This window comes from Xanthomonas sp. NCPPB 2922, assembly GCF_041520885.1.
GTDB classification, from domain to species: Bacteria; Pseudomonadota; Gammaproteobacteria; order Xanthomonadales; family Xanthomonadaceae; genus Xanthomonas; species Xanthomonas campestris.
This window is the reverse complement of sequence record NZ_JBGOFY010000003.1, coordinates 111,553-226,895: the sequence shown is the minus strand read 5'-3', so window position 1 is coordinate 226,895 and position 115,343 is coordinate 111,553. Positions and strand designations below refer to the sequence as shown.

The following is a 115,343-nucleotide window of genomic DNA, read 5'->3' as shown; positions in this document are numbered from 1 at the left end:
AGGCAGTGATGGCGATGGCCGCACCCAGGAACAGCGAAGCCTCCATCAGCTTGGCCTTCTCGGAAAACAGGCCTTGCACATTGATCAACCACGGGCACAGCGCGAACGCCAATGCAAACGGCACCGCGATGCCGGCCAACGACACGCTCATGGCACTGCGATAGCGCGCCTTGAAGTGGTCGCCACGAAAGTCGGTGCCGACCAGGAACATGTACAGGCCCACGCCGAACTGCGCGAACACGTACAGCACGTCCATGGTCTGCTTGGGAAACAGCGCGGTCTGCAGATCCGGCAGCACCAGTCCGAACAGCGACGGCCCCAGCATCACGCCGGCAATCATCTCGCCCACCACCTGCGGTTGACCTATGCGCTTGGCCAGCAGACCGACCACACGGCACGCCAGCAGGATCGCGGCGGCCTGCAAAAAGAAATACACCGACATCTGCGGAGTGGTCATGCGTGGACGGCGTCCCTGAGAGTTGCGCGGATCATAGCGAGCCAGGCCGGTGGGCGATAGCGCCGACGGGCTACGCGCACAGGTGACCTGCAAGCAGTTGCGTTCGTTACGCGACAGGCGGGCGCGACTGCGGGACCGCATTGCGAGGGCAGCCGATGGGCCGCCACCGACCGTTCAGAGGCCGTGCTCCATGGCGGCTGGTCAGCCACGCGACGCAGATTGAGTTCGGCCGAAATCAGGCGGCCGCGTGTCTGCTTGCGCCGCGGCCCGGCGGCCCCTGCAGGGCCACCGGTGCGCGCCAGTTCACTCCTGGGCTGCCACCGCCGCTGCCACCGGCGTCAACACCAGATCCTGGAAATCGAAACTGAAGTCGGTCAATGGCGATACGGCCTCCATGCGCATCTCACGCACCTTGCCGTCGGGGGTCAGCGCGAAGTTGACGAACGCATCGGCATTCAAGGAGCGGTCGTCCCAGCGCACGATGAAGCTGTCGTGCTGCCAGTGCTCCAGCGTGCCCACCAGTTGCGCAGTCTTGGCGAACTGCAGGCGCAGCCGCTTGCCCTCCTGGCGGATCACCACCTCGCCGTACCAGGGGTCGCGATAGCTCGCGGCGTACCCACTCAGCGGTAACGACGGCGCCGAGCGCTTGGCACGCGCCTGCTCATGGTGCTTCCAGCTGGTATCGGCTTCGGCATCTGCTTTTTCCACGGCCTTGGCGTAGGCGGCGGTCCAGTCGGTGGTGGGCAGCTGCAAGAACGCATCCAGCACCTGCAGCGTCACCGCGTTGAATGCCGCGCCCACTTCCTGATTGGTCAGCACCACCACGCCGAGTTTTTGCTCCGGCACCAGGGTCAGCCGCGACACCATGCCGGGCCAGCCGCCGGTATGCCACACCAGCCGATGGCCGCGGTAATCGCTCAGGCTCCAACCCTCGCCGTAGCCAGCAAAGTTGGGGCGCGCCGCGGCCAGCTCGGGCACCGCCGGCTCCGGCACACTGATCGGCGTGATCATCGACCACATCTCGCGCTGCCGTTTGGCACTGAACAAGGGGGTGCCATCGGCCAGCGTGCCGCCGGCCAGTTGCACGTTCATCCACAACGCCATGTCGTGCGCACTGGAATACACCCCGCCGGCGCCGGAATTGTTGGACCAGGTCAGCGGCGCTACCGTGCGCAGCTTGCTGAAGTCGTACTTGGCATGCCCCACGGCGGCAGCATCGCCGGGTTGCAGGTGGTCGGCATTGAAGCGTGTGCCGGCCATGCCCACCGGCGTGAAAATGCGCTGTTGCAGGAACGCAGCATAGCTCTGCCCGGATACCTGCTCGATCACTTTCTGAGCGACCGCGTACAAGATGTTGTCGTAGGCGTAGCGGTCGCGGAAGCCGCCCTTGAGCGGCACCTTGGCCAGCCGCTGCACCACTTCTTCAGTGGTGTAACTGGTGGTGGGCCAGTACAGCAGATCGCCTGCGCCCAGGCTCAAACCGCTGCGGTGCGCGAGCAGGTCGCGCACGCGCATTTCGTTGGTGACATACGGGTCGGACATGCGGAACCACGGCAGGTGCTCGATGACCCTGTCGTCCAGCGAGAGCTTGCCCTCATCGGCCAGGATCGACAGCGATGCGGCGGTGAAGGCCTTGGTGTTGGAAGCAATGGCGAACAGCGTATTGGCCTGCACCGGCGCCGGCTTGCCCAGCTCGCGCACACCGTAGCCGCGCTCCAGCACGATCTGGCCATCCTTGACGATGGCCACTGCAATGCCGGGCACATCGAACTGCTTGCGCACCCGCTCCATCTGCGCATCGAACTGCTGCATGCCGGCCGGCAATGCAGCCGTCTCAGCGGCCAAGGTGACACCACTCGCTGTCATGCCAGCCATCGCCATCGCTCCCACCATCATCCAGGTCATCGGCTTGCTGTGCTGCTGTGTGCTCATCGATCAATGCTCCATGCCGACGACTTCCAACGACAACGGCGCCGCTGCCACCACGACACCGTTCGCATCGGCATACAGCCAGTGCCCGGGGACGAACGCCACGCCGGCAAAATTCACCGGCACGTCCACATCGCCCAGGTCGCGGCGCTCGGTGCGGCGTGGGCACGCCGCCAACGCCAGCACGCCCAACGGCAAGCCGGCCAGGATCTCCACGTCGCGCACGCACCCGTGGATCAGCACGCCGGCCCAGCCATTGGCCACCGCCTGTGCGCCGATCTGGTCACCGAACAAAGCGTGCCGCAAGGAGCCTTGCCCATCGACCACCAGCACGCGCCCGTCGCCAGGCGTGGAGGCCAGCTCGCGTATGCGCGAGTTGTCCTCGACACAGCGCACCGTCGCGATCGGCCCGGAAAAGGTGGTGCGCCCACCAAAGTGCCGAAACAGCGGTTCGGCGACCGCCACCTCGGGAAAGCGGTCGCAAAGATCGGGGGTGGTCCAGGTCATGACAACGCTCCGGCAAGGGGAGCCCGATGGTAGCCGGCTGCCAGCGACAGAGCATCCTCGGGCGCTGGTTGCACGACGCAAGGTATCCGCTGTCGCCAGCGTCTTGCGGCGGCGGCGGTATCATCGGTCACTTGCAGCGATCGCAGTTCCGGCACATCGCGGCATCCCCCCTCGCCACTGCGGAGCCCGCCATGACCGATCTGTTCGCTGCAGCGCCCCCTGCCCTGGAAGGCATCCATGTCGGCATTGGCGGCTGGGTCTACGCACCGTGGCGCGCCGGCATGTTCTACCCCGAGGGTCTGGTGCAGCGCCGCGAGCTGGAATACGCCAGCCGCCATGTCACCGCCATCGAAATCAACGGCACGTACTACGGTGCGCAGAAACCGGCCACCTACGCGAAGTGGCGCGACGAGGTGCCACCGGGCTTTGTGTTCTCGGCCAAGGCGCCGCGGCGCATTACCCAATCGCGCACGTTGGCTGGCACCGGCGCGCAGGTGGAGGACTTCATCGGTGGCATTGCCGAGCTGGGCGACACACTCGGGCCGCTGGTGTGGCAATTCGAACAAGGCCATCGCCTGCAGCCCGATGACCTGGAGGGGTTCCTGTCGCTGTTGCCCAAGCGCGCTGGCAGCCGCGTGCTACGGCACGTGCTGGAGATCCGTGACCACGCCGCCGTGGATTCCGCGCTCATCGCGCGGGTGCGCCAACATGGCGTGGCCACGGTGTTCACTGATTCTGACGAACACCCCTCGTTTGCCGATCTCTCCACGGATTTTGTGTATGCACGGCTGATGCGCAGCCAGGCACGCCTGCACACCGGTTATCCGGCACCTGCGCTGGCGCAGTGGGCCGAGCGCATCCAGGCCTGGCGACGCGGCGAAGACCCGGCCGATCTTCCGCATGTCGGCGATGCACCGGCAGCGGCCACTGCGCGCGAGGTGTTCGTGTTCTTCATCAGCGCAGCCAAGGAGCGCAACCCGGCTGCGGCGATGGCGCTGCTGCAGGCGCTGGGACGCTAGCGGCGCGCGAGGCGCTGCGGCGCAGCTCAGGCGTTACCGGTGCGGTCGCTTTACCAGCGGCCGGCCCGCTACACGCGCGGCAACGGCAACAGCCCACTGTGCGCGAGAGGCGCTGATCTTTCATCAGTCCGCCTGAGCAACGCAACCCGAAGGCGATGATGGTCCTTCTGCAAGTAGTGGACCGCTAGCGGCGCGCGAGGCGCTGCGGCGCAGCTCAGGCATTACGGGTGCGCTCGTTGTGCCAGCGGCCGGCCGCTACACGCGCGGCAACGGCAACGGCCACTGTGCGCGAAATGCTCTGGTCTTTCATCAGCTCGCCTGAGCAACTAAACCCGGAAGCGATGATGGTCCCTCTTCAGGCAATGGGCCGCTAGCGGGGCGTGAGGCGCGACCGCGCAGGTCAGGCGCGACGGTTGCGTTCGGTGTGCCAGTGGCTGGCGCGCACCGCTGTGGTGGTGGCTACACCTGCGATAGCTCCAGAGAAACCCGATGACGCTTCTGCAGTACCGCGCACAACGCCTTGGGGCCGAAGACACATGCCGCTACAGGCTTGGCCTTGACTCAGCCTGCGCCGCCTGTGGAGACAACCCGACGCCCGCTTCCGTAGTTCTGCGCGCACCGCTTTGGAGCCAACAACACGTAGGCCAGCCCAGCGGTTTCGGCGACAATGGCGCATGCCCATGACCGACCTGCGCAAGGCGCAACTGCAAATCCATTTCTGCGTGCTGCTCTGGGGCATCACCGCGATCCTCGGCAAGCTGATCACGCTGCAGGCGCTGCCGTTGGTGTGGTGGCGGATGCTGATCGTGGTGGTGGCGTTGTTGCTGCTGCCGCGCGTGTGGCGCGGGCTACGTGCGATGTCGGCGCCGGTGATGCTGGGCTATTGCGGCATCGGCGTGCTGGTGGCGCTGCACTGGCTCACCTTTTATGGCGCTATCAAGCTGGCGAACGCTTCGGTGGCGGCGACCTGTATCGCATTGGCGCCGGTGTTCACTGCGGTGATCGAACCCTGGGTGGCGCAGCGCCCGTTCCGGCCGCGCGAGCTGCTGTTCGGGCTGGCGGTGTTGCCGGGCGTGGCGCTGGTGGTCGGTGGCGTGCCCGATGGCATGCGTGCGGGCGTGGTGGTCGGCGCGGTCTCGGCGGTGTTCGTCGGCTTGTTCGGCTCGCTCAACAAACGCATGGTGGCGCACGCCGACCCGCTCACCGTCACTGCGCTGGAACTGGGCGCCGGCACGCTGGCCCTGACGGTGCTGGCGCCGGCCTTGCCACTGGTGCTGCCAGCCCTGCATGGCGACCTGCTCGTGCTGCCCAGCCTGCACGATGGCATGTTGCTGCTCGGCCTCGCACTGGCCTGCACGCTGCTGCCGTTTGCCCTGGCGCTGGTCGCGCTGCGGCACCTCAGCGCCTACTCGGTGCAGCTGGTGACCAACCTGGAGCCGGTCTACGCGATCGTGCTGGCAATCGTGTTGCTGGGCGAACAACGCGAGCTGACGCCGCTGTTTTACCTGGGCGTGGCGATCATCCTGGGCGCGGTGTTCCTGCATCCGGTGCTGGAACGGCGCCGCAAAGTGGTGCATCCCGAATTGCTCGGCACCGCCGAGGCGAAGAACATCGTCGATTGATCGGCCACGCCGAACGGCCATGTTTTTCGTAGGAGCGCGCTTGCGCGCGAGGAGCTTGACCAGTAACGCCCCATCGCGCGCAAGCGCGCTCCTACGGGCACCGATCCTTCTCGGGGCGCTTACGCCGCCCTGGTCGTCGCACGCGACAAAATCAATGCGTACGCATGCCAAGCACTCGCTATGGCACCGCCATCTAAAGCATCGAACGCCCAGCTGTTGTAGGAGCGCGCTTGCGCGCGAGGGGCTTGACCGGGAACGCCCCATCGCGCGCAAGCGCGCTCCTGCGGACACCGAACCTTCTCGGGGCGTCCACGCCGCCCTGGTCGTCGCATGCGACAAAATCAATGCGTCCGCAGGCCATGCACTCGCTATGGCACCGCCATCTAAAGCATCGAATGCCCAGCTGTTGTAGGAGCGCGCTTGCGCGCGAGGGGCTTTGCCGGGAACGCCCCATCGCGCGCAAGCGCGCTCCTACGGGCACCGAACCTTCTGAGTGTCTGCGCCGCCAAAGTCATCGCAGTACCAATTCGCACAACAGGTTCAGCACGCGCTGCGCACCAGCGTCCTGATGCGTCAAACACCCGGCCGTTGTAGGAGCGCGCTTGCGCGCGAGGAGCCTTACCGGGAACGCCCCATCGCGCGCAAGCGCGCTCCTACGATGAGCATTCCAGATGATGCATCGGGAAGCGTCCAAGCGACGATCAAACTGCGCCAAGCAACGACCGCCCCAACACACTGCCAAGCCACACTCACCAATCAGTACGCTGCGGCAATAACCCCTGCAATTCCTGGTCGGTGAGATTGCGCCACTGGCCGGGCTTGAGCGCGGCCAGCTTAATATTGTCGATGCGCACGCGGCGCAGCTGGGTCACGCGGAAGCCGAACGCCGCGGCCATCAGGCGGATCTGCCGGTTCAAGCCCTGCTCCAGCACGATGCGGAAGCCGAACTTGGCGATGCGCGCGGTACGGCACGGCAAGGTGGTTTCGTCATGCAGGCGCACGCCGCGGGCCATGCCGCGCAGGAATTCGTCGGTGACCGGTTTGTTGACCGCCACCAGGTATTCCTTCTGGTGCCGATTTTCCGCGCGCAGGATCTCGTTGACGATGTTGCCGTTGCTGGTCATCAGGATCAGCCCTTCGGAGTCCTTGTCCAGCCGGCCGATCGGGAAGATGCGCTGCTCGTGGCCCACGAACTCCACGATGTTGCCTTTCACCGAACTCTCGGTGGTGCTGGTGATGCCCACCGGTTTGTTGAGTGCGATGTACACGTGGCGCCGGGTACCAGGCTTTTTGGCCTCGCGCACGCGCAGGGGCTGGCCGTCCACCAGCACGGTGTCGTCTTCGCCGACCACCGCGCCGGTGCCGGCGATCACGCCATTGACGGTGACGCGGCGTTCGCCGATCAGGCGGTCCGCCTCGCGGCGGGAGCAAAAGCCGGTTTCGGCGATATGTTTGTTGAGTCGGGTCGTCATCGGCGGATTATCGGCGATTGCGGCGCCGCGCGGGCCATTGCGTGCGTCAGGGCCGCTCAGGAGGCAGCCAGGCTGGGTAGCGACACATGCAGCAGGTCGTCCAGCGGGCATGGCCTGTGCAGGCTAAACCCTTGCACCTGGCCGACCCCGGCCTCGCGCAGGCCGGCGATGTCGGCCTCCGATTCCACGCCCTCGGCCACCACCTCGATCCCCAGCGCCAGGCCTACCTGCGCGATCGAATGCACGGTGGCGCGGTCCACGGCGTCATGCGCGTAATTGCGTACGAAGCCGCAGTCGATCTTGAGCACGTCCACCGTAAATTGCTTGAGATAACCGAACGAGGCCAGGCCGCTGCCGAAATCATCCAGCGCCACATGGCAGCCGCGCGCACGCACGCTCTGCACGAACCGCTGCGCGTGCTCCAGATCGCCGATCACTGCGGTTTCGGTGATTTCCAGGCACAGCTTGGCCACCAGCGTCGGGTAGCGCTCGAACAACGCGCAGACAAAATCCAGGAAGTCGCGTTGCGCGATCGACTGCGCGGACAGGTTCACATGGCACAGGTCCAGGCTCGCCACATGCGCCGGATTGGCAGAGAGCTGCGCACAAAGGGTTTCCAGCACGTGCGCATCCACCATGCGGCCCAGGCCGTAACGTTCCACCGCTGGCAGGAATTCGCCAGGGCTGAGCACGCGCCCGTCGCGCGTGCGCATGCGCACCAGCACTTCGTATTGCACACGCCCCGGGTCGCTGAGCACCTGGATCTTCTGCGCGTACAGCAGCAGCCGGTCTTCGGCGATCGCCTGTTGCACCGCGCTGATCCAGCCGCCATCGTGGCGCCGCCGCGCCATCGCCAGATCGGTCTCGCCGAAACTGCGGATGCGGTTGCGGCCCTCTTCCTTGGCCGCATGGCAGGCCAGGTCGGCCGCGGTCATCAGCAGGTTGACGTCGTCGGCCCCCTGGCGGATCTCCACCACGCCGAAACTGCAGCTGGGGGTCAGCGGCCGGCCGCCCTGGTGGCTCCACGGCTGCCCAAGCACGCCATGCATCCGCTCCAGCAGCGTGTGCGCATGCGCCAGGTCGGTGTTGGCCAGCAGGATCGCGAACTCGTCGCCGCCCAGCCGCCCCAGCCAGTCGCCCGGGCGCAGCTGCATGGTGATCACGTCGGCGAAGTGGCACAGGAACTTGTCGCCGACCGCATGCCCGAAAGTGTCGTTGACCAGTTTGAAGTGATCCAGGTCCACGAAGCACAGCGCGTGGCACAACTGCGGTGACTGCGGCGGGTCGATCAGACGTTGCAGCCGGCGCTCGATCTCGCGGCGATTGATCAGCCCGGTGAGCGCGTCATGGCGCGCGTGATAGGCCACTTCGTCAGCCAGTTCGTGCGCCTGCGAGACATCCTCGATCACCGCCAGCACAAGGCTTGGCTCCTGCGGCCCCGGCTCCACCAGCGACGCGCTCCAGCGCCCCCACAACACGCCGCCATCGGAGCGCAGAAAGCGTAGCTCGCCGGCCTGCATCAGCCGCGGCCAGTCGATCAACCCGCGGCTGTCCAGCACGATGTCATCCGGGTGCATCACCTCGGCCAGCGTGCAGGCCTGCAAGGCCTCTGGCGGGTACTGCAGGATGTTCGCCAGGGAGGCATTGGCATCGAGCACGCGCCCGCTCAGGTCGAACTTCACCATGCCCAGCGCGGCATGCTGAAACGCGGTGCGGAAGCGGCCTTCGTGCGACATCAGGTAGTCGCGGGTGCGCCGGATCGCCAGCACGCAGGTGCTCAGCACCAGCAGCAAGGTGGCCAGGCTGCAGGTCACCATCACATCGTGCAGCATGCGCGCGCAGCGGGTCAGCAAGGTCAGGAACTGGGCCGCATCGCGCCGCATGCGGCCATCCAGCAGATGCAGTTCGGCACGCAAGGACTGCAGTGCGCGCGCGTCCGGCGTGCCGGTGGCCTGGGCGGAGGCCGCCCGGTCGGCCAGCAGGCTCAGATGCAGGATGTCGCCATCGGTGTGCTTCCACAGCGCAATTGCGCTGCCGAGGTACGGCAGGCGCTGCCCATACCGGTACAGGCGCACCATCTGCGGCATGTCTTCACGGGCATTGCGGCCGGCCGCCAGACCGGCATAGACCTCGGCCCAGTCGATTGGCGAGGCATCCACCGCCAACCGCGCCGCGCGATCGCCCAACGGCACTTCCAGTGCGCGACAGGCCGCCTGCAAATCCGCCGGATCGGCGCTGCCGAGGTAGCGTTCCAGCCAGTACACTGATTCCTGCTGGGCCTTGGACCAGTGGCTCTCGCCAATGATCCAGCTGGTGGCACCGGCCTGGACCTCGATCACCAGTGCCGACAGCACCGCCATGCAGCCGGTCAGCACGATCAACAGCGCCAACGGCAGCGTGAGCCAGCCACGCACCGTCTGCATGGTCCCGCCACCTGTGCCTCGTGCCGCCTGCGCTTTCGCCATCACCGTCCACCGCTGCCCAATGCGTTTCAGGCGCCCAGTGGGCGCCTGAAGGCAGTAACGGCAGCAATGGCAGAGTCTGTATGGCAGCGCCCGCTTGGCGGACGCCGCGCACAGGCACGCTCAGGCGCGCTTACTCGCTGCGCGGGCCACGCGGCTTGGGCGGACCCTTGCGGTGCGGCGCGCCGGCGCGGTCCATCGGCCGGTTGGGCCGGCCCGCCGGCTTGGGGCCGCGCGGGAACTTGGGCTTGGCCGCCGCCGCAGCGGCCGCTTCGCCCTCTTCCAGCTTGCGCATGTTGAGCTGCTGGCCCGACACCCAGACCTTCTTCAGGTGCGTCAGCAGTTCGCGCGGCATGTCGGCCGGCAGATCCAGGATCGAGTAATCGTCCTGGATGTCGATACGGCCGATGTAGCGGCTTTCCAGGCCGGCTTCGTTGGCGATGGCGCCGACGATGTTGGCCGGCTTCACGCCATGGGTGTGGCCCACTTCGATGCGGTAGCTCTCCATGCCGAACTCCGGCTCACCGCGCGGTGCGCTCGGCTCACGGCGCGGCCGCTCGGCGCCGGCGTCTTCACCATAGGCCGGGCGGTCCGGACGCGGCGGACGTGCACCACGCTCGCCGTCGGGCGCACGCGGGCCACGCTCGAACTTGGGCTCGAAGCGCGGGCGCTCGCCACGGTCGGCGCGGTCGTTGCGCTCACGCGGTGCGAAGTCTTCGCGCGCGCCACGCACCGGCGGAGTCAGCAGGAACGGGGCGTCGCCCTGCAACAACTTGGCCATTGCCGCAGCGATGTCGATCGCCGGCACGTTGTTCTCGCTCTCGTAGCGCTGCAGCAGATCGCGATACATCTCGATCTGGCCGCCGGCCAGGGTCTCGGTGATGCGGGTCATGAAACGCGCCACGCGGGTGTCGTTGACCGCGTCCACGCTCGGCAGCTGCATCTCTTCGATCGGCTGACGGGTGGCGCGCTCGATCGCGCGCAGCATGCCCTTCTCGCGCGGGGTGACGAACAGGATCGCGTCGCCGTTGCGGCCGGCACGGCCGGTGCGGCCGATGCGGTGCACGTAGCTTTCGGTGTCGTACGGAATGTCGTAGTTCAGCACGTGGCTGACGCGTTCCACGTCCAGGCCGCGCGCGGCCACGTCGGTGGCGACCAGGATGTCGAGCTTGCCGTCCTTGAGCTGGGCAATGGTCTTTTCACGGGCGGCCTGCTGCATGTCGCCATTGATGGCAGCCGCGGCCAGACCGCGCGCCTGCAGCTTCTGCGCCAGCTCTTCGGTGGCGGCCTTGGTGCGCGCGAAAATGATCATGCCGTCGAACGGCTCGACTTCCAGGATGCGGGTCAGCGCGTCCAGCTTGTGCAGGCCGCTCACCCACCAGTAGCGCTGGCGGATATTGGCCGAGGTGGTGGTCTTGGCCGCGATGGTGACTTCGGCCGGGTCCTTCAGATAGGTCTGCGCAATGCGGCGGATCGCCGGCGGCATGGTCGCGGAGAACAGCGCCACCTGGCGCTTTTCCGGCAGCTTCTTCAGCACCGCTTCGACGTCGTCGATGAAGCCCATGCGCAGCATTTCGTCGGCTTCGTCCAGCACCAGCGTCTTCAGCTGCGACAGGTCCAGGGTGCCGCGGTCCAGGTGATCGATCACCCGGCCCGGGGTGCCCACCACCACGTGCACGCCGCGCTTGAGCGCGCTGAGCTGCTGGGCATACGGCTGGCCGCCGTACACCGGCAGCACGCGGAAACCGGGGATGGCTTCGGCATATTTCTGGAAGGCTTCGGCCACCTGGATGGCCAGCTCGCGCGTCGGCGCCAGCACCAGCGCCTGCGGCTTGACCTGGTTCAGGTCGGCATTGGACAGCACCGGCAGCGCGAACGCGGCGGTCTTGCCGGTACCGGTCTGGGCCTGGCCGAGCACGTCGCGACCGGCCAGCAACGCCGGGATGGTGGCGGCCTGGATCGGCGAAGGGGTCTCGTAGCCGACGGCGGCAACCGCCTTCATCACAGCATCTGAGAGGCCGAGGTCTGCAAACAGCAGCGGCGCGGAAGATTCTTGGGTCATGGGTAACTCCGGAGGCGCCGCACGGAGCCGGCAGGCGCAAAGCAGCATAGTGTGCGCCCAGAAGGCCCCTGCTGTCGAAGGTTCGTGACAGTTTGTTCAGGTTGTGAGGAATTTCACCTCCCGGCGAAGCATCCAGACATGCCCTCCTCGCCCACCCACGCCACCGTTCCCATGCCCCAGCAAACAGACCTGCACGCCCGCTTCAATGCGCTGCTGCAGCAGCACCGCGGCATCGTGCTCAAGGTTGCGGCGAGCTATTGCCGGGATCCGGATGACCGCGTCGATCTTGCCCAGGACATCGCCACACACCTGTGGCGGGCCTTCCCCAGCTACGACCCGCGCCGCCGCTTTTCCACCTGGATATACCGCATCGCGTTGAACGTGGCGGTCATTGGCGGCGTGCTGCTGCAGGCCTGGTGCGTGGCATTGGCGATCTCGGCAACGGTGCAACTGCAACTGCTGACACAGTTCAATGTCGCAGGGCCGCTGCTGCGCACGCAACGCGCGCTCGCCAGGTTGCGGCGCTGGCGCACGCGCGTGGCGCCGTGGCTGGGCGTGGCGTTCTGGGTGCTGTGGGTCGCCGTGGCCGACGCGCTCTGGCGCGCCCTCACCGGCCAAACCCTGCCGACTGATTGGCTGGTGCTCAACCTGCTGGTCGGCGTGGCCGGCGGCATCGGCACCTGGCTCGGCTTTCGGCGACTACAACGCGCGCAACATTCCTGGCTGGAACGCATCGACCGCGCGCACGCCGGCACCGGCGTCATCCGCGCCGAACGCATGTTGGACGAGATCGCACGCTTCCAGCGCGACTAGCGAGCGACGGGCGGCCTGCACCACTCAACTGTGCAGCGCTCACGCGCCGTGACCTGCAGCCGTTGGGTGATCAAGCGACCTCGCGCACAGAACGCCTCGCCAGTACACCCACGTCATTGCGCAGTGGTGTTGCCAGCCGCTCCAGGCGGATAATCGCCCCCTCTCAGTGACAGAGCACACCATGCAATTTCTGGAATTCGACCTGGACGGCGAGTACATCGAGCTCAACCAGCTGCTCAAGCTGGCCGGCATCGCCGACAGCGGTGGCCAGGGCAAGGCGATCGTCGCCAGTGGCGCGGTCAGCGTCGATGGTGTGCAGGAGCTGCGCAAGACCGCAAAGATCCGGCCGGGCCAACTGGTGCAGTTGGACGATGTGGAGATCCGGGTGCTGGCGATGGATCCAGACGCGGACCCGGCGGAATGACAGTGGGCCGGTGAGCTGATGCACCATCGCGCGCTCGGCCGACGACCCGGAGCGCGATGTCTGCAGTGTTTCGATTGCGGCCGATTCGGCCACACCGCTCTGGTTCGAACAGTCGCTTCGTGGTGTTCACGCGGAGCGTGGCGGGGGCAGCATGCGTGCCTTGCATCCGCTGGAAGGCTGACGCGGCGATTGGCGTGCGGACGTGACCAAGGCCAGCTACGCCTGGGTCATCCCACTGCTGGAAGCGGTGCTGCGCAGTGGCCATGCGCCCACCGCGGTTAATGCGATCCCTGCACGTGTGAACGCGCCCGCCTGACTGCAGCGCGGCTGATGCAAGCCGGCCTGATCGCAGTCTGCGCGATTGCCGCACCGGCATTCCCGACGCATCGGATGCCGTCCTGTAACACCACGCAACGAACGCCGTTGCAAGGCGACGCAAAATGCTGACAGCGCAACGCTGCACGCGTTGCTTGCCGCTGCCACTTCACCGCCTCAAACGCTCCGCTGGGTCAGATGCGCTGCGATCGCCTGCTTGAACGGCGCCACCGCATTGGCCGCACGCAAGGCGCCACGTCGCAGCAAGCGGGCCGGCGCACGATCGTCGGTGTACAGCGCGGCCAGTGCATTGGTTGCTGCATATAGCGGGCGCGTCGCCAGACGATGCGCCCGCGCATATCCCTGCACGACCGCTGCGGCGCCGATATCGCCACCGCGCGCGGCCGCGGCCAGCACGCGCTCGGCCAGACGCGCCTGGCTTTGCAACCCGAAGTTGAAGCCGTGCGCGGTGACCGGGTGCATGCCCACCGCCGCATCGCCGATCAACGCCGCACGCTCACCGGAAAACTGCTGTGCATAGGTTGCGATCAACGGATACGCGTGGCGACTACCGTCCTGCTGCATCGGGCCGAGCCGGTGTTCGAAGGCGTCCGTCACCGCCGCGCCGAATGCGCGCGCGTCCATCGCCAGCAAGGCCTCGACCTGGCGTGGCGGCAAGGTCAGCACGGCGCCAGCGCGGTTGCCCTGCAGCGGCAGCAAGGCCAGCGTCTTGCCATAGCCAAACCACTCCCAGGCGGCATGGTGGTGCGGCACTGCATGGCGCATGCGGCACACCAGCATGGTCTTGCCGAAATCGCGCAGCTGCGCGCCGATGCCAAGCAACCGCCGCGTGCTGGAAAACCGGCTGTCGGCTGCAACCAGCAGCCGCGCCGACAGCCGCGCCCTATCGGCGAGCTCCACGCACACACGCGTGGGCATGTGCTGTAGCGCGCGCACGCGATGGCCACAGCGGATCTCCAGCCCCGGCTGCGTCTGCACGGCCTGCCAGGCAGCGCGGCGGATCAGATGATTGGGCACCAGCCAGCCCAGGTCGCCGGCGTGCCGCGCGGCGGATGCGAAGGTCAACGCAAACGGCGAATGGCCATCCATCACTCGCGCATCGCGCAGTGGCGAGATCGCATCGGGCGACACGTGCTGCCAGAGGCCACCTGTTTCCAGCAAGGCGCGCGATGCATGCGTCAGCGCGATCTCGCGTCCATCGAAGGCCGGATCGGCAAGGTGTTCGCGCGATTGCTGGTCGATCAACGTGACCGATAACCCGCTGCCGGCCAGCGTCCGTGCAAACGCCAAGCCAACCGGCCCGGCACCGATCACCGCGATATCCACCGTTTGCATGCCGTACTCCGCGTACTGCGAGGCGCACAGTCTACGAGTGGCCGTATCGCGCTGGCTTGATCAGGATCAACCCGCGCACCGTGCCGCAGGACGCGGCACGGCCATCGCGCGTTACCAGCCCAGCAGCGCGCGCACCAGCTTGACGATGCCCCAGAACGACACCACCCAGATCGCGCTGCGCAGGTACGGAATGCCCAGCGCATACACCGGCACATAGGCGACCCGCGCCCACAGATACAGCTGCACGCCCAGCGCGGTTTCGGCATTGGTGCGGCCGGCCACGGTGACCGCCAGCACTGCCGCGGCGAAGATCGCGAACGTCTCCAGAAAATTGCGGAACGCACGGTCCAGCCGTGCGGCCACGCCGGTCAGCGGCTTGGTCTCGCCATCGCGGGCGCTGGCGTTCCACTTGGTGCCGCGCTGGGCGGTCATGCTGGTCGATGCCGCCAGCAGCTGCACCAGGCCGAGCACCATGGCCCAGCCCAGCATCTGCAGTTCGATGCTCAGTTGCATGCGTTGCTCCGCTTAGAGGCCAGAATCACTTGGCCGACGCCCGCAGGCTGTAGCCGGCCAGGCGCCAGGTCTTGTCTTCGTCCAGGCGGAACGACACCAGCTCGCGTACCGGTTGCGGCGCCTTGGCAAACCGGGTCGGGAAACTGACGTTGATGTACAGACCTTCTGGCACCTGGGCCCCCGGGCCGTACTTCACCCGCGTCACCGCGCCCTGCCCGCGCCCGACCACCGGCCCGAGCTGGGTGCGCTGGCTGCCGATCTGGCCGACGAACTGCTCGCGCGTCACCGCCTTCTTGGCCACGCTGGAAGCGCCGTCCCACAACGGCCCGACCTGGGTGCCGTCCACCATCTGCGCCACCCGCAGCGCGGCCTGGGTCATTTCGGTGTTCTGCTTGGTCAGCTGCGCCTGCTGTGCGGCGGTGGGCGCGGTCGCAGCGGGTGCCGCGGCCGGTCGTGCAGTGGGCGCAGTGGCAGAGGGCGCTGCGGCCGGGCGTGCAGTCGGGGCCGGTTGTTGTGCGAAGACCACGGCAGGAGCCACGGCCAGCGCGGCGAGCAGACAGGAACGAAGCATGTGCAAGGACCTTGTACGGAACGTCGGGGAATGAGGGCGCCGTCACAGTGCGTGCGGCGGGAGCAGTCTAGGCCGGCACACGCACAAGGCAAGCGCCGGCGGGGTGTTGCCGTCAGACGTCGCCGGGGGGCACCGCAGCCACCGTGCGTGGGCGCCACAGCCGCCAGCTGATCCATAACGCGCGGGCCACTGCGGCAATGATCGCCACCAGGCTCAACCACACCGCCAGCGTGGCCGGCCACTGCACGCGGTTGGCGGCGGCGATGACGCGCAACAGCTCGGCAATGCCGAAGCCAGCCAGCACCAGCAGCCCGGAGGGCAGGTAGGCCAGCGCAATTCCTTTGGATTTCCCAAGCATGTTGCCCCCCGGCTCCGATCACATGCCTCGACGATAGGCAGCCGGCAGTGCGGTACGCGTGAAGCTCAGCCTTCGGCCTGATCAGCGGGCGGTGCCTGCCGAGGATCGGAGGCCGCCTCCTGCGCAGGTGCGGTCTCTGGCGTGGCATCGCGCGCGCTGGCGGGCGCTACATTGGCCGGCGCCGGTGCCGGTGCCGCGTCCGCCGGCGGCGTGGCGGCGGGCAGCGCGGCCGCGTCGGTTTCGGCCAGCGGGCTTTCTTCGGGGCAGGCGGCATCGGGGAAGCCGAAGCGCTGCTTCAGCGCCAGGCCGCAGGCGTTGACCGCATCCAGCTCGGCGCCCTCGCCCTTGCACTTCTGATCGAAGGCAACCAGAAATGCATCCTTGCGCCGCACGAAGGCGTCGCCGCACTTGCGCATCTGCCGGATCCGCTCCAGGTCGTCCTGCACCGCGTTGGTGCCGTCCAGGCCGTACTCGCGCAACTCGTCCATGGTGAGCAGGCGCAGGCTGCGATTGGGCACGGTCATCATCAGGTCGGCCACCGCCACCGCCACGCCGTTGCGCTCCAGGTAGTCCTTGACGTTGCCATAGACCTCGCGCAATTCGCGATTGAGCTCGGCGCGCGAGGTGGCCTTGGAGCTAATCCGCATCATGCGGTGAATGCCCACCTTGCCCGCCACCAGCCGGTTGTCGCCGGCCGCCAGCACGAACACGCAGGCGCTGTGGCAGATGGAGCCTTCGCGCACCCAGATGGTCCAATTGGATTCGCCGATCACATCGCCGGCGCGGATCGCCGCCTCGACCTGGCCACCGCTGGAATCCAGATCGAGGATGCGGTGCGGCAGGCGCAACTGCTCGGCCACCGTGGCCAGGCGCCACACCATGTCCGCAAAGCCGGCATTGATCTTGCCCACGTAGCGCACCCGCAGCAGGCCGGTCTCGCGGCAGGGCGCCAGGGCCGCTTCCACACTGGCGCGGTCCAGCGCCGGCAGCAGCGTGCCATCGCCGGCCTCACGGCTGTAATCGGTGGCGCAGCTGATCCAGGCCTGCCCCAGTTCCAGCGCAGCAGGCGGCCAGCCGGCCTCGCCGGGTTGCGCGTGCGGCCGCGGTGGCGGCGCCACCGGCTCGGGCGTATCCACCGACACCATGTGGTCGCCGTCGGCCGCCTGTGCGCCACTGCTCTGCTGCCCCACCTCGGCATCGGCGGAGGTCGCACCGTTGCGATCACAGGCGACCAGCGCAAGCGCGCACAACAGGGACAGGCAAAGCGATTTGAGCATCGGCGAGCAGGCAACGCGTGGCGGAAAGTCAGGCCAAGTCTATGGCTGAATGCGGCCAGCAGTTGAACCCTGCCATGAACACGGCGGCCCTTCCGCAACCATGTCCGAAAACGGCCAGCCGCATGCACAGGCAACGCATAGACTGGCGCCCATGCACACCGCCATGCCCGACCGGACCCACTGCGACCGCGCGCGACTGGCGCGCGATGCGCGCTTTGATGGGCTGTTTTTCACCGCGGTGCGCAGTACCGGCATCTACTGCCGGCCGGTGTGCCCGGCGCCGCCGCCCAAACCGTCCAATATCAGCTACTACCCCACCGCTGCGGCGGCCACCGCGGCTGGTTATCGCCCGTGCCTGCGCTGCCGGCCGGAGCTGTCACCGCAGGCGCAGCAGCACCTGGGTGAAGAGAGCGTGCAACGGGCACTGGCGATGCTGGCCGAGGGCGTGCTGCAGGAGCAGCCGGTGCAGGCCCTGGCAGATGCGGTGGGCGTGAGCGCGCGGCAGTTGCAGCGCCAGTTCGTACAGCAACTCGGTGCCACCCCGCTGCAGGTGCATGGCACGCGCCGGCTGCTGCTGGCCAAGCAGCTGCTCACCGAAACCGCCCTGCCGGTCACCGAAGTGGCACTGGCCGCCGGCTTCAATAGCCTGCGGCGTTTCAATGCGGCATTCCTGCAAGGCTGCGGCATGCCGCCGTCGGCGCTGCGCAAGCAACGCAGCGACGTGCCCGGCGGCGACCTGTGTCTGCGGCTGGGCTATCGCCCGCCATTGGATTTGTCGGCGATGCTCGCGTTCCTGCAGCGCCGCGCCATTCCCGGCATCGAGCAAGTGGATGCCGATGGATACCGGCGCGTGATCGGCGCGCCTGGCCAGGCCACGTTGATCCATGTCAGCGCTGCACCAACGCGCGACGAACTGCTGCTAAGGATCGGCGCCACCGACCCGCGCCAGATCCCGCAGCTCGTGCGACGCGTGCGCCGGATCTTCGACCTGGATGCAGACCTGCAGGCCGTGCATGCCACGCTCGCGCAGGACCCGCTGCTGGAACAGGCCATCACCCGCCGCCCGGGCTTGCGGGTGCCCGGTGGCTGGGACGGGTTCGAAGTCGCGGTGCGCGCCGTGTTGGGGCAGCAGATCAGCGTGGCCGGCGCGGCCACCCTGGCGGCGCGGTTGGTGGACCGGCATGGCGGCCATCTCCCCGACATGCCACCCGGGCTGGATCGCAGTTTCCCCACGCCGGCCGTACTGGCCGACGCGCCGCTGGAACACCTCGGCCTGCCGCGCGCACGTGCCGCCACATTGCGTGCGCTTGCCCTGGCCTGCGCCGATGGCCGCCTGCATTTCGGTGCAGGGCAACGCCTGAGCGACTTCGTCGCGGCATGCACCGCCCTGCCCGGCATCGGCCCATGGACCGCGCACTACATCGCGATGCGCGCCCTGTCGCATCCCGATGCGTTTCCGGCAGGAGATCTGATCCTGCAACAGGTGCTCGGTGCCCCCGAGCGCCTGAGCGAACGTGCCACCGAAGCGCGCTCGCAGGCATGGCGGCCCTGGCGCGCCTACGCCGTGCTGCACCTGTGGCATCTTGCCGTCGACCGAAAGGACACCCGCTCATGAGCACGCTGCACTACGACACCTTTCCCTCGCCGATTGGTGCGCTGACCGTGGCGGCCGACACCACCGGCGTGCGCCACATCCTGTTCGCGCAGAACCGCCACGATGCCCCCGGGCGCGCACTCTGGCAGCACGGACCCGACGCCCCGCTGGTGCAGGCCGCACGCGAGCAGCTGCTGGATTATCTGTATGGCGGGCGGCGCAGCTTCGACCTGCCACTGGCCCCGGCCGGCACGCCGTTCCAGTTGCAGGTCTGGCAGACGCTGGCCCGCATTCCGTTCGGTGAAACCTGGAGTTACGCGCAACTGGCGCAGGCAGTGGGCCGGCCGGCTGCCAGCCGGGCGGTGGGCGCCGCCAACGGCCGCAACCCGCTGCCGATCGTGCTGCCCTGCCACCGCGTCATCGGTGCCAGTGGCGCACTGACCGGCTTCGGTGGCGGGCTGCCGACCAAACAGGCCTTGCTGCAACTGGAAGGCTGGTCGCCACGGTCTGTGCGCCGGGTGGCAGCCGTGGTCGGCGAGGATCTGTTCGCCCGCTGAGCTGGGCGAATGCCGCCGCCGTTCGCTTATGCCCTGTGGGTGTGCACGTGGTCGCGATCTGCGCGCGCGCATTGCGAGACACGCGCGCAACGTAGATCGCCTCATCAGGCCTTGGCTAGCGCCGCGGACCGCCTCCGCCAATGCCGTCGCGCGCACCGCGCTGGTGACCAGCCGCATGGACAATGCCAAAAGGTAAGTGGCCTGCAGGAGCCTGAAACCCTGCGTGCCGAAGCCAGCGGTGCTGGCAACGATGGTCCGTTGCAGTGCTGGCAACGATTCGGCGGCCGCACACCGCGCGCCCCAGTGTTGTCCGCAATTTTTGGTGCACAGCGCAGGCTCACGGATCACGCTTGCGCGGCTACCGCCCGAGTCGGCCACCAAGCGCGCAGCATCTTCGACAACGCCAGTGCACCGATGACTTCGACACGTCACCGCGGCCACGTAAACTGACGCGATGATCGACCGACGTCTTCTGTTCGCCGCCGCCGTTGCAGTGCTCACTGCCTGCACCGCTCCACGCCCCGCACCGCCGGCCACTGCCGCGCAAGCCGCCACAGCGGCCGCGCCGCACACGCTGCTGCTGATCTCCATCGATGGCCTGCGCGCGGACATGCTCGACCGCGGCATCACTCCGACCCTGGCGGAGCTCGCACGCGACGGCGTGCGGGCGCAGTGGATGACGCCCTCGTATCCCTCGCTCACCTTCCCCAACCATTACACGCTGGTCACCGGCCTGCGCCCGGATCACCACGGCATCGTGCACAACAGCATGCGCGACCCGGCCCTGGGCGGCTTCTGGCTGAGCAAGCAGGACGCAGTGAGCGATGCACGTTGGTGGGGCGGCGAGCCGCTGTGGGTGGGCGCGGAGAACGCCGGCCTGCATGCGGCCACCTGGTCGTGGCCGGGCAGCGAGGCGGCGATCCAGGGCGTGCGCCCCACGCAGTGGCGGCATTACGAAGAAGGCGTCAGCCTGGAAGCGCGGGTGGACACCGTGTGCGGCTGGCTCGCCTCCTCGGGCACACAGCACAACACGCTGGTGACGCTGTATTTCGAACACGTGGACGAAACCGGCCACGATCACGGGCCGGAGTCGCAGGAATACGCCAACAGCGTGCGCGCCGTGGATGCGGCGATCGGCCGCCTGCTGGCCGGCATGCAGCGCGACGGCACCCGCGCGCGCACCAACATCATCGTGGTCTCCGACCATGGCATGGCCGAGGTGCCACCCGGGCACGCGCTCAGCGTGGAAGCCTTGGCGCCACCCACCCTCGCCACGGCCACCACCGACGGCCAGGTGATCGGTTTCGAGCCGCTGCCTGGTCAAACGGCACGCGCGGAAGCGCAGTTGCTCGGTGCGCACGCGCAGTACGACTGCTGGCGCAAGGGCGAATTGCCGGCGCGCTGGCACTACGGCAGCCACCCGCGCGTCGCCCCGATCGTGTGCCAGATGCACGAAGGCTGGGACGCGCTGTTCCCGGCCAAGCTGGCCAAGCGCCCGCGGGAGGGCATGCGCGGCTCGCACGGGTTCGACCCGGCGCTGCCGTCGATGCGTGCGGTGTTCCTGGCGCAGGGCCCGGACATCGCGCGCGGCAAGCAGCTGCCAGGCTTCGACAATGTCGACGTCTACCCGTTGATGACCCGCCTGCTCGGCATCCCGGCCGCGCCCAATGACGGCAACCCGCAGCGCCTGCTGCCGGCGCTGCGCACGCCACCGCCCGGCACCCCTTGAGCCATCGCTGCGGCCCGCGCGCGCCGCAGCGGTGCGACAATAGGGTGATGTCTGCTCCCGATCCTTCCCCCCGGCGGCTGCGGCCGCTGTTGTCCAGCGAAGGCTGGCGTCGTCGTGTCGCTCTGTGGGGCGGCGCCATTGCGGTCGCGCTGGTGGCCATCGTGTTCGCCAAGGCCAGCGACGCGGCCTTCCACCTGTTCCAGCGCATCACTGCCCACTCCATCTGGTGGGCGCTGCTGCTCACCCCGGGCATCTTCGCGCTGCTGGCCTGGCTCACCTCCGGCGCGTTGCGGCCCACCCGTGGCAGCGGCATCCCGCAGGTGATTGCGGCGCTGGAACACCCGGACCCGGCCTTTCGCGAAACCAATCTCTCGCTGCGCGTGTCGATGGGCAAACTGGCACTCACCACCTTGTCGCTGCTGGGTGGTGCGTCGGTGGGCCGCGAAGGCCCCACGGTGCATGTGGGCGCCAGCCTGATGCATGTGTTCGGGCGCTGGTTCGGCTTCCGCGAGCCACGTGAGCTGTCGCACTTCCTGCTGGCCGGCGGCGCCGCCGGCATCGCTGCTGCGTTCAACACGCCGCTGGCCGGGGTGGTGTTTGCGATCGAGGAATTGAGCGGGCGCTTCGAGCACCGTTTCTCCGGCACCTTGCTCACTGCGGTGATCGTGGGCGGCGTGGTGTCGCTGGGCCTGCTCGGCAACTACACCTATTTCGGCAAGGTGGCCGTGGCCTTGCCGCTGGGCAAGGCGTGGCTGGCGATCCTGTTGTGCGGCAGCGTGGCCGGGCTGCTCGGTGGCCTGTTCGCACGCATGGTGCTGGCCAGTGTGTCCGGCCGGCCGCGCTGGCTGGCGGCATTGCGGCAACGGCACCCGGTGCTGCTGGCCGCGCTGTGCGGGGTCGCGCTGGTGGGTCTGGCGCTGGTGTTCGGCCAAGGTGCGTTCGGCACCGGCTACGAGCAGGCGCGCAGCCTGGTGCAAGGGCACGCGGTGGTCGGCCATGAGTTCGGGCTGATGAAGCTGGTAGCCAATCTGGTGTCGTACGTGGCCGGCATCCCGGGCGGACTGTTTTCGCCCGCGTTGGCGGTAGGCGCCGGGCTGGGGCACAACCTGTCGGTGTTGATGCCCAGCGTGGACCCGCGCACCTTCGTGCTGCTGGGCATGTGCGCCTATCTCACCGGCGTGACCCAGGCCCCGCTGACCTCGGCGGTGATCTCGCTGGAACTCACCGACACCAGCCAGATGCTGCTGCCGATCCTGGCCACGGTGCTGCTAGCACGCGCGGTCTCCGGGCTGGTCTGCAAGACGCCGATCTATCGCGGCCTGGCCGAACAGTTGCTGGTGCCGGCCGCAGGCACGCCTGCGCCGCCGACCACGGCTACACCCCCAACATCGCCGCCGAGCGCGCACTGATCGGCGCCGGTGCGAAGCAGCCTGGCAGGCTGCGGCGCATTCGACCCACGGGCACTGCCGCAGAAGACGACAGTTGCCCATCGGCGGCAGACGCTCTGCTGCTGCGCGCACCCAAACAACAGGCATAAAAAAAACGCGGCGCAAGCGCCGCGTTTCTGGTTGCGAAGCGGGCTGGGATCAGCCGGCCTTGGCAACGCTCTTCTTGGCCACGGCCTTCTTGGCCGGCGCCTTGACTACACCCTTCTTGGCAACCGGGGCAGCTGCACCCACGACAACCTTGCTCACCGCGTGCGAACGCGAATTGCCGTAGCTGGAATTGTAGCGCTTGCCCTTGGCGGTCTTGCGGTCACCCTTACCCATTTCGTCGACTCCTGAATGTGAATACAAATCCCCGCGCTGGCACGGGGTCTGGCGAGGTTTACGCCGGCGGCGCCCTCGCGCAAGGCCGGCAAGCCTATCACGTCGCTCTCAGTGCGCGCAGCTTGCGTCGTGGACGTGGCCATGACCGTGGTTCAGACGCAGGTTGACCAGATGCGCAATTCCCACCAGCGCGCCGCCCAGGGTCATCACTACCGCGTGCGGCACCACCGAGTGGTGCAACGGGTCATACAGCAGGCCCAGCCACAACAATCCCAGGCCCGGCAGCAGCAAGGCCAGGGCGTGCAGCGCCTTGTGGCGGCGGTATCCCAGCACCAGGCTGAACAGCCCGAGCAGGGTCACGAACACCACGATGGCCAGCTCCACCCCGTCGCCGAGCCAGAACGACAAGCCGAGCGAGGGCGCCAGGGCCAGCACCAGCGGCAGCACTGCGCAGTGCACTGCACACAGCAATGAGCCGGTGGCACCGAAGCGATCGAGCAGATGGCGAAGCGTTGGCAGGGGCATGACTTTCAGCAGGGGCTCGCGGCGACGTGGAATAATATAACATCTTCCTCGTTCCAGCCCCGCACCAGTCCATCACGCAGGTGCGTTGTGTGCCGTCGGCGCAGCAGGCAAGCTGCGCCATTCCATTGATACAAAGTAACAACCATAGAGTCCGGTCAGCCATGTCGCCCAGCCTTTCTTCCCCGCTCCGCCGCTCCACCCTCACGCTGGCCCTGGCCAGTGTGCTGATGCCCGCCCTGGCCATGGCCGACGACACCCCGGTGCCTGCCGACCCGCAAACCCCGCCCAGTTCCGATACCCGGCATGACGCGACGCCGTCCAGCGGTCGCCATATCAAGGACCTGGACAAGGTGGTGGTCACCGCCAGCCCGCTGCGCGATGCCGCCGGCGAGCTGAGCCGCCCGGTCGAAGTGCTGGCCGGCGAGCGTCTGGACGAAGTGCGCGCCTCCAGCCTGGGCGAGACGGTGGCCAGCCTGCCCGGCGTGCAGAGCTCCAACTTCGGCCCCGGTGTGGGCCGGCCGATTATCCGCGGCCTGGATGGCCCACGCGTGGCGGTGCTGCGCGATGGCCTCTCCACGCAGGACGTCTCCACCGTCAGCCAGGACCACTCGCCGGCGATCGAGCCGTTCCTGGCCAACCAGATCGAAGTGCTCAAGGGGCCCTCCACCCTGCTGTACGGCTCTGGTGCGATCGGCGGCGTGGTCAACGTGGTCGACGGCCGCATTGCCGAGACGCCGGTGGACGGCTTCAGCGGGCGCGCCGAAGTGCGCTTCGACGGCGGCGACAAGGACGGCAACACCGACATGTTCCGCGTCGATGCCGGTAACGGCAGCGGGCTGTCGATCCACGCCGACGGCGTGTACCGCAACCAGAACGACTACGACACCCCGCAAGGGCGCCAGGCCAATTCGTTCCTGGACTCCAAGGTGGGCTCGATCGGTGCCTCGCTGGCGGGCGACTGGGGCTTTGTCGGCCTGTCTGCCTCGCGCTTCCGCGACAACTACGGCAATCCGGGCGAGCCGGGCGATCTGTCGATCGGCGAGCGCGGCGTTTCGCTGAAACTGCAGCAGGACCGCTACGACCTCAAGGGCGGGCTGACCGATCCGTGGGGCGATGGCAGCGCGCTGCGTTACAGCTTCGGCCATACCGACTACGCGCACACCGAATTCGAAGGCGCCGAAGTCGGCACCGTGTTCACCAAGCGCGCCAACGAAGGCCGTGTGGAAGCGTCCTTCACCTTCGGCGGTGGCTGGCAGACTGCGTTCGGCCTGCAGGGCAGCGACACCACCTTCCAGGCGGTGGGCGAAGAATCCTTCGTGCCCAAGACCGATACCCGTTCGCTCGGCCTGTTCGGCGTGGCCCGCAACAGCTGGGACCGCGTGACCGCCGAGTTGGGCGCGCGCGTGGACAAGGTGAAGTACACCACCGACATCGGCGTGGACCGCGACTTCACCCCGACCAGCTTCTCGGCCAGCGCCGGCTTCCGCTTCAACGAGCAGTGGCGCCTCACCGCCAACCTCGACCATGCCGAACGCGCGCCGGCCGAGGAAGAACTGTTCGCCAACGGGCCGCATATCGCCACGCTGGCCTTCGAAATCGGCGACGCCGATCTCAAGACCGAAAAGGCCAACCAGGCCGAGCTGGGTCTGAATTTCCAGAACGACTGGGTGGATGCCAAGATCGCGGCGTACTACAACCGCTACAACGACTTCGTCTATATCGTCGATACCGGCGGTCAGTGGTTCAACGAAGAAGACAACGACTTCCTGCCGATCCGCCAGTGGACGCAGGCCGACGCCATCTTCCACGGCTTCGAAGGCGAAGCCACCTTCCACCTGGCCAACAACGACACCGGCGCATGGGACCTGCGCGTGTTCGGCGACACCGTGCAGGCGCGCCTGAAGGATGGCGGCAACCTGCCGCGCATCGCACCGGGCCGCGTGGGCGCGGAAATGCGCTGGAACGCCGATGCATGGCGCGCGTCGCTGGGCGCGATCCGCACCATGAAGCAGGACAAGGTGGCGGTGAACGAAACCGCCACCGACGGCTACACCATGGTGGACGCGCATCTGGCCTACCACGTGGATCGCGGCGCCAACGCGTGGGAAGTGTTCCTGGATGGCAACAACCTCACCAACCAGGATGCGCGCGTGCACACCTCCTTCCTCAAGGACGACGTGATGTTGCCCGGCCGCAACGCCTCCTTCGGCGTGCGCCTGTTCTTCTGACGGCGCTCTCTCTCCCGCCGTCACAAGCGAGGCCGCCTTCGGGCGGCCTCTTCTTTTTTGAAGAGTGCATTCGCGTTGCGCCATTCCAATTGGTAGCGGTGGCGCACCGGCCGAGCGCACCACGTCGCTCGCCAGACTGCGGGCGCAAAGACCGATGCACCGCTCCGCCGACAGCTTGCAGAACAGTGCTCTGCAGCAGCGTGGCATTCCTGGACCGATGCTGCGATCGATCACCGCATGATGCAGGCAGCCGCTCACCCGCCGCCGGAGTCAGGTGGCGCGCAAACGATCGTCCTCAGGCACGCCAGTTGCGACTAGGTGCATATGCACCCAAAATGCGGCAACCGCGTGGAGACACCGCATGTTCAGCCTCTCCCACTGCACCTGCTTCCAGCTGCGCCGCGCGGCGCGCCGGGTCTCGCAGTTGTATGACCACGCGCTGGCGCCGGTCGGGCTAAGCCTCAATGAGTACTCGATCCTGCGCCGGCTGGAGGTGGCCCAGTCGCTGGGTACATTGGCCAGCACGCTGGGCATGGACCGCACCACCCTCACCCGCAACCTCAAACCGCTGCTGGCAGCCGGCTGGATTACGACCCAGCGCGGCGAGGATGCCCGGCAAAAATGGGTGCGCCTGAGCCGCAGCGGTCGTGGACTGCTGGTGCGCGCACGCCCGCATTGGCATGCGGCGCAGGTGCAGCTGGAGACGCTGTTCGGCGCAGCCCCCACCGCCCAGCTGCATGCAATGCTGGAACGTCTGGATGTTGTGCTGGAGACACACGCATGAGCACGTCTGCGGCGCCACGCGCGCGTGCGCACTGGGGTTTGCTGGTCACCGCCTCGGCGATGCTGATGCTGACCATGGGCGCGCGCCAGACCACCGGATTGTTCGTGGAACCGATCCATCGCCAGACCGGCATCGGGATCGCATCGATCAGTTTTGCGCTGGCGATCGGGCAATTGGTCTGGGGCGCGGTGCAACCGGTGTTCGGTGCGATCGCCGATCAGCGCGGGCCGCTCCCGGTGCTGATGTTCGGCGGCGTGCTGTTGGCAGCGGGATTGGGCCTGGCGCCGTGGTGGACCAGCGAATGGGGCTTGATCGTGTCGCTTGGCGTGCTGGCGGCAGCCGGTGCCGGCGCGGGCAGTTTTTCGGTGCTGATCGGCGCCACCGCGCACCGCATCGCGCCGGAACGGCGCTCGTTCGCGGCCGGCCTGATCAACGCGGGCGGCTCGCTTGGCCAGTTCGTGTTTGCCCCGCTGGTCCAGCTCACGATCGGCGCGGCCGGCTGGGCCAAGGCGATGACCGGGCTGGCACTGGTGTCGCTGCTGACCCTTCCGCTGGCCTGGCCGCTGCGGCGCGTGCCATCTGCAACCGGTGCGCACACGGCCGCGGTTGCCGGGGAGATCAGCTTGCGTGCGCAGTTGCAGCTGGCGCTGCGCGATCGCAGCTATTGGTGCCTGCATCTGGGCTTTTTCACCTGCGGCGTGCACATCGCCTTCCTGGTCACGCACCTCCCTGGCGAGGTGGCGCTGTGTGGTTTGCCGGCCGGCGTGTCGGCGGTGTCGATCGCGTTGATCGGCCTGTTCAACGTAGCCGGCAGCCTCACGATCGGCAAGCTGGGCGAGCGCGTCCGCATGAAGTGGTTGCTCACCGCGATGTATGCCAGCCGCGCGGTGATGATCGGCCTGTACCTGATTGCGCCGCCTACACCGCTGACGTTCTATCTGTTCGCCGCGGGATTGGGATTCACCTGGCTGGCCACGGTGCCGCCTACGGCCGGCTTGATCGGCAAGCTGTTTGGCCCGCGCTATCTGGGCACCTTGTTCGGACTGATGCTGCTGTCGCACCAGCTCGGCGGCTTCTTCGGCGCGTGGCTGGGCGGCCTGGCGCTGGAACACTCCGGCAACTACCTGTGGATGTGGTACGGCGACATCGTGCTGGCCGTTGCAGCGGCGTTGGCGAACCTGCCGATTCGTGAAGCAGTGCCCGTGCGCCACGTTGCGGTGGCGTAAGGCGGGCGGTGGCAGTGGCAAAGCGGTGGCTGGCGCCGTCTAGGCAAGACGCCGGATGCGACGCCTATCGAAGCGATGGCTTACATCGCTGATTGCTCCAGGCACGCCTCACTCCGCCGCATGCCCGCGTGGCTTGACCTTGCCGCGGAACACGTAAAAGCCATAGCTGCTGTAGGCCAGCGTGCACGGCACCAGCACCGCGAACGCCAACAGCATCACGCCCTGGCTTGCCGGGGGCGATGCCGCCTGTGCGAGGGTGATGTCTGGCGGCAGCACCATCGGATACACGATGGCCAGCACACCGGCGTATGTGGCCACGACCACGCCCAGCACCGCAAACAAGGGCAGGAATGCGTGGCGGCTGCGCATCAGCAGATACATCGCCACCATCAGGCCGAGCACCGATGTACCCAGCGGCACGCTGATGTGCGCATCGCCCAGCCGCTGCGCGTAGATCGGCGTCAGCCGTGCAAGCCAGACCACGCCCAGCGTGAGCAGCGCGACCAATACGATGCCCAGCACACGCGCTTGGTGCCGTGCACGCTGTTGCAGCTGCCCCTCGCTACGCCACACCAGCCAACACGCCCCCAGCAGCAGGTAGCCCACCATCAAGGCGACGCCGCAGAACAGCGGGAACGGCTGCAGCCATTCCCGGCCGTTGCCGGCGTATTGCCCGGCACGGTGCGCAACGCCAGCCAGATACGTGCCCGCCACCACGCCCTGGCAAAAGGTGGCCAGCAGCGATGCCAGCAGGAACACCACATCCAGCACGCGGCGGCGCCGATCAGAGCCCAGCTGGTCGCGGTATTCGAGTGCGACGCCGCGACAGATCAGCGCCAATAGCATGACAACCAGCGGCACATAGGTGGCATTGAGAAAAATGGCGTATGCGCTGGGAAACATCGCCAACAGGCTACCGCCGCCCAGCACCAGCCAGGTTTCGTTGCCGTCCCACACCGGCAGGATCGAATAGGCCATCAGGTGCCGATCCGCATCGCTGCGATTGGCCGCGAACAACATGCCCACGCCCAGATCGGTGCCATCCAGCACCACATAGGTGACCACGGTGAAGGCCAGCGCGGCGGCCGACAGGTGTTGCATGAGTTCAACGGAGAGATGCACAAAAACGCTCCACGAAATGCATCAGTTGCCGGTCTGATCGGCCAGGCCCGGCGATGGCCCGCGTTCGCGCGCGTGCGGCGGCCGACGCAGCACGCGCAGCAACAGGAACAGGCCGAGCCCGAAGACCAGCGGGTACAGCACCAGGATCGCCACGCTGGAGCTGGCAACCATCGGCAGCGACAGTGGCGAGGTGCTGTGCGCGGTGCGCAGTAGCCCGTACACGGTGAACGGTTGCCGGCCGACCTCGGTCACCACCCAGCCGCACAGCATGGCCAGCATGCCCGATGGCGCCATGACCACCACCCGTTGCAACCAGCGCGCCTCGTATAGGCGCCAGCGCGCGCGCAGCACCAGGCTGAGCATGCCCACCGCAATCAGCAACAGGCCCAGCCCGACCATGGCCCGGAAGGCGAAGAACACAATGGGCACCGGTGGCAGATCGCTGCGGGGAAATTCGCGCAGACCGGCAATGGTGCCGGTCCAGTTGTGACGCAAGTACAGCGAGCCCAGGTGCGGGATGGCCAGCTCATGGCGATTGCGCTGCGCCTGCAGATCGGGAATGCCGAACAGCCGCAGCGGTTCGCCCTCGCCTGCCGGCGGCCGCTGCCAACTGCCTTCGATCGCGGCGAGTTTTTGCGGTTGATGTTCCAGCGTATTGCGCCCATGCAGGTCGCCGGCCAGCAACTGCAGGGGCGCGACAATGGCGATCACCCACAGGCCCATCGAAAACATCAGCCGCGCGCCCGGATTGTGGGTATCGCGCAACACATGCCATGCGCCCACCGCCGCGATGATCGCTGCAGTGGCCAGGAACGCAGCCAGGCTCATATGCAGCATGCGCCAGGGAAATGATGGGTTGAAGATAATGCGCAGCCAGTCCACCGGCACGAAGTTGCCGTCGACAGCGCGTGCGAATCCGGCCGGCGTGTGCAACCACGAGTTGGCGGACAGGATCCAGAACGCGCTCACCAACGAGCCCAGTGCCACCATGCAGGTGGCAAACAAATGCACACGGCGGCCGACTTTTTTCATGCCGAACAACATGATGCCCAGGAACCCGGCCTCCAGGAAAAACGCCACCAGCACTTCGAAGAACATCAACGGGCCGATCACTGCACCGGCCGCGCCGGACAGGCGCCCCCAGTGCAAGCCGAACACGAACTCCATCGGGATACCGGTCACCACGCCAGCGGCAGTGGTGAGTGCAAAGAGCTTCAACCAGTAGTTGTACACGTCCATGTACACACGCCTTCGCGTGCGCAGCCACAGCGCTTCGAGCACCATCAGGAAGTTCGCCAACCCCATGGTGAAGGCGGCCAGCACGATATGCATGCCGATGGTGAAGGCGAACTGGCCGCGCACCAATAGCAAGGCGTGTTCGGAAGCCTGCATGGCGCGCCTGGCTCAGCTTTCGCTGGGCTTGCCGCTGAAGGCGGAGATCGGCTTGTCGACCTGCTTGTCCAGGCCGGCGGCGAATGCTTTCAGGCCATCGAGCACTGGCGTGATCGCATTCCACACCGCCTCGTCCTGCAGCAGCCGATATGCACCGCGCAGGCCGGGCGCCTCGCCCTGGGCTGCGGTCTGCGCGCGGCTGCGCGCGATCTGGTCCAGCGCGTCCTTGCCGGCAAACACCACCTTGTAGAACTGGCTGGGCGGAATGCGCGACACCGCCATCGCCAGGATCGACACGTTCTGCAGGGCATTGAGCGGCCCTGGCTGGTTGATGCCATCGACCAGCACCTTGGCCAGTTTGTCCTGCGCGCCGACCAGGTCGTTGGCCAGGCGCAGTATCCCGCGCCGGTGCAGGGTCTCGAGCAGGCGGTCGAGTTCTTCGCGCGCGGTGGGCCCGGTCGGTGTGGGTTTGACGTCGTAGTCCAGGGGTTCGGCCATCAGAATCTCTCCGGGTGCGGTGCGCGGGCCGGCGGCGCGACATAATCTTCGCGTGCCCATTTCTGCTGTACCGGCACGCCATCGTTGGGCGTGCGCTGCCCGTGGCGAAAGTTATGCGCAGGCAGCGGCGGTCTGCCGGTGCGGCCCAGCGGCTCCATGCGCACTGCCAACTCTTTGTAAGCCGGTGTGCTGACGTCGGGGTCGTGATGCTCGCCGGTGAGCAGATTGATGCCGGGCTTGCCCTGGTGGATGGGCAGGAACAGCGTGTTGCCGGCAACGCGATCGGTGATCACCACCGGTACCTCCAGCGAACCACGCCGCGAACTGAGCTTGACCCAATCGCCTTCCTGCAGGCCGCGCTCGGCCGCCAGCTGCGGGCTGACTTCGACAAACCATTCCGGTGCCAGCGACCACAGCCGCGGCCCGCGGCCGGTCTGATTCATGCCCTGGAACTGTTCGAGCATGCGGCCGTTGTCCAGCATCAGATCGAATTGCGCATCGGCCTGCTCACCCGGGCGCTTCCATTGCAGCGGATGCAGGCGTGCCTTGCCGTCGTCGGTGTGGAAGCGCTCGGTGTAGAGCAGCGGCGTATCGCGGCCATCGTCCTGCATCGGCCAGAGCAGAGAGCGCCAGCCTTCCAGCCGCTGGTAGTTCACGCCCTTGAACAGCGTGGCAATGCGGGCCACCTCGTCCATGATCTGGCTGGGATGGGTGTAGCCCCAATCGTGGCCCATGCGTGCGGCGAGTTCAGTGAGGATCTGCCAATCCGGCCGGCTCTGGCCGAGCGGTGGAAACACCTGGTGGAAGCGTTGAATACGGCGTTCGGTGTTGACGAAGGTGCCGTCCTTTTCGACGCTGGGGCACGCCGGCAACACCACATCCGCAAATTCGGCGGTACGGCTGAAGAACAGGTCCTGCACCACCATGAAGTCCAGCTTGGAAAAGCCGCGGTGCACATTGCGCGCGTCGGCATCGGAAAACGCGGTTTCTTCGCCGATCACGTACATGGCGCGGATCTGGCCCTTGTCGGCCTGCTGCACCATCATGAAGTTGTCCGAGCCCACCTCCAGCGACAACTGCTCGGCCGGTACGTGCCAGGCCTGCGCCCACTTGTTGCGCACGGCCGGATCAGAAACGCTTTCATAGCCGGGGTACATGTTCTTCAGGCAGCCGAAGTCGCTGGCGCCTTGCACATTGTTGTGGCCGCGCATCGGGTAGCCACCGGTGCCGGGGCGGCCGTAATTGCCGGTAACCAACAACAGGTTGGAGAGCGCGGTGCTGGTATCGGCACCGTGCGTGTGCTGGGTGATGCCCATGGCCCAGACGATGCAGACCGAGCCCGCGCGGCCGATCATCTCGCCCGCCTCCACCAACTGTTCGCGGCTCAGGCCGGTGATCTGCGCCGCGTAGTCCAGCGTGAACGGCTCCAGCGACTGGCGGTATTCGTCCACCTGATTGACGCGCTGTGCAAGGAACTGCGTATCCGCGTAGCCGTTGTCGAACATGTAGCGCGACAGCGCCGACGCCCACACGATATCGGTGCTGGGCACAGGACGCAGGAACAGGTCCGCGCGCTCGGCCATCTCGTGCTTGCGCGGGTCTACTACGATGAGCTTCTGCCCGTGCAGCTTGCGCGCCGCCTTGAGCTTGGAGGCGATCACCGGATGGTTCTCGGCCAGGTTGCTGCCGACGATCACCACCAGTTCGGCCTGCTGCAGATCGGCGATGGTGCCGGCGTCGCCGCCGTAGCCGACGGTGCGGAACAGGCCCTCGGTGGCCGGGTTCTGGCAATAGCGCGAGGAGTTGTCGACGCTGTTGGTGCCGATGATCAGGCGCGCGATTTTCTGGGTGAGGTAGGCCTCTTCGTTGCTGGCCTTGCTGGAGCCGATGAAGCCGATGCTCTGCGCGCCGTGGAGGTCGCGGATCTCCAGCAGCCGGCGCGCCACCAGTGCCAAGGCCTCGTCCCAACTTGCCTCGCGGAAGCGACCGTGCTCGCGGATTAACGGCGTGGTGAGCCGCTTGGGGTCGTTGACGAAATCCCACGCGAACTTGCCTTTGACGCAGGTGGAAATGCCGTTGGCGGGTGCATCCACCACCGGTTGCACCTTGAGCAGGTGGCGGTCGCGCGTCCACATCTCGAACGAGCACCCCACCCCGCAATAGGTGCACACGGTCTTGGTGCGTTTGATCTCCGGCTGCCGCCAGTGCATGTCCAGCACCGACACACCGGTGATCGGCGGTGCGCCGATGGTGTTTTCCAGCGTCTTGACCATGTCGATCATCGGCCGCTTCAACTCCTGCGGCAACGCGGTCAGCGGCCCGGCATCCGGCTGCATGGTCTTTTCCAGCAAGGCATTGCACGGGCACACCGTCACACAGTGGCCGCAACTGACGCAGCTGGACTCGTTGATGGGCTTGCCGCCGTCCCACAGCACGCGCGGGTGCTCCATCGAAAAATCGATGGACAAGGTCTCGTTGACCTCGACCTTCTGGCAGGCTTCCACGCAACGGCCGCACAGGATGCATTGGTCTGGATCGTAGGTGTAGAACGGATTGCTGTGATCCTTTTCGTACGGCTTGCGCTGGAAGGCGTAACGCTGGATCGGCATCTTCATGTCGGCGAACGTGTTGTGCAGCGTGCAATCGCCGGTGTTGTGCTCGCATAGCGTGCAGTAGAGCTCGTGCTTGGCCAGCACGCGGTCCATGCCTTCGTGGCGCGCGGCATGCGCGCGCTCGACCGTACTGGACACTTCCAGCCCATCGTGGCTGCGCAGCGTGCAGCCGCGCACCAATTCGCCGCCCACTTCGACCCAACACACATCGCAGGTCTGCGGTGCGCCCAGCGCGGGGTGATAACAGATGTGGGACAGGTCGATGCCGTGCCCACTCAGAAACTCGATCAGCGGAATATCCGCCTGGCCGTGCAGCGTCTTGCCGTCGTAGACCACGGTGCAGTGACTGCCGTGTTGCATCAGGTGCCCTTGTATGCGGCAGACAGCGCCGTGTTGGCACGCCATACCTGCCGGGGGGTGGCAGGTCGCGCAACACTGCGCGCCTGTGCGACAGCAATGCCGCACGCCTCACGCTAAGCACGGGCTTGCAAAACACGTGTGAATGCATTGCACACGCTGCGTTGATCTTTTGATGCCAACGCGTGCGGGATTGGCGTGCATCGACACGCTTGACGCGGCGCACAACAGCTTTTGCCGGCGACTCCGTTAGAACAGCAACGCAGCATGCGTTGGCATGTTGCAGGCGCCAGTTCCGTCATGTGCGGCTGGTCACCTTTCAGGCGGCATGCCGGCCCCCGCCGCACTGCCTGCCTCTTTGCTGCCACCCAGGAGAGCACCCATGACCTCATCCATGCCCCGCTACGCACTGTCGCTTACGATCGGCGCGCTGCTTGCACCGCTCGCACACGCGCAAACCGCATCCCCGGACGCAGGCAAGCAAGACGCCACCACGCTGGACGCGGTGATTGTCAGCGGCACGGCCCGCTTCAAGGGCCTGGCCAAGCGCGATGCGAGTTTTTCGATCACCACCGCCAGTCCCGAACAGATTCAGCAAGCGGTGCCGCAGAGCACGGCTGATCTGTTGAAGATCGTGCCGGGCGTGTGGGCCGAGCCCAGCGGTGGCGGCACCGGTGCGAACATCTTCGTGCGCGGCATGCCCTCCGAAGGCGACGCGCCGTTCGTGACCATGCAGCTGGATGGCTCGCCCCTGTTCCCGCCGCCGACCCTGTCGTTCCTGGAAAACTCCACGCTCTTTCGTGTCGATGACACGGTCGAGCGGATGGAGGTGCTGCGCGGCGGCTCCAGCCCGATCTTCTCCAACGGCCAGCCCGGCCTTACCGTCAATTTCATTCAGAAAAAAGGCCAGGACGAACCCGAAGGCAGCGTGCGCCTGACCGGCGGCAACAATGCGCTGCGTCGCATCGATGTGTTCAACAGCGGGCCGATGGGCAACGGCTGGTACTACAGCATCGGCGGTTTCTTCCGTGAGACCGATGGCGTGCGCGACCCGCAGTTTTCTGCCGACAAGGGTGGCCAGTTCAGTGCCACCTTGAGCAAGCGCTGGGACAGCGGCGAGTTGTCGTTCTATGCACGCCACACCGATGATAACAACGCCTTCTACACCGCCATTCCGCTGCTCTCGCGCAACAACGGTAACGACTTGTCCAGCTTCCCCGGTTTGAACGCGCAGACCGGCACCCTGCTCGGCCGCGACTTCCGCAATGTGGATCTGCTGGTGGGCCCGAACGGCGAAACCATCCAGCGCGATCTGGCCGACGGGCGCGGCGTCAACATCGATGTATTCGGTGGCGAATTGAACTGGGATGTGGGCGGCTGGACTGTTGCTGATCGCTTCAACGTGATGGCGGGCACCGCGCCCACCTATGCCCTGTTCACCGGCGATGCACCGCAGCGGCTGGGCGACTTCATTGCCGGCTACGGCACCACCGGCAGTGGCAGATTCACCAACGGCGGCGGCGCGGTCGACCCCAACCAACAAGTGCTGGAAGCCGGCTGGTGGTCGGTGGACAAACGTTTGAACTCCTTCACCAACGATCTGCGCCTGAGCCGCGAGCTGTTCGCCGGCAACACGCTCACCGTGGGCGCGTACTACGCCAAGTATTCCTCCGCAGACACCTGGTACCTGGGCAACACCATGTTGCTCACCGCGCAGAACAACGCGCGCCGCATCGATGTGGACCTGGCAGACGGGCGCCAGGCCACGCGTCAAGGATTTACCAGCACCGCGTTCCTCAATCTGCGCGCCAACTACGACGGCGAGAACATCGCCGCCTTTGTCGCCGACGAATGGGAACTCAGCGAGCGCCTGCGCCTGGACCTGGGTGCACGCTACGAGCGCCAGAGCGTCACCGGCGATGTGCACGACACCGCCACGGTGGACCTGGATGGCAACCCAGCCACCGTGTACGACAATGCCACCTCGCTGGCGTTGGCCAGCACCCGCCGCATCGACCAGGACGATGAAGCCTTCTCGTGGACGGCCGGCCTGAACTTCAGACTCAACGACAACAACAGCCTGTTCGCGCGCGCCAACTCCGGGGTCAAGTTTCCCGGCTTCGACAATCTGCGCGATGGCCAGACCCGCGTGCAGGACGTGGACCAGTACGAGCTCGGACTGAAGTCCGGCGCCAGCAATTACGACCTGTATCTCACCGCGTTCTACAACACGTTCAAGAATTCACCGTTCCAGGCGTTTCTGGCCAATGGCGAGAATTTCACAGCGGTGGGCGACTCGCGCGCACGCGGCCTTGAAGTGGAAGGCGCCATCCGCCCGTTCGGCGGCTTCGAGCTGGCGGGCACCGGCGTGTGGCTGGATGCGAAATACCGCAACTACCGCGAATTTACCGGCAACCAGGTGATGCGTCAGCCCAAGCGCCAGTTCCGCGTGACGCCCAGCTATTACTGGATGCTGCCGTTCGGCGACCTCAAGGTGTTCGCCACCTATTCCTACATCGGTGATCGCTTCGCAGACCTGGCCAATCGCCAGCGCCTGCCGTCCTACGACATGGTGGACATCGGCGCCAACCTGCACGTGGGCGACCACTGGGAAGTCACGGCCAGCGGCAGCAATGTGACCGACACCCTGGGCTTGACCGAAGGCAATGTGCGTGTGCCGGGCGCTGCGAGCGGCGGCGTGTTCATGGGCCGCCCGATTGCCGGGCGCCAGTACCAGATGTCGGTGGCGTATCGCTGGTAGGCACCAGAAGGGCGTCTCACGCGCGGCAGCTCAAGGCTGTCGCGCGTTCTGCGTGAGGGTCGGTGCGGTGCCCTTGCAGGCGGCTTGCAAAACACAGGCGCTGGGCACGCCTGTGTTTTGCCTGCTGGTGAGTTGTGGCGTCGCCGCGCCAATCCCACACCGCCACTTGCCACACCAGCACACCACGCTCGAAATGCGAAGTAAGACCACGCATCACCATTGCTTGTACTTATCGCGACCGCACAAAGCAGCGCACAACAGGGCGATTTAACGCCTGCAAACTTCGCATTGGCGACGCAACCCGACGTGACTGACATAAAGTGCGTGGCCGGTCACGCGCGATGCCACATGTGCACGCCTTGCAGCCGAGGTCTCACCCACTTTTAATCAAGGTACTGCCGGTGCCTTCGCATCGCCAGCGTCGGCTGCGCAACAGCGCACAGGGGAGCCGATCGAGGACCAGCCGCATCCATCGTCAAGCACGCGGATGCGTTTTTCTGCTCTTTCGGGATACATGGACATGACGCCTGCTGCTGCCTTCCTGCCTTCGCCCTATTCCAACAAACCCCACCGAATGCCCGACGTGCAGCCAGCACGCCCCCGCTCCGCATAGGCGCGGCTGCTGCCGCATGCGGTAAGCACCGCAACCCCATGCCACAGACACAGGTTCCACAGCAGCAGGCCTGACGGCCCGCCTGCGCGATGGAGTGTGAGCTGGCCGATTTTTGATCGGTCGGACGGGTGTCTGTGCCACTTCGACTGTGTCACCCCTCCACTGGAGTCAAACCGAATGCAATTACATCGCAGGCGATACCTCGCGCTGGTGATCAGCGCCTTGGTGATCGGAACTCCCCCCATGCTGGCCACCGCCACACAGCCGGCAAGCACTGCACGTGCCAGCGCCGCAGGCGACCCGCTCTATCGCTACCAATGGCATCTCTCCAACCAGGGGCAGCCGGTGATTGGCGACAGCCGCCCCGTGGCTGGCGTCGACATGGATGTAGATCTCCTGCATGCACTGGGCATTCGCGGCCGCGGCGTGCGCGTGGGCGTGGTGGATGACGGTCTGGAGATTGGCCACGAAGATCTCGCCGGCAACATCATTCCGAATGGGTCGCACAATTTCGGCAATGGCTCGCACGATCCCACGCCCAGTGACCCGGGCTTTGGTCACGGCACGTCGGTGGCGGGCATCATCGCTGCGATTGGCTGGAATGGCCGTGGCGGTCGCGGCGTTGCACCCGAGGCCTTGCTGTCCGGATTCGATTTCCTGGGCAGCGATTCTGCCGGGAGTTATGCAGAGGTCCGCTATTCCTGGGGTGATGGGCCGGAGGCGCGCACCCTCGATGTCTTCAACAACAGCTGGGGCTCGGCGTCGGACCTCTACCCCGACTTTCCACTGGAAGAGCGTAAGTCCTGGGAAGCGCTGATGCGCTCGACACGCGGCGGGCTGGGCGGCATCTACATCAAGTCGGCCGGCAACAGCTTCAGGCGTTTTCGCATCCGCGATGCAGAAGGCAACGTCGTCAATGCTTGCAGCGAACTGTCGCGCACCTTGAATGTCGGCTGCCTGCTCGCCAATGTTGATCCACTCAGCAATCTTCCCGCCACCATCGTGGTCGCCAGCGTGGACGCCACCGGCAAGCGCGCCTCCTACTCGTCGTCCGGTTCGGCATTGTGGATCTCCGGCCTGGGCGGAGAGTTTGGATACCAGCGCAGGTTCTCTCCCAACGCGGCACAGAACGCCTCCCCCGAGACCGCACCGTTCGTCTACGATCCGGCCATCGTCACCACCGATCTCAGCGGCTGCAGCGCTGGTGACAACGTGGATGGCACCACAGTGGAAAACGCACTGACCGGCAGCACGTCAAGGATCGACGCGTCGTGCAACTACAGCGCACTGATGAACGGCACATCTGCGGCGGCGCCAACCGTCTCCGGTGTTGCAGCGCTCATCCTCGGTGCCAACCCCAGTCTGACCGCGCGCGATGTCAAATACATCCTGGCCAAGACCGCGCGCCAGATCGATCCCTGGCAGCCCGCATCGATCTATCAGGGCAGCGTGATCGACCCTGGCTGGATCACCAATGCCGCCGGGCATCATTTCAGCAACTGGTATGGCTTCGGCCTGGCCGACGGCGCCGCAGCCGTCTACGAAGCGACCTACTTCAAGCCGCTGCCGCCGGTGCGTGATACGCAATGGGTTGCCTCCACCGCGGCTGCAAGCCAGATTGGTGGACCGGCGCGACCGGCCAAGCAACGCATCCGCATCACCCAGGCAATGAAGGTGGAAGCGGTGCAACTGTCGTTGGCCACCACCCACCGCACGCCGGCCAATCTACGCGTGGTGCTGGAGTCGCCGAGCGGCACGCGAAGCTACGTGATGACGCCGTTCTCGCTGCTGGATGCCGATGCCTACGCACAGACCGGCTTCTACATCGACCTCACCTCCAGCAATGCGTTTCTGGATGAAAGAGCGCAAGGCGTGTGGACGCTGGAGATCACCGACATGAGCGAGCCGACCAGCACGGCGGCGTTACAGAACTTCAAACTTCGTATCCTGGGGCACTGACATGAAGACTACGCTTGTTCTTTCTGCACTCCTCGTTTCCTTCGGTGCGTGCGGCATCACGCAGGCCGCGCAGTTCATGGACGCGCGGGCGCTTGGTGCCGCGGCGACCGGCGAACGTTTTACCTCCGGTCCGGACACCTACCGCATGCTGCCGGGAACGGTGGTGCTTGATCCGCTCCCGGCCGAGTCTGCAGATGGCGCGGCATCGCCGGCTGCGAGAAATCGTGCCACTCCCGTTGCGGCGCGGCCCACTGGAACGGTGGCCGCGCGGATCGGCTCTTACGCGGTGGTCCTGGACACGCCGGCCGGCGCTGCACGCAGCAGTTCGCGATCAGCCTCCGGCACGGAGCGGCCGCTCGCCGCAGCAGTGAACGAGCGCAATGGGCGCGTGGTGCTGGTGAGGCCACAGCTGAAACTCGCCGGCACCACACCAGCTCACGCCACCTCGCTGGCGCGCACCTCCGGGGGCACCATCGTCTATACATCGACCGTGGATAACAGCGCGGTAATCGCCTATTCCTCGGTAGAAAAGGCGGAACAGGCGCTGGCTCGCCTGCAGGCCAACAGTGGCGGCGCGCAGCTCTCGCTCGTGGTGGCGCAATCGATCATGCAACCGATGTGAGCGCAGGCTGGCTGCCGGCTGATGCCGGCGGCCAGCACTTTCGGGCGCACAGGCTCGCTGTTCGATCTGGCCTGCCTGACAGGTGCGACGCGCGATGTCAGCGGCCGTGTGTAGCACGCGCGCCCACGGATAACACCACCTGTCAAGGCCCTTCCGCTTCCAGTTGGAGATCATTGCAATGACCCTATTTGGTAGACGACATCTTGCAATATCAATCAGTACAACGCTGATCGCTTTGGCAGCTTTGGCAGCACACGCAGCCCCACCTGGTAACACGGCCAGCGGCGTGGCAGGCGATCCACTACTGCGTTACCAGTGGCACGTGTTGATCCAGGGCCAGGCGGTCATCGGCGACAGCCACCCGGTTGCAGGCGTGGATATGGATGTGGACATCCTCCACGCGCTAGGTATCCGCGGCAAAGACGTGCGCATCGGCGTGGTGGATAGCGGTTTGGAGATCAGCCATGAAGACCTGGCGGCGAATGCCATCCCGAACGGCTCGTACAATTTCATGGATGGCTCGACTGATCCCACGCCCTCAGGGCCGGGCTACGATCACGGCACGTAAGTCGAAGGTATCGTCGCCGCGGCTGGTTGGAACGGGCGCGGCGGGCGCGGTATTGCACCGAGGCCTCGCCTGCGGGGTTTGCGTTTGGCGAAGCATCTTCGGTGACAGACGCGGGCATTCGTTACGCCTGGGGAGACGGGCCCCAGTCAAGGCCCCTGGACGTGTTCAACTTTTCCTGGGGCAATATCGGCCCGTTCTATCGGGACTTCCCGCTGCAAGACCAGCAATCGTGGGATGCATTGATGCAGTCCACCCGCAGTGGGCGCGGTGCGATTTATGTCAAATCGGCTGGCAACAGCTTTCTCAATTTGCGCGGACGCGACCAGGACGGAAATGTGATCGATGCCTGCGGCGACGCTGCGCGCGCGAACGATGTAGTCGGTACGCAGGCGGCGCAGCGAGGCATCCACCGCACGCAGCAGGCGGAAGCGCGAGGCACCGGCATCGTTGGGCCCATCGCCCAGGCGCAGCCCGGTCTTGGTCGACAGGATCACCTGATCGCGTCGCCCCTGCAGCGCCTGGCCGAGGATCTCTTCGGAGGCACCATCCGAATACACGTCGGCGGTGTCGAACAGATTCACACCCGCCTCCAGGCACAGATCGATCATGCGCTGCGCCTGCGCCACACCGGTATCGCCCCACGCAGAAAACAGCGGGCCTTGACCGCCAAACGTCCCGGCGCCGAATCCCAGCACAGGCACCTTGAAACCGGAACGACCGAGAAAACGCGTTTCCATGCAGCACCTCCGTTAATGGATGTTTCAGCGCCCTTGCACGCAGCCGGCCGGCAGCGCAGCCTGGCGGCGCTGCAGCTGCACGCTCCATAGCGCAATGCCCAAGCCGAGCGCTGTGAGTGCCGCCGCCACCCACGGCGTGGCGACCAGGCCAGCGCCGGAGGCGATCACCACCCCGCCCAGCCAGGCGCCGAGCGCATTGCCCAGATTGAAGGCGGCGATATTCAAGCTGGAGGCCAGGTTCTGCCCGGCGCCGCGGGCATGCTCGAGCACGCGCAATTGCAGCGGCGCCACCGTGGCAAACGCCGCCACGCCGAGCAGGCCGACAAAGGCGATCATGGCCGGCTTGCTGTGCAGCACCAGGCCCATGGCGCCCAGCACCACCACCAGCGCAGCCAACGTGCCCAACAAGGTCGCGGTGGGCCGGCGATCGGCCAGGCGCCCGCCCAGCAAGTTGCCCACGATCATGCCCACGCCAAACACCAGCAGCACCGGCGACACCGCCGCCTGCGCAAAGCCGGTCACCTGCACCAGCAGCGGCTGGATATAGGTGAACACCGCGAACACGCCGGCATAGCCCACCACCGTCATCGCCAGGGCCAGCAACACCTGGCCGCGCGCAAGCACGCGCACCTCCTGGCGCCAAGGCACCGGCGGCGCGGCCCCGGCTGCGGCGGGCACCCACAGCGCCACCGCGGCGGTGGCCAGCACGCCGATCACCGACACCGCCCAGAAGGTGGCGCGCCAGCCCAGCTGCAGGCCCAGCCACGCACCGGCCGGCACGCCGAGCAGGGTCGCCACGGTCAGGCCGGCGAACATCAACGAGATGGCCGAGGCGCGGCGTTCGGGCGCGACCAACGAGGTCGCCACCACCGCGCCAACACCGAAGAAGGTGCCGTGCGCCAATGAAGTCAGCACCCGCGCGATCATCAGGCTGGTGTAGTCCGGCGCCAGCGCACAGGCAATATTGCCCAGCGTGAACACCAGCATCAGCGCCACCAGCACGGCCTTGCGCGGCCAGCGGGCACTGGCCAACGTGAGTACCGGCGCGCCCACGAACACGCCCAGCGCGTAGCCGCTGATCAACAGGCCCGCCGCGGTCAGCGACACGCCCAGGTCGGCAGCCACTTGCTGCAGCAACCCCATGATCACGAATTCGGTGGTGCCGATGCCGAACGCACCGATGGTCAGGGCTAACAGTGCGGGCGGCAGGCGGGACGTCGCAGGAGCAGACATGGCAGGAACCCGAAGAAACAGCGCACAGCCTGCGCCGGGGGATCCTCTGCAAAAACCCCTGTTATGCTGATTCACTCTCAATGCAACGTTGATAATGCATGGACCGTCTTGGCGATATCGCCCTGTTCCTGCGCGTGCTCGACCTGGGCTCGATCACTGCGGCCGCGCACAGCCTGGACCTCTCGGTGGCGGTGGCCAGCCAGCGCCTGAAGCGGCTGGAACGCGACCTTGGCGTGCGCCTGCTGCACCGAACCACCCGCCGCATGCATCCCACCGCGGAGGGCCAGCAACTGGCCGCACGCGGCCGCGTGCTGGTGGACGACCTGGACGCCCTGGCCGACGACCTGCGCGAGAGCGCACAGGATGTGGGCGGCACCTTGCGGGTCACGCTGTCGGCCTCCTTCGGGCAGCAGTACATCTCGCCGCTGCTGCCAGAATTCCAGGCGCGGCATCCGCGCCTGCGCATCAGCGCGCATCTCAGCGACGATCTGGTCGATCTGGTCAAGCAAGGCTTCGACCTGGCAATCCGGATCGGCCCGCTCGAAGATTCCGGGTTGGTGGCCAGGCGCATCGCTCCCAACCGCCGCACCCTCAGCGCCTCGCCCGCCTACCTGCAGCGCCACGGCACGCCACGCACGCCCGAAGAGCTGGCCCAGCACGCCGGCGTGCTGCTGATGGGCCGCGATGGCCGCCAGGATGTCTGGACCCTGCAAACGCCGGAAGGTGGACAGGTACGGGTGCGCATGCAAAGCCGTTTCGAAAGCAATTTTGGCGAACTGATGCGCGATGCGGTAATCGCCGGGCAAGGCATCGCAGTGCATTCGTACTGGCACATTGCCGAGGACCTGCGCGCCGGCCGCCTGGTCGAAGTGATGCCCGACTACCCGCCGCCCACCTCGCAGATCAGCGCGGTGATGCCGGCGCGGCAATTGCAGCCGCCCCGCGTGCGTGCGTTTGTGGACTTTCTGCTCGAACACTTCGGCGAGACGCCACCCTGGGAACTGCCTAGTGCTGCAAGAGGTGGTGAGTGACGCCACCGCAGCGTGCCATCAGTATCCTGGGTTCAGAGCACGCTTCAGCCTACGTCGGCCGCTGAATAACTTCGCGTTGTGATTGATTGTTTGGATCGATCACGTCAAAAAAATCCCCATCGCAAGCACATGCTGTGCCGTTATCCGCAGCAGTTGCGCATAGAACTACATGTCACTGCAAAAATCGCTGCTGCATCACAGCCGGCGCCGCGTTCTGCGATTTGTCGTGCTGCATCGCTGCAGTTACATCTGTTCCCAGTCGCTTGCAGATCACGCGACCGCGCCGAGCCGAGCATTCCCAATGCTCGCCGGCTGCACAGGATCGCCTGCGTCGTTGCATGACCCGGGCGCATGGATAGATACCGACCGGACTCGATGAAGATGGATATGCCTTCGCTCCTGATGTACCCGTACGTGCCACGCCGGCCCCGCGATGTTGCGTGGTCCGCTGCCGCCGTTCCACTGCGATATCGCACACCACATCTGCGCTGATAGCCCGCATTAACCGCCCGAGTACTCCCCGCTCGGCGCACGACGCACGACGCCCTTGATGCATCACACACGACCATAGCGGCCGTGTACACACGACGCATGCGCGCCATTGCGAGCGCCTGCATGCGCTACGCCGTCGATTACGGCAAATCTCCCGCTCGCACCCAAATGGGACTCTGTTGATGACTTCTTTTCCGCAACGGCAATTGCTGTTCTCCGCGCTCGTGCTGGCGCTGTGTAGCGCGGCATCCTCGGCACCGGTGTTGGCGCAAACCCCGGCAACATCACGCGCCCAACCCAGGCCGCCAGAAGAAAGTGACCCGCTTTTCCGCTATCAATGGCATTTGCTCAACGATGGGCAAGAGGTCATTGCCGACACTCGGCCACGCGCCGGAACGGATCTGAATGTGGGCCCGCTGCATACGTTGGGGCTGCGTGGACAAGGCGTGACCGTCGCCGTCGTGGACGACGCACTCGAACTACGCCACCCGGATCTTGTTGCCAACGTGGTGCCGGGCGGTTCGAAGAACTTTTTCGATGGATCGAATGATCCAACGCCGCGCAACGGCGATTCCCACGGCACGATGGTTGGCGGGATCATGGCGGCAGTGGGCTGGAACGGGCTTGGTGGTCGCGGCATTGCGCCCGATGCGCGCCTGAAAGGTTTCAACATCCTTTCCTCAGAAGAAAGCCCGACCGACTTCGATACCAATCTACGCGCCTCCTGGGGCGATTCGGTGCAATCCCGGGATGTGGATGTATTCAATAACAGCTTTGGCTCAGATCTGACGTACTACCCGACAATCTCTCCAGCAGCAGAGCGCTCGCTTGACCGCTTGATGCGTCGAGCAAGAAACGGCAAAGGGGGTCTGTATGTCCAGGCAGCAGGGAACACGTTCGATAGTTTTACGGTTTTCGACGACCAGGGGAACGAGGTGGAGCGATGCCCCGTGCTGGCCCGCACCTTGGGAGTCACTTGCTCCACGCCGGCTACCGATCCGTTGAGCAACCAACCCCTGATCATCGCGACGGGCGCGGTCAATGCACGCGGCCTGCGCTCGTCCTACTCTTCAGCCGGCGCGGCGCTATGGGTCACCGGCTTCGGCGGGGAGTACGGGCTGCAACGCCGCTACTTTGGCAACCGGCCGCAGCCCGCGTTGTTCGATCCCGCCATCGTCACCACCGACCTGACTGGCTGCGCCGTCGGTGACAACAGGGACATCGCCGGCCAGCCGCCGATCAATGCATTGGATTCAAGCAGCTCACCGATCGACGCCTCTTGCAACTACTCCGCGGCAATGAACGGCACTTCCGCAGCGGCACCCACGGTTGCTGGGGTGGTTGCGCTGATCGTGCAGGCCAATCCGTCGCTCACCGCGCGCGACCTTAAGTACATCCTGGCGACGAGCGCGCGCCAGATCGATCCTGCGCAGCAGGTGATCCGCTACCAAGGCAGCGTGATCGAGCCGGGCTGGATCACCAATGCGGCCGGCCATGCATTTAGCAACTGGTACGGTTTCGGCCTGGTGGACGCTGCCGAAGCGGTCTATCGCGCCTATGGGTTCCAGCCGCTTCCGCCCCAGCGCGATCTGGGCTGGAAAGCGGCACGCGCAGGCACATCGACGATTGGCGGACCAAATGCCGCGGCAACCTTGCGGTTGCGGCTCGGGGACACGCTCAAGATCGACACCGTGCAGTGGTCGATGCAGACCACCCACAAGACACCGAGCAATCTCCGGGTAGTGCTGATCTCGCCGAGTGGCACCCGCAGCTACGTGCTCACTCCCTTCCAGGCCCTGGATACGATCACGCAGGGGGCCGGCTTTGAGATACCGCTTTCGACCAGCAATGCCTTCCTAGACGAAAACGTTGCCGGCACCTGGACGCTGGAAGTCACCGACATGACCGGCTCGGACGTTCCCGCCCAACTGACGGGCTTCAAACTGCGCATCCTGGGACATTGACATGAACCTCGCTCTCGGTACGACCCTCATCCTTTGCGCGCTTGCCAGCATGCCGGCCTCTGCGCAAGACACCGACCGGCTCGCATTGCAGCGTGCCGCAACCGGGCAAGGCTTCACCATCGGCGATACCAACTTCAGGTTGGTACCCAACGCCAGAGTGCTACGCAATACAACGCCGCCGCCCCGCGCAGATGTGCCTGCAATGCGCCGTAGCACCACTGCCGCTGCCGGCGTAACGCTGCAGCACATTGGCCCGTATGTCATCTCCAGCGGCAACTCACCGCGCTCACCGCGTACCACGCCCGTCGGCGACGTGGAGGAGCCGTCGTTGATGGTGGCAATCAATCAGCGCAACGGCCAGCCAGTGGTGGCGTCACCACGCCTGCAGGTGTATGCCGGCGATGCCGATGCCATCGTTCGCTTGGCGCGGCAAACCAATGGTGCTGTCTTGGCAGCATCACAGGATGGCACGGGCGTGATCGGCTATCGTTCGGTCCCGGAAGCACTCGCAGCGCTACCAACCGTAAGGCGCGGCGGCGGCGTTGACGACGTTGTCCTTCAGGTGATCCAGGCAGTCCCACGCCTGCGCTAGTGCTAGCCGCCGCCACCGTGTGGAACGATTCACACGGTGGCGGTGATGTACCGGGCACGACTGACGGAGGAGTTAACCGGCCCGATCATGCGTCGCCCGCTGCGATCTCCGTGTTCGTCCTTCAGGGGAACACGCGTTTGCCGACGATCCAGTTCACTTAAGCGTACTCGTGCGGTACAGGCGCTTGCGCAACCCGCGCCGCTGCACCTCGCTGAGCAAATGCCCATGCGTGTGCAACAGGCCAAGGATCTGCTGGTGCGCCAGCTGGGTGCGCCGTGCGAGCTCGGCCGTTGCCGCCAGCTCGATCGCTTTCCAGTCGGCAGGGGTTGCGGGATCTGCGGGGAGTGAACGCTTTGCGGCCATGAGGGGACGGGCACCAGGGATGCGCCGCATGATACGGGCTGCGCGTGAGCGCGCGATCAGTGCTGTACGCCGCGTGCACTGCCGCTTGGCTGCGGTTGCAGTTGCCAGGTCTGGCAGACCGCACTACGCAGGGTAGCAATACCCACCGCTGCTGCGCGCCTAACACCCGCTCTTGTACGATCGCGCCACCGCGGCGCGGCCGCACAGCACCCCGCACGAGGGTTCCACATGGCCTCTTCCATCGCCCATCTGATCGACGTGCTGCAACGTCATGCACCGACCGATGGCACCTTCAGCACCGCCGTGCCCGGGCTGCGGCTGATGCGCTGCTCCGCGCCCATCTACTCCATCCCCACGGTGTACACGCCCACCCTGTGCCTGGTCGCGCAGGGGCACAAGCAGGCCATGCTCGGTACCACTGCGTATCACTACCATCCGGCGATGTATCTGGTGGCCTCTGTGGACCTGCCGATCATCGGCTCGGTGATCGAAGCGAGCCCGGCCCAGCCGTATCTGTGTTTTTGCCTGGATCTGGACGTGGCCGTGCTCAGCGACCTTGCGATCCGTTACCCGGCCCTGGCCGAGCAGGCTGGCGACGCGCCAGCGTCCGGACTGTTGCTCAATCGCAGCACGCCGGAGTTGCACGACGCCGCCTTGCGGCTGGCCCGCCTGCTCGACCAGCCGCGCGACATCGACGCGCTGGCGCCGCTGGTGCTGCGCGAACTGCTGTACCGGCTGATGGCCGAGCCGGGCAATGCCATCGTGCGCCAGATGGCCATTGCCGACAGCCGCCTCAACCAGATTTCCAGGGCCATTGCCTGGCTGCGTGCGCACTACGCGGAGCGCTTCAGCATCGAGCAGATCGCTGATCTGTCGGCCATGAGCCGCTCCACCTTCCACACCCATTTCAAGGCAGTCACCTCGATGACGCCGCTGGAATTTCGCTCGCACCTACGCGTGCAGGAACCACGCCGGCTGATGGTGGCCGAGGCGCTCAGTGCCGCCGACGCCGGCTTCCGCGTCGGCTACGAAAGCGCATCGCAGTTCAGTCGCGACTACGCCCGCATCCTCGGCAAGCCGCCCGCACGCGATGCACAACAATTGCGTGGCAACCGGCAGGACGCGATCGAAGTGGCATGACGGCGTGGGCCGCCTCGACAGCGGCCGGCGGGCGTGGTGCACGCGCGCAGTGATCACTCACCAACACGGCGTGACGCAACACTCTGGTGTGTGCGGCTGCCAGCTGAGCGCGCGCGCAGCGATCTGCCACTAACCAACGTAGCGTTGCGCGGCAATCCGGTGCGTGCGGATGCCACCTGCGTGCACCCACACCAGCCGCCAAGACACCTGCTCAGTTGCCCTGATACTGCGCGTCGCTGACCTGCTCCAGCCAGGTCACTGGCGAGCCATCCACCGCCTCGGCGATGGCGATATGGCTCATCGCCACTGTCGCGTTGGCGCCATGCCAGTGCTTGACGCCCGGCGGAATCCACACGATGTCGCCCGGGTGGATCTCCTGCGCCGGCTCGCCCCACTCCTGCACGCGCCCGGCACCGGCGGTAACGATGAGCGTCTGGCCCAGCGGATGGGTGTGCCAGGCAGTGCGCGCGCCCGGCTCGAAGGTCACCGTGGCACCGCCCACGCGTGCGGGCGCATCGGTCTGGAATGGCGCATCGATGCGCACGGTGCCGGTGAAATAGCTGGCCGGGCCGGCGGCAGAAGCAGCGCTGCCGGCTTTAGTGACCTTGATCGGTGCGTGCTCGTCGGCACCGGGGCCGGCGGCGGCCATCATCGACAAGGACATGGCGGTGGCAAACAGGCTCATTGACGTGCTCCTCGCTACAAAGTGCAGCCACTGTAGCGCGCAGGTGCGGCGCAACTGCCCACCTGGGGCCGCATGCTCCTAGAAACACAGCGCATCAATCCGTCTTGATTGAAGCCGGGAGGCGCCATCGCGCATGATGCAGCGGCATGGATTTCATGTCTGATGTGTGGTGTCGGCAAGCATGGCTCGGGAAAACCTCAATGACCTGCAGGTGTTCGTCACCGTGGCGCGCGAAGGCAGCTTCACCCGCGCCGCAGCGCAGCTGGGGGTCTCGCAATCGGCGCTGAGCCACACCGTGCGTGCGCTGGAAACCCGGCTGGGGATTCGCCTGCTCACCCGCACCACGCGCAGCGTCTCGATGACCGAAGCGGGCATGCGTTTGTTTGACACGGTGGCGCCACGGCTGGAGGAGATCGACCAGGAGCTGTCGGCACTGACTGCGTTCCGCGACAAACCTGCCGGCACCATCCGCATCACCACCGCCGGCCACGCCGCCGATGCCTATCTGTGGCCGGCATTGTCGAAGGTGCTACCCGACTACCCCGACCTCAAGGTGGAGATTACCGTCGATTACGGCCTGGCCGACATCGTGGCCGAGCGCTACGACATCGGCATCCGGCTCGGCGACCAGGTGGCCAAGGACATGATCGCGGTGCCGATCAGCCCGCGCCAGCGCATGGCGGTGGTGGCGGCGCCCAGCTACTTCGTGCATCACACCATTCCCGCAGTGCCGGCCGAGCTGGCGCAGCACAACTGCATCGGCTTGCGCCTGCCCACGCATGGCGGCCTGCTACCGTGGGATTTCGAAAAAGACGGACCCGAGCAGAAAGTGCGCGTGGACGGGCAATGGACCTTCAACGGAAGCAGCGCCATGTTGCGCGCGGCACTGGCCGGCGCGGGCCTGGCCTTCCTGCCGGAAACCATGGTGCTGGACCACATCGCCGCCGGCCGCCTGCGCCGCGTGCTGGACGACTGGTGCGACCCGTTCGATGGCTATTACGCCTATTACCCGAGCCGGCGCCAGTCTTCCGCCGCGCTCAAGGTGGTGATCGACGCGCTGCGGCATGACCTGGTGCGGTAGCGCACCGTAAGAGCGCGCTTGCGCGCGGCGGGGCGTTATCGGTAACGCCACATCGCGCGCAAGCGCGCTCCTACGGGACCTGCAGTACTGCCGCTATGTCGCGTTGCATTGCGTTGGGAAGCATGTGTGCCCATCGACCACAACTGTTCGCGGCGGTGACCTGTGTTCCCCCATGTGGAAACGAGACAGCACCGTCCACGACTTCACCAAGCTTGGTAGGAGCGCGCTTGCGCGCGATGAAGCGTTACCGGTACCGCCACATCGCGCGCAAGCGCGCTCCTACGACCCATCTCTTGCAGATACCGTCACTGCGGTTACACCGCCGTGCTCACTTCCCCACCAGCTTCTGCCGCTCCGGGCTGTAGCGCTCACCGACAATCTCCACCGCATCGAGTGCCTGTTGAATACGTGCCAGCTCGTCGCTGCTCAAGACGAGCGCAGCGCCGCCGATGTTTTCGTTCAGGCGATGCCGCTTGGTGGTGCCAGGAATCGGCACGATCCAGGGCTTGCGCGACAACAGCCAGGCCAGCGCCACCTGTGCCGGCGTCGCGCCCTTGTCGTCCGCAATGGCTTGCAGGCGATGCACCAGTGCCTGATTGGCACGGTGCGCCTCCGCGGCAAAGCGCGGCACGCTGTTACGGAAGTCGCTCTGGTCGAATTGCGTGTCGGCCTGGATTGCGCCCGTCAGAAATCCCTTGCCGAGCGGGCTGAACGGCACGAAGCCAATCCCCAGTTCTTCCAGCGTGGGCAGCACGCTGGCTTCCGGTTCGCGCCACCACAGCGAGTATTCGCTTTGCACCGCGGCCACCGGTTGTACGGCGTGCGCGCGGCGGATGGTATCCGCGCCGGCTTCGGACAGACCGAAATGGCCCACCTTGCCTTCGGCGATCAAATCCTTGACCGTGCCGGCCACTTCCTCGATCGGCACCGCGGGATCCACGCGGTGCTGATAGAACAGATCGATACGCTCGCGCTTCAACCGCAGCAGGCTGGCCTCGGCCACTGCGCGGATACGCGCGGGCCGGCTGTCCAGGCCGGCATCGGCATGTCCATCGCGAAAGCCGAACTTGGTGGCGACCACCACCTGCGCGCCGTACGGCGCAAGCGCCTCACCCAGCAGTTCCTCATTGGCGAACGGCCCGTACGCCTCTGCGGTGTCGAAAAAGGTCACGCCCTGCTCCACCGCAGCATGCAGCAGTGCCACCGCCTGTTTGCGCTCGGTGGCCGGCCCGTAGCCGTAGCTCAGCCCCATGCAGCCCAGGCCAAGTGCGGAGACCCGCAGCCCGCTGCGCCCTAGTGTGCGTGTATGCATCGTGTGCTCCTGCGGCAGCGCCGCGTCGATGATGGCGCCCCACCTGGCATGGTGGCGCCGAGCGCACACGTTAGCCGCCAATGCCGGCTGGATTGCAGTGCGTGGCGCGCACACGGTCATGAGTGCGCGTCATCAATGCCGGCCCGCGTGGCATTCGCTTATGCCCCTGCGGCGGCACCGCGTTGCTCGCCAGCGCCCACGCGGATTAGACGGCACCAAGCGCAGACGTCAGCCGGCAATACCGCGCGGAGTGCAGCGCACGGCGCGCATGCTCATGAATGTGCGTCGTCACTCTCCGCGCGCGATGCCGGCGCGCGCGGCGTTCGCCTGCCGGTCGCTGCAGGCGCCGCTGGCACCGGGCGATACGCGCGCAAGAACGCTGCCACCGCGCCATCGATGTAGCGTTGCGCTGCAGCTACATCCGGCGGCATGCCGGGCGCTGGCACCTCCGTCGGCACTGCCGTGATCAGCCCGAAGAACTGCACCGAGGCGTCGGGCAGGTTGTCGATGGCCAAGGCGCCCTGCGCTACTTCGCGTGCCAGCAGCGCGCGCATCGTGCTGTCGTAGCGTTCGAAGCACAGCGTCCACATTTCTTCGCGGATCTGGCTGGGCAGCGACGGCGGCCGCACCAGGCCGTACGCGGCATCCTGCCGTGCCGCATTGGTCCAGACCTGCAGCAGCACACTGGCAACCGCCGCCAGGCGTTGCGCCACTGGCCCAGGCAGCGTCAGCAGACCATCCCAGCGATTGGACGCCGCATGCGCCATCGCTTCCAACGTGGTGCGGAACAGCACCTCTTTGGACGCGAAGTACGCATACACCGTGGCCTTGGACACACCCGCGTCTTCGGCGATGCGGTCCATGCTGGTGCGCTCGAAGCCCTGCTGTGTAAACAACTGCTGCGCGGCCGCCAGGATCGCGCCGCGCTTGGCATGCGGCACGCGCCTTGCCGGCGCCGGCAAGGCCGGGCCTTGTGCCGGGGCCGTGTCAGCCACGTGGCGACGCCGTGTCGGCGGCGGCCACGTCCGGCCCATCGGCCTGCAGCCAGCCGCCACCCATCGCCTTGTAGAACGTCACCAGGTTGGTGATGCGCGACAACTGCGTGGTGATCAAGGTCTGCTGCGCGCCATACAGCGAGCGCTGCGCATCCAGCGCCTGCAGATAGCTGTCGATCCCGCGTTCGAAGCGCGCCTGCGACAACCGGTAACTGTCTGCGGTGGCATCCACCAGGGCCTGCTGTGCCTGCAGCTGGCGGCCCAGGGTGTCGCGCTGCGCGAGCGCATCGGACACCTCGCGGAACGCAGTCTGGATCGACTTTTCGTAGCGGGCCACTTCAATGTCGCGGTTGGCCTTGGCCATGTCCAGATTGGCGCGGTTACGCCCGGCATTGAACAGCGGCAAGGTGAGCTGCGGCACGAAACTCCAGGCCCGCGTGCCGGATTCGAACAATCCGGACAAGCTGCTGCTGGACGAGCCCAGCGTGGCGGTGAGGCTGATGCTGGGAAAGAACGCCGCGCGCGCCGCGCCGATGTTGGCATTGGCCGCGCGCAGGTTGCGCTCGGCCTCCAGGATGTCCGGGCGACGCTGCAACAGCTGCGACGGCACGCCCGCCGGCACGGCGGCCAGCACATTGCCTTCCACGCTTGCGCCATCGGGCAACGCACGTGGCAACAGACTCTCCGGCAATTGGGTGCCGACCAGCAGCACCAACGCGTTGCGGTCCTGCGCCACCTGCGCGGTGTAACGCTCCACATCCACACGCGCGCTTTCCACGGTGGTCTGTGCCTGCCGCAAGGTGAGCTGCGAGGCCACGCCCAGCTCGAAACTGCGCTGCTGCAAGCGGTAGCTGTCGCTTTGGCTGGTCAGCGTGGATTGCGCCAGCTGCAGCAGCTCCTGGTCAGCGGCCAGGGTGAGATACGCGCTGGCCACATCGGCGACCAGGCTGATGTGGGTGCTGCGGCGGGCTTCGGCAGTAGAGAGAAATTGCTGCAGCGCCTGTTCCTTGAGGCTGCGCACGCGCCCGAACAGATCCAGCTCGTACGCGCTCACGCCCACATTGGCGCTGTAGGTGCGGAACACCGGCGGCTGCCCGGGCACCGCCAGTTCGCTCGGGGTACGCGCGTTGTTGGCAGTGCCGGTGGCATCCACGCCGGGCACCAGCGCTGCACGCTCCACCCGGTATTGCGCGCGTGCCACTTCGATATTGAGCGCGGCCACACGCAGGTCGCGGTTATTGTCCAGCGCCAGCTGGATCACCTGTTGCAGCGCCGGGTCGGTGAACACCTCCCGCCAGCCGATATCGGCGATGACGGGAGTTTCTGCGCTCGCTGCCGCTTCGCTGGCAACGGTCGCCGCCGCGGTGGCACCGGCAAACTGCGCCGGCACCGGTGCGTCGGGCCGCGCATAACGCGGCATCAGCGTGCAGCCAGACAACACGCTGGTCACCGCGAGTGCGGCAAGCGTCATTCGGATCGGTGTCATGTCAGTGCCCTGCATGTTGCGGAACGGAGGCATCAGGCTGCGCGCGGCGTTCGAACAGCCCACGCACCAGTACGAAGAACAACGGCACGAAGAAGATGGCCAGCACCGTGCCGGAGATCATGCCGCCGATCACCGCAGTGCCCAGCGCGTGCTGCGCGCCGGCGCCCGCACCACTGGTCAGCACCAGCGGCACCACACCCAGGATGAAGGCCAGCGATGTCATCAGAATCGGCCGCAAGCGCATGCGCGCCGCTTCCAACGCCGCCACCACCAGGCTCTTGCCGCCTTCGTGCAATTCCTTGGCGAACTCCACGATCAGGATCGCGTTCTTCGAGGCCAGGCCAATGGTGGTGAGCAGGCCCACCTGGAAGTACACATCGTTCATTTTCCAGGTCAGCACGGCGGCCACCAGCGTGCCGAACACGCCCAACGGCACCACCAGAATCACCGAGAAGGGAATCGACCAGCTCTCATACAACGCGGCCAGACACAGGAACACGATCAGGATCGACAACCCGTACAACAACCCGGTCTGCCCGGTCGAGGCTTTTTCCTGTCGCGACAACCCGGTCCACTCAAAGCCAATGCCGGCCGGCAACTTGGCCGCGGCCGCTTCCACGATCTGCATCGCCTGGCCGCTGGACGCCGCACCTGGCAGCGCCATGCCCAGAATCTCCACCGACGGCAGGCTGTTGTAGCGCTCCAGACGTGGCGAGCCCTGTGTCCAGCGTGCAGTGGCGAAGGCATTGAACGGCACCATCGTGCCGGCGCTGTTGCGCACGAACCAGCGGTCGATGTCCTGCGGGTTCATGCGGTACGGCGCATCGGCCTGCAGCATCACTTTCTTCACGCGGCCCTTGTCGATGAAGTCGTTGACATAGGTACTGCCCCACGCGCTGGAGAAGGTGTTGTTGATGTCGGCAATCGACACCCCCATCGCTTCGGCCTTGTGCGGGTCGATCTCCAGCTTGAACTCGGGCGTGTCTTCCTGCCCGTTGGGGCGCACCGCCACCAGCCGCTTGTCCTGCGAAAGCTCGGCCAGCAACTGGTTGCGTGCCTGCATCAGCGCGGCATGCCCCAGGTTGGCGCGGTCCTGCAGCATCAGATCGAAGCCGGTGGCGTTGCCCAGCTCCGACACGGCCGGCGGCGCCACCGCAAACACCTGCGCATCGCGCAAGGTGGCGAAGAACGCGCCCGCCTTGGCCGCCACATCGGTCACGCTCTGGCCCTTGCCGGTGCGCTCGTCCCATGGCCGCAGCTTGACGAAGGCAAAGCCCACGTTCTGCCCGGTACCGGCGAAGCTGAAACCAGAGACCGCAAAGATGCCGGCCACCGAGTCCTTCTGGTCGACCAGGAAGTGATGTTCCACCTGCTTGAGCACCGCGCCGGTGCGCGCATCGGTGGCACCGGGCGGCAACTGCACCAGCACGAACAAGGTGCCCTGGTCTTCGTCCGGCAAGAAGCCCACCGGCGTTTTCATGAAGCCCACCACCACCAGCGCCACGATCACCACATACGCAATCATGTAGCGCCAGCCCTTGCCGAGCATGTGCCGCACCACGCCCTGGTAACGGCCATTGCTGCGGTCGAACACCCGGTTGAACCAGCCGAAGAACCCGGTGGTGGCCATGCCATGACCGGGCTTGAGCAAGGTGGCGCACAGCGCCGGCGTCAGCACCATTGCCACCAGCACCGACAAGGTCATCGCAGAGACAATCGTGATCGAGAACTGCCGGTAGATCACACCGGTGGAACCGCCGAAAAACGCCATCGGCACGAACACCGCGGCCAGCACCAAGGCCACGCCCACCAGTGCGCCGGTGATCTGGTCCATCGATTTGCGCGTGGCCTCCTTGGGCGAGAGCTGTTCTTCGGCCATCACCCGCTCGACGTTTTCCACCACCACGATGGCGTCATCCACCAGCAAGCCGATCGCCAATACCATCGCGAACATGGTCAGCGTATTGATGGTGAAGCCGAACACCGCCAGCACGCCAAAGGTGCCCAGCAATACCACCGGCACGGCGATGGTGGGAATCAGCGTGGCGCGGAAGTTCTGCAGGAACAGGTACATCACCAAAAACACCAGCACCACCGCTTCGACCAGCGTATGCACCACCTGCTCGATGGAGATACGCACGAACGGTGTGGTGTCGTAGGGCTTTTGCACCTTCATGCCGGGCGGGAAGAACTTCTCCTGCTCTTCCAGGCTCTTGTCGATGGCGCGCACGGTATCCAGCGCGTTGGCACCGGTGGCCAGCTTGATCGCCAGGCCCGCGGCCGGCTTGCCGTTGTAGCGGCCCACCGTGTTGTAGCTCTCACTGCCCAGCTCGATGCGCGCCACATCGCGCAGACGCACCTGCGAACCGTCGGTGCGGGTACGCAGCAAAATGTTCTCGAACTCTTCGGCTGTCTTGAGCCGCGTCTGCGCGGTAATGGTGGCATTGAGCTGCTGGTTGGCCACCGCAGGCAACGCACCGAGCTGGCCGGCCGACACCTGCGCGTTTTGCGCCTGGATCGCGGCGCGTACATCCACCGGGGTGAGGTTGAAGTTGTTGAGCTTGTCCGGGTCCAGCCAGATGCGCATCGAATACTGCGAACCGAACAACGTGGTGTCGCCCACGCCCTGCACGCGGCTGATGGTTTCCTGCACGTTGGCGGCAACGTAATCGGACAGATCCGAATCGCTCATGCTGCCGTCTTCGGAGGTGAAGGCCAGCACGTTGAGGAAGTTGGTGGCCGACTTGGTGACCGTGACGCCCTGCTGCTGCACTTCTTGCGGCAACAACGCGGTGGCCAGCGACAACTTGTTCTGCACCTGCACCTGCGCGGTGTCCGGGTCGGTGCCGTTTTCGAAGGTCAGCGTAATGGTCACCGCACCGCTGGATTCGCTGGTGGAGGCCATGTAGCTGAGGTTGTCCAGGCCCTTCATCTTCTGCTCGATGACCTGGGTGACGGTGTCTTCCAGAGTCTGCGCAGATGCGCCGGGATAGTTGGCGGTGATCGCCACGGCGGGCGGCGCGATGCTGGGGTATTGCGCGATCGGCAAGGTGGCGATGGACAGGATGCCGGCCAGCATCACGATGATGGCCAGCACCCAGGCGAAGATCGGGCGGTCGATAAAGAAGCGTGCCATGAGCTGGAGTCCGCCTTAGTTGGCCGCACGCGGTGCGGCTGGGGCGGAGGGGCTGCCGGCAACGGATGCCGACGTCGGTTGCCACGGCACGGTCTTGACCTGGACTCCGTCGCGGGCGCGCGACAGGCCATCCACCACCAGTTGGTCACCGGTCTTCAGGCCACTGCGTACCAGCCACTGGTCGCCCACCGCACGGTCGGTCTCCAGCACGCGCAGCTGCAATTTGTTGTCGGCACCGACCACGAAGGCGGTTGGCTTGCCGGCGCCATTGCGTGTCACCGCCTGCTGCGGCACCAGCACGCCCTGCGCCTTGACGCCTTCCTGCAGCACCGCGCGCACGTACATGCCCGGCAGCAGATCGGCATCCGGGTTGGGGAACACCGCACGCAGGCTGATCGAGCCGGTGTTCTGGTCCACGGTGACATCGGAGAACGCCAGCCGGCCCTGCAGCGGATAGGTGCTGCCGTCTTCCAGCACCAGGCTCACCTGCGCGGCACCGTCGCCGGCGCGCGCCAGATCGCCGCGGGCCATCGCCTTCTTCAGCCGCAGCACGGCGGCGCTGGGCTGGGTCACGTCCACGTAGATCGGATCCAGCTGCTGGATGGTGGTCAATGCCGTGGCCTGGTTGGCGGTGACCAGCGCGCCGGGCGTCACGCTGGAGCGGCCGATCCGGCCGGAGATCGGCGCATCCATTCGGGCGAACGCCAGATTGATGCGCGCGGTCTCCACGCTGGCCTTGCCGGCCGCCACATCCGCTTCGGCCTGGCCGAGCGTGGCGGCGGTGTCGTCGCCTTCCTGCTGGCTGATCGCCTTGATCTGCACCAGCTCCTTGTAGCGGTCGGCCTTGAGCCGTGCGGTGCGCAGGTTGGCCTGGGCCTTGGCCAGGGTGGCCTGGGCGCTGGCGTAGCTGGCGCGGTAGGTGGCCGGGTCGATCTGGTACAGGGTCTGCCCTGCCTTCACGTCGCCGCCTTCGGTGAACTGCCGCGTCTGCACGATGCCGCCCACCTGTGGCCGCACTTCGGCGATCAGGTACGGCACGGTGCGGCCGGGCAACTGGGTGGTCAGGGTGACCGGCTGTGGCCGGACGGTGATGACGCCCACCACCGGCGTGCCCTGCTGCGGGGGCGGCCCGCCCGGCGGGCTACCGCAGGCGCTGATCAGGACGGAGGCGGCAACGGCGAGGAGCGGCAGGCGAAGCGAAGGGACAGGACGCACGGGGAAGGTCTCCGGGAAAACCGCGATGGATAAATCTAAACGGTACGGTTCGGTATCCTAATAAGCTCATCCGTGGGCGTCAAGCATTTCTGCCCAGTTGGTATACTTAAGCGCCCCTAGGAGCACCGCGATGCGGGTCAGAACCGAAGAAAAGCGCGACACCATCGTTCAGGCGGCCAGCGAGGTCTTCCTCGAGCTGGGCTTCGAAGGCGCGTCGATGTCGCAGATCGCCGCCCGTGTCGGCGGCTCAAAGCGCACGCTGTACGGCTATTTCGGCTCGAAGGAAGAGCTGTTCATCGCGGTGGCCACCGCCATGGCCGACAGCTACATCGACCCGTTGATCGCCAGGCTGGAAAGCACCGACGCACCGGTGCAGCAGGCGCTGCACGCTTTTGGCCGGGACATCCTGACTTTCCTGTGCGCCCCCACCTCCATCACCATCTGGCAGACCATCATTGGCGTGTCCGGGCGCTCGGACGTTGGCGCGCTGTTCTATAACAGCGGCCCCGAAGAAGGCATGCAGCGCGTGGCCGAATACCTGCGCAAGCAGATGGACAAGGGCTTGCTACGGCATGCCGACCCGGTCGATGCGTCCCGGCAATTCGGCGGCCTGCTGCAAGCCGACACCTTGATGCCGTGCCTGTTCGGCGCGCTCAAGGATCCTTCGCCGCAGTATCTATGCGATGCAACGCAGCGCGCGGTGGACCTGTTTCTGGCGGGGTATGCGTGTAAGCCGGCGGCGGTTTGAGTGTGGTTGCGTATGCGTGTGGGGAGGTGGTGTGGTGACCGACGTGCTGCGGCGATGAGCGGCTTCGCAGGTGTTGGAACGTCCGACGATTGAAGTGCGCTGGGCTGCATCACTTGATCGAGCGCATCAACGACGGGTCGGGTCCGAGTTAGAGGTGCGCACTCTTAGGTGCGTCATGCGCGCGCGCGAACGACGCAGTGTGCGCGCAAACAGCGCAAACAGTTTCGAGCAAACTGCGCGGGTTGGCGGTGTGTCGCATTAGCTGAAGGAGGCGGCCGCACGCGGTGCTCAATGCAATGCCATGTGTGCGGCTGGCAGAGCTTCGCTGCATTGCTGACGCACTACCGGATGCGGTCGTTCGGGAACCAACGGCTGTGCGCTGCGACATTGGGACGCTACGTAGCAAGCTTGTCGCGGCCAAGGCCGCTCCTACGAGGAGCTCGCATTTCCTGCGGAAACTGCGTGTCGGCAATGATGCGGACAGAGTGAACGCGCGTTCTGCGTACGAGCACCGAAATAACATCGGGAACGCCCCATCGCGGCCTAGGCCGCTCCTACGGTGAATCGCGATTGTTTAGCGTCTTGCGCGGGCGACTGGAGCCACTAGCAGCGGCTCGATTCACGCAATCAATCCGCCGTGCTGCATTTGCGATGCACAACCGCCGACGTAAGTCGGGAAAGCCCATCGCACCCAAGGCCGCTCCTACGGTGAATCGCGCTTGATTACCGTCTGCGCGGGGCGATTGACCCGAGCCGCTCGCGCGCCTGGCACCACTAGCAGCGGCTCGATTCACACCAATCAACCCGCTGCCGCGCACTTGGCGCACAGGCCGTGCACTTCCAGCGTCTGTGCCTGGGGTTGGAAGCCCAGCGCCTTGGCGCGGGCTTCCAGTTGCAAGACCACATCGCGGTCTTCCAGCTCCACCGCGCTATGGCAGCGGTCGCAGATCAGGAACGGCACCGAGTGCTGGGCGCTGTTGGGGTGATGGCAGGCGACAAAGGCATTGACCGATTCGAGCTTGTGCACGAAGCCATTGGCCATCAAAAAATCCAGCGCGCGGTACACCGTCGGCGGGGCGTCGGCGCCCACGCCCTTGCCTTCGCGCACCCAGTCCAGCAGCTCGTAGGCCTTGACCGGTTTGCCGGCATCGGCGATCAGCCGCAGTACGTTGGCGCGGATCGGGGTGAGCCGCAGGCCGCGTTCGCTGCAGGCGCGCTCCACCGCACGTACGAAGCTGTTGGCATCGTCCACGTGATGATGCGGGGCCGTGCAGGCGTGTTCCTGGTCGTGCGTTTGGGTGTGCGTGTGCTTGGTCATACAGGCTCCGGCGTCAGGCCGCTCCAATCTTGATGAGTGCCGCATCGATGCGTTTCAAGGCACCCTCGCGGCCGGCCAGGTACACCGTCTGCGAAATGTCCGGGCTGACCTGGGTACCGGTGATGGCCACCCGCAGCGGCTGGGCGACTTTGCCCATGCCCAGTTCCAGCGCCGCGGCAGCGGCATGCAGCGCCGCCGACACGTTCTCCACGCTCCACTCGCTCAGCGCAGCGAGCATCTCGCGCGCCTTGCCCAGCGGCACTTCCGCGCCCAATTTCAGGTGCTTGATCACCGCGGCTTCGTCGTAGGTTTCCAGCGGCTGGTACCAGACCACGGCTTTTTCGGCCATTTCCTTGAGCGTCTGCACGCGCTCGCGCAGCGCCACCACCACATCGGCAGCGGCCGGGCCGGCGGCCACATCAATGCCCAGCTTGCGGAGCTGGTACTCCAGCTGGGGCGCGATGCTGGCCGGGTCGTCGGTCTTCAAGTAATGCTGATTGACCCAGCCGAGCTTGGCCATATCCAGGCGCGCAGCCTTGGAATTGACGTCCTTGACGTCGAACAGGTCCAGCAATTCCTGCTGACTGAACAGCTCCTGGTCGCCATGCGACCAGCCCAGGCGGGCCAGGTAATTGATCAGCGCATGCGGCAGGTAACCGGCGTCCTTGTACTGCATGACATCGGCCGCGCCGGTGCGCTTGGAGAGCTTGGCGCCCTGCTCGTCCAGGATCATCGGCATGTGCGCGAACTTGGGCACCGGTGCGCCCAGCGCTTCGTAGATGTTGATCTGTCGCGGGGTGTTGTTGATGTGGTCGTCGCCGCGGATCACCTCGGTGATGCCCATGTCCCAGTCGTCCACCACCACCGCGAAGTTGTAGGTGGGATAGCCATCCGGGCGGAAGATCACCATGTCGTCGAGCTCGCTGTTGGCGATCTCGATGCGGCCCTTGATCAGGTCGTCGAACACCACCGTGCCCGCGAGCGGGTTCTTGAAGCGGATCACCCGGTTCGGGTCGTCGCGATACGGCAGCTCCTGCTCGCGCGCGGCGCCGTTGTAGCGCGGTTTTTCCTGCTTGGCCATCGCGGCCTCGCGCATCGCGTCGAGCTCCTCACGGGTCTCGTAGGCGTAATAGGCCTTGCCCTGCGCCAGCAGCTGCTCGGCCACTTCCTGGTAACGGGCGATGCGCTGGGTCTGGTAGATCGGGCCTTCGTCGTAGCCCAGGCCCAGCCACTCCATGGCTTCCAGGATCGCGTCGATGGCGGCCTGGGTGCTGCGCTCACGGTCGGTGTCTTCGATGCGCAGCACGAACTGCCCGCCGCGGTGACGTGCCTCCAGCCAGCAGTACAGGGCGGTGCGTGCGCCGCCGATGTGCAGGTAACCGGTGGGGCTGGGGGCAAAACGGGTGCGGCAGGTCATGGAGCGCTCGGCGGAACGGGAGTGGCCCGATTTTACCTTGCGCAGCCGTGCCCTGCCCGGCCCGCCCGCTCAGGTGTTGCGCAACAGGTCGCCGTAGACCACGCAATCGCCGCCGCTGCGCTTGGCGCCGGGTGCGTCGTAGAGCACCAGCCAGCTTGGCGTGTTGCCGGCCAACTGGCGCGGCAGGTTGCAGATGGCTTCGGCGCGGTCGCTGTCTTCGCCGTGCGGCAGCACCACCGACTTGAGCAGCTCGCGCTGGAAGCGCACTGGCGCCTGGTTGGCGGCCAGCACGCTGCGCGCGTCAGGCCACTTGAACAGGCGGATCTCGCCATTGAGCACCATGGTGGGCCCGGCCAGCAGATACAGGTCGTCGCCGGAATAGTGCAGGTCACGCACGCCCAGCCCGCCCAGTTGCAGGAAGTGCTTGCGCAGCAGCGTGCCCTCTTCATCCAGCGGGGCAAGGCGCAGATGATCGCCATGCGCTTCCACCTGGATCTCCAGCAGCGCCGACCACCCGCGCAACACCGGGCCACGCAGGCCCAGCAGCAGGCGCTGGCCGTCCACCACGATGCCTTCGATGTCGAAGCCGTTGTCCTTGCCGGGAATCTTCAAGAACGGGCCGAAATGCGGGTCGTCTTCCAGCAGCGCGGTGAGCTGGTTGTGCTTGGCGTCGCCCTTGAGCCGCAGCGCGCGGCGGCCGTCGGCGGCTTCGCGCACCAGCGTAGGCGTGCCATCGGCAGCGCGCTCGATCGGCAGGCAGGCCAGCAGGCGGCGGTTGGCATCGAGCTTGAGCTTGGTCAGCCGCTTGGCGTTTTCGGCATCGTCGCGGCCAGGCTTGGCGTTCTTGCGCTTGAGCCCATGTGAGCCGATCACCCACAAAAAGCCGTCGGAGAGTGCCAGGCCTTCCAGGTCGGCTTCCTCGGCTGCTTCGCCAGGCAGATCCAGCAACTCCGCCAGCGGAAAGCTCTGGCCTTCGCCAAAGCGCAGCGTCTCGCGCTGCAGCGGGGCGAGCGTGCGCAGGCGATCCACCGCACAGGCTTCATCGCCGGCCACCCACAGCCAATCGTCGGTGAAGGCAGCGCCGGAAAGATTGCTGTGCACCAGCGCGCCAGGCGCGAATTCCAGGCGGACGCTATGCGGGATCAAGGTTTTCTTGGACATGGGTGACCTGGTCGGTGGCGGGCGGGAGTTGCCAGGCGGCTGACTCCCACTGGCGCGTGACCGGTGGCGCGGCGCGCATGGGAAGCGCTACGCATCCACCGGCCGGCAGCGCCCGAGGGCTATCGGTCGTCTTGGATCAATCGAACCCAACCAGCTTCGCACGCGTCACGTGAGCAGCCAATTGACCGGGCCAATCGCGGTCATTGGCCACCTGCGCCTGCGCACGGCTGGCCGCGAACGCGTCAAAATCCAGCTCCGCATACGCCCACACCTGCGCGCCCTGGGTCTGCGCCAGCACGCCATCGGCCGGAAAGCCCACATCCATCGGCGCGAACACCGCCGCCTCGCCGGTATTGACGTCCAACGCCGGGCTCCACGGCGCCTCACCGGCGGTGACCGACTGCGCAACGAACACGCGATTTTCCAGCGCACGCGCCAGGCAACCCACGCGCACGCGCATCGCACCGGCGGCAGTGTCGGTGCAGCTGGGCACGATCAGCAAACGCGCACCGGCCTCGTACTGCGCGCGCACCGGCAACGGGAATTCGCTGTCGTAGCAGATGGCGATCGCCGCACGCACGCCATCCAGCTCGAACACCTTCAGCGCATCGCCCGGGTCGATCACGCCGGTGGCCTTTTCGAACCCGGTGAGCTGCAACTTGTCCTGCCAGCCATGCGTGCCGTCGGGGGTGAACCAATCGCTGCGGTTGCGGTAGCGGCCGGTGCCAATCTCCAGCAGGAAACTGCCGGCGATCAGATGCACCGCATGCTGCCGGGCCAGCCCGGCGAACAACGCCATCCACTGCGGGCGCAGGGCCTGGATCGCTGCCAGCGACTCCGGCAAACCGGCCGAAATCTGTGTGCCGAACGTGGCGCCCAGCTCCAGCGACAGATATTCCGGCAGTACCAGCACGCGTGCACCAGCCGCCGCGGCCTCGCCCACCAACGCTGTCTGGCGTGCGGCAAAAGCAGCGAAATCGGCCGGCTTGCCGATCGGGTATTTGGCAACGGCAATCTTCATCAGGTGAGCTTCCTGCGATGCGTACGTGGGGTGGATGATGCGGAGGTGGCGCAGCAGCCTTACGCCTGCAGCGCGCGCGTCCACACCTCCAAACTGTGGTCGATCTCCCCGCGTTGCAACTCTGCCCACTCCAGCCGCACTTGCATGCCGGGCTGCGGCGCATAGCCGCGCTTGCGCCAGAACGCATCGTTGGGCCGGTAATCGGCTGGGCGGCGCGTGTCGTGCGGGTCGCGCTGGACCGAGCAGAACGCGGTCAGGGCAAACCGCCCCAGTGCACGCGCGTGGGCTTCGCGCTGGTCGAAAAAAGCGTGCCCGATGCCCTGCCCGCGATAGTCCGGCAGCAGCACCGATTCGCCGAAATAAAACACGCTGGCCGGGTCGATGCCCGCCGCGCGGAACGGCGCGTGGAAGGCGGCGCTATCGTCCAGCAAAGGCAGGCCGGTGGAGGCGCCGATCACCACATCGCCATCGCGCGCCAGCACGAACACGCTGTCTGGCGAGGCCGCATAGGCGGCCAGATAGTCGCGCTCGTAGGCGGGGTCGCCGTCGTAGAGATACGGCCAGGCGCGGAAGACCACACTGCGCAGCCGCGCCAGATCGTCCAGAAACGGCGTGATGGCGCTGCCGCGCAGTGCCGTGATGATGGGAGTAGGCATGGGTGCATTCTAGCCATGGCTGCAGCGCGTGCGCTCAGCCGGCCGTGCCGGCTCCACGCGCGGCCTGCCACGCCAGCATGCGCCGGCCCAACAGTCCCAGGGGCGCTGCCAGGAGGCACGCGGCGTCCGCCGCCAACTGCAGGCAGATCGCCGCTTCCACCGCCACTGCCGACGCGAACGCATCCTGCCCGGCGCCGGGCTGCAGAATCAAGGTGCCGAACAACAACACCGGCAAGAGCACGCAAACGCAGGCGACGCACCCACCGAACACCCGCCAGCTGGTGCTGGCCACCAACGCCAGCGTCAGCACGGCAACCACAAAGATCACTACGGCCGCCCAGATCACCGCAGGCGTCCTGTGACGCATGCGCCACCGCACTGCAGGCGTGCGACACGGTGCGCTGCCAGCTGCAGCCACGCGTACCAGACATCTCGCCTGCAAACCGCGCCGCTCATCGCAGCCAGCTCCGCGTGCAGGCAGCAGCGGCGGACTGCTGCCACAGCAACCAAACGGCCGCATCTTCCACCGCCAACAGCACGCCGAGTAATGCATCGCTACTGCGGGCCCAGTAGCTGCCGTTGCTCAGCCGCTGCCATGGCAGGTACTGGCGCAGTGGCGGCCGCGGCGCAGCGCACTGCAGCTGCTGTAGTGCGTTGGCGCCATCGCGGCGCACATCCTCGGCCGTGCGTGCGTGCAGCGCCATGCCGATCCATCCACGCCGCCCCGCTGCAGGCAGCGGCAAGGCGGATAGCGGCGAGCATTCCCATTGGTGGGGCGGCGCTGCGGACAGCAGCGCCACCGTTTCGATCCCGGCGGGCAGCAACCGCTGCGCCCGCCGGTGTAATTGAGAGCGCATCAGCATGCCGACCTCAGCGCAAGCTGTTGCCAAGCTCGTACCAATCGAGCTTGCGGGTCACCCACATGATGCAGGCCAGGATGCCGAACAGCAGCAACGATCCCATCAGCAACGCGTTGTCTTCGGAGATCAGCAGGCTGTAAAGCACGCCGTACAGCGCGGTGAGCATCACCGAAAACCCACCCGCCCGCGCCCAGCTGCGCAACACACCAGACAGGTACACGCACTGCAGCCCGATACACGCCACCGCCGAGACCAGGTACGCCTGCCAGAAGGCGATGCGCTCGGACAGGCTAAGCAGCAGCAGGAAGAAAATCGCCAGCGCCAGGCCCACCAGCAGGTATTGCACCGGGTGGATCGGCAGCCGCTTGATCAGCTCGAACAACACAAACGCCACGAAGGTCAGCACCACGAACAGGATGCCGTACTTACTGGCGCGATCGGCCTGGGTATACACGTCCACCGGGTCGACCAGCCGCACTTCCAGCATGTCCAGCGCGCTCGCATCCGACTGCAGCTGCGTCTGTGCGCCGGTGGCCAGCGCCGACAACGACCAGGTGGCATCGAAGCCCTTCGGCCCGATGCTCGGCGCATTCGGCAGGAACTGCCCACCGAATGACGGGTGCTGCCAGCCCGAGCGCAGCGCGATGTCGTTGGTGTCGCCGATCGGCGCGATCGCCAACCGGCGCGTGCCATCCAGCACGAACTGCATGTCCACCACATTGCCGTCCTGCAGCGTCCCGGCAGTTGCATCGCTCACCGGCTTGAGCGCGGCATGGATGCCCGAGGTCCGCCCGGCCAGCGTGCCTGCACCTCCCTCCAGCGTCAGCGCCCGGCCATCCACGCGCAGGCTGGGCGTGCCCACCAGCCCACGCACATCGGAAATGCCCACTGTCAGATACGGTTGGCCATACACGCGGGTGGGCGCGGCGGCGTACTCGAACGGGTCGTATTCGGCGTGCAGCGTTGCCTTCCACGAATACACCTGCACGCGGTAGATCCCCACCTCGCGCACCGAAGGCACCATCTCGCCGCTGATCTTGAGCGTGCGCGGCGTCTGCAGCAGCGCCCCCTCCTGCGCGCGCCACACCTTGCGCTGGTTGCCCTGCTCGTCCGGCTCGTTCACCTGCACCTGCTCGGTATAGGGCAGCACACGCACCGGCGCGATGAATTGCTGCTCGCCGGCCTTGCTTTTGGACACCCGCTCCACCGCCTCGTCGCGGTAGCGCGCGCGGTCCTGCACCGCGCCGCGGATCAACAACAACGGGATCAGCAACAGCAGGATCAACCCACCAACGGTGGCGAAGCGCAACAGCAGTTTCAGGGATTTCATCGACCATCCTCAGTCTGGGAGGTGGTCAGGGTGAGCGCGCTCGGTGTCCAGGGTTTGAGGCGAATTTGAAGCGAATGTGAAGTGGGTGGCCCGCACGGCCAACGAGTGCCACTGTGACGTGCTGTGGAAATACAGGTTTCACTCTGGAAAAGTGCAACGCAGGCCCAGCAAGAGCTTCTGTTTCATCGACGGCACTTCGCATCACTGCCACGCACTTCGGCGCCAAGCGCAACGATGCGCAGGCAGTTGCGTACGACAGGACCATCGTTTCGTTTTCGATCATGTTTTGAACACGGCTTTCCGCTCCGTCGTTCTTCGCCGTCTTCCTTCCATCTTCCGCGCGCCGTCGTGGCGCCGTTCTACACGCCTGCCCGCTTGGCCGGCCGTGGTTCAACCGTGCGCCCGACTGCATCCCTCTTGCCTGGAGTCTGCCTTCATGAACACGCAACGTTCGCTGACGCTCTGCCTGCTCGCTGCCCTGAGCCTGTCCTCCGCTGCCGCACAGGCGGCAATGCATGGAATGGGTTTGAAACCGTCGGCGTTGATGCAGCCGGTGACCCCGCTGTTCGGCACCGCAAGTACCGCCAAACCGCTCCCCGCCACAGTGGACCTGACCGCCTGGGCGATCACGCCAGGCGACCAGGGTCAGGTGGGGTCCTGTGCCTCGTGGGCAACCGCCCACACCCTCACCGGCTGGTATGCCAACGCCGCCAAACAGGCGCAGACCCGCTTTGCGCCGATGTATCTCTATAGCCAGGTCAACGGTGGCGTCGATGGCGGCTCCACCCTGGAAGCCCCACTGGACGTGGCTTTGGCCCAGGGCATCGACACCGCGCAGCATTATTCATGGGGCGATTACAGCTGGCAGAACCCGCCTACCGCTGCCGACCGCGCCAACGCCGCCAAGCACCCCACGCCGTACCGCAAGTACACCGTGCTGTATGCCGGCGACGGAAATGGCGGGCGGGCATTGGTCGAACAGATCAAGCTTGCGCTGGCCGCGTCCACGCCGGTGGCCATCGGCTTCTATGTCCGGCAAGGCTTCGAAGACCTCACCCCATCGAATCAGGTCGACTACGACATCAAGACGCCGATTCTGGGCGGCCACGCGGTGATCGCACTTGGATACGACAGCGAAGGCTTGATCGTTGAAAACAGCTGGGGTACCGAGTGGGGCAACAAGGGCTTTGGCAAGCTGTCCTGGTCGGTCGTCGCAAAGGACGTGATCGCAGCTGACGTAGTGCACTGACCACGGCGATTGCGCGCAATAAGGCGTCGCTGACACGGATGCGGCATGTGCTCCGGCACCTGCCGCATCCACTCGGCCGCCAGCCGCCGCAAGTTGCCAGCAGGTCGCACATGGCCTGCAGCGGGATTTACGCGGTGGGCAATCGCAAGGTGGCGATCGCACCGCCACCGTCGCGATTGCGCAGGCGCACGTCACCGCCGTGCAGGCGGGCCACCTCACGCACGAACGGCAAGCCCAGGCCGGAACTGCGTTGCCCGGTCTGCGGGCGCGCCAGCGAATAGAACCGCTCGAACACGCGTTCGATCGCATAATCGGGCACGCCACTGCCGCGGTCTTCGACCAACAGCTGCACCTGGCCGTCCTCCAGCTGCGTGCGCAGCTGCACGGTGCCGCCGTCCGGCGAGAAGGCGATGGCGTTTTCCAGCAGATTGATCACGGCCTGCCGCAGCAGGAAGGCATCGCCGAGCACGGTCTGGTCGCTGGCGGCCATGCTTGCCGCATCGAGCTCCACCAGCACGCCGGCGCCAGCGGCGCGCAGCAATACCGCGTCCACTGCAGCCTGCAACACGCCAGGCACGGCCACGCACGCACGGGTCTGCAGCCAGCCGTGCTGTTCGACCTCGGCCAGGGCGAGCAGCTTGTCGATGGTTTTGGTCAGGCGCTGCTCCTGGGCGCGGATGCTGGCCACAAAATGCTGGCGGTCAGATTCCGGCAATGGCTCGGTCAACAGCTCCGAGGCGCCACGAATGGCCGCCAGCGGGCTTTTCATCTCGTGCGTCAGCGATTGCACGTAGTGCTCGACGTAGGCCTTGCCCTCCAGCTTGCGGCGCATGGTTTCCAGCGCCTGGCCCAGGTCGCCGATTTCATCGCCGCGCGGCTTGGGCGGCGGCACCGGGATGCCCGCGCTCACCGCCTGCGCATAGCGATTCAACCGGCCAATGCCGCGCATCAGCCACCAGGTCATGCCGATGCCGATCAATGCGGAAATGCCGATCAACCAGGCGCCCCGTTGCAGGATGTTGCGCTGGCTGGCTTCGATGAAGGGGTCGATGCTGCGATTGGGCTGCGCCAGCGTGAGCACGCCGATCAGTGTGCCCGGTGCGTCCGGCGCATAGATCGGTGCGGCCACATGCATCACCGTGGCGCCGGGGGTGCCATCCAGCTCCGGACTGGAGCGCGCGCCGTATTCGCCGCGCAAGGTGCGGTAGACATCGTTCCAGCGCGAGTTGTCACGGCCGACGTCGCGGCCCAGCGAATCGAACACCACCACACCACGCGCATCGGTCACGGTGACGCGGTAGTCCACGTTGTTCTTGCGGAAGCGCCACACCCAGGCTTTGGGGTCGCGCTGCTGGGCCTGTGCCAGGTGGCGCGCAAAGCGGCCGTTGGCGATCTGCCCGGCTGCAAGCTCGGGGCTGGCCATCTCGGCCAGCACGTTGGCCGCATCCACCAGCGTGGATTCCATCGCCTGGCGCACGCCCGGCTTGACCTCGTTGACGAACACCCGCATCACGAAGAACGCGGCCAGCCCGACGATCAGAAAAAAACCGAGAAACAGCTTGAGGCCGAGCCGCATGTCAGCACCGAATCCCGTTGGCCGCGCACGCAGGTGTGTGGTCGTTGGTCGACCACCGCGTGGTCAAGTAGCCGGCAACAGCCGACGCATTTGGCATGGATGCGGCCAGCGCCAGTTGCGTCTGTGCCAGGAGCGACGAACGCAAGGTGGGCGTGCATAGGGATCGCGCGATTGCGGCACTGCGGAGGCACGCAACGTCGATCTCGTCCGCTCGCGCCTGATGATGGCCGACGCAAGACAGCGCGAACACATCGCGCCCGCCCGCCAGGCCCTTCACTTCAGTCAGCCCACGCCGACCACGCAAACCGCGCAAACCAGCACGCTCGACCACCCCGACCGCCAGCTTCTGAAACACGGCATCCATCCTCAGACCTCCAGCGCGTAGCCAAGGCCACGGTGGGTGCGGATCGGGTCGGCCGGCACGCCGGCCTGGCGCAGCTTGGCGCGCAATGTCTTGATGTGGGTGTCCACGGTGCGGTCGGCGCTGTCGGCGCTGGCATCCCAGCCGCGGTCCATCAGCTGGGTGCGGCTGAGGATGGCGCCGGGACGCTGCAGCAGCGCGGCCAGCAGCGCGTATTCGTAGCGCGTCAGCGGCAACAGCGTCTCGCCGTAGCGGATGCGGCTGCCGTCGCGATCGATCGCAAACGCGCCGTGCGGCTGCCAGCCCGGTTCGGCCTGCGCCACGGCCACGCTGCGCCGGCGCAGCCGTGCTCGCACCCGCGCCACCAGCTCGCGCGGCGAAAACGGCTTGGCCATGTAGTCGTCGGCACCGAGCTCCAGGCCCAGCACGCGGTCGATCTCGTCATTGCGTGCGGTCAGGAAGATCACCGGTACCTCGCTGAAACCGCGCAGCGTGCGGCAGACCTCGAAGCCGTTGATATCCGGCAGGCCCAAGTCCAGCACCACCAGGTCAGCGGGATCGTTGCGCAGCCGCTCCAGCGCCTCGCGCCCCAGCAGGCAGTGCTCGGGCACGTAGCCCTCGCTGCGCAGGGCGTACAGCACGGTGTCGGCAATGGCGGTTTCGTCCTCGACGACAAGGACACGGGCGGGGGTCTCGGACATGGCGCGCAGCATAGCCGCATGCCGGCGCGGCCAATAGCACGCGGGCCACCGTGCTATTGGCCGCTGCGGGAAATCATCGACCACACCACGCTGGCTGCACCTTGCGAGGCCGAGGCGTTGCAGACGCGCTTACCCCGGCGCCCGGCCGCCTCGCTGCGCCCCACCCGGCGTAAACCGCCACCGCACCTGGCGCAGCGCAAACCACCGCGCACCCTCTACACTGCCGCGATGAACTATCGCCACGCCTTCCATGCCGGCAACCACGCCGACGTGCTCAAGCACATCGCCTTGCTGGCGCTGATCGACACCCTCAAGCGCAAGGACACCCCGTTCTTCGTGCTGGACACCCACGCAGGCCGTGGCCGCTACCAGCTCGGTGGCGAAGAGAGCCGCAAGACCAACGAGGCCGATGCCGGCGTCATGCGGTTGATGGCCGAAGCCACGCTGCCGGAGGTGGTGGAACGCTATCTGCGCGCGGTGCAGGCCGACAACGCCACCGTCGCACGCCCGGCCGTGCCCGGCCAGAAAGCGGCCCGGCCCACCGCCGGCATCCAGATCAATCACTACCCTGGCTCGCCATTGCTGGCGGCGCAGGCGCTGCGCGCGCAGGACCGCATGGCGTTCTGCGAACTGCAGCCCGACGAAGCCCAGGCGCTGAAGACCCTGTTCGCCAACGACAGCCGCGTGCGTGTGCATGCCGGCGACGGCTATGCGGCGATCCGCGCCTTCCTGCCGCCGCGGGCCGGCGAGGTCAAGATCGGCCGCGGACTGGTCCTGATCGACCCACCCTATGAATCACAGGGTGCCGAATACCCGCAGGTGATCGCCAGCGTGCGCGAAGCGCTGGCGCGCTGGCCGCAGGCGATCTGCATGGTGTGGTACCCGATCAAGCTGCGCCGCAGCCTGCAGCCCTTCATGCGCAAGGCAGCCGCGCTGCCGGCCAAGTCGGTGCTGATGGCCGAACTGCAGGTGCATCCGGACGATTCACCGCTGCGCCTGACCGGCAGCGGCCTGTTGATCGTCAATGCACCCTGGCAGTTCGACCAGGTGCTGGCCCCGGCGCTGCCCGCGCTCAAGGCGCACCTTGGCGACGCCGGTGCATCGACCCGGCTGGAGTGGCTGCGCCAGGAGGGCTAGGCCGCGTTGGCGCCCGGCGTCACGACTGGCTCACGGCATCGCTCGGTAGAGTGCCGTGGGAAGCACTGCCACCCCCGCATACGGCCCCCAGCGGCGCACCGGAATCATTCACGGTTGTGCGCTGGGCTGGTGCCAGAATCTTCCGATCTTCAAGGAACACCCGGTCATGGCCATCCGCAATCGCATGCCTCCCTGGCATGAAAATTTCAGTCTGCCCAATGGCCGCACGCTCCTGCTCCGCCCGATCCGTCCCGAGGACGGCCCGCCGCTGCAGGGAGCCTTCAGCCTGTTGGGCCCGGAAGAGATCCGGGCCCGTTTCGTGCGCTCCTCGGCCGAAATCACCCCCGAAATGGTGCAACGCCTTACCCACCCCAACCCCAAGAGCGAAATCGTGCTGGTGGCGGCCGAGCAATTGCCGCCCGGCGAAGCGCTGGTGGGCGCCGTCGCACGTGCCGCGCTGGTGCCGGGCACCCGCCAGGCCGAATACACCATCCTGGTCAGCAGCTTTGTGGCCGGCCAGGGCCTGGGCCGCCAACTGATGCGCAAACTGGTGAAGTGGGCGCGCCGCAAGTACCTCGATTGCCTGTACGGCGACGTGCTGCAAAGCAACCTGCCGATGCTGCAGCTGGCCCAATCGCTGGGCTTCAAACCGCAGCCGCACCCGGATTCCCCGGAACTGGTGCGCATGGTGCTGGAGCTGGATGCTTGAGGGGCGGGGATTTGGGATTCGGGAGTTGGGATTCGTTTTGAAGCGGTGGCTGGGCGTGCTGGGTGTTCGCATGGCATGCCCTGTATTGCGGGACAGCACGTGAGTTCCCCCGCCGGCCTGAGCTCCGCCACAAACCCCGATAACAGGTGACTTAGCGCGGCTAACAAAACGTAGCGAGCAGTCGTCAGGTGGGTGCGGACGGCGCGGAGGAACCCGAGTGTACGTAGGTACATGCCGATTCCGAGCACCGGCCGCGCTCGCCCGGTGGCTGCGCAGTCGTTTTGATAGCTGCTCTTAGCCTGGCATCTCCAAAAGCCGCCTATACACCGTCAGGCGCGGTGTCCTCGCCGCTTGCGGGACCATGTGGCGGCATGGATGCCGCCACTGAGCTTCCATGGACGGATTCACGGCGTGTCCCGCAAGCGGTGAGGGCACCGCGCCCTCGACCAACTAGGCTGTTGACTGCCAAGACGAGCAATCCCGCCTACCTTGAAGCGCAGTAGAGAATGCGGATAGGCCAGTCGCAGACCGCCTAAATCTGAAACGTCGCTGCAAGGGCCCTTGCCCGCCCTCCCCATCGCACGACGCCGAAGCCCGGCAGGCCAGGCCGGCCGCTTTCACGCCAGATGGACCGGCCCCTGGCGGCGCTCTGATAAAATCGCCGGCTGATGCCGTCGCCTACCTTCCCTTCTCCGCCGCTGCCCAAGTCCGGCCAGCTCCGCGCCTACTGGCGCGCTCCGTCGTCTCCGACGGCCCTGGCCTGGTCGATTGCACGCGCTGCCGAAGCGCATGCCGGCCCGGTGCTGGTGATTGCCCGCGACAACCAGAGCGCGCATCAGATCGAAGCCGATCTGCACGCCCTGCTGGGTGACGCGTCCACGCTGCCAGTGGTGCCGTTTCCCGATTGGGAAACCCTGCCCTACGACCAGTTCAGCCCGCACCCGGAAATCATCAGCCAGCGCCTGGCGGCCCTGCATCGCTTGCCCGGTCTGACCCGTGGCGTGGTGATCGTGCCGGTGCAGACCTTGCTCCAGCAGCTGGCGCCGCTGAGCTACATCGTCGGTGGCAGCTTCGATCTCACGGTTGGCCAGCGGCTGGATCTGGACGCGGAAAAACGCCGCCTGGAAAGCGCCGGCTACCGCAACGTGCCGCAGGTGATGGACCCGGGCGATTTCGCGGTGCGCGGCGGCCTGCTGGACGTGTTCCCGATGGGCGCCGACACCCCGTTGCGCATCGAACTGCTGGATGAGGATATCGACTCCATCCGCGCCTTCGACCCGGAATCGCAGCGCTCGCTGGACAAGGTGGACGCGGTCAAGATGCTGCCCGGCCGCGAAGTGCCGATGGACGATGCCAGCGTGGAGCGCGTGCTCGCCTGCCTGCGCGAACGCTTCGACGTGGATACGCGGCGCAGCGCGCTGTATCAGGATCTGAAGTCCGGCATCGCACCGTCGGGCGTCGAGTATTACCTGCCGATGTTCTTCAGCAAGACCGCCACGCTGTTCGATTATCTGGACACGCGCGTGCTGCCCCTGATCGCCACCGGCGTCTCCAATGCGGCCGATGCCTTCTGGCTGCAGGCGCAAAACCGCTATGAGCAGCGCCGCCACGATGTGGAACGCCCGCTATTGCCGCCCGATGAGCTGTACCAGTCACCGGATGCCTTGCGCGAGCGGCTCAACAAGCTGGCGCGCATCGAAGTGTGGCCGGCCGACCATCCGCGTATCGACGAGGCCGCGCCGCTGGGCGACCAGCCGTTGCCGCCGCTGCCGGTCGCCGCCAAGGATGCGCCTGCCGGGCAGGCCCTGGCCTCGTTCCTGGGCCATTACCCCGGCCGGGTGCTGGTGGCCGCCGATTCGGCCGGCCGCCGCGAAGCATTGATGGAAGTGCTGGCCGCCGCGCAGTTGAAGCCGGACGTCGTGGCCGACCTGCCCGCGTTCCTGGCCGCGACCAAACTGCGCTTCGGCATCACCGTGGCGCCGCTGGAAGACGGATTTGCATTGGACACGCCGCAGATTGCGGTGCTGACCGAGCGCCAGTTGTTCCCGGAACGGGCCAACCAACCGCGCCGCACGCGCCGCGTGGGCCGCGAGCCGGAAGCGATCATCCGCGACCTGGGCGAGCTCTCCGAAGGCGCCCCGATCGTGCATGAAGACCACGGCGTGGGCCGCTACCGCGGCCTTATCGTGCTCGACGCCGGCGGCATGCCTGGCGAGTTTCTGGAAATCGAATACGCCAAGGGCGACCGGCTGTATGTGCCGGTAGCGCAGCTGCACTTGATCAGCCGCTATTCCGGTGCCTCGGCCGACACCGCGCCGCTGCATTCGCTGGGTGGCGAGCAGTGGACCAAGGCCAAGCGCAAGGCCGCTGAAAAGGTGCGCGATGTTGCCGCCGAGCTGCTCGAAATTCAGGCGCGCCGCCGCGCGCGCGCAGGCCTGGCGCTGCAGGTGGACCGCGCGATGTACGAACCATTCGCGGCGGGCTTTCCGTTCGAGGAAACCACCGACCAGTTGGCCGCGATCGATGCCACCTTGCGCGATCTTGGCAGCAGTCAGCCGATGGACCGCGTGGTCTGCGGCGATGTCGGCTTCGGCAAGACCGAAGTCGCGGTGCGCGCTGCGTTCGCCGCGGCCAGTGCCGGCAAGCAGGTCGCCGTGCTGGTGCCGACCACGCTGCTGGCCGAACAGCATTACCGCAATTTCCGCGACCGCTTTGCCGACTACCCGATGAAGGTGGAAGTACTGTCGCGCTTCAAGAGCACCAAGGAGATCAAGGCCGAGCTGGAGAAAGTGGCCAGCGGCGATATCGACGTCATCATCGGAACGCACCGGCTGCTGCAGCCGGACGTGAAGTTCAAGGATCTCGGCCTGGTCGTGGTGGACGAAGAACAGCGCTTCGGCGTGCGTCAGAAAGAAGCGCTCAAGGCGATGCGCGCCAACGTGCATCTGCTCACGCTCACCGCCACACCGATCCCGCGCACGCTCAACATGGCCATGGCCGGGCTGCGCGATCTGTCCATCATCGCCACCCCGCCGCCGAACCGGCTGGCGGTGCAGACCTTCATCACCGCCTGGGACAACACCCTGCTGCGCGAGGCGTTCCAGCGCGAACTCAGCCGCGGTGGCCAGCTGTATTTCCTGCACAACGATGTGGAAAGCATCGTGCGCATGCAGCGCGACCTCTCCGAGCTGGTGCCGGAAGCGCGCATCGGCATCGCGCATGGGCAGATGCCCGAGCGCGAGCTGGAACGGGTGATGCTGGATTTCCAGAAGCAGCGCTTCAACGTGCTGCTGTCGACCACGATCATCGAATCGGGCATCGACATTCCCAATGCCAACACCATCATCATCAACCGCGCAGACCGCTTTGGTCTTGCGCAGTTGCATCAGCTGCGCGGCCGCGTGGGGCGTTCGCACCACCGCGCCTATGCGTATCTGGTGGTGCCGGACCGCCGCTCGATGACCTCCGATGCAGAAAAGCGCCTGGAAGCGATTGCCTCCATGGACGAGTTGGGCGCCGGCTTCACCCTGGCCACGCATGATCTGGAGATCCGTGGTGCAGGCGAGCTGCTGGGCGAGGACCAGAGCGGGCAGATGGCCGAGGTGGGTTTCAGCCTGTACACCGAACTGCTGGAACGCGCGGTGCGCAGCATCCGCCAGGGCAAGCTGCCCGACCTGGATGCCGGCGAAGAAGTGCGCGGCGCCGAGGTGGAACTGCACGTGGCCTCGCTGATTCCCGAGGACTACCTGCCGGATGTACACACGCGCCTGACGCTGTACAAGCGCATTTCAAGTGCCCGCGACAGCGATGCCTTGCGCGAACTGCAGGTGGAAATGATCGACCGCTTCGGCCTGCTGCCAGACCCGGTCAAGCACCTGTTCGCGATCGCCGAGCTCAAGTTGCAGGCCAATGCCTTGGGTGTGCGCAAGCTGGATCTTGGCGAGAATGGCGGCCGCCTGGTGTTCGAGGCCAAGCCGTCGATCGACCCGATGACCGTGATCCAGATGATCCAGAAGCAGCCGAAGATCTACACCATGGATGGCCCGGACAAACTGCGCATCAAGCTGCCGTTGCCCGAGCCGGCCGACCGCTTCAATGCGGCACGTGGGCTGTTGACGGCCCTGGCACCGCGCTGAGGGGTTGCACCGTGCAGTGCGCCATGCTGGGGCGCACTGCACGGGCACGCTGCAGCTGTGGTGTTGAAGGCCGCGCACGCACTGTGCAACGCGCCGACGGTAATCAGCGATCTACCTTGGCCTGTTTTGGCGCATTGAATGCCCAGTGCAAGGCACTGCCCGCCAGCATCGCAGGCACAAACCACGATTGAACCCAGCGCCTGATCGCGGTGCATCTGTACTGCACACTCATGAAAGCGTGCAGCGGCAATCGCCTGCAGCAGAGCAGCGCAACCGAGCAAGCTGCGTTTCGCAAAACCGCGCTGCGCGTTGGCCGCACTCTATCCAGACGCAGACATGGGCAATGAGTGCTGCTCGCTGCGGAACCTTGTGTCAGACATCCATGTCAGCCATCACTAGCGTGCTCAACAGGCAGGCTTTTCGCATGCACAGCAATCACGCATGCCTTGAAACGGCATGCGCCTTCGATGGCAACCAAAACACCATTCCGTTGCAGCGCTCGCTTAAAAGCAGACTCAGCCGACAAGCAGCACGCATCACGTCATCGCAAACCTGAGCGGTTAACGCCCACGCAGTGATGCGCATCGCAAATCAGTCGCTTGGCTGAATTCGGCCTAAATATTTCTGTCACGCGCCGATACCTGCATAGACCGACACGACTTGGGCCTACTTGGTAGCGCGTGAAGCCGATGTCGAGGCGAGAACTTCTCCGCGTCATGCCACGCACGTGTCATCGCTTCACGAGGCCGCAATGGACATCTTTTCGTTGGATCTACCCGCCCCGCTCACGCTTGCCCTCGAAGGCGAGATGACCATCCGCCGTGCTGCCGAGCTCAAGCCATTGCTGCAGCCGGCGCTGGCGCATCCGGGCGGCGTGCGTCTGGACCTGGCTGCGGTCAGCGAGATCGACACCACCGGCCTGCAGCTGCTGCTCGCCACCAAGCAGGCGGTGCAGGCTGATGGACGCCCGTTTGTGTTGACCGACTCGAGCCGCGCCGTGGTCGATGTGATCGAACTGCTGGGCCTGCTGGAAGCGCTGTACCCGCACGCCGCTACCGGTCTGGGCGAACGCATTCATTAACACGGACAGGTGACGCGCATGGACATGAACCAGCTGATGCAGACCTTCCTGGCCGAGAGCCGGGATCTGCTCGAAGACATGGAACGTCACCTGTTGCAGGCCGAGCGTGGCGAGTCCTCGCCCGATGCGGTGAACGCGATCTTCCGTGCGGCGCACACCATCAAGGGCTCCGGTGGTCTGTTCGATCTGCCGCAGCTGGTGGGCTTCACCCACGTGGTGGAAAGCGTGCTGGACCTGGTGCGCGAAGAATCGGTGGCGCTGCAGTCGGAACTGATCGCCTTGCTGCTGGTGTGCTGCGACCACATCCATGCATTGGTGGAGACCGCCGCCGACCCCAGCCATGCCGATCCCGCTGCATTGGCCGCCGAAGCCGAGCCCCTGCTGGCGCAGTTGCAGACCTATCTGCAAGGCAGCGTTTGCGGCGCAACTGTCAGCAACGCGCAGCGCAGCACGCCGGAAAAACAAAGCGGTTACTGGCGCGTCAACCTGACCCTGTTTGCCGATGCGCTGCGTTTTGGCAACTCGCCGTTGAAGTTGATCCGCAATCTGCGCGGGCTCGGTTCCGTCGAGTCGATCAGCACCGACTACAGCAAATTGCCGGTGTTCGAGGAGCTCGACCCGGAAGCCAACTACCTTGGATTCCAGATCCTGCTGCGCAGCGATGCCGACCGCGCGGCGATTGAAGACGTGTTCGAATTCGTGCGCGAAGACTGCGACCTGGAGATCGTCGCGGTGCCGGCGCCACTGGACACCACGCTCAGCGCCGCGAACGCCGCCGTCACTACGGAACCGGTGCACACACCGGCGCCAGCCATTGCCGTGGTGCCGCCACCGCGCGCCGCTGCGACGACTGCCGAGACTGCGCCGCGTTCCAATGAAGCGCGCTCCATCCGCGTGGACGCCGACAAGCTCGATCGCATGATCGACCTGGTGGGCGAGTTGATCATCGCGGTGGCCAGCACCGGCACCAATGCACAGCGCACCGGCGATGCGCAATTACTCGAATCCACCTCGATCCTGGCGGGCCTGGTTGAAGAGGTACGCGAAAGTGCACTGCAACTGCGCATGGTCAAGATCGGCGGCACGTTCAGCCGCTTCCAGCGCGTGGTGCACGATGTGGCGCGCGAGCTGGGCAAGGACATCGCGCTGGTCGTCGCCGGCGAAGACACTGAACTGGACAAGTCGGTGGTGGAAAAGATCGGCGACCCGCTCACCCACCTGGTACGCAATGCGATGGACCACGGCATCGAGCCGGCAGACGTGCGCGTGGCCAACGGCAAGCCGGCGCGTGGCACCGTGGGCCTGAATGCCTTCCACGATTCCGGCAGCATCGTCATCCAGATCACCGATGACGGTGGCGGCCTGAATCGCGACAAGATCCTGGCCAAGGCGCTGGAACGCGGCCTGGTCGAACCCGGCCGCCAGCTCAGCGATCGCGAAGTGTTCGCAATGATCTTCGAGCCCGGCTTTTCCACTGCCGAGAAAGTCACCAACCTGTCCGGCCGCGGTGTGGGCATGGATGTGGTCAAGCGCAACATCACCGCGCTGCGCGGCTGCGTGGACATCGACAGCACCGCCGGCGTGGGCACCACCATTTCGGTGCGGCTGCCGCTGACGCTGGCGATCATCAACGGCTTCCAGGTGGGCATTGGCAAGTCGGTGTTCGTGGTGCCGCTGGATGTGGTGGAAGAGTGCGTGGAATTCACGCCCGACTACACCAGCGACTACATCGACCTGCGCGGCAGCGTGCTGCCGTATGTACGCCTGCGCGAATTGTTTGCACTGGGCGGCAAGCGGCCGGTCCGCGAAAGCATCGTGGTCATCCGCCAGGGCGCGCAGCGCTTCGGGTTGGTCGTGGACACCTTGTTGGGCGAATGGCAGACCGTGATCAAGCCATTGTCCAAGGTGTTTGCGCAGGTCAAGGGCATCAGTGGTTCGAGCATTCTCGGCAGCGGCGAGGTCGCGCTGATTCTCGATGTGCCCAGTCTGATCCAGCAATTGCATCCAGGCCAGGACGCGCTGGCCGCCTGACCGTTCAAACCGCCGCTCGTCTTCCCACGCCGCCGTTCTACGTCGTTCCCTGACTCCAGGAAGCTGCCACCATGTCGCACCGTCTCCCGATCGCCACCCAACTGTGGTTCACCGCCGCTTTCGCCATTGCCCTGCCGGTTGTGGTGGTGGTTGCCGGCTTCGCACTCACGCTGTCGCATGCTGCACTGCTGGCGGCGAGCGTGCTGGCCGCACTCGCCAGCGGTGTGCTGCTGGCCTGGTCGATCCGCACCGCTACCGGCTCGCTGGAGATCGCCACCACCACGCTGGACGCCTTCGCCCGCGGCAACTTCGATGTCGCCCTGCCGCAGGTGCGCGACGAGCAGGCCTGTGAAGTGCTGCGCGGCCTGCGCAAGGTGCAAAGCGGCATCCGCCACGTCAACGACGAAATCAACCGTGTCTCGCACGAACACGACGCTGGCGAGATCGATGCGCGCATCGATGTGGCACGGTTTGATGGTGACTTCCGCGCCATGGGCGACGGCATCAACCGCATGGTCGCCAGCCATATCGCGGTGAAGAAGCAGGCCATGGCCTGCGTGGCCGAATTCGCCCGCGGCAATTTTTCCGCCGAGCTGGAACGCCTGCCGGGCAAGAAGGCCTTCATCAACGAGGTCGTGGACCAGATCCGCGGCAACCTCACCGGCCTGGTCGCCGAAGTCAACCGCATGGCGGTCGAACACGATGCCGGCGATATCGACGTCGTGATCGACACGCAGCGCTTCACCGGCGATTTCCGTCGCATGGCCGAAGGCATCAATGCGATGGTGGCAGGACATATCGCGGTCAAGAAGCAGGCCATCGCCTGCGTGGCCGAGTTCGGCCGCGGCAACTTCACCGCACAACTGCCGCAGCTGCCGGGCAAGAAGCGCTTCATCAACGAGACCATCGATCAGGTGCGCGGCAACCTCACCGGCTTGATCCGCGAGATCAACCACATGTCGGCCGAACACGAAGCCGGCGACATCGATGTGGTGATCGATACCGCACGCTTCGACGGTGATTTCCGCAGCATGGCCACCGGCATCAACGAGATGGTCGGTGCGCATATCGCGGTCAAGAAGCTGGCAATGGGCGTGGTGGCAGAGTTCGGCCGCGGCAACTTCGACGCGCCGCTGGCGCAGCTGCCCGGCAAGAAGGCCTTCATCAACGACACCGTGGAGCGCGCGCGCGGCAACCTGCGCAGCATCTCCGAGGTGATCCAGGTGATGGGCGCGATGGCCGAGGGCGACCTCACCCACACCGTGGAAGGCCGCTATGAAGGCGCATTCGCCGACATGCAGCGCTACGTCAACACCACCATGAGCCGCCTCACCGAGATCGTCGATGAGGTCAACCGCAACGCCGAGAACCTGGCCAGCGCATCGGAACAAGTCAGTGCCACCGCGCAGGCACTGGCCCAGGCCGCCAGCGAACAGGCGGCCGGCGTGGAAGAAACCAGCGCCTCGCTGGAGCAGATGACTGCTTCCATTGCGCAGAACACCGAAAACGCCCGCGTTACCGACAGCATGGCCGCCAAGGCTGCCAGCGAGGCGGCCGACGGTGGTGACACCGTGCGCGCCACGGTGGTGGCAATGAAGGACATCGCCAAGAAGATCGGCATCATCGACGACATCGCCTACCAGACCAATCTGCTGGCGCTCAATGCCGCGATCGAAGCCGCGCGCGCCGGCGAGCACGGCAAGGGCTTTGCGGTGGTGGCGGCCGAAGTGCGCAAGCTGGCCGAGCGCAGCCAGATCGCCGCGCAGGAAATCGGCGAAGTGGCTGGGTCCAGCGTGGAACTGGCCGAAAGCGCCGGCCGCGTGCTGGGCGAGATGGTGCCTTCGATCCGCCGCACCTCCGATCTGGTGCAGGAGATTGCCGCAGCGTCTGAAGAACAGACCGCCGGTGTCAGCCAGATCAACACCGCAGTGGGCCAGTTGAACCAGACCACCCAATCCGCCGCGGCCAATGCCGAAGAACTGGCCGCCACCTCGGAAGAGATGAGCGCGCAGGCCGAGCAGTTGCAGCAGTTGATGGGCTTCTTCCGGCTGGGTAACGGTGGGCGTGGCAATGTGCCGGCGGCCAAGCCGGTGCAACGTCGGGTTGCGCCTGCCGCCAGCCTGCCGCTGCGCCGCGCCAACGTGCGTCCGATCAGCGCGGCGGTCGCCGCCGATGTGATCGACGAATCCCAGTTCGCCAGCTTCTGAGGAATCGACGATGCAACAGCGCAGCGTAGAGACCGGTGGCGCGCCCGCCATGCCCGCACCCCAGCAATACCTCACCTTCCTGCTGGGCGGTGAGATGTTCGGCCTGGGCATCCTGGGCATCAAGGAAATCATTGAATACCGAATTCCAACCGAAGTGCCGATGATGCCGCCGGCGCTGCGTGGAGTGATCAACCTGCGTGGTGCGGTGGTGCCGGTGATGGACGTACAGCTGCGCTTTGGGCGCAGTGCGAGCGCCATCACCAAACGCAGCTGCATCGTGATCGTGGAGATCGCACGCGCCGGTGAGCAGCAGGTGTTGGGCTTGCTGGTGGACGCGGTCAGCGAAGTGGTGGAGATCGCGCCCGCCGACATTGCCGCTGCGCCCAGCTTCGGCGCCGGCATCCATCGCGATTTCATCCACGGCATGGCCAAGCGCGACGAGCGCTTCGTGATCCTGCTGGATGCCGACGCCGTGCTGGCCAACAACGCGCCGGCGCAGCTGCCCGACGCCGCGCTGGCGGCCTGACTCTTTCCGTGCACGCCAGGACTCTCATGCACTCTCCACTTCTTTCCTGCAACTGCGCACTGGCCGGCCCGGTCCTGGTGGTCGACGACAGCGTGGTCCAGCGCGAACACGCCATCGCGCTGTGCCGCCAATTAGGCGCCAGCGTGGTGGACGGTGCCGGCGACGGCCATGCCGCGCTCGACTGGCTGAGCCGCGCCAGCGCACCATCGCTGCTGTTGATCGACCTGGAAATGCCGGGCATGGACGGCGTGCAGCTGCTCGACGCGCTGGCACGCGGCCAGCACAGCGTTCCGGTGGTGGTGGTCTCGCAACGCGGCGGCGCGCTGATCGATGCGGTGATGCAGCTCAGCCGCAGCGCCGGTGTGCGCGTGCTCGCAGGCCTGGAAAAACCACTGCGCCTGCAGGATCTGGCCACCACGCTGGACTGCATTCCCGAACCGCTCGCCGAGACCACCACCGCGCTGTCCACCCCGATCTCGCCGCTGCTCTCCAGTGGCGGTGCGGCGGCCTCGCGGCTGGATCGCGCCATGCGGCGCGGTGAAATCCGCGTGGCCTACGAGCCCAAGCTGGACCTGCGCGACGGCCGGCTGCGCGGCGTGGAAGCCCTTGCGCGCTGGCGCCGCCCGCAAGGCGACATGATCGGCCCGGACCGCTTCATTCCCTTGGCCGAGCGCGAAGGTTTGATCCACGCACTCACCCAGCAGGTGATCGACAAGGCGGTTGCGCAATTGGTGGACTGGCGCGCCGAGGGCCTGCAACTCACGCTGGCCTTGAACCTGTCGCCCAATCTGCTGGGCGAGCAGGATTTCCTCGAACATTTGTGCACCAAGCTGGCCGACAACGGCCTGGCACCGGCGGATCTGGTGCTGGAACTCACCGAAAGCGCCATCGTGGAGCCGGCCAATGCGCTGAGCATGCTGGCGCGGCTGCGCCTGCATGGGTTCGGCCTGTCCATCGACGATTACGGCACCGGCTTTTCCTCGTTGCAGCGGCTGGCCAGCATCCCGTTTACCGAGCTCAAACTCGACCGCAGCTTCGTGCATGCCGCGCACCGCAGCCGCAGCCAGCGCACCGTGCTGGAATCCACGCTGGAGCTGGCCCACCGGCTGGAACTCACTGCCGTGGCCGAGGGCGTGGAAACCCCCGACGACTGGCGCCTGCTCCGCGAGCTCGGCTGCGACCTGGCCCAGGGCTACCTGATGGCCTCCCCGATGCCAGGCCCGATGTTGTCCGAGTGGTGGCGCGAACACGCCAGCCGCATCGCCCGTCTCTGCAGCAGCGAGCTTCCTACTGATGCCGACCTTGTCTGAGCCCATGAGCACGTCGACCGCGATCACCGAACAGGAATTCGGGCGCTTTCAGCGCTTCATTTTCGAAGCCGCCGGCATCAGCATTTCTTCCGGCAAGAAGGCCATGTTGTGCGGACGGCTGGGCAAGCGCCTGCGCGAGCATCAGTTCGACAACTACACCCAATACCTGCAATTGCTGGAAAGCCGGCAGGATCGCGACGAGATCCAGACCGCGATCGACCTGCTCACCACCAACGAAACCTATTTCTTCCGCGAGCCCAAGCACTTCGACCTGCTGCGCCGCCTGGCTGACGACCACCGTGGTGGGCTGCCGCTGCGCTGCTGGAGCGCGGCCAGTTCCACCGGCGAAGAGGCCTACAGCATGGCAATGGTGCTCGACGACGCGCTGCAAGACCGTGCGTTCGAAGTGGTCGGCACCGACATCAGCAGCCGCGTGGTGGCCAAGGCCCGCACCGGCCACTACGCCCTGCAGCGCATCGACGGCATTCCACAGGCGTATCTCAAGCGCTACTGCCTGCGCGGCCAGGGCGAGTACGCCGGCACCTTGCTGGTGGAGCGTCGCCTGCGTGACCGGGTCAAGTTCGTGCATGCCAATCTCAACGCCGCCTTGCCGATGCTGGGCAGCTTCGATGTGATCTTCCTGCGCAACGTGATGATTTATTTCAATGGTCAGACCAAGCGCGAAGTGATCCTGCGCGTGCTGGCCAACCTCAAACCGGGCGGGCACTTCTGCATCGGCCATTCGGAAAGCCTGAGCGAGCTCGACATCGATCTCATCCAGGTGGCACCGTCGATCTTTCGCAAAGCCTGAGCCAGGGATCCACCGTGTCCACAGCGTTCAACCGCCCCATCCCGCAGTCCCAGACCATCAAGGCGATGGTGGTCGATGATTCGGCGGTGGTACGCCAGGTGCTGGTAGGCGTGCTCAACGAAGCGCCCGGCATCGAGGTCATCGCCACCGCCGCGGACCCGTTGCTGGCCATCGAAAAAATGCGCCAGCAGTGGCCGGACGTGATCGTGCTGGATGTGGAAATGCCGCGCATGGATGGCATCACCTTCCTGCGCAAGATCATGAGCGAGCGCCCCACCCCGGTGGTGATCTGCTCCACGCTCACCGAAAAAGGCGCGCGTGTGACCATGGATGCGCTGGCCGCTGGCGCAGTGGCCGTGGTCACCAAACCGCGGCTGGGACTCAAGCAGTTCCTCACCGACTCGGCCGACGAGCTGGTGGCCACCGTGCGCAGCGCCGCGCGTGCCAACGTCAAACGCCTGGCCGCACGCGTCACTGCCACGCCGCTGGAGGCCGAGGTCAAGCACACTGCCGATGTGATCCTGCCTGCGCAAACCGGCCGCGCATTGGCGCAGACCACCGAGCGGATCGTGGCCATCGGCACCTCCACCGGCGGCACCCAGGCGCTGGAAGAAGTGCTCACTGCCTTGCCGCGCGTGTGCCCGGGTATCGTGATCGTGCAGCACATGCCGGAGAAGTTCACCGCCGCGTTTGCTGCACGCCTCAACGGCCTGTGCCAGATCGCAGTAAAAGAAGCCGCCAACAACGACCGCGTGATGCCGGGGCGTGCGTTGATCGCACCGGGCGGCAAGCATCTGCTGCTGCGCCGCAGTGGCGCGCAATATTTTGTCGAAGTACTGGAAGGCCCGCCGGTGAACCGGCATCGCCCCTCGGTCGATGTGCTGTTCCGCTCGGCCGCGCGCGCGGCCGGCAGCAATGCGCTGGGCATCATCATGACCGGCATGGGCGACGACGGTGCGGCCGGGCTGCTGGAAATGCGCCAGGCCGGCGCACGCACGATCGCGCAGGACGAGCACACCAGCATCGTGTTCGGCATGCCCAAGGAAGCGATCAAACGCGGCGGTGCCGACCGCATCCTGCCGCTTGGCGCGATGGCGCGGGAGATCGTGACGCAGCTGCAGTAGCGGTGCATCTGCTTGAGACAGGCAGCGGTGAAAGCGTGCGGCTGCACCAAGGTTTTCGCGCAACGTCATGGTCGGCTCTTCGATCGCGACATCACTGTGCCGGCTTTACGGCACATCGCGTCACGCCTGCGCGCAGCCAGCGAGAGACGCAATCAGTGCCGGCAGGTCGTCCGTAAATACCCGCAAAAGGCCAGGATAGCGATCGCGGTACATAAGCCAGTGAACCGCCGTCGATACCCAGCAGGCACGCGGCAAAGTGCACGCAGTCTTACCCCATCGCTACGCCAGCTATTTCTCACCGTCCTTACAACTGCGAATCCAGCGGCAGCCAGCCCAACACCTTGGCCGCGCCGCGACGCCACACACTGGCGGCCGGTTCGCGCGTCCACACCGCTGGCGGCTGCGCGGCATCGTCGTGCCAACGCAACCCGCCCTGCTCCAGCGTCACCCGGTAACTCACCGGCGCGCTTATCTTGTGGTTGTACAGCCGCTCCAACTCCGCGGTCACGGTGCGGTCTTCGAACAGCAGGCCCATCTCGGTGTTGAGATTCATCGAGCGTGGATCCAGGTTGAATGAGCCGATGAAACCGGCGCTGTCATCCACCACGAAGGCCTTGGTATGCAGGCTCGCGCCACTGGAACCGAACAGGCTGCCATCCGGGCGCCCCATCGGCTTGAGCTCGTGCAGGCGCACGCCTTGTTGCAGCAGCCGAATGCGGTAGTCCGCATAGCCGCTGTGCACGGCCACGACATCGTTGGCGGCCAGTGAATTGGTCAATACGCTGACGCGTACATCGCGCTTGCGCAGGCCACTGATCCAGCGTATGCCGTCATCGCCGGGCACGAAATAAGGCGAGATCAATTTCAGTTCGCGGCGTGCGTTGGCCATCTCGCCGATCAGGATCGGCGTCATCCAGTCCGGCTGCGGTGGCGCGCCTTCGGCCTTCTCCGGCGGGTCGGCCACGATGCGCGCCTGCTGCACCCAATGCACCGGGCGATTGCCCTGCATCAAGGCATGCACGCTCGGCGACTGGCGCAGGCGCTCCACGTACGGGTGCGCGCCCACCGACGCCATCCCCGCGTCCAGGCTGCCGCGCAGTTGCTCCAGCGCCTGCGGCTTGGCGGTGACCAGCGCCGCCAGCGGCAACGCATTGGGGCTGTTCCAGTAGGCATCGAACACCTGCTCGGACTCACGCACCGTCGGGCCGATCAAGGCCGCGTCCATGTCCATGAAGTTGGTGTCGCGTGCGGCGTCGAAATATTCGTCGCCCACATTGCGCCCCCCCACCACCGCGATGCGGCCATCGGCAATCCACGCCTTGTTGTGCATGCGCCGGTTGATGCTGAACATGCGCAGCACCATTTCCACGCCGCGCATCAGCGTGCCCTCGCGCGCACGGGTGGGGTTGAACAGGCGGATCTCGATCAGCGGATGGCTGTCCAACGCGGCCAGCACCGAGTCGCTGCCATGGATATTCATGTCGTCCAGCAACAGGCGCACGCGCACGCCACGGTCGGCCGCACGCAGCAATTCGTTGTGCAACAGGTTGCCGGTGAAGTCGGCATGCCAGATGTAGTACTGCAGATCCAGGCTGCGGCCGGCCGCACGCGCGGTCAACGCGCGCACCGCAAACGCATCGATGTTGTCGGACAGGATCACCATGCCGGTCTTGCCGGCGTGCGCCTGCTGCAATGGAGCGACCACCTGGTCGATCGGCGTTGCCTGCGCCGCCACCGGCAAGGCATGGCTGGCAGGGCCGCGCTCGCGATCGGCAAAGCGGCCGTAGCCATACAGCGACAGCACGCTGCCCAGCGCCAGCACCAGCACGCCGATGCCCGCCCACTTGAAGATCTTGCGTTTGGTCACTGCCGGTTCCGCGTTGAAGTGCGCGGCAGTCTAGAGGCTCTGCGAGCAGGCTGGTGTGCAGACGCAGCGCATCGCAGCGGGCTCATCCTTGCGCGCATGCCGCGCGCAACGCGTACAGGCGACTGTCGCCGCCTGCACGCTGGTCCATCACGCTTACCAGATCGCTACGCGGTCCTTGTCGCCGCGCACCATCGCATCGCCCGGCTTGCACTGGAACGCCTGTGCGAACGCCGGCATGTTGGACGGCGCGCCGTTGGCACGGAAGTTGGCCGGCGCATGCGGGTCGGTGTTGAGGCGCACGCGCAGCTCGCCGTCGGTGAAGTTGCGGCGCCACACCGTGGCCCAGTTCATGAAGAAGCGCTGGTCCTGGCTATGGCCGTCGATCTCCTTGTTGGCGGCCGGCTGTTCCTGCAACGCCATCCGCAGCGCGTCGTAGGCCACGGTGAGGCCGCCCAGGTCGCCGATGTTTTCGCCCAGGGTCAGCTTGCCTTTGACGTGCACGCCGGGGATCGCCTCATAGCCATCGAACTGCGCCACCAGCTGATCGGTGCGCTGGGTGAACAGCTTGCGGTCGGCGTCGGTCCACCACGTGTCGAAGTTGCCCTTGGCATCGAACTGGCTGCCGGAGTCGTCATAGCCATGCATCATCTCGTGCCCGATCACCGCACCGATGCCGCCGTAATTGAGCGCCGGGTCGGCCTTGGGATCGAAGAACGGCGGCTGCAGAATCGCCGCCGGGAACACGATCTCGTTGCGGGTGGCGTTGTAGTACGCGTTGACGGTCTGCGGCGTCATATGCCACTCGCGCTTGTCCACCGGCTTGCCGATCTTGTCGAGCATGTAGCGGTAATTGAACGCCTGCGCGGCCTGCATATTGGCCAGGAACCCGTCGCCGCGCGTTTCCAGCCCGCTCCAATCACGCCACTGGTCCGGGTAGCCGATCTTGGGCGTGAAGCTGGCCCACTTTTCCAGTGCACGCTGCTTGGTCTGCGCGCTCATCCAGTCCAGCTTCTCCAGCCGCGCCTTCAGCGCGTTGGAGAGGTTCTGCACCAGCTGCTGCATCTGCGCTTTTGACTCGGCCGGGAATGCCGATTGCACGTAGAGCTGGCCCAGTGCCTCGCCCATGGCCTCGTTGACTGCGTTCAAGGTGCGCTTCCAGCGCGGCAGCATGTCCTGCTGCCCGCGCAACGTCTTGGCATAGAAATCGAAGTTGGCCTGCTCGAACGGCTTGGCCAGGTACGGGGCTGCCTCATCGATACTGTGGAAGCGCAGATATGCCTTCCAGGTATCCGCCGGCGTGTTGACGAGCATGCCGTCCAGCGCGCGGAAATACTCCGGCTGGCTCAGCGAGAAGGTGCCGGCCGGCACCTTCAGTGCACTGAAGAACGCCTGCCAATCGAAGTGCGGCGTGATGGCATTGGCGCCCGCCACATCGACCGGGTTGTAGCGCTTGGCCGGGTCACGCAGCTCGATGCGCGAGAGCGAAGCATTGGCCAGCTGCGTCTCGAACGCCATCACCGCCTTGGCCTGTTCGGCCGCCTGTGCTGCCGGAATGCCGGACAGCTCCAGCACGCGGGCGATATAGGCCACGTACTGTTCGCGGATCTTGGCCTGGGCCGGATCGGTGTAATAGCCCTTCTCCGGCAGGCCCAGACCGCCCTGCCCCGCATACGCAATCATCTGCTCGGAGTTCTTGTAGTCGGCATTGGCGCCGAACGAGAACAAAAAGCCCTGGCCCTTGGCATAGCTGTCGCGCAACCAGGCGGCAATCGCCGGCGCATCGCTAAGCGCATCAATCGCCTTTAGCTGCGGCTGCAGCGGGGTGATGCCGGCCTTGTCGATCGCCGCCTCGTCCGAGCCGGTCCGCCACAGGTCGGCGATCTTGGCATCCACCGAACCTGCGGACAGGTTGCCGCGCGCCAGTTGTTCCACCAGCGCGTGCTGGATGGTCAACGAGCGCTCGGCCAGCACTTCGAAACTGCCCCAGCTGGTGCGGTCGGACGGCACCGGGTTGGCCTTGAGCCACTTGGCGTTGACGAACCCGTTGAGGTCCTGGCATGCGGCAATGGCCGGATCCAGATCGCCGCTGCCGAAGGCCACGATCGGCGCATCCAGCTTGGACACATCCACGCGCGTCGGCGCTGCAGGTGCGGCGGCGGCCGGCTTGCTGGTGTCGTCGGAGGCACCGCACGCGGACAGCGTCACGGCGATGGCCACCGCCAGGGACAGCGGGGCGAACTTGCTGAGGATCATTGAATTCTCCGGGACAGGGGCCGCAGCGTGCGCGCGGCCGAAAAGAGTAGGTAATCGGCGCACTGCGCTGATCCCCCAAAAGTCACACAACAGGCGAACGCCCTAACGTCCGCCACCGCGCGCATCCAGCCGCTGCGGCATCGCACTCCAACGCGCCACTGCGCGCTAGGAGTGTTTGTAGAACGGCTTCAACAGCAGGTACACCGGGAAGGCGAGCGCCATCAACACCAGCGCCGCATCGTGACTGGACGTTGCCTCCGCCCAGGACTCCATCTGCCGCGACGGACCAAACAGGCCAAAGGCCACCAGCAGCACACCGGCCAGGCACACCAGCAAGGCCAGCCAGGTGGCTTCTGCAGAGACACTGCCGCCTGCCAGCGCGGCAAACGCACCGCTGGCTCCTGCCACCAGCACGCCCAAGGTCGCGAGATAACTGCGGCAGTACAGGGCACTCATCTGCTGCGTTTTACGTTTGCCGGACATCATGTCTCGCAATGAAAGAAGCACCATTGGCAGCGCGCACCAACAGGCACGCCGCTGCATCACGGCCACCGCCGCCACGCCTCATGCATGGCGGCAGCACCGGCCAATCCGGCAGCGGGCGTGCTGCGTGCACGCCCGCTGCGCGGCTTACTTGGCCTTGCCCTGGTTGGCCACGGCTTCGGCGGCGCGCTTGGCCGCCTCCGGGTCGCCCAGGTAGCGGTAGCTCTGCACCTGCAGGTTGTCGTCCAACTCGAACAACAGCGGGATGCCGGTGGGGATGTTGAGCTCCAGGATCTGCGCGTTGGAGATGTCGTTGAGGTACTTGTACAGCGCGCGCAACGAGTTGCCGTGCGCGGTCACCAGCACCGTCTGGCCGGCCTTCAACTGCGGGGCGATCGCGTCGTGCCAGTACGGCAACACGCGCACCAGCGTGGTCGCCAGCGACTCGGTGCTCGGCAATGCATTGCGGTCCAGCGTGGCATAGCGGCGGTCATGCCCGGGGTGGCCCGGATCGGTGACGTCCATGGCCGGCGGCGGGATGTCGTAGGAACGGCGCCAGATCTTGACCTGTTCCTCGCCGTGCTTGGCCGCAGTTTCCGCCTTGTCCAGGCCCTGCAGGCCACCGTAGTGACGCTCGTTGAGGCGCCAGCTCTTGTGCACCGGCAGCCAGTCCTGGTCGAGCTCCTTCAACGCGCCCTGCAGCGTGTGGATGGCGCGCTTGAGCACCGAGGTGTACGCCACATCGAACTGCAGCCCTTCGTCCTTCATCAGCTTGCCGGCCGCGGCGGCTTCCTGGCGGCCCTGCTCGGTGAGATCCACGTCCACCCAGCCGGTGAAACGGTTGTCCAGGTTCCATTGGCTCTGGCCATGGCGCAGCAGTACGAGTTTGCGGGTCACTACGGTTCTCCGATTGGGGGGGCCGATCAACCGCTGATTGTAGCGGCAGCCGATGCCTGCCTGGCGTGCACGGCATCGCTACGGCGTGCGCGCGATGCTGCGGCCATGCAGACATCCATCGACCCCGTGTTCGCAGGTTGGGACGGCAGCGTCGCTCAGGCGCGACAGTTGCAGCAGCAACTGGCCCAGCGCGTGGCGCTGCGCGATGAAGTTTCCGCCGCGCCTGCGCTACTGGCCGGCTTCGATGTGGGCTTCGAAGATGAGGGCCAGACCACGCGCGCGGCGGCCGTGTTGCTGGATGCGCAGACGCTGCTGCCGCTGGAAACCCACGTCGCGCGCGTGCCGACCTCGATGCCGTATGTGCCCGGCCTGCTGAGTTTTCGCGAGCTGCCCGCATTGCTGCGCGCGCTTGCGCTGCTGTCGCGCACGCCGGATCTGGTGTTCATCGATGGCCAGGGCATCGCGCATCCGCGCAGGTTCGGCATCGCCGCGCATTTCGGCGTGGTCACTGGCCTGCCCAGCATCGGCGTGGCCAAGCAACGCCTGGCCGGAACCTTCATCGAGCCCGGTGGCGAACGCGGCGACCACAGCCCCATCCTGCTGGCCGGTGCGCAGATCGGCTGGGCAATGCGCAGCAAGCCGCGCTGCAATCCGTTGATCGTCTCGCCCGGTCATCGCGTGTCGATGCAGGGCGCACTCGACTGGACCCTGCGCACGCTGCGCACCTACCGCCTGCCCGAACCGACGCGTCTGGCCGACCGGCTGGCTTCACGGCGCGGCGAAATCGAGCTGCAGACGCAGCCGACGTTGCTGTAGCCCGCGTGCTGCGGGGCAAGCGTGCAATTGCGGGCATCGATGCATGGTTCGTTGGATGTGGCTTGTCAGTTCTGGCGTGTGGATTCTGACTCCAAGCTTCTCGCGCGCAGCTCGCAGCTCGCAGCCGCCGTTGTCTTGCGGCTTGGACAACGCCGACCAGATCGACGTGCAGGTGCTCGTAGCTTTGGTACTTGGATGTGCGGCATTCACCAACGTGGCCGCTTGCCGCAGCAGCACACCACCAGACACCAGCTCGTCCCCATCGCCCCATCACGTGCGGCACGCGCAGAACATTCCATCTTGCGTTGCAGCGCGCCCACGCCGCCGCCTGCATGGCAAGCTGCCGCTATGCCCACTGCACGAGCCGCTGCCATGACCACGCTGATCGCTCCCCGTGTCCACGATATCGGCGGCTTGCAGGTGCGCCGCGCCGTGCCGACCCTGCAGGCGCGCAGCGTCGGCCCGTTCGTGTTCGTCGACCACATGGGCCCGGCAGTGCTGGAGCCCGATCACGGCATCGACGTCCGCCCGCATCCGCATATCGGCCTTGCCACCGTCACCTTCCTGTGGTCGGGCGAGATCGGCCACCGCGACACGCTCGGCTCTGATCAGGTGATCCGTCCCGGCGACGTCAACTGGATGACCGCCGGCCGCGGCATCGCCCATTCCGAACGCACGCCGGGCCCCGAGCGCGCACGCGAACATGCACTGCATGGCATGCAGACCTGGATCGCGTTGCCGCGCTCGGCCGAAGAAACCGCGCCCGCCTTCCATCACCACGCCGCCACCAGCCTGCCGCAACAGCGCCGCAACGGCGTGTGGCTGCGGGTGATCGCTGGCCGCGCCTATGGCGAGGAATCGCCGGTGCAGGTGTTCAGCGGCACGCTCAACGTGGCACTGGATCTGGACGCCGATGCCGAGATCGATCTGGACACCGGCCACGCCGAGCGCGCGCTCTACATCCTGGAAGGCGAGGCGCAACTGGATGGCGCCGACGTGCCGGCGCGGCATCTGATCGTGCCCTCTGCCGGTACGCGCGGCCGGCTGCGCGCCAAGACCCCCCTCAAGGCGATGCTTCTCGGCGGCGAGCCGCTGGATGGCCCGCGCCACCTGTGGTGGAACTTCGTCTCCAGCTCACAAGAGCGCATCGAACAGGCCAAGGACGATTGGCAGGCCGGCCGCTTCGGCACCATCCCCGGCGACGATCAGGAATTCATTCCGCTACCGGAAACGCCGGCGCCCAAACCCGTCAATTACCCCTGAAACCATGCGCGGATTCGCACTGGCGGACACAACCGTGCCAGGTCTCGGAAGGGGAGTGCCACGCCACACAAGCGATGCCAGACGCAACTGCGACCCATCTTGAGCACGCCCACAAAACTGTGGTAGTGATACCCGCGTAGTCGGAGCGCGTTGCGTGGACGGCCCGCTCAAGCGGGGAGCTTGAGACGGTGCAGCGGCACGAAAGACGACAGCGCCCCGCATTGTCATCCATCGCCGGGGAACACTTGAATGAAGTCCGCATCCTGCCTAGTCGGCCTGTCATTGCTGTTGGCCGCCGTGACCGCCCATGCCCAGTCCGCGCCCGTCTGCCCTCCATTGCCGCCGGCCTCCGGCCTGCAATGGACCCAGCTCGCCGGCGCCGATTACCTGGTCTGTAAAGCCACCACCGCCGATGGCCGCCAGGTGGTGGGCGTGATGCTGACCACCCGCGACCCGGCCATGGCGCTGGCACGTGACCGCCGCGCGGAAAAAGGCCAGATCCAGGAAGAGGAGTTCTACTGGTACAAGCTCGATCTGGGTGGCCGCGAGGTCCCGGGCATGGAATCACGCCGCGTCACCGTGGTGGAGCTGGGCAAGAAGCGCTATGCACAGCTGTGGATCGACGGCGCCAGCACCGAAGAACTGGCCTCGATGCAGTCGCTGGTGCAGAACATGGACCTGCAGCCGGCCAGCCTGGCACTGCAGCGCTAAACAACGTCCGCAGATGGCAAGACCGGCAGCAGCCGGTCATGCCACATCGCTTCGCACTACGACTTAGAGCAGCTATCAAAACGACTGCGCAGCCGCCAGGCGGGCGCGGCCGGTGCTCGAAATCGGCATGTACCGACGTACACTCCGGTTCCTCCGCGCCGTCCGCACCCACCTGACGACTGCTCGCTACGTTTTGTTAGCCACTCTTAATGCGCTAATGCAGCTGCGCGCCGGCATCCGCCAGCGCGCGCTGAATGCGCCCTAGCGTGTCGAACCGCCGGCAGCATCCACCAGCGCGTGCGGCTGCAGCTCGGTGGCAATGCGCACCTCGCCGGTCAGCAGGCGATGGATCGGGCACTTCTCCGCCACCTCCAGCAGGCGTGCGCGCTGGTCATCGTCCAGTGCGCCGTCCAGCACGATCGCCCGCGTGATCGATGTGCCCGCGGCGCCGCGCTGGGTGTAATGCAGTCGCACGTGCACCGCGGCCAATGGCCATTACTTGCGTGCGGCCACCATCGACACGGTAATGGCAGTGCAGGCACCCAATGCGCCCAGCACCTGCGCCTCTGGATCCGGCCCCGCATCCTGGCCACCGTTGGCCGGCTGGGTGTCGCCGATCCAGTGGTGCTGGCCATCGTGGATGGTGACCGTATAGGGCACCGTGCCGGTGACGACACTGACGGCGCGATCACTCATGTGCGCTTCTCCCACGCGGCAACCCGCCCCGGTTCAAAACCGCCCCTCCTGGAAATCGACGAACGCCTGCATCAATTCCTGCTTGGTGTTCATCACGAACGGGCCATGCCGCATCACCGGCTCGTTGATCGGCCGGCCGGCGACCAGGATCAAGCGCGCGCCGGCAGCACCGGCCTGCAGCCGCAGCCGCTCGCCACCGCCCAGCACCGCCAGGTCCTGCGCCGGCAACGGGCGTGCGCCCTCGCCCTCGCCGACCGTGGCCGCGCCTTCGAAGGCGTACGCGAACGCGTTGTGGCCGGCGGGCAGCAGATAGTCCCAGGACGTGTCCGGCGTAAGTGCGATATCCAGGTACAACGGCTCGGTGGCGGGCTGCACGATCGGCCCGTGCACATCGCCCACCGCGCCGGCAATCACCTTGACCGTGACGCCCGCAGCCGGATGCGCGACCGGGATCTTGTCCGGCGCGTATTCCTGATACTTGGGGTTGCTCATCTTGTCGCGCGCGGGCAGATTCACCCACAGCTGGAAACCACGCATGCGCCCGGATTCCTGTTCGGGCATTTCCGAATGGATCAGGCCGCGCCCGGCGGTCATCCACTGCACGCTGCCTGGGGTCAGCAGGCCTTCGTTGCCGTGGTTGTCCTTGTGCCGCATGCGTCCGTCGAGCATGTACGTGACGGTCTCGAAGCCGCGGTGCGGATGGCTCGGAAAGCCGGCGATGTAGTCTTCGGCCTGTTCGGTGCCGAACTCGTCCAGCATCAGGAACGGGTCCAGTGCCGGCAGCTGCGGCGTGCCGATCACGCGGGTCAGCTTGACCCCGGCACCGTCGGAGGTGGGCATGCCGCGAATGGTCCGCAGCACGTGTGCCGCCGTGGAGGTGGTGGTGTCGCTCATCGAACGCTCCCTGTGCGCAAGTGGATGCCTTGCATGATGGAGGCCGCCAGCGCGGCGCCCAACCGCGACGCGTGCAACCGATCGTTCCAAAACGCCACGGCGCGCAGGCGCAATGCCGCACTGCAATGCCAGACACCATACGACCAAAGGCTTACCTGATCCCCGGGCGGCACCATTGACCGCGGACAGCCGGCGGGAGGACCCTTAGCGGGATCGTTCCTGAGGGGCATGCATGAAAGGTATCTCGAAGCTGGCCTGGGGCGCGCTGGCGCTGCTGGCCGCGTTCTGCCTGGGCACCGTGGCGCTGCGGCGCGGCGAACACATCAACGCGTTGTGGATCGTGGTGGCGGCGGTGTCGATCTATCTGATCGCCTACCGCTTCTATGGCCTGTTCATCGCCGACAAGGTGATGCAGCTCGACCCCACCCGTGCCACGCCAGCGGTGACCAACAACGACGGCCTGGACTACGTGCCCACCAACAAGCACGTGCTGTTCGGGCACCACTTCGCCGCGATCGCCGGCGCCGGGCCCTTGGTCGGCCCGGTGCTCGCCGCGCAGATGGGCTACCTGCCCGGCCTGCTGTGGCTGGTGGTCGGCGTGGTGCTGGCCGGCGCGGTGCAGGACTTCATGGTGCTGTTCCTGTCCACGCGCCGCAACGGCCGCTCGCTGGGCGACCTGGTGCGCGAAGAGATGGGCCAGGTGCCCGGCACCATCGCGCTGTTCGGCGCCTTCCTGATCATGATCATCATCCTGGCGGTGCTGGCGATGGTGGTGGTCAAGGCCTTGGCCGAGAGCCCGTGGGGCATGTTCACGGTGATCGCGACGATGCCTATCGCGATCATGATGGGCGTGTACATGCGCTACATCCGCCCCGGCAAGATCGGCGAGATTTCGGTGGTGGGGTTGATCCTGCTGCTGGGTGCGATCTGGCTGGGTGGCCAGGTGGCCGCCGACCCGACCTGGGGCCCGGCCTTCACCTTCACCGCCAAGCAGATCACCTGGATGTTGATCGGCTACGGCTTCATCGCCTCGGTGCTGCCGGTATGGCTGCTGCTGGCACCGCGCGACTATCTGTCCACCTTCCTCAAGATCGGCACCATCCTGGGCCTGGCGATCGGCATCCTGATCGTGATGCCCGACATCAAGATGCCGGCGCTCACGCAGTTCGCTGCCAGCGGCGATGGCCCGGTGTGGAAGGGCGGCATCTTCCCGTTCCTGTTCATCACCATCGCCTGCGGTGCGGTATCCGGCTTCCACGCGTTGATCGCCTCCGGCACCACGCCCAAGCTGCTCGCCAACGAAGCGCACATGCGCTACATCGGCTACGGCGGCATGTTGATGGAGTCGTTCGTGGCGATCATGGCGCTGGTGGCCGCGTCGATCATCGAACCCGGCATTTATTTCGCGATGAATAGCCCGGCCTCGCTGGTCGGCAGCGATACCGTGGCGGTGGCCGCCAAGGTCAGCGAGTGGGGCTTTGCGATCACTCCGGAAGTGCTGGAAGCGACCGCGCGCGACATCGGCGAGCACAGCATCCTGGCGCGCGCCGGTGGTGCACCCACGCTGGCGGTGGGCATCGCGCAGATCCTGCACCACGTGCTGCCGGGCGAAAACACGATGGCGTTCTGGTACCACTTCGCGATCCTGTTCGAAGCGTTGTTCATCCTCACCGCAGTGGACGCGGGCACGCGTGCCGGCCGCTTCATGCTGCAGGACCTGCTGGGCAACTTCATCCCGGCGCTGAAGAAGACCGAATCGTGGACCGCCAACATCATCGCCACCGCCGGTTGCGTGGCGCTGTGGGGCTACCTGCTCTACACCGGCGTGATCGATCCGTTCGGCGGTATCCAGACGCTGTGGCCGTTGTTCGGCATCTCCAACCAGATGCTGGCCGGCATCGCGCTGATGCTGGGCACGGTGGTGCTGTTCAAGATGAAGCGTGACCGCTACGCCTGGGTCACCATCGTGCCGGCGCTGTGGCTGCTGTTGTGCACCACCTACGCCGGGCTGATCAAGATCTTCGACAGCAACCCAGCGCAGGGTTTTCTGGCGCAGGCGCACAAGTTCCAGGCCGCCATCGCCAGCAACACCATCACCGCACCGGCCAAGACCGTGCCGCAGATGCAGCAGATCGTCACCAACGCCTACGTCAACACCGGGCTGACGGTGCTGTTCCTGTTCGTGGTGGGCTCGATCCTGATCTACGCAGTCAAAACGATCGTGGTCGCCCGCCGCAGCCCGCAGCGCAGCGATCGCGAAACCCCGTACGTGGCACTGCAGCCACACCAGATGGCGGATCTGTAATGGGCACTCAACTCGTTCTTGCCAGCCAATACCAGGCCCATCGCCGCATCTGGCGCCGCCTGGTGCAGACCGCACGCCTGTGCTGTGGCATCCCGGACTACGACAACTACGTGCGCCACATGCTGGAGAAACATCCGGACAAACCGGTGATGGACTACCCGGCGTTTTTCCGCGAACGCCAGGAAGCGCGTTACGGCGGCAAGAGCGGGTTCCGCTGCTGTTGATCGGTAATCGTGATCGACAGATATACACACAACAGGGCGCGATGCGAATCGCGCCCTGTTGCGTTGATGTGGACGCGAAATGTGGTTTTCTTTATGCGATTGGACGGTGCGGCAGATTGGCTGCAGAGCGGTTGATCTGCGGCTTGGGTGGAGGCCCCTTGCCCGCTCACCGTCGCGGGACACGCTGCAAGGTAGAGCGGCTGATCTGCGGCTTGGCTGCACAGCCTGCTCGCTCACCGTCGCGGGACACGTCGCAAGCTGGACAGGCTGATCTGTGGCTTGGCTGCAGGGCCCTTGCCCGCTCACCATCGCGGGACACGCTGCAAGTACGTCCTTGTAAGCTCTTACGCGGCATCTATGCCGCGTAAGGTCCCGCGACGGCGAGCGGGCAAGGACCAGTCAGGCGTGTCGGTGTGCATGGTTGCACGCAGCGCAATACGCGCGTTTTTTGGATGACGGCGAATGACGGCGCGTCCGATCAGCGTCGCAACGCGACGACTAACAGGCAGGCTTTCAACAAAGCGACCTACGAACGTTCTGGTGCGGTGCCCTCGCCGCTTGCGGGACCGTGTGGCGGCATGGATGCCGCCACCGAGCCTACAGGGAGGTACTTGCGGCGTGTCCCGCAAGCGGTGAGGGCACCGCACGCGCGACCGACCAGACTTTTGATCCAAGCACTGACTGCAGCCAAACGAAGCAACGACGCGACACCCTCAACCAGCGCGCGTTTGCGCGAGCCGCTCGAACAATGCGTGCAAATCGCGCATATCGTCGAACACCTCCAGCACGCCGATCCGTCGCAGGGTGTCGCCGTGCCCTTGCGGAATATGGCTGGCACCGGTAAAGCCCAGCACCTGCATGCCGGCCGCCAGCGCGGCGGTCGCACCGGTGGGGCTGTCTTCGATGACCAGGCAACGCTCCGGTGCTACACCGGCCGTGCGCGCGGCCAGCAGGTAAACATCCGGTGCGGGCTTGGGCCGCTCCACCATGTCGGCGCTGAAGATCCGCCCTGCCGCACGCGCCGTGAGCCCAGCCCGCTCCACCGATGCAATCACGTTGTGGCGGCGACTGTTGGAGGCCACCGCCAGCGGCAGCGGGATCTGCTCCAGCGCCTGTCGCACGCCCGCAATCGGCTGCACCTCGGCGGCGATCAAGGCTTCGCTGCGCGCCTGGATCTGCGCCAGCAGGGTTTCCGGCAACTGCAGCGCAAAGTGTTCTTCCACCCGCCGCAATACCTCGCGCGTGGTCTGCCCGAACGTGGTTTCCAGCAGATGTTCCAACGGCTCGGCCGGCACGAACGCTGCCAGCGCCTCACGCATTACCCGGTCGGCCAGGATTTCGCTGTCGACAAGAACCCCATCGCAGTCACTGATCAGTAGCTCGTACGCCATTGCACCCATCTGCTTGCAAAGCGCCATTATGCCGGCCCGGTCGTGACCGTCGGCTGTGGCGCAGTGCCCGCGCACATGACGAAGACGCCCGCGCGTCCGTCAACAAGGTCCGTCAACAAGGTCCGTCGCCAAGCAGACCCGGCCAGACGCCCGGCCTGCGCGCCCATGTCACGAAATCTTACCGTTTGGGATTTTTACAGCTGGTAGGATCGGCCCCGCTGTGGCGGGACGTGCCGCAGCGTCATCAGGAATGCGATCAGGAGAAGGAGATTTCGATGCAGACGCGATTCCCCACCCTGCTCGTTCTTGCGACCTCGTTCTTCGCGGTCTCATGCACCGCCTCGCCCGGTGCCAAGGAGCAAACCACCATGTCAGCTACGCTGCAGGACCACGCCGTCGCTTTCCGCGACCCCGGTCTGACCGACATCGCCAACGCCATCGCGCACGGCGACATCGCACGGATCAAAACGCTCGCCCCCACCGTCGATCTGGCCGCACATGGCGATCAGAACGTGACCTTGCTGGAATGGGCGATCTGGAACGAACAACCCCGCGCCCTGGACGCGCTGCTTGACGCAGGCGCGGACCCGGCGTTGCCGGGCATGGACCAGGAAACGGTCGTGCACATGGCCGCCATGGCGCAGGACCCGCAATACCTGAAGATTCTGCTGCAGCACAAGGCACCGATCGATGTGGTCAGCGCGCGTGCCGGCTGGACGCCGCTGTTTCGCGCGGTGCAGAGCAAGCGCGATGCGCAGATCGGCCTGTTGCTCGACGCAGGCGCCGACGTGCAGCGCGTCGACCATACCGGTAACAGCCTGCTGCATCTGGCCGCGCAGAGCGGCGCCTCCAGCCCGACAGTGTTGCAATTGCTCAAGGCCGGTGTGGACCCCACGGTGCGCAATGCACAGCAGAAGACCTTCCAGGCGTATTTCTTTACCACGCCGGACCGTCTGCTCAATGCCACCGGACGACAGGTCAGATCGGATGTGCGCGCATGGTTGAGCGCTCACAACATTCCCGCGGAAAGCAGCCGCTAAGCGCGCTTTCCGTACGACGCACGCAAGGAACCGCGCATGTCCCCGTCAGAATCCACATCCTCCACCGCCGCATCCACTCCGTTCGCAGAGTCGATGCGCGGACAACAACCGCAGCCGCAGGACCGGCAATTTCCGGAGCTGCTGCAAGATCTCTATGCCACTGCCAATCAACGCCGCGAAGGCGGCGCAGAAACCTTTGCGCCGCTGGCCAATGGCTGGTCGCGCATGGACGACAGTGCGCTGCAGCAGGCCGGCATCGATCCGGCACTGCTGCACGACGCCAAAAGCGGCTTCGACGCCGCGTTCTATCGCAACAATCAAGGCCAGGTGGTACTCGGTTTTTGCGGGACCGACGAAGGCAAGGACTGGAAGCACAACATCGGCCAGGGCCTGGGCTTCGACGATGCGCAATACGCATCGGCAATCCAGCTCGGCAGCCAGGCCAAACAGGCCTTCGGTGACCAGGTGGTGATCTCCGGCCATTCGTTGGGCGGCGGTCTGGCATCGGCATCGGCCATGGTCAACGACATTCCCGCAGTGACGTACAACGCGGCCGGCGTCAACGACCGTACCCTCGAACGCGAGGGCCTGGATGCGTCGGCAGCCAAGCAGTACGCCAGCGAGGAGTTGATTCGCGGTTACCACGTCAAGAACGAAATCCTCACCCATCTGCAGGAAGACAGCATTCCGCTGAAGTGGACGATGCCCAATGCGGCTGGCCACCAGATCGAATTGCCGGAGCCGGACCCGCTGTCGTTCGGGCAGCGGCTGGTACCCGGCATGGTGCTCAAGCACCGTCTGGACCTGCACGGGATGGACTCGGTGATCAAGGCGCAGGACATGCAATCGCCCGACCAGGCACGCGGCGCGTCGCTGCAGCCGGGCAGCCAGCTGTTCAATGACGCGGTGGTGCAACTGGATGGCCAACGCGAGCGGCTGGGGCTGCGCGACGACACCGCGTTTCTCAACACCGCCGCCAGCGTGGCCGCGCGTGCAGGCAACGACGGCCTGCAGCGGATCGACCATCTGGTGCCCAACCGCGATGGCGATAGCCTGATCGCGGTGCAGGGCCGCATGGACGACCCCACCCATCTGCGCAGCCATGTGCAGACGGCGGCCGCGGCCAACGAACCGGCGCAGACCAATGTCGGCCAGCTGCAGCAGCACAACCAGCAGCACGCGCATCCGCAGGCCCAACAGCAGGACGAGCAACGCCGGGTGATCCAGCAATAAGCTGCTCGGCAAACCGTGCCGCATGCAGTCCTCGTCAGGTGGACGCGTGCGGTGCGGGAAGGTCCAGCAAGTGATCATCTCTTTACTGCGGTCGACCAAACCGACCCGAGATGCCATGGAGCTGTTGCAGGCAACAGCTCCATGACGCCGGCAAGGCAGCGTTAACCTGCCCCGGCCATCGCCCGCAAGGTAATGCCGACCAGATACGCCAGGTAGGTGCCGGTGGCATAGCCCATGGTGCCCAGCAGCACACCCACTGGCGCCAACGCGGGATGGAAGGCCGCAGCGACCACCGGCGCGGAAGCCGGCCCGCCGATGTTGGATTGCGAGCCGATCGCGAAATAGAAGAACGGTACCCGCAGCAGGCGGCCCAGGCCCCACAACAGCACGATGTGCACGGCAATCCAGATCAGCCCGAGCAGGAACAGCCACGGGCGATCGAGCAAGGCCAGCAGGTCCATCTGCATGCCGATGCAGGCGATCAGGAAATACAGCAGCAAGGTCCCGATCTTTGAAGCGCCCGCGCCTTCCAACGTGCGCGCGCGGGTGAAGCTGAGCAGCAGGCCCAGGCTGGTCGCCAGCACCACGACCCACACGAACGGTGTGTCCAGACTGAACTGGCGCGCCCAGCTCAGGTGCGCCTTGCACCAGCCGGCCAAGGGGGTGGCGAGCGCATGCGCCAGGCCCACCCCGCCGAACGCCACGGCCACGATCACCATCAGGTCCGACAGGCTGGGAATGCGCGCGTGCTCGGCCTGGAAGCGCGCCATGCGCTCCTGCAAGGCATCCAGTGCGCGGGTATCGGCGCCGCTGCGCGCATCGATGCTGCGGGCGCGCCCGGCCAGGAAAATCAGCACCGCCATCCACACATAACCCACGCCAACATCGACCACCGCAAATTGCCCGAACGTGGTGGCATTCACCGCGAACACCTCGCGCATCGCCAGCATGTTGGCGCCACCGCCGATCCAGCTGCCGGCCAACGCCGCCATGCCAGCCCAGGTATCGCCGGCCACGGTGGCCGGGTGCAGCCAGCGCATCACCCAGAACGCGACCACCGCGCCCAGCATGATGCTCAGCGATGCGCCCAGATACATCGCCACCAGCTTGGGGCCCAGGCGCAGGATGGCGCGCAGGTCGATGCTCAGGGTCAGCAGGATCAGGGCGGCCGGCAGCAGCACGTCGCGGGCGATGGGGTTGTACAGCCGCGTGTTGGCGCCATCGATCAACCCTACCGTGTTGTAAATGCCCGGCAGCAGGTAGCAGAGCAACAAGGCTGGCACCACCGCGTAGAACCGCTGCCAGGGGCCGCGTTCGCGGGCGGATGTCCAGAACACGGCGCCGAGGGTGGCGGCGATCAGACCGAACACGACAATGTCGTTCTGGATCAGTGCAACAGGGGGTGGGGTCACGAGCGATGGAGATCCTGGCAGATGGCCGCGCAGTGGCGGATCGTCCAAGCGTGGCCGATCACCCGAATCTAGCCGACCGGCGTGCCTGCGCAAAGCGCGGGGATGGATTCGGGTTTTCCTGTGCGCACGCCTCGGGCATGTGCGCACCGGTCTGTCAGGCAACCGGGCACCTGCGGGGACTTCTTCCCCCTGACGGCTGACTCTCAGCAGACGTTGGTTGCGCTTGTTGCTGGAAGACGCCGCCAGCTCCCGTCCGCGAGGTCGCAAGCTCAGCCGTAACGCCGGACCAAACGATCGCCGTCGCCGGTACTGAGCACCACGCCGCTCGGCTCGCCGGTGGTCAGGCAGTGCAGTTTCGCCATCAGTTCGGCCTGTGCCAGGGCGCCCTGCTCTCTCAGGTAGCGCAGCGGCGACCACTGCGGGCGCGTGACCCACCAGCCGTTCTTTTCCGAATGGATACGTACGACGTAACGGGAGTCGTCCATCTGGCCCTCCGGCCGGTGATGCAGCAAAGCGAGGCAACCGGCCTGGAGAGGCGGTGCCTGCATGGGAATCGGTGTCTGGCAGGTGTGCCGGCGCGCCCTTACTCAAGGGGCCGCGGGAGAGTGGCCCAAGGCCCCGCGTCCGGCATAGCCAGCATGTGCCTGTGGCTATGGCTGGCGCCGTCAGGGGGACACTGGCTCGCCGGTAGGAAAATTCTTACGTGACACACGTCACGCGCAGCGCTACATTTCGGTACAGATAAGTGCCTCTGGGGAGGGTTTGCATGTATCTGCTGAGGAAGTTCCAATTCCCGGTCAAGACCGCCATGGTCGTTGGCTATGTCCTGGTGATTCGCGAAGCGGTGGTGCTCTGGATCTGAGCGCTTCGACTGCACATTGAGCTGACTGGCCGAAGATGCATGGCTGCACCTTCGGCGTTGGTGTGGGTGCTTTGCAGCAGAACGCAACCGCACGCGGCGATGCTCAGGAGCTGCGCATTGCCGCTAGATCGTGAAGTATCTGGTAGGTGGTGCACGGCTGCACCGTCTGTGTTGGTTTGGCTGCTTTGCACCAACCGCACGACTGGTCATGCCCGCGTCACGCATGCGATCAATGCCGCGCCGTGAGCTGGGCGATGCAGCGGGGCGACTAGGCGTCTCATAGCGATGCACTTGGCGATGCACTTGAACCACCGCGCACCGCAATTGCAGCCGCTTCCGTGCAATGTGTTTTTCAGCGCAACGCGTTGTCGAGATGCTTGTCGCGTACATCGCTGCCGTCGCGTGCTGGCGCAGCGTGCGCGTGACCTCGCGTAGGTTGAGATAACGCACTTCCGTGCGGCATGGCGAAGTATCGACACTGCACGCATTGGCACTGCAGCACGTTCGCGACGTGCCGCGGACACTTGCTAACCGGCCTATCTATACCAACAGCACGCGCGGCTCACTCCGGATCGATCCAGCCACGCGCTTGCGCAGCAAGCAGGTCGGCCGGGGTGTCCACGTCCAGGGTGAGTGCCGGTGCGGTGACGCAGCCCAGCGTCTGCGCATCCAGGCTGGCGAACAGCGCGCGCAGGCCGGTGTCGGCCAACAGCGGCACTTCGTTCCACACCGCGTGCGTGACTACCACCGGAATCCCGCGCACGCCTGCATAGCCGCTGGTGGCGCAGCCCGATGCGGCCAGGTCGGCTTCTTCCAGCAAGCTGCGCAGATGCGGCGTGTCCAGCGCGGGCTGGTCGCAGCCGAGGATCAGGCTGCGGCGCAGCGTGGTGTCCCCGTGTACGTGCGCGCGCAACGCGGCAAGACTGGTGCCCATGCCGTCGGCCCAGCCGGCGTGCCGCACGATTTCCACATCCAGGCCGCGCAAGGCCTCCATCACCAAATCGGCATCGGCGCCCACCACCACCACACAGCGCCGCGGCGCGGTCTGCAACGCAATGCGGGCTGCGCGCCGCACGAGCGGTTCGCCATCGCGCGTGAGCAATTGCTTGGAGCGACCGAGCCGCCGCCCCGCGCCCGCCGCCAACACCAGCGCGGCATGGTCGCTGCTCACGCGCCTCGCCCCGCACGCCATGCAGCAAGCACTGACGTATCAGCCGGCGCACTGCAATGCTGCACACCTGATCGCGCTGCCAACACGGTGTGGCGCGCGTGCGCGGCGGTGCGTGATGGCGCGGCGTACGCTGGAAGCAAAGCGATCATGAGCGGGCTGTCTTGCATGTAAGGATGCCTGCAGCGTAGGACCAAACATGTGCGCAGTGGGTGACCACGCAGCAAAGCCGCGCACAGCGGAGGTGTGCATGCGCGACCACGGCGCTCGCTGGATCTTTATGCGCAATCGCATGACTGCGAGAGAAGTCTCATCTGCGTAGTGATTGACCGCGCCGCATAGCCGCGCGCCTACAGACGTGCGGACATGGCCACCAAGTTTTTCGCTGCTTTACGCGCAACATTACGACTTCGGGAGAAAACCCTTCGCGATAACACCATCGTCAAGCTGGGACACGCGCACCACAGCGACTAGCGTGACCTGCAATGCACTGCGACGTTGCGCGTCACGCTCGGTGAGCGATGTCGGCACGACTCAAATCGATAAGTCCTGACGTCCTGCGACCTACAGAACGACCACCAAGCACAGCGTTTCGGGGATGATGCCGAGGCAACGCCCGGCGACCACGCTGGCAGCAACCCAGGCCCGCGCATGACGCCCTACGCGCAATGCGCCCACGGCTGCAAAAAACCGAGAGTTCCTAAAGCGCTGCAGCCTGTAAATCGGACACTGCTTGCGTGGCTTCGGCAATGATGCCGAGCGCAATCCCGTGCGGCGACGATGGCCCCAGGCGGATGCCGGCAGGCAGGCGCACGCGTTCCAGTGCGGCATCGTCATGACCGAGTGCGCGCAGGGCCTGCAATCGTGCCTGCCGTTTGCTGCGACTACCCAGGATGCCGATGCAGGCCACCTGGGACGACAGCCCGCGATGGGCAACCTGCAAATCGATGTCGCCATCGTGGGCAAGGCTGTACAACGCGCAATGTGCGTCCAGTTCCACCTCCGCCAACGCCTGCGCAAGACCACGGCGATCGTAGTGCTCTGGGGCCAGCCCCGGTGGCGGTTCGACCGGGCCATGCGGGCGCAGTACGCGCACTTCGATCCCGGCCTGCGTCGCCAGCGCGACCAGCGCCAGTACCGACGGATCCGCACCCACCAGCACCAGCCGCAGCGGCGGCCGCCGCGAGAACACGAATTCGCCGGGAGTGGCATCACTCGGTGTAGCCAGGTAACGCAGCGTGCCGTGCATGCGATCCAGCGCAACATGAAACGCGCGACGGTGCTGGCGCGCATTGCGCCAACGCGCGAGATACCCGCCCAGATCCTGCACCGCACACACCAGCACGCCGATGCGCCCACCGCAGCTCAGCTGGATATCGAGCACCTCGCTGCCTTCGCCGTAATCGAGCAAGCGCGGGCAGCCATCCTCCAGGACCGCCAGGGCTTCATGCGCGACCGCCGCTTCAACGCAACCGCCCGACACATACCCGGCCACCTGCCCGGTGCTGCTGATCGCCATCTGGCTACCCAGCGGGCGCGGCGAGGAGCCGCGCACCTCCACCAGCGTGGCCAGCGCCACGCGCTGCCCGGCGCGATGCCAGGCAGACAACGTCGGCAACAGGTCATCGTGCAGGGCGTACTCCGGCCAGGCCGGCCACGCGGCGGCAGCCGGCATACCGTGGCTGACAGGAGCCGCCACTGCATTCACGCGCGCAGCGGCTCAGGCAGATGCGGCAGCAGCTTGTCCAGCGTCACCGGGTAGTCGCGTACGCGCACGCCGGTGGCGTTGTAGACCGCATTGGCGATTGCCGCGGCGACGCCACAGATGCCCAGCTCGCCTACGCCCTTGGCCTTCATCGGCGAGGACATCGGGTCGGTTTCTTCCAGGAACACCACGTCCTGATGCGGGATGTCCGCATGCACCGGCACTTCATAGCCGGCCAGATCGTGGTTGACGAAAAAGCCCAACCGCTTGTCGACCACCAACTCTTCCATCAACGCCGAGCCGGCACCCATGGTCATCGCGCCAATCACCTGGCTGCGTGCTGTCTTGGGGTTGAGGATGCGCCCGGCCGCACACACGGCCAGCATGCGCCGGATCCGCACTTCGGCGGTCACCACGTCCACGCCGACCTCGACAAAATGCGCGCCGAAGGTGGAGAGCTGCTGCTTCTTGGCCAGGTCGCCAAATTCGATCTTGTCCTCGACCACCAGCGGCCCCTGGGCAGCGGCGTCACCCAGGGCGATGCGCTTGCCGCCGGCACGCACGTGCCCGTCGGCAAATTCGGCCTTGCTCGGATCCAGCCCCAGTTGCGTGGCGATGGCCTCGCGCAGTTTCACCGCCGCGGCATACACGCCGGCGGTGGAACTGTTGGCGCCCCACTGCCCGCCGGAACCGGCCGAGACAGGAAAGCTCGAATCGCCCAGGCGCACGTCCACCCAGTCCAGCGGCACGCCGAGCATCTCGGCCGCCGTCTGCGCAATGATGGTGTAAGAGCCGGTACCGATATCGGTCATGTCGGTTTCCACCACCACGCGGCCGCCCTGCTCCAGGCGCATGCGCGCACCGGAGGTGGTGGCGATCGCGTTGCGGAATGCCGACGCCACGCCCATGCCCACCAGCCAGCGCCCATCACGGGTACTGCCGGGTTTGGCCTTGCGCTTGGACCAGCCAAATTGTTTTGCCCCGTCTTCCAGACACTTGACCAGCTGCCGCTGCGAAAACGGCCGCTGCGGGTTTTCGGGATCCACCTGGGTGTCGTTGACGACGCGGAACTTCACCGGATCCATGGCCAGCTTCTCGGCCATTTCGTCCATGGCCACTTCCAGCGCCATCAATCCCGGTACCTCGCCAGGCGCGCGCATGGCGTTGCCTTCGGGAAGGTCCAGCACGGCCAGGCGTGTGGTGATCAGGCGATTGGCACCGGCATACAACAACTGCGTCTGTGAGGCAGCAATTTCCGGCGCACCGCCAGGCAGATCGCCCGACCAGCTCTCATGCGCAATGGCAGTGATCTTCCCGTCGCGCTGTGCGCCGATGCGGATGCGTTGCACGGTCGCCGGGCGATGGGTGGTGTTGTTGGCAATCAACGGCCGCGGCAGCATCACCTTCACCGGCCGCTTCACCTGGCGCGCGGCCAGTGCAGCAAGCACCGCATCGGCACGCAGGAACAACTTGCCGCCGAAGCCCCCCCCGATATACGGCGACATCAGGCGCACGTTTTCCGGCGGTAGACCGAGCGTGCGCGCCAGATCGCCGGCACCCCAGTTGATCATCTGGTTGGAAGTCCAGACATTGAGCTTGTCGCCTTCCCACATGGCAATGGACGCATGCGGCTCCATCATCGCGTGGGAATGATCGGGGGTGGTGTATTCGGCATCCATCTGCACCGGTGCGGCCGCAAACGCACCGGCAAAATCGCCGACAGTGCTGTTCGGTGCGCCGCCTTCCTTGGTGACCTCGGCCTTGGGACGCGCGCGTGCCAGATCGTATTCGCCCACGTGGCGGCCGTAGTCCACCTTGATCAACTGACCGGCCGCGCGTGCCTGCTCAAATGTCTCCGCCACCACCACCGCAATTGCCTGGTGATAGTGCTGAATCTCCGGGCCACCCAACAACTTGGCGGTATTGAGCTTGCCTTTTTGCAGCTTGCCGGCGTTTTGCGCGGTGACGATGCCGAGCACGCCGGGCGCATTGCGCGCAGCGCTCAAATCAATACTGCGAATCGTGCCCTTGGCAATGCCAGCGCCGACCACGTGGCCATAGGCCGCCTTGCCGGGCAGATCATGATGCTCATACGCGTACGGCGCCATGCCAGTGGTCTTGAGCGGGCCGTCGATGCGGTCGACCGGCTTGCCGACGATCTTGCCCTGGTCGATGGGATTGGTACCGGCGGGAGTGTCGAATTTCATGTCAGGCCCTCGTGTCCGCCAGGATCGCGCTCAAGCTGCGCTCCACCAGCGGCACCTTGAATGCGTTGTGTTCGGTGGGCTGTGCGCCCTCCAGCAGGATGGCCGTGATGGCACGCCCGCCCTGGCGGGTCTGTGCTTCGGCGACCTCGTTCCGCCATGGCTTGTGCGCCACGCCACCAATCGCCACCTGCGCATTGCCACTGCGTGGCACGATCGCCGCTACCGAGATCAATGCAAAGGCGTAGGACGCACGGTCGCGCACCTTGCGGTAGACGTGCGCGCCTTCCACCGGCTTGGGCAGGGTCACGGCCGTGATCAGTTCGCCACGCTCCAGCACGGTTTCGATATGCGGCGTCTTGCCCGGTGCGCGATAGAACTCGGCGATCGGGATGGCGCGGGTTTGCCCATCCGGGCGCACGGTTTCCACCACCGCATCCAGCGCGCGCATGGCCACCGCCATATCGCTGGGATGGGTGGCGATGCAATCTTCGCTGGCGCCGATCACGGCCAGCTGGCGGTTGAAGCCGCCGATTGCCGCGCAGCCACTACCCGGCAGCCGCTTGTTGCACGGCTGGTTGGTATCATAGAAATACGGGCAGCGCGTGCGCTGCAGCAAATTGCCGGCGGTGGTGGCGCGATTGCGCAGCTGCCCGGACGCGCCGGCCAGCAGTGCGCGTGAGAGCACTGCGTAATCGCGGCGCACACGTGCATCCGCGGCCAGATCGGTATTGCGTACCAGCGCGCCGATACGCAGGCCGCCCTCGGGCGTCGCGTCAATGGTGTCCAGCGTGAGGCCGTTGACATCGATCAGATGCGAGGGGGTTTCGATCTGCAGTTTCATCAGATCCAGCAGGTTGGTACCGCCGGCGATGAACTTGGCGCCGGGCTGACGCGCGGCCTTGGCTGCGGCATCTGCCGGGGAGGTGGCGCGCTCGTAACTGAAAGCCTTCATGCGCGGTCTCCGGCAACTTCGGTGATCGCCTCGACGATGTTGGAGTACGCACCGCAGCGGCAGATGTTGCCACTCATGCGCTCCTGCAACTCCAGCGTGGTGAGCCGCGTCTTGGCAGTGAGATCGTCGGTGACGTGGCTGGGGATGCCGCGCTTGACCTCATCCAGCACCGCCACCGCCGAGCAGATCTGTCCCGGTGTGCAATAGCCGCACTGGTAGCCATCATGTTTGACGAAGGCCGCCTGCATCGGATGCAGCTTGTCGGGCGTGCCGAGCCCTTCGATGGTGGTGACCTTGGCGTCCTGATGCATCACGGCCAGCGACAGGCAGGAATTCATGCGCTGCCCGTCGACGATGACGGTGCAGGCACCGCATTGGCCGTGGTCGCAGCCTTTTTTGGTGCCGGTGAGATGCAGGTGCTCGCGCAGCGCATCCAGCAAAGTGGTGCGGTTGTCCAGCGTCAGCGTCACCGGCTTGCCGTTGACTTCAAAGGCCACCTCGCTGGATGCGTTGGCGGGTTCGGCGGCCTGGCGCTGCGACAGCGCGTTGGCGGCGCCTGCAGCCATGGACTGACTGGCAGCGACGCTGGCGGCAGACGCCGTGCCAGCGATCAACACCTCGCGTCGGGTCATCTTGATATCTCTCATGGCTGGCATCTCCAACAATGCTGGCTTATACAGTTCTTAAATAATGTGCAGCGCTGCCGGTCACAAGCGCGTGAGCGCGGCTGTGCGCGATGGCGGCAATGCAGTAGGTTGCCCCGATTCTAAGGCGCGGTTCTGCCGGCATTAGCTGCTGTAGCCGCATGCGTCTATGAAACACACTCATCACTGCCACGCCCGAATTAGACGGCCCCTTCACTCAGTGATGCGCTGTGCGTGCCGCCACCTCTGTCGAGATCGCTGACACCCTCTGCCGCCACGCCGCACATCAGCAGCGCTATCGCATGACGCGCCGCAGGCAGGGGTTGGACCCTGCCCGCGCGCGCCGCGCCAGGCTCAGAATTCCAGCACGATCTTGCCCAGGTGACCACCGGCGTGTTGCAACGCAAACGCCTCGGCGATGTCCTCCAGCGCAAACGAACGATCGATCACCGGCCGCAACGGCAAACCGTCCAGTGCCCGCACCAACTCCTGCTGATGCCGGCGGCTACCCACCACCAAGCCTTGCAGCCGTTGCTGGCGTCCCATCATCTCGGCGGTGGGCACCGGGCCCGCGGCGCCGGTGAGCACACCGATCAAGGCGATGTGCCCACCCACGCGCGCAGCCTTGATGGACTGCGCCAGCGTTCCCGGGCCGCCCACTTCCACCACGTGGTCCACACCGCGCCCGTTGGTGATCTCCAGCACCTGCGCCGCCCATTCGGTGTGCTGGCGATAATTGATGCAGTGGTCGGCACCGAGCGTACGCGCCGTCTCCAGCTTCTGGTCCGACGACGAGGTGACGATCACCGTGGCGCCCATCGCCTTGGCGAACTGCAGCGCGAAGATCGACACGCCGCCGGTGCCAAGCACCAGCACGGTGTCGCCGGCCTTGATCCGGCCATTGACCACCAGGGCGCGCCACGCCGTGACGCCGGCGGTGGTCAAGGTGGCAGCTTCGGCATGGCTATAGCCGCGCGGCGCATGCGTGAAAGCCTGCGCAGCCGCGACCACGGCCGAGCGTGCATAGCCGTCTACGCCGTCGCCAGGCGTGGTGGCAAAGCCGGCATGCAACGGCTCGCCATCCAGCCACTGCGGGAAGAACGTAGACACCACGTGGTCGCCCACGGCGAAATCGCTGACGGCCTCGCCTACCGCTTCCACCACGCCAGCACCGTCGGACATCGGGATGCGGCCATCGGCGGTTGGCATCTGTCCGCTGACAATGCCCAGGTCATGGAAATTCAGCGAACTGGCATGCAGCCGCACGCGGATCTGGCCTGCCGCGGGCTGGCCGGGATCGGGCAACGCGACGGAGCTCAGTGACGCCAGGCCTGCTAGTTGCTGCAAACGAATGCCACGCATCGTGGTCTCCTCATACTGATGGGCCGCCCGGGATACCACGCGCGCCGTTACGCGCATGCGGTCGCGTCTGCTGTGTGCACTTGCCACGCCGTGAACAATTGCAGCGGACCTGCGTGACGCAATACATCGCCAACGTCAGCAGGCAAGCGGGCTATACCGCGACATCAGAAATCGCGGCCGCGATGGGCTGAGCGGTCAGTCACAGATCCGGATTGCACGCGCGCCGCGCCGCGCCGGCATCGGGCGCCACCACGTACGCTGGCATGGCGGTTGCATCGGCTCTGCGTCCTGGACAAGGAAACACAGTGGTGTCGACAAGCAAGCAGTGGCGGCAACGTGCACAGCGCATCGCGCTGCATTTCGTGTTGACCGCATCCTGGATACTTCTGCTCGGTTCCGAATACTGGTCGATCCATGAGGAGCGCGTCAGCGCCTTGCAGGCCGCGCAGACGCAGTCGTTGAACCTGGCCGACTCGCTGGCGCAGCACGCCAGCGACACCATGACCATCGCCGATGCGGTGTTGTCGGGGCTGGTTGCACGCCTGCAACAGGACCGCGGCTCGGCAAACGAACATGCCGCGATGCATGCGTTTCTGGTCAGTGAGGCCCGCCGCTCGGAGCGCCTGCATGGCATTTTCATCTACGCCGCCGATGGCCACTGGGTGAACTCGTCGCTGGGCAGCCTGCCGCGCACGCACAACAATGCCGACCGCGCGTATTTCAAGTACCACCGCGACCACCGCGACGCACTGGTGTTCGTCGGGCCACCAGTGCAGAGCCGCTCGGACGGGCGCTGGGTGATCACATTGAGCCGCCGCCTCACGACGCCGAGCGGCGAGTTCGATGGCGTGGCGCTGGTGACGCTGCGGCTGAAGTATTTCCAGGACTACTACAGCCGCTTCCAGGTTGGGGATCACGGCACCATCGGCCTGTTCAACGACGATGGCGTGGTGATCGTGCGGCGGCCGGAGCGCGACGACCAGACCGCCAGCTCGATCGCGGGTACGTCGCTGTACGTGACCATGCGCAACGAGCGCCGCGGCACGCTCACCTACCGCTCGCCGCTGGATGGGGTGCAACGCATTTCCAGTTTTGTGCCGGCCCGGCCCTACCCACTCACCGTGCTCACCGGCGTGGCAGTGGACGATGCGCTGGCCAATTGGCGCGCATCCGCACGCCAACGCATCATCATTGCCGTGCTCGGCTTCGTGCTGCTGCTGGCGGTGGGCATCTGGCTGGACCTGCAGCTGCGCCGCATGCATCGCAATGAAGCGCGGCTCAGCTCCGAGGTCTGGGTGGACGCCTTGACCGGCATCGCCAACCGGCGCGCCTTCGACCACCGCCTGTCTGAGGCCTTGCAGGATGCCGTACACACGCAGGCGCCGCTGTCGGTGCTGATGATTGATGTCGACCACTTCAAGCTCTACAACGACACCTACGGGCACGTCAACGGCGATGCCTGCCTGCGCCTGATCGCGGGCGCGATTGCCGGCTGTGCCCGGCGCAGCGACGACATCGCCGCGCGCTACGGCGGCGAGGAATTCGGCATGATCCTGCCGCACACGGACGTCGCCGGCGCGCTGCGCCTGGCCGATGCCATTCGCACGGCGGTGGCGGAACTGGGGTTGATGCATCTGACCAGCCCGACCAGTGCACATGTGACGGTCAGCGTTGGCGCTGCCACCTTTGAACCGGGCGAAACACCGCTGACCCCCGATGCGATCGTGCGCGACGCGGACGGGGCGCTGTATCGGGCCAAACAGGGCGGTCGGGACCGGACGTCTGCCTGAGCTGCCACGTTGTTTGGGGTGGTCGTCGTTTGCGCGCGGGTGGCGTGATGTTGGCCAGGGCTATTTGAAAATCGCCAGAAGATCGCTGTAGCTGCCCTTCGCTGTCAGCGCTGGTAAATCGCGGCGACTACGGCTGGAAGTCGATCACCGCAAGCGTGCCCTGCGCCGCAGAGGATTCCAGATGCAGGCGCCAACCGAAGCGTTCGCAGATGCGCCGGGTGAGGAACAGCCCCAGTCCCGCGCCACCGCCTTGCTTGACCGATTGCTTCAATGAGGCGGTGTAGCGTTGCGCCGCCAGCGCGGTATCGAAACCGTCGCCGGAGTCGCGGATGCTCAACCGGTGCGCGTGCAGGCTCACCTCGATCTGCCCCACGTAGGTGTGATCGGCCGCGTTGCGCAGCAGGTTGCCCACCGCAATGCGCACCATCGATTCCGGTGCGTGCAGCGTGAGTGGCTCCAGCGCGGTGACCACCACCTCCACCGGTTTTTCCGAAAGCAGATACAGGTGGTCCTGCACCAGTTCGGGCAGTAGCGCGTGCAGGATGGTCACCTGCTGCCGCTCGGCCGGGGTGGATTCGCGCGAGAGGTAGAGCAGCGCTTCCATGATGCGGGTGAGGTTGTCCACTGCCTCGTCGATCCGGTGCAACGGCCCCTGCGCCCGCTCCGGCAGCTGCTGCTTGTGCAGCACATCGGCTGCACCGGAAATCACCGCCAAGGGCGTGCGGAACTCATGACTGGCCTGATCCAGCAGACTGCGTTCGCGTTCGATCGCGCGCTCCACGCGTTCCAGATGCGCGTTCGCCTCGCGCGCGATGGTGTTGAGTTCGCTCTTGCCGTAGTCGGTGGGCAGCCGCTGCGCCGGCTGCAACGGATCCAGCCGGCGCATGCGCCTGGCAAGGTCCTGCACCGGCCGCGCAAAGCCCAGGAACAGCCACCAGATCACCAGCCCGATCATCGCCAGGTTGCAGATAAAGAACAGCACGCTGAGCTGTACGCTGCCATTTTGTTTGTCCTCCAGCGCGGTGATGTCGATGCTCATGATCAGCCGCCCTTGCGGTAGCGCGGAGACCAGCGCCGAATAGCTGCGATCGAGTCGCATGCCATCTGCATCGTTGGCGAACGGCCCCCAGTGCGGCCGAATGATGGACAGGAATTTTGCCGCGGTAGAGGGGTCGCCCTGCGTGTCCAGCTGGCCTTCGCCGTAGTAACCGGGTGCCAGCTCGGCGAAGAAGGGCGGCATGCTCGCCGGCAACGGCGCACCGTCGCGCAGCAGCCAGCCTTTCACCGGGCCAGTGCTGGGCAAGGCCTGCTGCAGGCGCTCGGGCGGCACGCGCGTGACGTTCTGCGTACTTGCGGTGAGCAGCTGCCGCCAGATCGGATCTTCGATCAGTTCCTGGCTCAAAAAGCCCTGCACCGACAACCCCAACGCCAGCACCGCGCAGGACATCAGCAGGCTGGCGCTGATCAACCACTGCAGGCTGCGCAGGCGGCCGTCTCGACTCATTCGGCTGGCCCGCCCAGCCGATAACCGACGCCGGTGACGGTCTGCAGCAGCTTGTGCTCGCCGTCGTGATCCAGCGCGCGCCGCAGCACATGCATATGCGAGCGCAACAGGTCGCCTTCGGGCACCGCATCGCCCCAGATCAGTTGCTCCAACCGGTCACGCCGCACCACACGCGGTGATTCCCGCATCAGCAGTTCCAGCACCGTGCGCAAGGTACCGGACAGCACCACCGCGCGGGTGCCGCGCGACACCGCCAGGCGGTCCAGGTCGTAGCGCAGGTCATGCACCTGCAGCACGTTGCCCGCCGCCGCGCTGGCGCGGGCACGGCTCACCATCACCCGCAGGCGGATTTCCAGTTCCGGCAACGCCACCGGCTTGACCAGGTAGTCGTCGGCACCGTTCTCGAAACCCAGCAGCTTGCCTTCCAGCTGGTCCTTGGCGGTGAGCATGATGATCGGCGTGCGGCAGGCGTGTTCCTCGCGCAGCTTGCGCAGCACGCTCATGCCATCCATGCGCGGCAACATCCAGTCCAGGATGATCGCGTCGTAGCGGTTGCTGATCGCCAGGTTCAAGCCCGACTGCCCGTCCGGCGCCGCATCCGGGCGGTGCCCGCAGGCTTCCAGGTAATCGAAGATATTGGCTGCCAGGGCGCGGTTGTC

General features: G+C 66.1%; 91 protein-coding genes, 2 other RNA genes and 4 pseudogenes (2 of these 97 only partly in view). 42 read left to right on the top strand and 55 right to left on the bottom strand.

The annotated features are described in order from the left end of the window. The 3 genes from ACD584_RS05770 to rraA all read right to left on the bottom strand — a co-directional run. Positions 1-457, bottom strand: partial view of a cation:proton antiporter gene (locus tag ACD584_RS05770; protein ID WP_076036705.1) — the beginning only. The gene continues 809 nt to the left of window position 1, outside the view; 457 of the gene's 1,266 nt are visible here — the first part of the coding sequence; the start codon lies at positions 455-457; its stop codon lies beyond the left edge, outside the window. 303 nt (positions 458-760) lie between these two features. Then, positions 761-2,332 carry a serine hydrolase gene (locus tag ACD584_RS05765; protein ID WP_175611837.1) on the bottom strand — a complete coding sequence of 524 codons (1,572 nt, stop codon included), beginning with the start codon at positions 2,330-2,332 and terminating at the stop codon, positions 761-763. 60 nt (positions 2,333-2,392) lie between these two features. After that, positions 2,393-2,893 (bottom strand): ribonuclease E activity regulator RraA, encoded by a 501-nt coding sequence (rraA, locus tag ACD584_RS05760; protein ID WP_012437883.1) that lies wholly within the window; start codon positions 2,891-2,893, stop codon positions 2,393-2,395. A 191-nt stretch (positions 2,894-3,084) separates the two neighbouring features. On the opposite strand from rraA, the gene ACD584_RS05755 reads away from it, so the two are divergent. Next, positions 3,085-3,912, top strand: coding sequence for a DUF72 domain-containing protein (locus tag ACD584_RS05755; RefSeq protein WP_040940994.1), 828 nt, complete (start codon positions 3,085-3,087; stop codon positions 3,910-3,912). 674 nt (positions 3,913-4,586) lie between these two features. Then, positions 4,587-5,534 carry a DMT family transporter gene (locus ACD584_RS05750; RefSeq protein ID WP_012437880.1) on the top strand — a complete coding sequence of 316 codons (948 nt, stop codon included), beginning with the start codon at positions 4,587-4,589 and terminating at the stop codon, positions 5,532-5,534. 749 nt (positions 5,535-6,283) lie between these two features. Here ACD584_RS05750 and ACD584_RS05745 read toward each other — a convergent pair. From ACD584_RS05745 to ACD584_RS05735, 3 genes are all read right to left on the bottom strand, one after another. Further along, entirely contained in the window at positions 6,284-7,006 is a 723-nt protein-coding gene (locus ACD584_RS05745) for a pseudouridine synthase (RefSeq protein WP_011037770.1), read from the bottom strand. Between the two features lie 56 nt (positions 7,007-7,062). Then, on the bottom strand, positions 7,063-9,429 hold the full coding sequence (locus ACD584_RS05740) for a bifunctional diguanylate cyclase/phosphodiesterase (RefSeq protein ID WP_076036704.1): 2,367 nt from the start codon (positions 9,427-9,429) through the stop codon (positions 7,063-7,065). Between the two features lie 172 nt (positions 9,430-9,601). Next, the gene (locus ACD584_RS05735) at positions 9,602-11,530 is read right to left on the bottom strand and encodes a DEAD/DEAH box helicase (RefSeq protein ID WP_076036703.1); all 1,929 of its coding nucleotides are present in this window, start codon (positions 11,528-11,530) and stop codon (positions 9,602-9,604) included. 138 nt (positions 11,531-11,668) lie between these two features. On the opposite strand from ACD584_RS05735, the gene ACD584_RS05730 reads away from it, so the two are divergent. The 3 genes and pseudogenes from ACD584_RS05730 (at position 11,669) to ACD584_RS05720 (ending at position 13,083) form a co-directional block, all read left to right on the top strand. Beyond that, positions 11,669-12,343: an RNA polymerase sigma factor gene (locus tag ACD584_RS05730; protein ID WP_372357276.1), complete on the top strand. Its 675-nt coding sequence runs from the start codon at positions 11,669-11,671 to the stop codon at positions 12,341-12,343. 181 nt (positions 12,344-12,524) lie between these two features. After that, positions 12,525-12,767 carry an RNA-binding S4 domain-containing protein gene (locus ACD584_RS05725; RefSeq protein ID WP_076037828.1) on the top strand — a complete coding sequence of 81 codons (243 nt, stop codon included), beginning with the start codon at positions 12,525-12,527 and terminating at the stop codon, positions 12,765-12,767. A gap of 25 nt (positions 12,768-12,792) precedes the next feature. Beyond that, positions 12,793-13,083, top strand: a pseudogene (locus ACD584_RS05720) (hypothetical protein). 176 nt (positions 13,084-13,259) lie between these two features. Here ACD584_RS05720 and ubiM read toward each other — a convergent pair. The 5 genes from ubiM to ACD584_RS05695 all read right to left on the bottom strand — a co-directional run bounded on the left by ubiM (position 13,260) and on the right by ACD584_RS05695 (position 17,157). Beyond that, on the bottom strand, positions 13,260-14,438 hold the full coding sequence (gene ubiM, locus ACD584_RS05715; RefSeq protein ID WP_076036701.1) for a 5-demethoxyubiquinol-8 5-hydroxylase UbiM: 1,179 nt from the start codon (positions 14,436-14,438) through the stop codon (positions 13,260-13,262). Positions 14,439-14,549: 111 nt separating this feature from the next. After that, complete coding sequence (locus ACD584_RS05710) at positions 14,550-14,951, bottom strand: MAPEG family protein (RefSeq protein WP_011037778.1); 402 nt, start codon at positions 14,949-14,951, stop codon at positions 14,550-14,552. 25 nt (positions 14,952-14,976) lie between these two features. Further along, positions 14,977-15,522 (bottom strand): DUF4019 domain-containing protein, encoded by a 546-nt coding sequence (locus tag ACD584_RS05705; RefSeq protein WP_076036700.1) that lies wholly within the window; start codon positions 15,520-15,522, stop codon positions 14,977-14,979. A gap of 112 nt (positions 15,523-15,634) precedes the next feature. Then, positions 15,635-15,880, bottom strand: a complete 246-nt coding sequence (locus ACD584_RS05700) for a hypothetical protein (RefSeq protein ID WP_014508334.1) — start codon at positions 15,878-15,880, stop codon at positions 15,635-15,637. A 65-nt stretch (positions 15,881-15,945) separates the two neighbouring features. Next, on the bottom strand, positions 15,946-17,157 hold the full coding sequence (locus ACD584_RS05695; RefSeq protein ID WP_116923729.1) for a hypothetical protein: 1,212 nt from the start codon (positions 17,155-17,157) through the stop codon (positions 15,946-15,948). Positions 17,158-17,308: 151 nt separating this feature from the next. Between ACD584_RS05695 and ACD584_RS05690 the strand changes: the two genes are divergently transcribed. From ACD584_RS05690 to ACD584_RS05675, 4 genes are all read left to right on the top strand, one after another. Then, positions 17,309-18,772, top strand: a complete 1,464-nt coding sequence (locus ACD584_RS05690; RefSeq protein WP_076037827.1) for an AlkA N-terminal domain-containing protein — start codon at positions 17,309-17,311, stop codon at positions 18,770-18,772. After that, complete coding sequence (locus ACD584_RS05685) at positions 18,769-19,308, top strand: methylated-DNA--[protein]-cysteine S-methyltransferase (RefSeq protein WP_076036698.1); 540 nt, start codon at positions 18,769-18,771, stop codon at positions 19,306-19,308. Before ACD584_RS05690 ends, ACD584_RS05685 begins: the two co-directional genes overlap by 4 nt. Positions 19,309-19,762: 454 nt before the next feature. Next, complete coding sequence (locus ACD584_RS05680) at positions 19,763-21,037, top strand: alkaline phosphatase family protein (RefSeq protein ID WP_076036697.1); 1,275 nt, start codon at positions 19,763-19,765, stop codon at positions 21,035-21,037. A gap of 47 nt (positions 21,038-21,084) precedes the next feature. Beyond that, positions 21,085-22,446 carry a chloride channel protein gene (locus ACD584_RS05675; protein WP_076036696.1) on the top strand — a complete coding sequence of 454 codons (1,362 nt, stop codon included), beginning with the start codon at positions 21,085-21,087 and terminating at the stop codon, positions 22,444-22,446. A gap of 177 nt (positions 22,447-22,623) precedes the next feature. Here the strand turns inward: ACD584_RS05675 and ACD584_RS05670 are convergent, their stop codons facing one another. Both ACD584_RS05670 and ACD584_RS05665 read right to left on the bottom strand, forming a co-directional pair. After that, positions 22,624-22,806 carry a 30S ribosomal protein THX gene (locus ACD584_RS05670; RefSeq protein ID WP_011037786.1) on the bottom strand — a complete coding sequence of 61 codons (183 nt, stop codon included), beginning with the start codon at positions 22,804-22,806 and terminating at the stop codon, positions 22,624-22,626. Between the two features lie 108 nt (positions 22,807-22,914). Next, positions 22,915-23,331, bottom strand: coding sequence for a MerC domain-containing protein (locus ACD584_RS05665; RefSeq protein ID WP_011037787.1), 417 nt, complete (start codon positions 23,329-23,331; stop codon positions 22,915-22,917). A gap of 161 nt (positions 23,332-23,492) precedes the next feature. Here ACD584_RS05665 and ACD584_RS05660 point away from each other — a divergent pair, with 161 nt between their 5' ends. The 3 genes from ACD584_RS05660 to ACD584_RS05650 all read left to right on the top strand — a co-directional run bounded on the left by ACD584_RS05660 (position 23,493) and on the right by ACD584_RS05650 (position 27,569). Then, entirely contained in the window at positions 23,493-25,559 is a 2,067-nt protein-coding gene (locus ACD584_RS05660; protein WP_076036695.1) for a TonB-dependent receptor, read from the top strand. A 361-nt stretch (positions 25,560-25,920) separates the two neighbouring features. Continuing rightward, positions 25,921-26,343 carry a MarR family winged helix-turn-helix transcriptional regulator gene (locus ACD584_RS05655; protein ID WP_076036694.1) on the top strand — a complete coding sequence of 141 codons (423 nt, stop codon included), beginning with the start codon at positions 25,921-25,923 and terminating at the stop codon, positions 26,341-26,343. Beyond that, complete coding sequence (locus tag ACD584_RS05650) at positions 26,340-27,569, top strand: MFS transporter (protein ID WP_076036693.1); 1,230 nt, start codon at positions 26,340-26,342, stop codon at positions 27,567-27,569. The genes ACD584_RS05655 and ACD584_RS05650 overlap by 4 nt, the downstream gene beginning before the upstream one ends. A 108-nt stretch (positions 27,570-27,677) precedes the next feature. On the opposite strand, the gene cydB is transcribed toward ACD584_RS05650, so the two are convergent. The 4 genes from cydB to fdhF are packed head-to-tail and all read right to left on the bottom strand — an operon-like array spanning position 27,678 to position 33,553. Then, complete coding sequence (cydB, locus tag ACD584_RS05645) at positions 27,678-28,670, bottom strand: cytochrome d ubiquinol oxidase subunit II (RefSeq protein WP_070690510.1); 993 nt, start codon at positions 28,668-28,670, stop codon at positions 27,678-27,680. A 42-nt stretch (positions 28,671-28,712) separates the two neighbouring features. Further along, on the bottom strand, positions 28,713-30,083 hold the full coding sequence (locus ACD584_RS05640; RefSeq protein ID WP_076036692.1) for a cytochrome ubiquinol oxidase subunit I: 1,371 nt from the start codon (positions 30,081-30,083) through the stop codon (positions 28,713-28,715). Positions 30,084-30,095: 12 nt separating this feature from the next. Beyond that, entirely contained in the window at positions 30,096-30,581 is a 486-nt protein-coding gene (locus ACD584_RS05635) for a DUF1641 domain-containing protein (protein ID WP_076036691.1), read from the bottom strand. Continuing rightward, positions 30,581-33,553: a formate dehydrogenase subunit alpha gene (gene fdhF / locus ACD584_RS05630; protein ID WP_076036690.1), complete on the bottom strand. Its 2,973-nt coding sequence runs from the start codon at positions 33,551-33,553 to the stop codon at positions 30,581-30,583. The genes ACD584_RS05635 and fdhF overlap by 1 nt, the downstream gene beginning before the upstream one ends. A 379-nt stretch (positions 33,554-33,932) precedes the next feature. On the opposite strand from fdhF, the gene ACD584_RS05625 reads away from it, so the two are divergent. From ACD584_RS05625 to ACD584_RS05610, 4 genes and pseudogenes are all read left to right on the top strand, one after another. Beyond that, positions 33,933-36,311 carry a TonB-dependent receptor gene (locus tag ACD584_RS05625; protein ID WP_076036689.1) on the top strand — a complete coding sequence of 793 codons (2,379 nt, stop codon included), beginning with the start codon at positions 33,933-33,935 and terminating at the stop codon, positions 36,309-36,311. Between the two features lie 790 nt (positions 36,312-37,101). Then, positions 37,102-38,883 carry a S8 family peptidase gene (locus ACD584_RS05620; RefSeq protein WP_076036688.1) on the top strand — a complete coding sequence of 594 codons (1,782 nt, stop codon included), beginning with the start codon at positions 37,102-37,104 and terminating at the stop codon, positions 38,881-38,883. A gap of 1 nt (position 38,884) precedes the next feature. Beyond that, positions 38,885-39,505: a hypothetical protein gene (locus ACD584_RS05615; protein ID WP_076036687.1), complete on the top strand. Its 621-nt coding sequence runs from the start codon at positions 38,885-38,887 to the stop codon at positions 39,503-39,505. A 178-nt stretch (positions 39,506-39,683) separates the two neighbouring features. Next, positions 39,684-40,441: pseudogene (locus tag ACD584_RS05610) on the top strand (S8 family serine peptidase); the annotation flags it as partial. Between the two features lie 3 nt (positions 40,442-40,444). Here the strand turns inward: ACD584_RS05610 and ACD584_RS05605 are convergent. Continuing rightward, positions 40,445-40,810 (bottom strand): annotated as a pseudogene (locus ACD584_RS05605) (aldo/keto reductase); the annotation flags it as partial. Between the two features lie 24 nt (positions 40,811-40,834). Next, complete coding sequence (locus tag ACD584_RS05600; protein WP_076036685.1) at positions 40,835-42,043, bottom strand: MFS transporter; 1,209 nt, start codon at positions 42,041-42,043, stop codon at positions 40,835-40,837. 98 nt (positions 42,044-42,141) lie between these two features. On the opposite strand from ACD584_RS05600, the gene ACD584_RS05595 reads away from it, so the two are divergent. From ACD584_RS05595 to ACD584_RS05585, 3 genes are all read left to right on the top strand, one after another. Beyond that, positions 42,142-43,074 carry a LysR family transcriptional regulator gene (locus ACD584_RS05595; protein WP_011037803.1) on the top strand — a complete coding sequence of 311 codons (933 nt, stop codon included), beginning with the start codon at positions 42,142-42,144 and terminating at the stop codon, positions 43,072-43,074. A gap of 671 nt (positions 43,075-43,745) precedes the next feature. Further along, positions 43,746-45,530, top strand: a complete 1,785-nt coding sequence (locus tag ACD584_RS05590; protein WP_175611616.1) for a S8 family peptidase — start codon at positions 43,746-43,748, stop codon at positions 45,528-45,530. 1 nt (position 45,531) lies between these two features. Further along, positions 45,532-46,122 (top strand): hypothetical protein, encoded by a 591-nt coding sequence (locus ACD584_RS05585; protein WP_011037805.1) that lies wholly within the window; start codon positions 45,532-45,534, stop codon positions 46,120-46,122. Between the two features lie 153 nt (positions 46,123-46,275). Here ACD584_RS05585 and ACD584_RS05580 read toward each other — a convergent pair whose 3' ends face one another. Continuing rightward, positions 46,276-46,485: a hypothetical protein gene (locus ACD584_RS05580; RefSeq protein WP_014508361.1), complete on the bottom strand. Its 210-nt coding sequence runs from the start codon at positions 46,483-46,485 to the stop codon at positions 46,276-46,278. Between the two features lie 228 nt (positions 46,486-46,713). Between ACD584_RS05580 and ACD584_RS05575 the strand changes: the two genes are divergently transcribed. Continuing rightward, positions 46,714-47,625 carry an AraC family transcriptional regulator gene (locus ACD584_RS05575; protein ID WP_076036684.1) on the top strand — a complete coding sequence of 304 codons (912 nt, stop codon included), beginning with the start codon at positions 46,714-46,716 and terminating at the stop codon, positions 47,623-47,625. A gap of 211 nt (positions 47,626-47,836) precedes the next feature. Here ACD584_RS05575 and ACD584_RS05570 read toward each other — a convergent pair whose 3' ends face one another. Then, positions 47,837-48,310: a cupin domain-containing protein gene (locus ACD584_RS05570; RefSeq protein ID WP_175611615.1), complete on the bottom strand. Its 474-nt coding sequence runs from the start codon at positions 48,308-48,310 to the stop codon at positions 47,837-47,839. A 181-nt stretch (positions 48,311-48,491) separates the two neighbouring features. Here ACD584_RS05570 and ACD584_RS05565 point away from each other — a divergent pair, with 181 nt between their 5' ends. Next, a complete protein-coding gene (locus ACD584_RS05565; protein WP_175611614.1) occupies positions 48,492-49,391 on the top strand; it encodes a LysR family transcriptional regulator in 900 nt (299 codons plus the stop codon). Positions 49,392-49,719: 328 nt separating this feature from the next. Here the strand turns inward: ACD584_RS05565 and ACD584_RS05560 are convergent, their stop codons facing one another. The 5 genes from ACD584_RS05560 to ACD584_RS05540 all read right to left on the bottom strand — a co-directional run bounded on the left by ACD584_RS05560 (position 49,720) and on the right by ACD584_RS05540 (position 57,535). Next, positions 49,720-50,703, bottom strand: coding sequence for an aldo/keto reductase (locus ACD584_RS05560; RefSeq protein ID WP_076037824.1), 984 nt, complete (start codon positions 50,701-50,703; stop codon positions 49,720-49,722). A gap of 272 nt (positions 50,704-50,975) precedes the next feature. After that, positions 50,976-51,665 carry a TetR/AcrR family transcriptional regulator gene (locus tag ACD584_RS05555; RefSeq protein WP_076037823.1) on the bottom strand — a complete coding sequence of 230 codons (690 nt, stop codon included), beginning with the start codon at positions 51,663-51,665 and terminating at the stop codon, positions 50,976-50,978. A gap of 25 nt (positions 51,666-51,690) precedes the next feature. Next, entirely contained in the window at positions 51,691-53,184 is a 1,494-nt protein-coding gene (locus ACD584_RS05550) for an efflux transporter outer membrane subunit (protein ID WP_076036682.1), read from the bottom strand. Between the two features lies 1 nt (position 53,185). After that, complete coding sequence (locus ACD584_RS05545) at positions 53,186-56,320, bottom strand: efflux RND transporter permease subunit (RefSeq protein ID WP_014508367.1); 3,135 nt, start codon at positions 56,318-56,320, stop codon at positions 53,186-53,188. 15 nt (positions 56,321-56,335) lie between these two features. Then, on the bottom strand, positions 56,336-57,535 hold the full coding sequence (locus tag ACD584_RS05540) for an efflux RND transporter periplasmic adaptor subunit (RefSeq protein WP_011037813.1): 1,200 nt from the start codon (positions 57,533-57,535) through the stop codon (positions 56,336-56,338). A 130-nt stretch (positions 57,536-57,665) separates the two neighbouring features. Here ACD584_RS05540 and ACD584_RS05535 point away from each other — a divergent pair, with 130 nt between their 5' ends. Further along, on the top strand, positions 57,666-58,283 hold the full coding sequence (locus ACD584_RS05535) for a TetR/AcrR family transcriptional regulator (protein ID WP_076036681.1): 618 nt from the start codon (positions 57,666-57,668) through the stop codon (positions 58,281-58,283). 799 nt (positions 58,284-59,082) lie between these two features. Here the strand turns inward: ACD584_RS05535 and ACD584_RS05530 are convergent. The 8 genes from ACD584_RS05530 to creD all read right to left on the bottom strand — a co-directional run bounded on the left by ACD584_RS05530 (position 59,083) and on the right by creD (position 66,046). Next, complete coding sequence (locus ACD584_RS05530) at positions 59,083-59,601, bottom strand: transcriptional repressor (RefSeq protein ID WP_076036680.1); 519 nt, start codon at positions 59,599-59,601, stop codon at positions 59,083-59,085. A 13-nt stretch (positions 59,602-59,614) separates the two neighbouring features. Continuing rightward, on the bottom strand, positions 59,615-61,018 hold the full coding sequence (gltX, locus tag ACD584_RS05525; RefSeq protein WP_076036679.1) for a glutamate--tRNA ligase: 1,404 nt from the start codon (positions 61,016-61,018) through the stop codon (positions 59,615-59,617). 69 nt (positions 61,019-61,087) lie between these two features. Further along, positions 61,088-62,179, bottom strand: coding sequence for a DUF3616 domain-containing protein (locus ACD584_RS05520; RefSeq protein ID WP_012437847.1), 1,092 nt, complete (start codon positions 62,177-62,179; stop codon positions 61,088-61,090). A 136-nt stretch (positions 62,180-62,315) separates the two neighbouring features. Continuing rightward, a complete protein-coding gene (locus ACD584_RS05515) occupies positions 62,316-63,200 on the bottom strand; it encodes a carbon-nitrogen hydrolase family protein (protein ID WP_014508370.1) in 885 nt (294 codons plus the stop codon). A gap of 59 nt (positions 63,201-63,259) precedes the next feature. After that, on the bottom strand, positions 63,260-63,856 hold the full coding sequence (locus tag ACD584_RS05510) for a GNAT family N-acetyltransferase (protein ID WP_076036678.1): 597 nt from the start codon (positions 63,854-63,856) through the stop codon (positions 63,260-63,262). Between the two features lie 34 nt (positions 63,857-63,890). After that, positions 63,891-64,223 carry a hypothetical protein gene (locus tag ACD584_RS05505; RefSeq protein ID WP_228437971.1) on the bottom strand — a complete coding sequence of 111 codons (333 nt, stop codon included), beginning with the start codon at positions 64,221-64,223 and terminating at the stop codon, positions 63,891-63,893. Positions 64,224-64,308: 85 nt separating this feature from the next. Then, positions 64,309-64,719, bottom strand: coding sequence for a hypothetical protein (locus ACD584_RS05500; RefSeq protein WP_161962742.1), 411 nt, complete (start codon positions 64,717-64,719; stop codon positions 64,309-64,311). Positions 64,720-64,726: 7 nt separating this feature from the next. Then, positions 64,727-66,046: a cell envelope integrity protein CreD gene (gene creD, locus ACD584_RS05495; protein WP_011037822.1), complete on the bottom strand. Its 1,320-nt coding sequence runs from the start codon at positions 66,044-66,046 to the stop codon at positions 64,727-64,729. Positions 66,047-66,482: 436 nt separating this feature from the next. On the opposite strand from creD, the gene ACD584_RS05490 reads away from it, so the two are divergent. Continuing rightward, positions 66,483-67,295, top strand: a complete 813-nt coding sequence (locus ACD584_RS05490; RefSeq protein ID WP_076036675.1) for a C1 family peptidase — start codon at positions 66,483-66,485, stop codon at positions 67,293-67,295. A 127-nt stretch (positions 67,296-67,422) separates the two neighbouring features. Here the strand turns inward: ACD584_RS05490 and creC are convergent, their stop codons facing one another. Genes creC through creB form a run of 3 tightly spaced genes read right to left on the bottom strand, consistent with a single transcriptional unit; the run spans position 67,423 to position 69,945 of the window. Further along, positions 67,423-68,871, bottom strand: coding sequence for a two-component system sensor histidine kinase CreC (creC, locus tag ACD584_RS05485; RefSeq protein ID WP_076036674.1), 1,449 nt, complete (start codon positions 68,869-68,871; stop codon positions 67,423-67,425). A gap of 1 nt (position 68,872) precedes the next feature. Beyond that, the gene (locus ACD584_RS05480; protein WP_076036673.1) at positions 68,873-69,235 is read right to left on the bottom strand and encodes a hypothetical protein; all 363 of its coding nucleotides are present in this window, start codon (positions 69,233-69,235) and stop codon (positions 68,873-68,875) included. Between the two features lie 2 nt (positions 69,236-69,237). After that, on the bottom strand, positions 69,238-69,945 hold the full coding sequence (creB, locus tag ACD584_RS05475) for a two-component system response regulator CreB (RefSeq protein ID WP_175611613.1): 708 nt from the start codon (positions 69,943-69,945) through the stop codon (positions 69,238-69,240). A 216-nt stretch (positions 69,946-70,161) separates the two neighbouring features. Between creB and ACD584_RS05470 the strand changes: the two genes are divergently transcribed. Continuing rightward, entirely contained in the window at positions 70,162-71,070 is a 909-nt protein-coding gene (locus ACD584_RS05470) for a 23S rRNA (adenine(2030)-N(6))-methyltransferase RlmJ (RefSeq protein ID WP_076036672.1), read from the top strand. 166 nt (positions 71,071-71,236) lie between these two features. Then, the gene (locus tag ACD584_RS05465; protein WP_076036671.1) at positions 71,237-71,779 is read left to right on the top strand and encodes a GNAT family N-acetyltransferase; all 543 of its coding nucleotides are present in this window, start codon (positions 71,237-71,239) and stop codon (positions 71,777-71,779) included. Positions 71,780-71,937: 158 nt separating this feature from the next. Here ACD584_RS05465 and ACD584_RS05460 read toward each other — a convergent pair. Further along, positions 71,938-72,012: non-coding RNA, sX9 sRNA (locus tag ACD584_RS05460), on the bottom strand. Positions 72,013-72,447: 435 nt separating this feature from the next. Between ACD584_RS05460 and mfd the strand changes: the two genes are divergently transcribed. The 8 genes from mfd to ACD584_RS05420 all read left to right on the top strand — a co-directional run bounded on the left by mfd (position 72,448) and on the right by ACD584_RS05420 (position 85,005). Then, positions 72,448-75,915 (top strand): transcription-repair coupling factor, encoded by a 3,468-nt coding sequence (mfd, locus tag ACD584_RS05455; protein ID WP_076036670.1) that lies wholly within the window; start codon positions 72,448-72,450, stop codon positions 75,913-75,915. 751 nt (positions 75,916-76,666) lie between these two features. Then, entirely contained in the window at positions 76,667-76,996 is a 330-nt protein-coding gene (locus ACD584_RS05450) for a lipid asymmetry maintenance protein MlaB (RefSeq protein ID WP_011037829.1), read from the top strand. An 18-nt stretch (positions 76,997-77,014) separates the two neighbouring features. Continuing rightward, complete coding sequence (locus ACD584_RS05445) at positions 77,015-79,027, top strand: chemotaxis protein CheA (protein WP_175611612.1); 2,013 nt, start codon at positions 77,015-77,017, stop codon at positions 79,025-79,027. Positions 79,028-79,098: 71 nt separating this feature from the next. Further along, positions 79,099-81,234, top strand: a complete 2,136-nt coding sequence (locus ACD584_RS05440) for a methyl-accepting chemotaxis protein (RefSeq protein WP_019237476.1) — start codon at positions 79,099-79,101, stop codon at positions 81,232-81,234. A 10-nt stretch (positions 81,235-81,244) separates the two neighbouring features. Beyond that, positions 81,245-81,760 (top strand): chemotaxis protein CheW, encoded by a 516-nt coding sequence (locus ACD584_RS05435; protein ID WP_076036668.1) that lies wholly within the window; start codon positions 81,245-81,247, stop codon positions 81,758-81,760. A gap of 26 nt (positions 81,761-81,786) precedes the next feature. Next, positions 81,787-83,070, top strand: a complete 1,284-nt coding sequence (locus ACD584_RS05430) for an EAL domain-containing protein (RefSeq protein ID WP_076036667.1) — start codon at positions 81,787-81,789, stop codon at positions 83,068-83,070. A 4-nt stretch (positions 83,071-83,074) separates the two neighbouring features. Next, positions 83,075-83,881 carry a protein-glutamate O-methyltransferase CheR gene (locus ACD584_RS05425; RefSeq protein ID WP_175611611.1) on the top strand — a complete coding sequence of 269 codons (807 nt, stop codon included), beginning with the start codon at positions 83,075-83,077 and terminating at the stop codon, positions 83,879-83,881. Beyond that, on the top strand, positions 83,878-85,005 hold the full coding sequence (locus tag ACD584_RS05420) for a chemotaxis response regulator protein-glutamate methylesterase (RefSeq protein ID WP_070690431.1): 1,128 nt from the start codon (positions 83,878-83,880) through the stop codon (positions 85,003-85,005). Before ACD584_RS05425 ends, ACD584_RS05420 begins: the two co-directional genes overlap by 4 nt. A gap of 304 nt (positions 85,006-85,309) precedes the next feature. Here the strand turns inward: ACD584_RS05420 and ACD584_RS05415 are convergent, their stop codons facing one another. The 4 genes from ACD584_RS05415 to gpmA all read right to left on the bottom strand — a co-directional run bounded on the left by ACD584_RS05415 (position 85,310) and on the right by gpmA (position 90,505). Next, positions 85,310-86,872, bottom strand: a complete 1,563-nt coding sequence (locus tag ACD584_RS05415; protein WP_076036664.1) for a phospholipase D family protein — start codon at positions 86,870-86,872, stop codon at positions 85,310-85,312. A gap of 153 nt (positions 86,873-87,025) precedes the next feature. Then, positions 87,026-89,125 carry a M13 family metallopeptidase gene (locus ACD584_RS05410; RefSeq protein ID WP_076036663.1) on the bottom strand — a complete coding sequence of 700 codons (2,100 nt, stop codon included), beginning with the start codon at positions 89,123-89,125 and terminating at the stop codon, positions 87,026-87,028. Between the two features lie 165 nt (positions 89,126-89,290). Beyond that, positions 89,291-89,608: a hypothetical protein gene (locus ACD584_RS05405; protein WP_175611835.1), complete on the bottom strand. Its 318-nt coding sequence runs from the start codon at positions 89,606-89,608 to the stop codon at positions 89,291-89,293. A gap of 147 nt (positions 89,609-89,755) precedes the next feature. After that, positions 89,756-90,505 carry a 2,3-diphosphoglycerate-dependent phosphoglycerate mutase gene (gene gpmA, locus ACD584_RS05400; protein WP_070690420.1) on the bottom strand — a complete coding sequence of 250 codons (750 nt, stop codon included), beginning with the start codon at positions 90,503-90,505 and terminating at the stop codon, positions 89,756-89,758. Here gpmA and nfi point away from each other — a divergent pair. From nfi to ACD584_RS05380, 4 genes are all read left to right on the top strand, one after another. After that, on the top strand, positions 90,476-91,321 hold the full coding sequence (gene nfi / locus ACD584_RS05395) for a deoxyribonuclease V (RefSeq protein WP_175611610.1): 846 nt from the start codon (positions 90,476-90,478) through the stop codon (positions 91,319-91,321). The genes gpmA and nfi overlap by 30 nt on opposite strands. Before the next feature lie 372 nt (positions 91,322-91,693). Then, positions 91,694-92,584 carry a pirin family protein gene (locus ACD584_RS05390; RefSeq protein WP_042598162.1) on the top strand — a complete coding sequence of 297 codons (891 nt, stop codon included), beginning with the start codon at positions 91,694-91,696 and terminating at the stop codon, positions 92,582-92,584. A gap of 249 nt (positions 92,585-92,833) precedes the next feature. Next, on the top strand, positions 92,834-93,295 hold the full coding sequence (locus ACD584_RS05385; RefSeq protein WP_011037845.1) for a hypothetical protein: 462 nt from the start codon (positions 92,834-92,836) through the stop codon (positions 93,293-93,295). Between the two features lie 127 nt (positions 93,296-93,422). Continuing rightward, a non-coding RNA gene (locus ACD584_RS05380) (sX9 sRNA) lies at positions 93,423-93,497 on the top strand. A 59-nt stretch (positions 93,498-93,556) separates the two neighbouring features. Here the strand turns inward: ACD584_RS05380 and ACD584_RS05375 are convergent. Then, a pseudogene (locus tag ACD584_RS05375) lies at positions 93,557-93,991 on the bottom strand (OsmC family protein). Between the two features lie 33 nt (positions 93,992-94,024). After that, a complete protein-coding gene (locus ACD584_RS05370; protein WP_076036662.1) occupies positions 94,025-94,885 on the bottom strand; it encodes a pirin family protein in 861 nt (286 codons plus the stop codon). A 232-nt stretch (positions 94,886-95,117) separates the two neighbouring features. Here ACD584_RS05370 and ACD584_RS05365 point away from each other — a divergent pair, with 232 nt between their 5' ends. Both ACD584_RS05365 and ACD584_RS05360 read left to right on the top strand, forming a co-directional pair. Continuing rightward, entirely contained in the window at positions 95,118-97,190 is a 2,073-nt protein-coding gene (locus tag ACD584_RS05365) for a carbon starvation CstA family protein (protein ID WP_116923728.1), read from the top strand. Continuing rightward, complete coding sequence (locus tag ACD584_RS05360) at positions 97,190-97,414, top strand: YbdD/YjiX family protein (RefSeq protein WP_014508400.1); 225 nt, start codon at positions 97,190-97,192, stop codon at positions 97,412-97,414. Before ACD584_RS05365 ends, ACD584_RS05360 begins: the two co-directional genes overlap by 1 nt. 713 nt (positions 97,415-98,127) lie before the next feature. Here the strand turns inward: ACD584_RS05360 and ACD584_RS05355 are convergent. Next, positions 98,128-98,832: an HAD family hydrolase gene (locus tag ACD584_RS05355; protein WP_019237468.1), complete on the bottom strand. Its 705-nt coding sequence runs from the start codon at positions 98,830-98,832 to the stop codon at positions 98,128-98,130. A gap of 203 nt (positions 98,833-99,035) precedes the next feature. On the opposite strand from ACD584_RS05355, the gene ACD584_RS05350 reads away from it, so the two are divergent. Together ACD584_RS05350 and ACD584_RS05345 are read left to right on the top strand one after the other, a co-directional pair. Continuing rightward, complete coding sequence (locus ACD584_RS05350; protein WP_175611834.1) at positions 99,036-99,845, top strand: ankyrin repeat domain-containing protein; 810 nt, start codon at positions 99,036-99,038, stop codon at positions 99,843-99,845. Between the two features lie 36 nt (positions 99,846-99,881). Continuing rightward, positions 99,882-101,078: an XVIPCD domain-containing protein gene (locus ACD584_RS05345; RefSeq protein WP_076036659.1), complete on the top strand. Its 1,197-nt coding sequence runs from the start codon at positions 99,882-99,884 to the stop codon at positions 101,076-101,078. A 161-nt stretch (positions 101,079-101,239) separates the two neighbouring features. Here ACD584_RS05345 and ACD584_RS05340 read toward each other — a convergent pair whose 3' ends face one another. From ACD584_RS05340 to ACD584_RS05305, 8 genes are all read right to left on the bottom strand, one after another. Further along, a complete protein-coding gene (locus tag ACD584_RS05340) occupies positions 101,240-102,490 on the bottom strand; it encodes a DUF819 domain-containing protein (RefSeq protein WP_014508405.1) in 1,251 nt (416 codons plus the stop codon). Between the two features lie 269 nt (positions 102,491-102,759). Further along, complete coding sequence (locus tag ACD584_RS05335) at positions 102,760-102,975, bottom strand: hypothetical protein (protein ID WP_014508406.1); 216 nt, start codon at positions 102,973-102,975, stop codon at positions 102,760-102,762. 939 nt (positions 102,976-103,914) lie between these two features. Continuing rightward, complete coding sequence (locus tag ACD584_RS05330) at positions 103,915-104,523, bottom strand: nucleotidyltransferase family protein (RefSeq protein ID WP_181921306.1); 609 nt, start codon at positions 104,521-104,523, stop codon at positions 103,915-103,917. Between the two features lie 697 nt (positions 104,524-105,220). Continuing rightward, positions 105,221-106,228, bottom strand: a complete 1,008-nt coding sequence (locus ACD584_RS05325; RefSeq protein WP_175611608.1) for an XdhC family protein — start codon at positions 106,226-106,228, stop codon at positions 105,221-105,223. Continuing rightward, on the bottom strand, positions 106,225-108,432 hold the full coding sequence (gene paoC / locus ACD584_RS05320; RefSeq protein ID WP_076036656.1) for an aldehyde oxidoreductase molybdenum-binding subunit PaoC: 2,208 nt from the start codon (positions 108,430-108,432) through the stop codon (positions 106,225-106,227). The genes ACD584_RS05325 and paoC overlap by 4 nt, the downstream gene beginning before the upstream one ends. A 1-nt stretch (position 108,433) precedes the next feature. Next, positions 108,434-109,384, bottom strand: a complete 951-nt coding sequence (locus ACD584_RS05315) for a xanthine dehydrogenase family protein subunit M (RefSeq protein WP_076036655.1) — start codon at positions 109,382-109,384, stop codon at positions 108,434-108,436. Then, positions 109,381-110,040: an aldehyde dehydrogenase iron-sulfur subunit PaoA gene (gene paoA / locus ACD584_RS05310; RefSeq protein WP_258872030.1), complete on the bottom strand. Its 660-nt coding sequence runs from the start codon at positions 110,038-110,040 to the stop codon at positions 109,381-109,383. The genes ACD584_RS05315 and paoA overlap by 4 nt, the downstream gene beginning before the upstream one ends. A gap of 342 nt (positions 110,041-110,382) precedes the next feature. After that, positions 110,383-111,390 (bottom strand): NAD(P)-dependent alcohol dehydrogenase, encoded by a 1,008-nt coding sequence (locus tag ACD584_RS05305; protein ID WP_076036653.1) that lies wholly within the window; start codon positions 111,388-111,390, stop codon positions 110,383-110,385. 305 nt (positions 111,391-111,695) lie between these two features. Between ACD584_RS05305 and ACD584_RS05300 the strand changes: the two genes are divergently transcribed. Further along, positions 111,696-113,180 carry a sensor domain-containing diguanylate cyclase gene (locus ACD584_RS05300; protein WP_070690380.1) on the top strand — a complete coding sequence of 495 codons (1,485 nt, stop codon included), beginning with the start codon at positions 111,696-111,698 and terminating at the stop codon, positions 113,178-113,180. Positions 113,181-113,307: 127 nt separating this feature from the next. Here the strand turns inward: ACD584_RS05300 and ACD584_RS05295 are convergent, their stop codons facing one another. Together ACD584_RS05295 and ACD584_RS05290 are read right to left on the bottom strand one after the other, a co-directional pair. Further along, positions 113,308-114,684, bottom strand: coding sequence for a HAMP domain-containing sensor histidine kinase (locus ACD584_RS05295; RefSeq protein ID WP_076036652.1), 1,377 nt, complete (start codon positions 114,682-114,684; stop codon positions 113,308-113,310). Then, positions 114,681-115,343, bottom strand: the 3' portion of a protein-coding gene (locus ACD584_RS05290) for a response regulator transcription factor (RefSeq protein ID WP_217694204.1). 21 nt of this gene lie beyond the right edge of the window; only the last 663 of its 684 coding nucleotides appear in the window; the start codon falls outside the window, past its right edge; its stop codon occupies positions 114,681-114,683. Before ACD584_RS05290 ends, ACD584_RS05295 begins: the two co-directional genes overlap by 4 nt.

Bases quoted from the DNA above. Each gene is read 5' to 3' on its own strand.
- ACD584_RS05765 (WP_175611837.1), bottom strand. From the start codon at position 2,332: ATGGCTGGCATGACAGCGAGTGGTGTCACCTTGGCCGCTGAGACGGCT.
- rraA (WP_012437883.1), bottom strand. From the start codon at position 2,893: ATGACCTGGACCACCCCCGATCTTTGCGACCGCTTTCCCGAGGTGGCG.
- ACD584_RS05755 (WP_040940994.1), top strand. From the start codon at position 3,085: ATGACCGATCTGTTCGCTGCAGCGCCCCCTGCCCTGGAAGGCATCCAT.
- ACD584_RS05750 (WP_012437880.1), top strand. From the start codon at position 4,587: ATGCCCATGACCGACCTGCGCAAGGCGCAACTGCAAATCCATTTCTGC.
- ACD584_RS05745 (WP_011037770.1), bottom strand. From the start codon at position 7,006: ATGACGACCCGACTCAACAAACATATCGCCGAAACCGGCTTTTGCTCC.
- ACD584_RS05740 (WP_076036704.1), bottom strand. From the start codon at position 9,429: ATGCAGACGGTGCGTGGCTGGCTCACGCTGCCGTTGGCGCTGTTGATC.
- ACD584_RS05735 (WP_076036703.1), bottom strand. From the start codon at position 11,530: ATGACCCAAGAATCTTCCGCGCCGCTGCTGTTTGCAGACCTCGGCCTC.
- ACD584_RS05730 (WP_372357276.1), top strand. From the start codon at position 11,669: ATGCCCTCCTCGCCCACCCACGCCACCGTTCCCATGCCCCAGCAAACA.
- ACD584_RS05725 (WP_076037828.1), top strand. From the start codon at position 12,525: ATGCAATTTCTGGAATTCGACCTGGACGGCGAGTACATCGAGCTCAAC.
- ubiM (WP_076036701.1), bottom strand. From the start codon at position 14,438: ATGCAAACGGTGGATATCGCGGTGATCGGTGCCGGGCCGGTTGGCTTG.
- ACD584_RS05710 (WP_011037778.1), bottom strand. From the start codon at position 14,951: ATGCAACTGAGCATCGAACTGCAGATGCTGGGCTGGGCCATGGTGCTC.
- ACD584_RS05705 (WP_076036700.1), bottom strand. From the start codon at position 15,522: ATGCTTCGTTCCTGTCTGCTCGCCGCGCTGGCCGTGGCTCCTGCCGTG.
- ACD584_RS05700 (WP_014508334.1), bottom strand. From the start codon at position 15,880: ATGCTTGGGAAATCCAAAGGAATTGCGCTGGCCTACCTGCCCTCCGGG.
- ACD584_RS05695 (WP_116923729.1), bottom strand. From the start codon at position 17,157: ATGCTCAAATCGCTTTGCCTGTCCCTGTTGTGCGCGCTTGCGCTGGTC.
- ACD584_RS05690 (WP_076037827.1), top strand. From the start codon at position 17,309: ATGCACACCGCCATGCCCGACCGGACCCACTGCGACCGCGCGCGACTG.
- ACD584_RS05685 (WP_076036698.1), top strand. From the start codon at position 18,769: ATGAGCACGCTGCACTACGACACCTTTCCCTCGCCGATTGGTGCGCTG.
- ACD584_RS05680 (WP_076036697.1), top strand. From the start codon at position 19,763: ATGATCGACCGACGTCTTCTGTTCGCCGCCGCCGTTGCAGTGCTCACT.
- ACD584_RS05675 (WP_076036696.1), top strand. From the start codon at position 21,085: ATGTCTGCTCCCGATCCTTCCCCCCGGCGGCTGCGGCCGCTGTTGTCC.
- ACD584_RS05670 (WP_011037786.1), bottom strand. From the start codon at position 22,806: ATGGGTAAGGGTGACCGCAAGACCGCCAAGGGCAAGCGCTACAATTCC.
- ACD584_RS05665 (WP_011037787.1), bottom strand. From the start codon at position 23,331: ATGCCCCTGCCAACGCTTCGCCATCTGCTCGATCGCTTCGGTGCCACC.
- ACD584_RS05660 (WP_076036695.1), top strand. From the start codon at position 23,493: ATGTCGCCCAGCCTTTCTTCCCCGCTCCGCCGCTCCACCCTCACGCTG.
- ACD584_RS05655 (WP_076036694.1), top strand. From the start codon at position 25,921: ATGTTCAGCCTCTCCCACTGCACCTGCTTCCAGCTGCGCCGCGCGGCG.
- ACD584_RS05650 (WP_076036693.1), top strand. From the start codon at position 26,340: ATGAGCACGTCTGCGGCGCCACGCGCGCGTGCGCACTGGGGTTTGCTG.
- cydB (WP_070690510.1), bottom strand. From the start codon at position 28,670: ATGCAACACCTGTCGGCCGCCGCGCTGGCCTTCACCGTGGTCACCTAT.
- ACD584_RS05640 (WP_076036692.1), bottom strand. From the start codon at position 30,083: ATGCAGGCTTCCGAACACGCCTTGCTATTGGTGCGCGGCCAGTTCGCC.
- ACD584_RS05635 (WP_076036691.1), bottom strand. From the start codon at position 30,581: ATGGCCGAACCCCTGGACTACGACGTCAAACCCACACCGACCGGGCCC.
- fdhF (WP_076036690.1), bottom strand. From the start codon at position 33,553: ATGCAACACGGCAGTCACTGCACCGTGGTCTACGACGGCAAGACGCTG.
- ACD584_RS05625 (WP_076036689.1), top strand. From the start codon at position 33,933: ATGACCTCATCCATGCCCCGCTACGCACTGTCGCTTACGATCGGCGCG.
- ACD584_RS05620 (WP_076036688.1), top strand. From the start codon at position 37,102: ATGCAATTACATCGCAGGCGATACCTCGCGCTGGTGATCAGCGCCTTG.
- ACD584_RS05615 (WP_076036687.1), top strand. From the start codon at position 38,885: ATGAAGACTACGCTTGTTCTTTCTGCACTCCTCGTTTCCTTCGGTGCG.
- ACD584_RS05600 (WP_076036685.1), bottom strand. From the start codon at position 42,043: ATGTCTGCTCCTGCGACGTCCCGCCTGCCGCCCGCACTGTTAGCCCTG.
- ACD584_RS05595 (WP_011037803.1), top strand. From the start codon at position 42,142: ATGGACCGTCTTGGCGATATCGCCCTGTTCCTGCGCGTGCTCGACCTG.
- ACD584_RS05585 (WP_011037805.1), top strand. From the start codon at position 45,532: ATGAACCTCGCTCTCGGTACGACCCTCATCCTTTGCGCGCTTGCCAGC.
- ACD584_RS05580 (WP_014508361.1), bottom strand. From the start codon at position 46,485: ATGGCCGCAAAGCGTTCACTCCCCGCAGATCCCGCAACCCCTGCCGAC.
- ACD584_RS05575 (WP_076036684.1), top strand. From the start codon at position 46,714: ATGGCCTCTTCCATCGCCCATCTGATCGACGTGCTGCAACGTCATGCA.
- ACD584_RS05570 (WP_175611615.1), bottom strand. From the start codon at position 48,310: ATGAGCCTGTTTGCCACCGCCATGTCCTTGTCGATGATGGCCGCCGCC.
- ACD584_RS05565 (WP_175611614.1), top strand. From the start codon at position 48,492: ATGGCTCGGGAAAACCTCAATGACCTGCAGGTGTTCGTCACCGTGGCG.
- ACD584_RS05560 (WP_076037824.1), bottom strand. From the start codon at position 50,703: ATGCATACACGCACACTAGGGCGCAGCGGGCTGCGGGTCTCCGCACTT.
- ACD584_RS05550 (WP_076036682.1), bottom strand. From the start codon at position 53,184: ATGACACCGATCCGAATGACGCTTGCCGCACTCGCGGTGACCAGCGTG.
- ACD584_RS05545 (WP_014508367.1), bottom strand. From the start codon at position 56,320: ATGGCACGCTTCTTTATCGACCGCCCGATCTTCGCCTGGGTGCTGGCC.
- ACD584_RS05535 (WP_076036681.1), top strand. From the start codon at position 57,666: ATGCGGGTCAGAACCGAAGAAAAGCGCGACACCATCGTTCAGGCGGCC.
- ACD584_RS05530 (WP_076036680.1), bottom strand. From the start codon at position 59,601: ATGACCAAGCACACGCACACCCAAACGCACGACCAGGAACACGCCTGC.
- gltX (WP_076036679.1), bottom strand. From the start codon at position 61,018: ATGACCTGCCGCACCCGTTTTGCCCCCAGCCCCACCGGTTACCTGCAC.
- ACD584_RS05520 (WP_012437847.1), bottom strand. From the start codon at position 62,179: ATGTCCAAGAAAACCTTGATCCCGCATAGCGTCCGCCTGGAATTCGCG.
- ACD584_RS05515 (WP_014508370.1), bottom strand. From the start codon at position 63,200: ATGAAGATTGCCGTTGCCAAATACCCGATCGGCAAGCCGGCCGATTTC.
- ACD584_RS05510 (WP_076036678.1), bottom strand. From the start codon at position 63,856: ATGCCTACTCCCATCATCACGGCACTGCGCGGCAGCGCCATCACGCCG.
- ACD584_RS05505 (WP_228437971.1), bottom strand. From the start codon at position 64,223: ATGCGTCACAGGACGCCTGCGGTGATCTGGGCGGCCGTAGTGATCTTT.
- ACD584_RS05500 (WP_161962742.1), bottom strand. From the start codon at position 64,719: ATGCTGATGCGCTCTCAATTACACCGGCGGGCGCAGCGGTTGCTGCCC.
- creD (WP_011037822.1), bottom strand. From the start codon at position 66,046: ATGAAATCCCTGAAACTGCTGTTGCGCTTCGCCACCGTTGGTGGGTTG.
- ACD584_RS05490 (WP_076036675.1), top strand. From the start codon at position 66,483: ATGAACACGCAACGTTCGCTGACGCTCTGCCTGCTCGCTGCCCTGAGC.
- creC (WP_076036674.1), bottom strand. From the start codon at position 68,871: ATGCGGCTCGGCCTCAAGCTGTTTCTCGGTTTTTTTCTGATCGTCGGG.
- ACD584_RS05480 (WP_076036673.1), bottom strand. From the start codon at position 69,235: ATGGATGCCGTGTTTCAGAAGCTGGCGGTCGGGGTGGTCGAGCGTGCT.
- creB (WP_175611613.1), bottom strand. From the start codon at position 69,945: ATGCTGCGCGCCATGTCCGAGACCCCCGCCCGTGTCCTTGTCGTCGAG.
- ACD584_RS05470 (WP_076036672.1), top strand. From the start codon at position 70,162: ATGAACTATCGCCACGCCTTCCATGCCGGCAACCACGCCGACGTGCTC.
- ACD584_RS05465 (WP_076036671.1), top strand. From the start codon at position 71,237: ATGGCCATCCGCAATCGCATGCCTCCCTGGCATGAAAATTTCAGTCTG.
- mfd (WP_076036670.1), top strand. From the start codon at position 72,448: ATGCCGTCGCCTACCTTCCCTTCTCCGCCGCTGCCCAAGTCCGGCCAG.
- ACD584_RS05450 (WP_011037829.1), top strand. From the start codon at position 76,667: ATGGACATCTTTTCGTTGGATCTACCCGCCCCGCTCACGCTTGCCCTC.
- ACD584_RS05445 (WP_175611612.1), top strand. From the start codon at position 77,015: ATGGACATGAACCAGCTGATGCAGACCTTCCTGGCCGAGAGCCGGGAT.
- ACD584_RS05440 (WP_019237476.1), top strand. From the start codon at position 79,099: ATGTCGCACCGTCTCCCGATCGCCACCCAACTGTGGTTCACCGCCGCT.
- ACD584_RS05435 (WP_076036668.1), top strand. From the start codon at position 81,245: ATGCAACAGCGCAGCGTAGAGACCGGTGGCGCGCCCGCCATGCCCGCA.
- ACD584_RS05430 (WP_076036667.1), top strand. From the start codon at position 81,787: ATGCACTCTCCACTTCTTTCCTGCAACTGCGCACTGGCCGGCCCGGTC.
- ACD584_RS05425 (WP_175611611.1), top strand. From the start codon at position 83,075: ATGAGCACGTCGACCGCGATCACCGAACAGGAATTCGGGCGCTTTCAG.
- ACD584_RS05410 (WP_076036663.1), bottom strand. From the start codon at position 89,125: ATGATCCTCAGCAAGTTCGCCCCGCTGTCCCTGGCGGTGGCCATCGCC.
- ACD584_RS05405 (WP_175611835.1), bottom strand. From the start codon at position 89,608: ATGTCCGGCAAACGTAAAACGCAGCAGATGAGTGCCCTGTACTGCCGC.
- nfi (WP_175611610.1), top strand. From the start codon at position 90,476: ATGGCGCAGCAGTACGAGTTTGCGGGTCACTACGGTTCTCCGATTGGG.
- ACD584_RS05390 (WP_042598162.1), top strand. From the start codon at position 91,694: ATGACCACGCTGATCGCTCCCCGTGTCCACGATATCGGCGGCTTGCAG.
- ACD584_RS05385 (WP_011037845.1), top strand. From the start codon at position 92,834: ATGAAGTCCGCATCCTGCCTAGTCGGCCTGTCATTGCTGTTGGCCGCC.
- ACD584_RS05370 (WP_076036662.1), bottom strand. From the start codon at position 94,885: ATGAGCGACACCACCACCTCCACGGCGGCACACGTGCTGCGGACCATT.
- ACD584_RS05365 (WP_116923728.1), top strand. From the start codon at position 95,118: ATGAAAGGTATCTCGAAGCTGGCCTGGGGCGCGCTGGCGCTGCTGGCC.
- ACD584_RS05360 (WP_014508400.1), top strand. From the start codon at position 97,190: ATGGGCACTCAACTCGTTCTTGCCAGCCAATACCAGGCCCATCGCCGC.
- ACD584_RS05355 (WP_019237468.1), bottom strand. From the start codon at position 98,832: ATGGCGCTTTGCAAGCAGATGGGTGCAATGGCGTACGAGCTACTGATC.
- ACD584_RS05345 (WP_076036659.1), top strand. From the start codon at position 99,882: ATGTCCCCGTCAGAATCCACATCCTCCACCGCCGCATCCACTCCGTTC.
- ACD584_RS05335 (WP_014508406.1), bottom strand. From the start codon at position 102,975: ATGGACGACTCCCGTTACGTCGTACGTATCCATTCGGAAAAGAACGGC.
- paoC (WP_076036656.1), bottom strand. From the start codon at position 108,432: ATGAAATTCGACACTCCCGCCGGTACCAATCCCATCGACCAGGGCAAG.
- ACD584_RS05315 (WP_076036655.1), bottom strand. From the start codon at position 109,384: ATGAAGGCTTTCAGTTACGAGCGCGCCACCTCCCCGGCAGATGCCGCA.
- paoA (WP_258872030.1), bottom strand. From the start codon at position 110,040: ATGCCAGCCATGAGAGATATCAAGATGACCCGACGCGAGGTGTTGATC.
- ACD584_RS05305 (WP_076036653.1), bottom strand. From the start codon at position 111,390: ATGCGTGGCATTCGTTTGCAGCAACTAGCAGGCCTGGCGTCACTGAGC.
- ACD584_RS05295 (WP_076036652.1), bottom strand. From the start codon at position 114,684: ATGAGTCGAGACGGCCGCCTGCGCAGCCTGCAGTGGTTGATCAGCGCC.